This window comes from Paenibacillus sp. FSL R7-0048 (assembly GCF_038004505.1).
GTDB classification, from domain to species: Bacteria; Bacillota; Bacilli; order Paenibacillales; family Paenibacillaceae; genus Paenibacillus_AQ; species Paenibacillus_AQ odorifer.
Window position 1 is genome coordinate 1,903,158 of record NZ_JBBORF010000001.1, and the last position, 115,343, is coordinate 2,018,500.

Genomic DNA, 115,343 nt, shown 5'->3' on the forward strand with positions numbered 1-115,343 from the left:
ACAAGTCTGCAGAGCACGAAATGGCCGGTTGCCGGGAAATCAGGTACGGCACAAACCCTTGTTAAGGGTATGCCGCGTAACAATCAATGGTTTATCGGCTATGGGCCGGTGGATCATCCCAGATATGCTGTGTCGGTAGCGGTGGAGAACGTTGCTCCGGACAGCTCACATCTAGCCGTTAAGCTGTTCGGTCAGGTATTGGATTTATTATCATCGGTTCCCTCTGGAGCTTGAGGTTCAGGTGGTGGCGCAGAGCTGGTCTGATTGGAAGCTGGACCGTTAGCTGCAAAGGGCGAAATGATAAATTCCTCTTGCGGAAGATAGATCCAGCTCTGAAGATACCCTTGTTGAATCAGTTCTTTTATCAGAATAAGCAGAATCGGCGACAGGATCAGACCAGCCATACCGAAAGCAGATGTGGACAGAATGACGAACGACAGCATAAGGAAGGCTGAGGATACGCCAATCGAATTCCCGGTAATCTTCGGCTCAAGCAGCTGCCTAACAATTAGTACAATGGCAAGGAGGATAATTAATCCGATAGCCAGTGAAGTATTGCCCACGATGAACAAATAGATGATCCAAGGGACTAAAATTGTCGTCACGCCAAGAAGCGGCAAAACATCAAATACCGCGCAGACTAATGCCATTGTGATTTCGTTGCCGGTTCGCAGAATAAATAAGCCGACTAGAACTATGGCAAAAGTAATGCTGATCAGAATAAGTTGTGCTTTTAAATAGGAACCGATAGCTTTAAAAACATTGCCTTGCAAAAAGGCGAAGGCGTTCTTAAAGGTTTTTGGCATTTTGTCATGCGCGATTTTACGCCAATCTTTGATTTCCATGCTAAGAAAAAATGCCAAAATAATGGCTATCCCGAAATTGGCCATGAAGGTGGAGAAGGAGCCTAGAATACCGGCCATGTATTTTAGAAAAGTAATCAGCCATCCTGTTAGAACATCTGTGGCATCTTTAAAGTACCCGTTGACCTTGTTCGTAATATCGGGTGGCAAGTTATCTATTTTTTGCTGCAGGTAGGTCGTGGTCTCCACAAAATGCTGCTGCACCACATATGTATATTTAGGGAGGTTCTCTTGGAAGTGAAGGGCCTGGATCGTAATCAGTAGACCGGCACCAAATAATGTACCTAACAGCACAATCAGAAAGAGCAACACTGAAATGGCGGAGGCAAAAGGTTTACCAAGACCACGGCGGTTCAAGAAGCGGGCCAAGGGTTCGATAAGCAAAAATACAAAAAAAGACAGGAATACAGGTGCAGCTAACTGATACAGCTTACTAAAGGAGAACATAATTAGATAAACCGTGAGGACAATTAATCCGATGTCAAAAAATGTGCGCCAATATTTTTTGTATAACGGCAGCATAGATATAAACAACTCCCTTTTTTTATAAGTGGATACGCCAGGTTGATTACATTGTACATGATTTTACTTTAAAAGCGTCTATTTCTTTGATACATGTGTTAAAATAGGGGGTAACGTTTTTTTATTCTACTTCACTTGGCCGTTTCACGGGTTCTGCTTGCAGACATTAGGCGAGCCAAAGTCAACTCTGGAAAAGCGGGGAATTAATATGCAGACTTTGCTGCTCTGGTTATTTTACATCTCATCATTTTATGCTTTTATCCCTGGTATGATCAGCCGGATTTTTGGTTACCGTGTCTTTCGTAAAGGAACTGGGCGAAATGAATTCGCACTGACCTTCGATGATGGACCTGATCCTCGATTTACACCATTACTGCTGGAATTACTGAAGAGGTATGATGCAAAAGCAACCTTTTTTGTAGTCGGCTCTAATGCTGAACGTTATCCTGATCTTATTCAGCGTATCCATGATGAGGGACATCTCATCGGAATTCATAATTATGTTCACAAGACGAACTGGCTCATGCGGCCAGCAACCGTCCGCCGGCAGATTCAACGTACGAATGATATTATCTATAATATTATTGGCGAACGCAGTACGTATTACCGTCCACCTTGGGGTATTGTCAATTTATTTGATATTTCCAAACGACGCCAAGTTGAAATTGTGCTTTGGTCGGCAATGTTTGGCGATTGGCGTGAGAAGCTCGGCGCCGAAAAACTCACTGAGAAGATGCTGGCCCGTCTAAATCCCGGGGAAGTGATGTTGTTGCATGATAGCGGCACAACGCTGGGTGCAGATGCGGATGCTCCAGGGAATATGCTTGTGGCTCTTGAGCAGACTCTGGAGGAAGCCCGTAAACGGGGACTACGCAGCATTCGGATTGATGAGATGATTAAGATGGCTGAGACGTCACCTATCCGGCGCTTATCTTTTGGTAAACGGGTGCTTGTAGGACTTTGGTTAGCTTGGGAACAGGTATTTCAAGCTCTTTTTCATCTCCAAACGATTACTCCGTCAGATCCTTTCTTGCATTATCGGATGCGGAAATATCAGGGTGAACCGGTTGAACTCGAGCGCGGAGAACTGCTGCGTAAAGGTGACAAAGTCATTGAGCTGCACATCGATAATAAACAGTTGTTCGAATTAGGGATTCATTCACGTTCTTCCGCTCAACTTGCGATTCGAATGATCCGCAGAATGGAAAAGGATCTGCCCATTCTTGCTGAGATCATTGCCAAAGATGTGGATCTTGCGGAAGCCAAAGCGCTTTATGGAGTCAGCATGATTAACCGGGGACCGGAGAAATTCGGCTTTACCGTACGTGATTTGCCGGATGGCTTATTCGCACGTTCCTCCAAATTTTACTTAAGAATCCTGTTAAGTGTGATTCATCCAGCAGGTGGGGCAAGGCTTAAAGAACGGAGCGAGGTCCTTGTGCCGAAGCTTATCCTGATGCCTGTCTCAGAGTTGCTCAAAAAGATGAATCAACAGCTGCCTCATCATCCGAAAACTGCAAAAAAACGCAAATCGCAACAGGAAGAATCGTTGTCACTTAATGATTCGGTTGCGGATGTAGAAATGCCAGGTGCGACAGTAACCAATTGATTCATGATCTTATTGATAAATATTTTACAGTGGACATGTAAAGAGATGTTCTACAATCCAGCGATGGGTTGTGGAACATTTTTTTATTGGGATAATTAAAAAAAGAGCAGCCCGCCATTAGAAATACTAAGGTGGGACTGCTCTTGCTTGTTTTAATATTCTTTTTTGCTAAAGGGATTAAATCTTCAGCACTGCGCCGTTACTTGCATTGGTTACCATTTTGGAGTAACGAGCCAGGTAACCAGTTTTAACTTTAGGTTCGAATTCTTTCCAACCCGTACGACGAACTGCTAATACTTCTTCTTCAACCAGCAATTCAATCTTCCGGTTGTTGAGATCCAGCTCAATGATGTCTCCATCCTCAACAAAAGCGATCGGACCGCCTTCAGCTGCTTCTGGAGAGATATGGCCGATACTGATTCCGCGGGAAGCCCCCGAGAAACGACCGTCTGTAATCAGACCGACCTTAGCACCTAGCCCCATACCCACGATTTGTGAAGTAGGCGCCAGCATTTCCGGCATTCCTGGTCCGCCCTTAGGACCTTCATAGCGGATAACGACTACATGGCCTTCTTTAACTTTACCGTTCGCGATACCTTCCAGTGCAGCTTCTTGGGAATCAAAGCAGATCGCAGGACCTTTATGATATCCACCTACTGAAGCATCAACTGCACCAACCTTGATGATAGAACCCTCTGGAGCCAAGTTTCCATAAAGTACGGCAAGACCGCCTCTTTCGGAGTAAGGGTTGTCGATAGTATGAATTACGGAAGTATCTTGGATCTCGTGTCCGATTACATTCTCAGCTAATGTTTTGCCGGTAACGGTCATACATTCCCCGAACAGAGCACCTGGTTTCTTCAGCAGTTCATTCAATACAGCACTAACGCCGCCCGCACGGTCCACATCTTCGATAAAGATATCAGAAGCTGGAGCCAGCTTAGCCAGATAGGGAACACGGTTTGCAACTTCGTTAATGCGTTCAAGCGGATAATCGATACCTGCTTCTTGAGCTAATGCAAGGGTGTGCAGCACTGTGTTAGTAGAACCACCCATTGCCATATCCAGTGCAAATGCGTTATCAAGGGATTCTTTAGTTACGATATCTCTTGGTTTAAGATCCAGCTTAATCAATTCCATCAGTTGTGTTGCGGATTTGCGAACAAATTCTCTACGCTCATCAGCAACAGCCAGAATCGTACCGTTACCTGGCAATGCCAGTCCAAGTGCTTCTGCAAGGCAGTTCATGGAGTTGGCAGTGAACATTCCGGAACAAGATCCACAGGTAGGACAACCAAATTGTTCTAATTCAAGCAGCTCTGCATCGTTGATTTTGCCGACTTGGTGAGCACCAACGCCTTCAAATACCGAGGTCAGAGAGAGCTTTTTACCTTTACTATCTACGCCGGCTTTCATTGGGCCGCCGCTTACGAACATGGTTGGGATGTTAACACGCAGTGCGCCCATCATCATGCCCGGTGTAATTTTATCACAGTTAGGGATGCAGACCATGCCATCGAACCAATGCGCGGAAACTACAGTTTCCAAGGCGTCAGCGATGATCTCGCGGCTTGGCAGTGAATAACGCATGCCGATATGTCCCATAGCAATCCCGTCATCTACGCCGATCGTATTGAATTCAAAAGGAACGCCACCAGCTTCGCGAATCGCTTCCTTAACGATTTTACCGAACTCTTGCAAATGCACATGCCCTGGAACAATATCAATATAGGAATTGCAGACCGCAATAAACGGCTTTCCGAAATCTTCTTCTTTTACTCCGGCTGCTCTCAGGAGACTACGGTGTGGAGCACGGTCAAAGCCTTTTTTAATCATGTCTGAACGCATTTTCTTGGCTGCCATAATGACATTCCCCCCTAAATGAATTTCAATCAAATATAGTGTCGCATTAACGCAATGAACTCCAAAGACCTGCGTATATACGGTTTATAGAAAGAACGGGGACCTGCTTCCTCAATAAGAAAAGCGATGCCGTTTCTATAAAAAAAGCCGCTGTTTTGGTATAAACAGTTACCGCCTAAAATGAACGGAGAAGTCATTGTTATTAGTGAGTCTATCACAAAGAGCACGTTTTTTCTACCGGACAATGTGAAGTTTGTCGATTGACGCAAAGCGTGGGAAGTGGAGGAAAAGCTCATTTTCGAAAGGAAAGTGCTTTATTTGGAAAATGGAACAGGGTTCGGATGTATCTATTTACCACTCTAGACAACTTTAGGAGAGCTGAGTATGATGGGAGTTATTATTTTATGGGAGGTGCTGGAAAATCGGGATTTGTCTATTATTATCGCCGCGGTGGATCGTTTTACGGGGATGAAAAGCTAAGGAGGGAAAGGGAATGTCACAGCGTACAACTTTTTTAAATCCAATTGTAGCAAGCTCAGGAGACCCATGGGTATCCAAACATACCGATGGCTATTATTACTTTATGGCCACAAAAGCTAAATGTCTGGAGCTGACGAGATCTAGAACCTTGACCGGCCTTGCGGAGGGCGACAAGAAAGTGATCTGGTCTCCCGAACCGGGGGGCAGCTACAGTTACAATCTGTGGGCGCCGGAAATTCATCATTTGGACAACAGATGGTACATTTACTACACTGCGAATGACGGAGGAGGCGACGATTCACGGCGGATTTGCGTGCTGGAGAATGAAGCAGCGAACCCGCTGGAAGGACAGTGGGTATGGAGAGGTGCTTTGCAGACACCTGTCCCAGGGTTAGATGGAACAGTAATGTCTTTGCGGGATCAGCTGTATTTTCTGTATGCGGGATATGGTCATTTTCCTGATTATGGGTCGGCTATTTACATTATGCGAATGAGTAATCCTTGGACCTTGGAAGGGGAGCATCACCTGCTTACCGCTCCAACTCTGTCATGGGAGAAGCAAGGTGGCATGGCGATTAACGAAGGTCCGGTAATTTTGCAGCGACACAATCGTATTTTCATGGTTTATTCGGCAAGTACGACTTGGTCTGAGGATTATGCACTAGGGATGCTCACCATGAGCGAAGCGGCAGATCCTTTGCAACCGCTGTCATGGGAAAAATCAATGTCGCCTGTATTTTGCAAAAGTGTAGAGAATGGGATTTTTGCCACGGGGCACAATAGCTTCACACATTCTCCTGATGGCAAGGAAGATTGGATAGTCTATCATGCGCTTCCTTCCGCTGGAGCGGATGTGTCTTTGCGCGCGACCCGTATCCAGAAATTTGGGTGGAAGGTGGATGGGACACCAGATTTTGGGGTTCCTTGTAGGGATACGTTTGCTCAGACCGTACCGTCGGGAGAATAAGAATAAAACAGGAAATCAAGACTGAAAAGGCCATTAATTACAGAAAAACTGTAATGAATGGCCTTTTCATGTAATGCAGATATTTTTATTCGCTGTCGATAATAATTGACGAAAAACGCCTGTTTTATAAGGGGTTTTTCGCCAAAATACAGGATGGTTAGTACGGTTTTTTAATAGGTTTGTAGTTGGTATAGCCACATATTTGTTTGAGAAAAGTTCATAAGATTACAAAATTATTGTATGAAAGCGTTGACATATGAATTTTGGATGCTTATAATTCGATCTGAGATACAGAAAAACTGTATTAATCAAGGGGAGTTATCTACAGGTCAAAAAGGAGCGTGGTTCCAAGCTTTGGATTTGCTTAAGGCGTTGTGGCAAATATTTTATAGTGGGAGGTTAAGTATGAAGAACAATGCAAAGCGTTATTTTAGTCTTTTATTTGTGTTAATACTGATCATTTCGACTGTAACAGCATGTAGTGGCAACAGTGCAAACAATGGGGCTGATAAGGGTGTCTCCAACAACAAAGAGAACGAGAGCACAGCCAAAGACCCGGTTGAGTTTACAGATATCAGCGCAGACATACGCGGCAATACAGCCCCAACGCAAGAGCAAATCGACGAAGTTAATCATTCCTTGAATGATACATACCTCGGCGACGTCTTCGATGAAGTCATTCCAAATGATTACTCAGCTTATCCTGTTAAAGGTGATGTGGTTCTGGATGTATGGATGCCTGCGAATTCCAATATTCCGGATATGAACAATCATGCTGTCCAGAAGCAGGTGGAGCAATTAACGGGAATCAAAGTAAACTTCATCACGCCGCCAATCGGCCAGGAAGCGGATGCCTTCACGTTGATGATCTCCTCCGGTGAACTGCCTGACATTATCATTGAGCCGGGACGTTATCCGGGAGGTTTTGAAGCGGGCGTAAATGACGGTGCTTATATCGATCTGACAGATCTGATGGAGAAAAATGCTCCGAACTATACGAAGTGGCGCAATTCGGATGAATCAAGAAGAAAAACCACGGTCACGGATGACGGCAAGCTGCTCGGCTTCTATGGCATCGCCCCATATTCAGAGTGGACTTGGTTTGGAACATTGATTAAGCAGGAAGCGCTGGACAAAACAGGGCTTGAAGTTCCAAATACGATTGATGAATGGCATACCTTCCTGACAAAAGCAAAGGAAGTCGGATACAAAGCACCACTTAATTACGGCTCTACTTACGGCCAGATTTTTACCGGCATCATAAATGGCGCATATGGAGTATGGGATTGGACGTTCCTTGATGAGAATGGCAAAGTGGCCTGGGGGCCAGCACAGCCGAAAGCTAAGGAATATTTGACCACCATGCAGCAATGGAACAAAGAAGGATTATTGAACCCGGACTGGGCAACGGCAGACTTTAACCAGAGAATGGCGAGCGCCATTTCGGGAGATACCGCGATGATGATGGACTCTCCGGATACGATGTGGAGTTATTGGAAAGAGCAAAGCGGTATCGACTTTGTGGGCGCACTGAACCCGGTTCTGAACAAAGGAGATAAGTCCGCAACCACGTACAAAAATTTCAAAAGAGCGGGTATCGAAGCTGCGATCACCACGCAAAGCAAAAATGTAGAAGCGGCAATGGCTTGGCTTGATTTTAATTACAGTAAAAAGGGCTGGGAATTGATTAACTTTGGTGAATATGGCACGGTCCACCTGATTGATGAGACGGGAATGCCTTATTATCCAGAGAACAGTTATATCTTTAAAGACCCTGAAGGTCAGCCCGTATCGACAACCTTATGGAAATACCGGATGCACAACTGGCCGGATATCCGGGATGAGCATCATTCCAACCCGCTGATCGCTGCCAAAGGAAGTTACTCGGGAGACATTCGCAAGAATTGGACAGAAAATATGGACACCAGTATGGCTATGCCACCTATTTCCTTTACCAAAGATGAAGCTTCGCGGGAAGCCGAGCTTGGAAACCAGCTGTCGACACTGCGCGGAGAGTATTTTGCAAAAATCATAATGGGAGACCTGCCGGTAGATGCCTATGATAAATTTTTGAAAGAAGCTCAGAGTATGGGACTGGAAGAGTTTTTGAGTATCCATCAGGCAGCCTTAGATCGATATAACAAACGATAGGTGGTTGTTTTATGGAAATATTACGAAAAAACAGAGCGATAAAGCCCATTCCTCAGGACGCCAAACCTAAAAATACCAAGTTAGTGATTAAGAAGGATTTGAAAAAGAACTGGTTTGTCTATCTGTTGGCTGTCCCTGTTGTAGCGTGGTTCCTGATTTTCTGCTACGGGCCGATGTGGGGGGTTATGATCGCCTTCAAGGATTTTAAACCCCTGCTGGGGTTTGGCCAGAGCGAGTGGGTAGGGTTTAAGCACTTTATTGATTTTTTCCAAGGGCCTTATTTCTGGCGGGTCGTTAAAAACACCCTTCTCCTCAATGTTTGGGGGATTGCCTTTGGATTTACAGCTCCGATTATTCTGTCCTTGATGCTGAACGAAATCCGTGGGGTTAAGTTTAAAAAAGTGGTCCAAACGATCACCTATATGCCGCACTTTATTTCCCTGGTGGTGGTATGCGGGATCATTCATATCTTTGCCGCAGATGAAGGGATTATCACGCAAATCCTGCAATTTATCACCGGAAAAGAGTACTCTTCACTGCTCGGCTACTCTTCGTTCTTCCGGCCGATTTATACCTTCTCCGGCATTTGGCAGAGCATCGGCTGGGATAGCATCATCTACCTTGCGGCGATGAGTTCCATTGATACTTCATTATATGAAGCTGCTGAAATTGACGGAGTGGGACGGATTAAAAAAATGTGGCATATTACGCTGCCGCAGATCAGCCCAGTTATCATCATTCTGTTTATTTTTGCCATCGGCGGGTTGATGTCGTCCGGGTACGAGAAGATTATCCTGCTGTACAATCCTCTGATCTATGATACGGCGGATGTTATTGCCTCTTACGTGTATCGTCGCGGTTTAAGAGAAGCCAGTCTTAGTTATTCCACGGCTGTGGGCTTGGTCAGCTCAATCGTTAACTTCGGACTGCTCTGGATGACCAATACAATAGCCAAACGCAGGTCCGAGGTCAGCTTATGGTAAGAAAGAGGGACAGCTATGAAAGATAATTTGCAGCGTAAAGCGAAAAAAAGACGAAAACATAAATCCATCGGTGACAGAGTATTTGACGGCACACTTTATACTCTGCTGACCGCATTAACCTTGGTGTGTTTTTATCCGATCCTGCACATCCTGTTTGCCTCCGTCAGCGACCCCGGCATGTTGATTGCACATAAAGGCATTTTGCTGAAACCGCTGGGATTCACTTTGGATGGCTATAAGCTGGTATTTAAAGATAACAGTCTGATCAACGGCTATAAAAACACGATTATATATGTAGGATTAGGCACATTAGTCAACATGATCATGACCATTCTGGGAGCTTATGTATTATCCAGACGAGGATTGTATTTCAAAAACTTCATCATGATCCTGATTACAATCACCATGTTTTTTGGCGGCGGGTTGATTCCTTGGTTCTTATTAATGAAGGATATTGGTCTGTACAATAATTTGTGGGCCATGATTTTGCCAAGTGCTTTAAGCACATGGAACATTATTATCCTACGAACTAGCTTTCAAGCCATTCCGCAGGAATTGGAAGAAGCGGCTACCATAGACGGGGCAAGTCAGGCCCATATTTTAACGAATGTGATTCTTCCGCTGTCCAAAGCTACGCTGGCCGTAATCTTTTTATACTATTTAGTGGGGAACTGGAACTCATGGTTTAATGCGATGGTGTTGTTGAAGGACAGACAGCTGTTCCCACTGCAGCTATTAATGAAGGAAATATTAGTAGCTAATGATGCAACCGCAACCTCGATCGGCAGTGCAGGCGGGGTAGTCATCGATAGTGCCCAGAGCCAGACGGCTTTCCGCGAGCTGGTTAAGTATTGTGCGATCGTCGTTTCTACGCTTCCTATATTAATGGTATATCCTTTCTTGCAAAAATATTTTGTTAAAGGTGTTTACGTAGGTTCGATTAAAGGATAGCGGGCAAAAAAACAAGTTCATCTTATATAGAAATTATTTAATAGGAGTGAAGTACACCATGTTGACAGAAGCAAGCAGCACATCCGTTCCACGTCCAGAATATCCAAGACCCCAATTTGCCCGTAAGGATTGGCTTAGCCTAAATGGAGAATGGGATTTTACGTTTGATGATGAAGATGTCGGTGAGGAAGAACAATGGTATCGGACGGACACAAAGGGTTTATTTTCACGGGTTATTCAAGTGCCCTTTGCGTTTCAGAGCAAGCTGAGCGGGATTGAAGATCCTTCATTTCATGATGTTGTGTGGTATAGAAGAACTTTTGAAGTTCCTGAGGGTTGGAATGGGAAGCGGATTGTCCTCCATTTCGGCGCCGTTGATTATTTGGCAAAAGTCTGGGTGAATGGTCAGCTGGTGGCCGTGCATGAAGGCGGACATACACCATTTCAGGTCGATATTACTCCTTCGCTGCTCAAAGGAAGGAATACCATCATACTGCGCGCAGAGGATTTCAGCCGTGATGTCACCTTGCCGCGTGGCAAGCAATATTGGCTGGAGCAGTCTGCTGCCATCTTTTATACCCGCACAACCGGAATCTGGCAGAGTGTCTGGCTTGAACCGCTGTCTGCAGTGCATCTGAGTAAAACCATGATGACACCAGATATTGACCGCAATGAAATCCGGCTTCGGACCTTTCTGCAAGGATTTAAGTCTGCTGATCCGCTCAAGCTGCGCATAACGGTATCGTATGACAGTGAAGTAATTGCGGAAGATCAATATATGGTCATGAATGGTGAGCAGCTGCGCACTATCGGCTTGGGTGATTTTGCGGATCATGGTCTTGGACGTTTATGGAGCCCTGAGCATCCGAATTTGTATGATATTCAATTTCAATTGCTTCGGAATGAGGAAGTAATTGACGAAGTGGCGAGTTATTTCGGCATGCGCAAGGTGTCGATTGAAAATGGCAAGCTATGCTTGAATAACCGCCCATATTTCCAGAGACTGGTGCTTGATCAGGGATACTTCCCTGACGGGATACTAACCGCACCTACAGACGAAGAGCTGAAACGTGATGCCCAGCTGACGAAAGAAATGGGCTTTAACGGGGTGAGAAAACATCAGAAGACAGAAGATCCCCGGTTCCTGTATTGGTGTGATAAGCTCGGCCTGCTGGTATGGAGTGAGGCAGCCAATGCTTACGAATATTCCGAGGAGTATGTCCGCCGTTTCACGAAGGAATGGCAGGAGATCATCGAGCGCGACTATAACCATCCTTGTATCGTGACCTGGGTTCCGCTTAATGAGAGCTGGGGTGTTCCCAATGTCCAGATTGATACACGTCAGCAGCAGCACGGATTGGCTATGTATCATTTAACGAAATCCTTGGATGAGATGAGACCTGTTGTGTATAACGATGGGTGGGAGCATATGACTACAGATTTGGTGACTATTCATGACTATGAGAGCCATCAGGCAGTGCTGGAGGAGAGATATGCCACGGCAGAATCTTCTGTAAATGCGATGCCGGCCAACCGCAAAATATTTGTCGGTGGAGCTTCGTATCAAGGCCAGCCGATTCTCGTATCCGAGTTTGGTGGAATTGCCTTCAAGAAAAGTGAGTGGGAGGGCTGGGGTTATTCTGGGGCAGAGAATGAAGAGGATTTCCTGATGAAGCTCAAGGCTGTGGTTGACCCGATGTTCACTTCCCCGGTGATCCAAGGGTATTGTTATACCCAGCTGACGGATGTCGAGCAGGAAATCAACGGACTGCTCACCTATGATAGACAGCCCAAAGCTCCGCTTGAAGCGATCCGCAACATCATGATGAATATTCAATAAATAACATTTACTAAAAGGAGTTACACCATGACACAACAAGCAACGCTTCCGCGTCCTGAATATCCCCGCCCTGACTTTATTCGACCAGAGTGGATCAATCTGAACGGCCAGTGGCAATTCGAAATTGATCATGGCAAAAGTGGGAAGGAGCGCGGATACCCTGTTAACGATCATAATCTCTCAGGGACAATTACTGTGCCCTTCTGTCCGGAAAGCAAGCTGTCCGGTGTAGAATATAAAGATTTTATGGCTGCTGTATGGTATAAAAGGGAGTTTACCGTGCCGGAGAGCTGGACAAATGGCAGAGTTATCCTTCATTTTGGCGCCGTTGATTATATGGCGGAGGTCTGGGTGAACGGCGTATCCGTAGGTACGCACCGCGGAGGATATACTCCGTTTAGCTTTGATATTACTTCTAATCTTTTAGCGGGCAGTAATGTGATTACTGTCTATGCTGAAGACGACGTTCGATCGGGACGACAGCCACGGGGCAAGCAGAGTGAACAGTTCCATTCGCACGGCTGTGATTATACACGCACTACAGGAATCTGGCAGACGGTATGGCTTGAGCAAGTCCCTGAAACCTATCTGTCTAATCTGAAAGTTGTCGCTGATCCCGACAATGGCTGTGTGCACCTCGAAATGAAGGTACAAGGGAACGCAGCGGGGGACACGCTTAGGGCCACTGCTCTTTATGGCGGCAAACCCGTTGGGGACAGCAGTGTGATCGTTTCCGGACCCTCTATAAAACTTACGATTCCACTATCAGAGATTCACTTGTGGGAAGTTGGAAACGCCAGATTGTATGACCTGAAGTTGTCCTTGCATAGTCAGGGACGGGAGAGTGACGTGGTCCATTCTTATTTTGGACTCCGCACGGTACGACTGGATGGGATGGCATTCCGGATCAATGGGAAATCCATATTTCAGCGGTTAGTTCTGGATCAAGGTTTTTATCCGGAGGGAATCTATACCGCTCCTACTGATGAAGATCTGCGCAGAGACATCGAAATCTCAATAGGGCTTGGCTTCAATGGCGCGAGGCTTCACGAGAAGATCTTTGAGCCGCGTTATCTTTATTGGGCTGACCAATTAGGTTATCTTGTCTGGGGAGAGCATGCCAATTGGGGGCTGAATATTACTGGAGCGGATAGCCTGACTCACTTCCTGCCGGAATGGCTCGAAGGTATGCAGCGTGATTTCAATCATCCCGCGCTGATCGGCTGGTGCCCTTTTAATGAGACCTGGGACCGGGACGGTGCGAAACAGCATAACCCCGTGCTCCAGATTGTTTACGACGTAACAAAACGTATGGATCCAACACGTCCAGTAATTGATACAAGCGGCAACTTCCATGTGGCTACAGATATCTTCGATCTTCATGACTATGACCAGAATCCGCAGACGTTCCGGGACAGATATGAACCGATGAAAAGTGGCGGAGAAGTATTCAATACCTTCCCGGATCGCCAAACGTATGAAGGTCAACCTTACTTCATCAGCGAGTATGGCGGAATTTGGTGGAACCCGCAGCAGAAAGATGAAAAATCATGGGGGTATGGGGACAGACCGACCTCAGAGCAAATGTTTATCGAACGCTACGAGGGGTTGACGAATGTTCTATTGGATCATCCGCTGATGTTTGGATTCTGCTATACCCAGCTGTACGATGTGGAGCAGGAAGTCAATGGACTGTACACTTATGACAGACAGCCGAAGTTCGACCCCGAGCGAATCCGCGGCATCAATGCGCGTAAGGCTGCAATTGAAGATTAGAGGCGCTACGTAACTATTCATTCGAAAGGAATGTGATAGATTATGAAAGTGAATTTCCGGCAAAAATGTCTGGTCGCCTTAAGTGTTCTTCTTATTCTTCCAATGGGGAAGGTGACCCTTGCAGTCTCTGATCATAATGACTTTTACAACGTGGTTATGCAGGACGGGGCGGACCCATGGGTGTATAAACATACAGATGGCTTCTATTATTTCACCAAAACAACAGGTGGCAATGTTACCCTCTGGAAGTCAGCCCAGTTGACCACTATTGATGCAGCGCCTACTAAAGTTGTCAACACGGGCGGTAGCGGCATCTGGGCGCCTGAACTACATTATATAAACGGAGCTTGGTATATCTACTATGCGATGGACGACGGAGATAACGTAAACCACCGCATGCATGTAATGGAGAACACAGCAGCAGACCCGATGCAGGGAACTTGGCAGTACAAAGGCCAGATCACAGATTCAAGCAATAAGTGGGCTATAGACGGTACTGTGCTGCAAGTGAACGGCGAGCTGTATTTTATCTGGTCCGGCTGGGAGGGGAATGTTAATGTGCGGCAGAATCTCTATATCGCGCATATGAGTAATCCCTGGACCATTGATTCCGAACGCGTAGAGATTTCAAGACCAGCGTATAGCTGGGAAACGAATCATTCCCCAAATGTGAATGAAGGACCACAGGTGATTATAAATGGAGAAGTCATTAGTTTGGTCTACTCGGCAAGCGGAAGCTGGACTAATGATTATTGTCTGGGACTGATCACCGCAGACATCTCCAGTGATCTGTTGAATCCGGCATCATGGAATAAACGCAATCAGCCTATCTTTTCCTCAGGCAATGGACTTTATGGACCTGGACACCATTCGTTTACAAAGTCTCCTGACGGCCAAGAGGATTGGATCATGTACCATGTCGCCAAATACAATAACGCTGGCTGGAACCGCGAGGTGCGGATGCAGAAATTCAGCTGGAATGCTGATCATACACCTAATCTGGGTATTCCCGTTGCCCCTAATCTTCCGATAACTTTGCCTTCAGGTGAAACCATGCATACCCGCTACGAAGCGGAAAAAGGGACATTTGGCGGCGATGCCTATGCCTCTTCGAGTCCCAAGGGCTCGGCTGGACTTAAGGCGGGTCATATTGATACGCCGGACAGTTACGTGGAATTTTCGGTTGATGCGGCAGCCGCAGGCGAGTATATTCTTTTGGCTCGAACGGCGAATGGAACGTCTGGCGGGAATTGGTCGAATTTTCAGCTTAGTGTCAATGCAGGACCTGCCAGCCCATTCTATATCACCAATAAAGGGTGGGAGAATTGGGGGCTGTCCACAGCCCGGGTTCAACTGAAGGCAGGCATGAACAAGCTTCGTTTTACCAAAGGCGAAGGTTACGGAGAAATTGATTTCATTGATATTAAGCCATTGTGAATCGAACAAACCTAAGAGACATATGAAATGGCTTCCGGTTTTCCGGAGGTCATTTCTAGGTGAAAGGGCTTGTAGGTGTAATTGTTTTTCATCTCATTAAGAAGTAAGATTAGGATAATTATTAGGATACAAGGAGAGCTGATTTGTGCTGGAACTTAGCTTAAACGACCCGGAAAAATTAGTCACAGTAACGCATGCTTTATCAACTCGTTCTAGGGTTGATATTCTTCGGCTCTTAAACTCCAAAAACTTAAATATTATTGAAATCGCTGAGAGGCTGAAGCTTCCAGTGTCGACGGTAGCAAGCAATATTAAAGTATTAGAAGCAGCAGAGTTAATTCATACAGAATTGCTTCCGGCTTCACGCGGGGCAATGAAAGTTTGCAGCCGGAATTATGATGATCTTCATATTGCCTTGAATTTGAAAGAACCGATGTCAAAGGGATTAACTCATGTCTATGAAGTAGAGATGCCGATCGGCCATTATAGCGACTGTGAGGTATCTCCTACTTGCGGAATGGCTAATAGCGAGGGTCTTATTATCAAAGAAGATGAACCGTCGAGCTTTTATCACCCTAAACATGTCAACGCTCAGCTGATCTGGCTCCGCAAAGGATTTCTGGAATATTTGCTGCCTATGGATATCCCCTCCGGAGCACAAATTGAATCGCTGGAATTATCCATGGAGATCTGTTCGGAAGCTCCGAATTATGACCAGAACTGGCCTTCGAACATCTCTGTATGGGTGAATGGATCGGAGATCGGCATGTGGACCAGTCCCGGTGATTTCGGTGACCGGCGGGGCAAGCTGAATCCGAACTGGTGGTGGGATGGATCTACACAATACGGGTTTCTCAAGACCTGGCGTGTTGACCATGAAAAGACGACACTTGATATGGAGAAGGTGTCGAATGTTTCCTTAAATGATCTTCTGATTAACCGGAGCCCCAAATTGCGGCTGCGCATTGGAATCAACCCTGATGCAGTTCATCAAGGCGGACTTAACCTGTTCGGGCGCCAGTTTGGCGATTATGAACAACATATTATGATGAAGGTAAAATATACCATGGATCAGGATGAAGTAGAACTTTAGCTTAGGAGATGAACAAAGCAAGGCGGTTCCTCGGAAACGAATCTTCGTATCCAAGGAACCGCCTTGCTTTGTTTGTTCTGGATGTAAAGCTAGAGTGTGCGCCGTAGGGCGGCACGCTGAAGGGTGATCATCCAGTCAACGGACGGCTCAACCAGCGGGTGAAAGAGCCGTTTAACGGACGGCTGAGCCAGCAATACGGTGAATAATACGGCGGTGAGCAGCAGGACTACTGCCCCAGCAGCATTGCCAATATAGGTGTAAATCCCGGAAACGGCAGCCAGACGAACGATAAAACCATGAAGCAGGAAAACATACAACGTGCGGCGCCCCCAGTCGGTCATGCGGCTCGCTCCGTAAGGTACGAGGCCGAGGAAAGTGAGTGAAGCGACAATTTGTAGTCCGTACAGTCCCAGACGGTATACGCCTGCATACCATACATTGGCATCAAGCTGCATATAGGTCATGCTGCCATATAACCAGCCAAAGGGAAATCCTGCCCCCCATGCGGCCATGACGGCAAGGAGTAGAATGGAGGCGGCTGCTGCAAAGATTTTGATATATTTTTGATAGAGCTTGACGAAGGTTTCGAAGGAGAAATGATAGCCGATAATGAAAAAAGGCAAATATACAAAGGTACGGCTGATGCTAAACCATACACCGTCCAGCTGGAGATATCCGACAGCCACCCCCGCTGTTACAGCGAAGAGGAGCTTAGCGGTTATGGACCATCTGCTCATACCGAGCATCAGGAGGCGCCAGCAGGCATGACTGGCCAGAAACCATAGGAGCAGATAGGGTGCGAAAATGGAATGCTGGATGTTGCTTACATGAAAGAGGGAAACGTCGAGTGCGGAATATAAGCTTTGAAAAATGAGGTATTGCAATCCAATTTGCAGCAGCATTTTGCGGCCGGTAGTTCCGGCAAGGCTTTTTCTGGCGAAATAGCCGGTCACCAGTACGAACAGCGGCATGTGAAAGCTGAAAATCCACATATATAATCCGTGTATTCCGCTCATTTTGTTAATCAGAGGTTCAATTGCATTACCGGCAAAAACAGTGATAATAAGCATAAAACGCAGGTTGAGAAAAAAGGTTTCTCCGCGCGTTTCCAGCGAGTTTTCCCCTACCATGATTTAGCCTCCAAATTATGCTGTATGCAAATTAATTTAATTTTAAAATACTAGATTTTCTTTGATTTAATTGTGAATTAAGTCACAATAGAAAGCGTTATCATGTGTGCGAAATGTGGCGATGTGTTGAAGGTTGTTAGAATAGAGGGATTCCACTATAATTTTTATATGCATTAACATCTGGGAGTGGAACATGTTGAAGAGAAGAATAACTAAGCGTCGCGTCGCTATTTTTGTATTGATTATTTTAGTTGTAGCCGGGTTGCTGATATGGAAGTATTTAACGCCATATGCACCGGCTCAAGAAGCCGAAACCGCACTGATTTCAAGTGGTGGAGTTACCGTCGAACAGAATGATAATTGGATTTCGTTCGAACCTTCCATTACTAAAGGCGCCTCGATTATATTTTATCCTGGGGCTTTGGTTAAACCGGAAGCTTACTCCCCTCTTGCGAAGAGCGTCGCTGCTGCAGGGCATCCCTTCTACATCGCCAAAATGCCGTTTAATTTAGCCGTAACGAAGGGGGATGCTGCAGAAGAGATTATTCGTGTGCATCCGAAGCAATCTTTTGTGCTGGGTGGACATTCACTTGGGGGTGTCATGGCCTCACGTTACGCAATTGAGCATACGGACCAGCTGGAAGGTGTGTTTTTCTTAGCCTCTTATCCAGATGAAAAGGGCAGTCTACGAGAGACTACTTTGTCAGTGTTGTCGGTTGTGGGTACTGAGGATCAAGTGATTGACAGAGATAGCTACAACAAAGGGCGCTCCTATCTGCCAGATAATACAGTTTATAGTTCAATTATAGGTGGCAATCATGCGCAATTTGGCAGCTACGGGCCTCAGAAGGGGGACGGCGAAGCCACAATATCCGAGGAAGAGCAGCAGAGTCGCACAGTAAGTGCCCTGTTGGATTGGCTGGGAAATCTGAGGTAGTTACGGGTCATTCAACAGAGGGAGGAAACAATTCATGCCAGTATTACACATTAACGATGAATGCGTTCCCTGCTCCGGAATATTGTTTGATAAAGACGGGACATTACTCGATCTATTAGCCACCTGGGGGAATTGGGCGGAGCTTGTGCTGCGCGGACTGGAAGATCAACTTGCGATCATGGGAGCGGGATTTATTGTAGAGCGCAGCAAGGTGCTGGGTACGCAACATGATCCGCAAGGGAAGTTAATAGGGTACGACCCGGCGGGGCCGCTTACCATGGCTACAGAAGAAGAAAGTTACGGTGTACTCGCATGGCAGCTATATGCAGCAGGAGTTCCTTGGAATGAAGCACTGACCCGTGTGAAAAGCATAACTAAAAACGCGATGTATGAATTACGCCGACGCCGTATGGCACAGCCTTTAGCGGGACTTCATTCTTTTTTGGAGCAATGCTCTGCGGCATCGCTTAAGCTTGGCGTGGTTACCTCCGACGGGGCAAAGACCACCGGAGAGCATTTGGAATGGCTTAATGTGGCAGGCTATTTTGATTCGGTAGTTACTAGGGACAGAGTAAAAAACGGAAAACCAGCTCCTGAAATGGCTGAATTGGCCTGCCGGGAGTTAGGGCTTTCGCCTGAAGAGACGATTATTATTGGGGACAGTAATGCCGATATGCAATTAGGTAAAGGTGCAGGGCTTCGCCTCGCAATTGGGATTTCCGCTAGTGGTGATGGGGAGCATCTTATAGATGCAGATGTAATCATTTCCGGTTTTAATGAGCTTCGGATCACTTACTGATCAGCTAATAAAAGGAAAGGATGTGCTACTTAGCATGGATCAATTGCAGACACTTGCTTCTTGGATCAAAGAAAGTGACAATATCGTTTTTTTCGGAGGGGCGGGTACGTCTACAGAGAGTGGAATTCCTGATTTCCGCTCCGCAGCTGGATTATATCAAACTCAGCACAATTCACCTTATCCACCTGAAGTGATGCTGAGCCGCACTTTTTTTATGTCCTCACCGGACATTTTTTTTGATTTTTACCGCAGTAAAATGATTCATCCAGAGGCCCGTCCGAATGGTGCGCATCAGCTACTAGCGGAGTTGGAACAGCAGGGGAAGCTGAAAGCGGTGATTACGCAAAATATTGACGGCCTGCACCAGCAGGCGGGTAGCCGTAGTGTCCTTGAGCTGCATGGTTCGATCCATCGCAACTATTGTATGGACTGCTCACGGTATTACGGGCTGGATCAACTGCTGGAAATGACTGAGATCGTTCCTCGCTGCCCGGAATGTGGCGGAATTATCAAGCCGGATGTGGTTTTATATGAAGAAGAATTGGATCACTCCGTGCTTATGGGCTCTGTAGCAGCGATTGCCTCTGCAGATATGCTTATTATTGGTGGAACCTCGCTAACGGTTCAGCCTGCGGCCAGTCTGGTGACTTATTTCCGGGGCAAACGTACGGTACTGCTGAACGGAGATCCCACACCTTATGATGATCAGGCGGATTTGCTGATTACAGATCGAATTGGAAAAGTAATGGGCAGTGTCAAGGATCTATTAAGCTAGAAGGAAAAAGCTGTCCTTTGGTTTCTCTTGCCAGATTATTATTACGCTCAGAAGTTTAAAGATAAGGTAGGCTCACAACAGCGTGTAATGAGAGGCAGGGATAAGCAATGGTATATGTAGCAGACGATAAACGGTATGACAACATGCGTTATAATCGTTGCGGGAACTCAGGTCTCAAGCTCCCAGCAATCTCATTAGGATTATGGCAGAATTTTGGTGGGATCGATAATTACGAGAACGGCAGAGAAATGATCACTCGTGCTTTTGATCTTGGAATTACCCATTTTGATCTGGCCAACAACTATGGTCCACCAGCTGGTTCAGCAGAAGAGCTGTTCGGTAAAGTTCTTGCCAATGATATGTATCCTTATCGTGATGAAATAGTGATTTCTACAAAAGCAGGGTATAACATGTGGCCCGGCCCTTATGGGGAATGGGGTTCACGTAAATATATGCTGGCTAGTCTGGATCAGAGCCTGAAGCGGCTAGGCCTAGATTATGTTGATATTTATTACTCTCATCGTCCAGACCCGGAAACACCGCTTGAAGAAACCATGCAGGCGCTGGATTATGCGGTACGTTCTGGCAAAGCTTTATATATAGGACTATCCAACTATAATGCGGAGCAGACGGCTGAAGCCCTCAGTATTCTAAAAAGCCTGGGCACACTGCTCTTAATCCATCAGCCTAGTTATTCTATGCTCGATCGTTGGATTGAGGGTGGCTTACAGGATGTACTGGAACATAGTGGTGTAGGAAGCATCGCTTTTACACCCTTGGCTGAAGGCTTGTTAACCAACAAATATTTGAATGGTATTCCAGAAGGGTCAAGAGCTGCCAAGCCGTCTGCCGCCTTGAATGAGAGCCGGATTACACCGGAGGTGCAGCGGAGGATTCGCGCACTTAATCAGCTTGCGGTTTCGCGAGGACAGAGTCTGGCTCAGTTTGCACTGGCTTGGACACTCCGGGGTGGCAAGGTTACTTCTGCCCTAATTGGAGCAAGCAGAGTGGATCAGATTGAAGAGAATATAGCTGCTTTAGCTAATCCTGATTTCAGTCCGGAGGAGTTAGAGCGGATTGAAACGATTCTAAAGACAGAACTATAGCATATTGAACACAGTAACAGCCCGGTTCCTTACGTTAAGGAAGGCGGGCTGTTGTTGTATAGTGGATTTATGGATTAAAGGGCAGACTAACGTTCAGGTTTCTCTGCTTGTCTCGTTGTAGTCATCCGGTAAGCCGTCGGTGACTGGGCACAAAACCGTTTGAATTGGCGAGAGAAGTATAAAGCATCGGTGAGCCCCACAGATGCTGCTACCTGTTCCACGGACAGCTCCGGTCGTTCACGCAGCAGTTGTCTGGACTTTTCAATCCGCAGCTTCAGCAAGTAGGTCACCGGAGATAATCCGGTCTCTTGCTTAAATACACGGGACAGGTAGGCTCGATTATAACCCAGCGTATCACACATTTGTTCAATAGAGACCGGGTGCGCATATTGAGATGCCATGTAGTGGATCATTTGCTTCACAGTACGCTTAACCTGTGATTCTGCGCCGGGAAGACGAGAGAAGGAAGAGAGCAAATCAGCTGCTTCGCCGACAATGAGATAGAGATAGCCAAGCGAAGTCAGATGGGCACTCTCTTTGTTGGCGTTGAAGGCTTGCATGATGCTGGACAGGGCACCTGGAATGAGGCTTTCACCTGTTGTAGTCACCACAGGCTGTTGTGGTGTGAACCCTGTCTGCAGCACCAGATCGTCAGCTTCGCTGCCAGTAAAAGCTGCCCAGCGATAGCACCAGGGCTGGTCTTTATCCGAGACGTAACTGACTAATTGTCCCGGATGGATCAAGAAGCAGTCCCCTTTACCCAACTCATATTTATGATGTTCTGTACGGAAAACGCCCGATCCAGATTCTATGAAATGCAGCAGATAATAATCATAGATCTTGGGTCCAGCTTGATGCATGGGCAGGGTCTGACTCTGGCCGGCAAACAGTACATGAAGGTTCTGTTTATCGTAATACACTGGATTGGATCCTACGGAATAAGTATGCTCCATTTGGGACAGCCTTTCTTGTGTTAATGTCATTTAATGGCTTATAGTTTAGAGAGTAACAGTAATATATGTAATTATTATATTATGGGAAGTCACATTTATCCATACATTACACACATGATTGCATTATCAGAGGATGAATGAATCTATTATAATGAGTACATAAAGAACGCTTTACTAATTCCCACTGGCTGAAGCAGCGAAAGGATGGAGTGGCATTAATGAGCATACAGGAACTTAATAACAAATTTATTGAAAAATATGGGGTGAGCGAGGAAGAGGCTAAGGTGTTTTATGCACCAGGTCGTGTCAATCTCATCGGAGAGCACTTGGATTATAACGGCGGGTATGTACTTCCCGCAGCTTTGGAATTCGGTACAACGCTGATTGTGCGTCCACGTAGTGACAGCAAAGTGAATTTTGCATCAACTAATTTTCCTTACGAAGCTTCTATTGATTATAGCGAAATTGGCAAGGCCAAAACGGGTGAATGGATTGACTATCCGATTGGGGTAATGGTTGAGCTGGATAAGAAAAGCACCCCAGTATCCAAAGGGTACGATCTGCTGTTTCATGGCGATATTCCGAATGGAGCAGGCTTGTCCTCCTCGGCCTCTCTTGAAGTCGTTACTGCTTATGCGTTCCTGACTCTCGAAGGTGGCGATACAGACACTGTTGAGATTGCACTTTTGTCCCAGCGTGCTGAGAACCAGTACGTAGGTGTAAACTCCGGAATTATGGATCAGTTCGCAGTTGCTAACGGCAAACGCGATCATGCGATCCTGCTGATGTGCGACACACTTGAGTACAATTTGGTACCGTTCATCACAGGTTCATACAAATTGGTTATCGGCAACACGAACAAACGCAGAGGGCTTGTAGATTCCAAGTACAATGAACGCCGTCAGCAGTGTGATGAGGCATTGGCTATTTTGCAAAAAGAAGTGCCTTCACTAGCTTATCTGGCACAGCTTAATCGTGAACAGTTCGAAGCACATCAAGATAAAATCACAGACGAAATTGTAAGACGCCGCGCTCGCCATGTTGTGGAAGAGAATCAACGCGTGCTAGATTCCGTTGAGGTATTAAAAAACAATGATCTGAAGCAGTTTGGACAGTTCATGAATGATTCGCATGCGTCCTTGCGCGATTTGTATGAAGTTAGCTGTGCAGAGCTTGATATTATGGTTGAAGAAGCTGGGCGCATCCCAGGTACACTCGGTTCCCGTATGACTGGCGCGGGTTTCGGAGGCTGTACAGTATCTTTGGTACATGAAGATGATATAGAACGTTTTATTCGTGAAGTTGGTGAAGCCTATACCACAAGATCTGGTTTGGTTGGCGAGTTCTACGTTTGCGGCATCGGTAATGGTGTCCAAGAATTGAAGGGAGTGTAATCAGATGGCGATTTTAGTAACAGGTGGAGCAGGGTATATTGGGTCTCATACTGTAGCGGAGCTGCTGGATCGTGGCGAAGAAGTGGTGGTCATCGACAATCTGCTAACAGGGCATCGTGAGGCACTGCTGGGTGGCAAGCTGTACGAAGGTGATCTGCGTGATAAAGAACTGCTGGGTAAGCTGTTCGCTGAAAATGAGATTGAAGCGGTTATCCATTTTGCTGCAAGCTCTTTGGTCGGAGAAAGCATGAAGGACCCTGTAAAATATTACGACAACAACGTATATGGTACACAATGTCTTCTAGAAGCTATGCAAAAAGCTGGCGTGAACAAGATCGTATTCTCGTCCACTGCCGCAACCTACGGCGAACCGGAAAAGGTGCCGATTGAAGAAACAGACCGCACTGAACCAGCCAATGTGTATGGAGAAACTAAGCTGACCATGGAACGGATGATGGCTTGGTTTGACAAAGTACTGGGCATCAAATACGTAGCATTGCGTTACTTCAATGCAGCTGGCGCACATGCCAGTGGCAAAATCGGTGAAGACCATCGTCCAGAAAGTCATTTGGTGCCGCTGGTATTGCAAACGGCCTTGAAGCAACGTGACAGTATCGCAGTTTTCGGAGATGACTATCCTACAGAAGACGGTACTTGTGTGCGCGACTACATCCATGTCAGCGATCTGGCTGACGCCCATGTTCGTGCGGTAACTTACCTGCGCAGCGGAAGCAGCAGCAATATTTTCAACCTGGGCAATGGACTTGGATTCTCGGTAAAACAGGTGATTGAAACGGCGAAGAAGGTTACTGGACTTGAAATTCCTGTAGTCATTCAAGAACGCCGTGCCGGCGATCCGGCTGTGCTGGTAGCTTCCTCCGACAAAGCGCGTAGCGTCCTTGGATGGAACCCGCAGCATGCAGATTTGGAAGATATCATTCAAAGTGCATGGAACTGGCACTCTGCCAATCCGCAAGGATACGGAGAATAAGGGACTTTAGGTTAGCTTATCTTGAACTTGAGACCCTACTTAAGGAGAATTAAAATGCACAACGAGAATAAGATTACACCTGCTGGCCAGAAAGCATTACATGCGATTGAACAGCTTGTTCTGTTCGCACTGCGCCAGCAGCTTATAGCTCCATCCGATGAAGATTATAGCCGTAATGTGCTGCTCGAACAGTTCGGTTTCAGTGAGCCGCATGTAGGTGACATCGATCAAAGTCCATTGGAAGGGCCGCAGGCTCCACTCGATGCACTGATTGATTATGGTTTTGAAATCGGATTGATCCCAGAGAATAGTGACACTTACCGTGACTTGCTGGATGCCAAGATTATGGGACTTCTCATGGCCCGTCCTTCGGATGTAAATGCTGAGTTCTATAGTCTGACCGCTGAAAAAGGCATCTCCGCGGCTACAGATCGTTTTTATAAATTGAGCATTGATTCGAACTATATTCGGATGGATCGGATCTCGAAGAATGTCTACTGGCTGCAGGATTCGCCGTACGGAGACATTGAAATGACGATCAATTTGTCCAAGCCTGAGAAAAATCCGAAGGAAATCGCAATGGCTCGGCTGCTCCCGCCGCCAGTCTATCCGAAATGTCTGCTGTGCCGTGAGAATGTAGGTTATGCCGGACGGATCAATCATCCGCCACGCCAGAACCTGCGTATCATTCCGCTTAACCTGAATAATGAAAAATGGTTCTTCCAATACTCGCCATATGTTTACTACAATGAGCACTGTATTGTATTCCATCATGATCATGTGCCAATGAAGCTTACCAAGGATACCTTGAAGCGGCTGCTTAGCTTCGTGGAATCATTCCCGCATTATTTTATTGGCTCCAATGCAGACTTACCGATTGTTGGCGGCTCTATTCTGACGCATGACCATTTTCAGGGCGGACGCCACACATTCCCGATTCAAAAAGCGCCTAAGGAAGATACATTTACACATGCTTCTTATCCGGGTGTCAGCATTAATATCGTAAAATGGCCGATGTCCGTATTGCGCTTAAATGGAGAAGATCCTGCGGTTCTATTGGAATGCGGAAATGCGCTTTATGAAGCTTGGAAAGCCTACAGCGATCCAGAGGCGGAAGTGCTAGCCTTTAGTGAGGTTGACGGTGAAGTACAACCTCATAATACCGTTACTCCTATCGTACGCCGGGCCGAGGACGGCAGCTTCGAGATGGATCTTGTGCTGCGGAATAACCGGACTAATGAGCAATATCCTGAAGGGATTTTTCATCCGCACCGGGAAATGCATCATATCAAGAAAGAAAACATCGGCTTGATCGAAGTTATGGGACTGGCGATTCTGCCGGGCCGTTTGAAGGAAGAACTCGATTCCATCGCAGGTATTCTTGCAGGAGATCAAGCGCTGTTAGAAGCGGTGAAGAATGACCCTAGTCATTCTCTTGCGCAGCATGCGGCTTGGATTCAGGAGCTGGTGGAGCGATTCGGAACTGCACTGCAACACGAGGAAGCGCTCAAGATTGTGCAGAACGAAGTTGGCATCAAGTTTACGCATATTCTTGAACACGCTGGCGTTTACAAACGGACTCCAGAAGGTCAAGCAGCTTTCCGCCGTTTCGTAACAAGCTTCGTTGCTTTGTAGTAAGTGAATTTGGATTTAAGGATGTCCTCTAGCCTATGAGCTTGGGGCATCTTTTTTTATTCGGAATGACGAAACCCAGCCACCTAATTTGAATGCGGGTAACCAGAGGTTTATAATACGAAGGAGTAAGACGTTATGAATTAACTACTGGAGGTTTACACATATGCGTAAATTTGAATTTTATAATCCTACCAAGCTGATTTTTGGACAGGGTACCCTTGAAGCCTTGAAGACAGAGGTGCCTAAGTACGGTAAAAATGTGCTTTTGATGTACGGTGGCGGCAGTATCAAGCGCAGTGGTCTGTACGATAAAGTAGTTGCTGAGCTGAGTTCAATAGGCGTTACAGTGACTGAACTCTCTGGAGTAGAACCCAATCCACGTCTTTCCACAGTACATAAAGGCGTAGAGCTGTGCCGGGAGCATAATATTGACCTTGTTCTTGCAGTAGGGGGCGGAAGCGTATTGGACTGCGCAAAAGCTGTTGCTGTTGGAGCAAAATATGATGGTGATATGTGGGACTTTGTAGAGCGTAAAGCAGCGGCCCAAGACGCGCTTCCACTGGGCACAGTGCTGACAATGGCTGCTACGGGATCTGAAATGAATAACGGCTCCGTAATTACAAATGAGGTTACTAAGGAAAAAATGGGCTGGGGCAGCGTGCATGCCTACCCGGCATTTTCGATTCTTGATCCAGAGAACACTTTTTCTCTGCCACGTGATCAGACCGTTTATGGCATGGTGGACATCATGTCGCATGTTCTGGAGCACTATTTCCATACAGACGGCAATACACCGGTACAAGACGGGTTCTGTGAAACTTTGCTGCGCACTGTAATTGAAACCGCGCCGAAGCTTATCGAAGATCTGAACAACTACGAGCTGCGTGAGACCATTATGTACTGCGGTACGATGGCGCTTAACGGAATGGTCAGCATGGGTTTCGCCGGAGATTGGGCGACTCATAATATCGAGCATGCAGTGTCGGCTGTATACGATATTCCGCATGGCGGAGGTTTGGCGATTCTGTTCCCGCAATGGATGAAATATAACCTCAGTACAAACCCTGCGCGTTTCCGTCAGCTTGCAGTAAATGTGTTCGGAGTTGAACCTGCTGGCAAAACTGATGAAGAAATCGGGCTGGAGGGTATTGAGGCTTTGCGTAATTTCTGGGATTCCATCGGTGCGCCGAAGACGCTCGGAGATTATGATATTGATGACAGCGAGATCGGCAGTATGGCTGACAAGGCTGTTCGTTTCGGAGCATTTGGTAATTTCCGCAAGCTTGAGCGTGAAGATGTAGTTGAGATTTATAAAATGGCTTTGTAAGTAATTCTTCTACGAAAAGAGACCATTTCTCTTTATTCTAGAAGCCACAATAGAATGTCAAAGAAGCGAATCCTCCGTTATGGAGGATTCGCTTCTTTGTATTTATGGTCTAGTGTGACTTGCTCCTCTTGCTATACTTTTCTGTCGCCCTCATCCCAAGAACTCGCTGCCGCTGGCGGAACCTCCGCTGCCGCTGGCGGAACTCCGCTGCCGCTGGCGGAACTCCGCTGCCGCTGGCGGAACTCCGCTGCCGCTGGCGGAACTCCGCTGCCGCTGGCGGAACTCCGCTGCCGCTGGCGGAACTCCGCTGCCGCTGGCGGAACTCCGCTGCCGCTGGCGAACCTCCGCTGCCGCTGGCGAACCTCCGCTGCCGCTGGCGAACCTCCGCTGCCGCTGGCGAACCTCCGCTGCCGCTGGCGAACCTCCGCTGCCGCTGGTGAACCTCCGCTGCCGCTGACCGCACCTTCGCTGCGGCTGGCTGGACCTGCACTGCCGCTGACCGCACCTGCACTGCCGCTGACCGCACCTGCACTGCCGCTGTCCGTACCTCCGCTGCTGCTGTCCGTACCTCCGCTGCCGCTGTCCGTACCTCCGCTGCTGCTGTCCGTACCTCATCTATCACTGTTCGCACCCGTAATCTAATCCGTCGACCGTCCTCCAGAGTCTTACGGACCCAGCTGACGTTATCTGTGAATTTTCAGCCTTTTGAGCAAGTTTTCGGACACCAGAGACACTATTGCTTCGAAATGGTCTTATATTTGCTGGTTTTCATGCCAATAGGGGCTATGCGGTCCGATAGCATACCAAATGTCGGATAAATCGGCGAATAGGGTCTGCTGAGTCCGATGGGCCGAAGGCGCGTAAACAGCATAGCCTCTTCATACGCGCGAGAGTGTTACCTAACCAACTAGGGTTTGTATGATCCCCACACGACTGATTCCTCTACCAATACACGGGTACCCTACGGACCCAGCTGACGTTATTTGCGAATTTTCGGCCTTTTGAGCAAGTTTTCGGACACCAGAGACACTATTGCTTCGAAATAGCCTCATATTTGTTGTTTTTCATGCCAATAGGGACTATGCGGTCCGATAGCATACCAAATGTCGGATAAATCGGCGAATAGGGTCTGCTGAGTCCGATAGGCCGAGGTGCTGAGGCGCCGAGGTGCGTAAGCAGCATAGCCTCTTCATACGCGCGAGAGTGTTACCCAACCAACTAGTGTTTGTAATCCCCCCTCACAACCGATTCCTCTACCAATACACGGCCTACCCTTACGGACCCAGCTGACGTTATATGCGAATTTTTGGCCTTTTGAGCAAACTTTCGGACACCAGAGACACTATTACTTCGAAATGACCTCATATTTGCTGGTTTCAATGCCAATAGAGGCTATGCGGTCCGATAGCATACCAAATGTCGGATAAATCGGCGAATAGGGTCTGCTGAGTCCGATGGGCCGAGGTGCGAAAGCAGCATAGCCTCTTCATATGCGCGAGAGTGTTACCCAACCAACTAGGGTTTGTAAGATCCCCACACGACTGATTCCTCTACCAATACACGCCTACCCTACGGACCCAGCTGACGTTATATGCGAATTTTCAGCCTTTTGAGCAAACTTTCGGACACCAGAGACACTATTGCTCCGAAAGGGTCTTATATTTGCTGGTTTTTATGCCAATAGGGACTATGCGGTCCGATAGCATACCAAATGTCGGATAAATCGGCGAATAGGGTCTGCTGAGTCCGATAGGCCGAGGTGCCGAGGCGCGAAAGCAACATAGCCTCTTCATACGCGCGAGAGTGTTACCAACAAAAATCCGTGCTCCACCAACTATTGAACGGCCTTTAGGACAGCCCCAGCACATGTAATAAAATAGTGCCAATGTGAGCATGCTTATCCTCTGAATGGAACTTATTTGGGTGAATATCCAAAGATTGTGAAACCAAGGACCTACTTTGTACGTTTAATGTAATATGACAGTCCTGATTGAAGACAGGAGGAAACAAAAATGCAAACGCTGTATTTAGGCTGCTTGGCGCTAGGCGTCATATTTGCCATAGTCAGCGTCCTGGTGGGCGATGTGATCGGAGATGCCTTGCATGGGGTCTTTGATTTCGTATCCGTAGATTTTCTGAATCCCACCGTACTGGCTGGAGGAATAACCGTGTTCGGCGGAGCGGGCATTCTTCTAACCCGGTACAGCGCTCTGGAAGCTGGGGCGATCATTGCTTTGTCTTTGTTAGCCGCCGCTTTTTTGGGAGTACTTATGTATCTAGGGGTGGTTAAGCCCATGGAAAAAAGCGAAATGTCCAATGGTTTCTCAATGAGTGATCTGCCTGGCAAGATCGGGGAAATCACAATTCCTGTTCCCGCCACTGGTTATGGTGAGATTATGGTAAAGTTTGGCGCCGGCAATAGCCTGCATACGGCAGCAAGCTTTGATCATGAGCTGCTTCCGGCAGGGATTAAAGTTGTGGTAGTGGAGGTTAGAGAAGGCGTTGCATTGGTGTCAGAATTCGAAAAGAGAAGAGGAGTGGATCTTTAATGTTCGGTATTCCTGAGTATTTGTTAGTCCCTGCTGTTGTCGTTGCTGTCTTGTTTGTGCTAGGTATCGCATTCTGGGCACGTTACAAAACGGTTGGACCCGATGAAGGGATGATCGTAACGGGGTCGTTCTTGGGGAAAAATCATATTTCAGACGATGGTTCTGGTCGTAAAATAAAGATTGTACGCGGGGGCGGGGCCTTTATACTCCCAGTCTTTCAGAAGGCTGAATTTATGTCGCTTCTTTCTCATAAACTCGATGTGACGACCCCGGAAGTATACACCGAACAAGGGGTTCCGGTTATTGCCGACGGCGTAGCGATCATTAAAGTGGGTAGCTCAACGGAAGATGTGGCGACAGCTGCTGAGCAATTTATGGGCAAACCGATTGAAGCACTGAAGAGCGAAGCACAAGAAGTTCTTGAAGGTCATCTGCGGGCCATTCTCGGTTCGATGACCGTTGAGGAAGTATATCGTAACCGTGACCGCTTTGCGCAAGAGGTTCAAGGCGTGGCGGCACGTGATCTTAAGAAAATGGGTCTGCAAATTGTTTCCTTTACCATCAAGGATGTGCGAGACAAACATGGATATCTAGAGGCACTGGGTAAACCGCGGATAGCTGCTGTGAAGCGGGATGCAGAGATCGCTGAAGCAGAAGCAGTGCGGGATGCGAGAATTCAAAAGGCAAACGCAGAAGAGCAAGGGCAAAAAGCTGAGCTGCTGCGGGATACGAATATTGCCGAAGCCTCCAAGGAAAACCAGCTTAAGGTGGCTGCGTTTAAACGGGATCAGGATACAGCGAAAGCGGAAGCCGATCAGGCTTATCATATTCAAGAGGCACGTGCAAAGCAGACCGTTGTTGAAGAACAGATGAAGGTTGAGCTGGTACGTAAGGAACGTGAAATCGATTTGCAAGCCAAAGAAATTCAAGTTCGCGAGAAGCAGTATGATGCTGAAGTGAAGAAAAAAGCAGAAGCGGATCGTTATGCAGTAGAGCAAGCGGCGGAAGCCGATAAGGCGAAGAGAATGCGTGAGGCAGATGCCTTGCAATATAGTATTGAAACGCAAGCTAAAGCGACATCTGAGCAGAAGCGTCTTGAAGGTCAAGCGATGGCGGATGCAGAGCTGGCTAAAGGTACAGCGGATGCTGAGGTTATCCGGTTGCGTGGTCTAGCGGAAGCAGAAGCCAAAGAGAAACTGGCGGAAGCTTTCCAGAAATTCGGCGAAGCAGCGGTGCTCGATATCATCGTCAAAATGCTGCCTGATTTGGCTGGCCAAATTGCGAAGCCGCTGGCATCTATTGATAAACTTACCGTTGTAGATACAGGTAACGGGGAAGGTGCAGCCCGGGTCAGCAATTATGTGACTCAGCTAATGTCCACCGCTCCAGAGATGTTGAAGAGCGTCTCAGGGATTGATGTAGAGGCACTGATCAAGGGGTTGACCTCTAAAGCTTCCGGAAGCAAAGGAGCATCAGTTACACCAGTCGCACCTGTTGCACCAGCTACACCTGCAACTTATATTCAGCCATCAGTAACATCTAGTACAGCCAGCGAGACTTTAACTTCTGTGCCTGAACAAAAGGAAAAATAGTTTAATGCAATTTATATGGTTTTAATTTACTTAAGGTATGACTGGCAAAGCTGCTGGTCATACCTTAATCTTTATGTTTTGATCTGTTTTGATCTAAATTAGACAACATGATAAAAAGCTCATGCGTTTACAGGTGATTTTTGATGAAGCTTATAGCTTATCGGCATCCCGTGGGAATTATTGTATATATAGACATCGACGCTTTCACTGGTGTTTAAAGATTTTTTCAGGTAAAATAAAAGCCTTTAAGGCTGTTCACTCTGATCTACTAGCTTAGTAAGGACACAGAGTGTTCTTCTAATATGCAATTCTTGGTGTTATGATGGTAGCAAAGCTTGTATTCATCGTACGATTTCTTATTGCGTATGCTGCTGGAAGTTAGGTGTTTAGAAATAAAAGAGGTGTCAAAAATGAGTAGCATAACAGTGGCGAAGGTGTTGAATAACAACGTTATCATTGCCCAGCATCCTCAATATTCCGAGGTTGTAGTTATCGGTAAAGGGATAGGGTTTAACCGCAAGCTGCGTGATCAGATTAATCTATCCTCCGTGGAGAAGATGTTTATTCTTCGCAGCCAGGAGGAGCAGGAACAATATAAACAGCTTCTTCCCCAAGTGGATGAGAAGTTGATTGAGGTCGTTCAAGAAATAGTATTACATATTATGCATTGTAGCCGTCAGCCGCTTAATGAGCATATTCACATTGCACTTACCGACCATATTTCCTTTGCTATCCGTCGTTTTGAACAAGATATCCCAATTCATAATCCATTTTTGTATGAAACTAAGGAGATTTATCCTGAGGAATATAAGATGGCAGAATATGCGATTGGACGGATCAATGAGGCTATGGGCGTGGAATTGCCGGTGGATGAGATAGGTTTTGTGGCTCTTCATATTGTCAGCGCACTTAGTAATAGGCAAATTTCCGAGGTTAGACAACATTCTCTCTTGATTGGAGAGCTGGTTGGGTTAGTCGAGAATTATCTGGACTATCGAATCCCACGTGATTCACTTGATTACTCAAGACTGGTAACACATCTGCGATTCGTTCTAGAAAGATTACGCCGTGGAGAGGCGGTACAAGAGACCTCAACCCTGGATGGACTCATGAAACGGGAGTATCCTGAGATGTATTCGTTGGCTTGGAAATTAACAAAAATTATCGAACAGCGTGTGCGAATTCCCGTGTATCAAGCTGAGGTAAGTTATTTGACGATTCACCTGCAGCGTATTGCTCAGAAAAAAGTGGACGAACAAGATATGGACAAGAATGGTGAAGCTCCTTAAAGTGCAAAAGTTGTAACAAATCATGGTTTCAAAAAAAACGCTTGCCACTTAAAAAAAACGATGCTACAATGTTCACTGTCATCAACAAAACAGAATATCGAGCGTGTAACTGATTCGATCAGGCATGAGTGAATTACAGTATTTTGGTTGTTAACCCCCTTCTTGGGGCAATCTAACGATAGCGTTAGATTACAACTCCTATACTGTGTTGCTCATGCCTTTTTTGGCATCTGTTTTAGTGAAATTAATGAAAGGAGTAACCTAAATGTTTAAAAAGTTGTTTGGTGTTTTACAAAGAGTTGGTAAAGCTCTGATGCTTCCAGTAGCTATTCTGCCTGCGGCAGGTTTGCTTCTTGGAATAGGAAACATGCTGGTAAACCCAGACTTCCTGCAATATGTTCCAGCACTGGAGAACCATGTTGTTCAGGCTGTTGCCAACGTATTGATGAACTCAGGACAAATTGTATTTGATAATCTAGCCTTACTCTTCGCGGTGGGGGTTGCGATAGGTTTAGCCGGCGGTGAAGGTGTTGCGGGTCTAGCTGCCATTATCGGTTTCCTCGTAATGAACATTACGATGGGTACAGTTATTGGCGTTAATGATTACGTCCTGAGCCAAGGCGACTTCTCGTATGCCAGCGTATTAGGGATTCCAACACTGCAAACAGGGGTGTTTGGAGGTATACTCGTCGGGATATTGGCTTCGGCCATGTACAAGCGATTCTTCAAAATTGAGCTTCCTTCTTACCTGGGTTTCTTCGCAGGTAAACGTTTCGTACCGATCATGACGGCGGTAACAGCTCTAATCTTGGGCTTGTTACTAACAATAGTATGGCCACCTATTCAACATGGTCTGAACTATGTGTCACAAAGTATGATTGATACGAACAAAACGCTTGCAGCGTTTATCTTCGGAACGATCGAGCGTTCGCTCATTCCTTTTGGACTGCATCACATTTTCTACTCTCCATTCTGGTATGAATTTGGTACCTACGTTGATAAAGCTGGAGAATTGGTACGTGGTGACCAACGGATCTTCATGCAGCAGCTTCGCGATGGAGTAGACTTCACAGCAGGGACATTTACTACAGGTAAATATCCATTCATGATGTTTGGTCTTCCAGCAGCGGCTTTGGCTATCTATCATGAAGCTAAACCTCAGAATAAAAAGATCGTCGGAAGTTTGATGATTTCCGCGGCATTGACATCGTTCTTGACAGGGATTACTGAGCCGCTCGAATTCTCGTTCCTATTCGTGGCTCCGTTGCTGTTCGCTGTACATGCTGTGTTTGCAGGTCTGTCCTTTATGACTATGCATATTCTGGATGTTAAAATCGGCATGACATTCTCGGGTGGCTTTATCGATTTTGTGCTCTTCGGTATTATCCCGAACCGTACAGCTTGGTGGCTGGTCATTCCGGTAGGTCTGGTCCTTGCCTTAATTTATTACTTCGGCTTCCGGTTTGTAATTCGGAAATTCAATCTTATGACACCGGGTCGTGAAGAAGATACGAATGAAGAAGAAGAAGTGAATACGGAGTCTGTCTCCAGAGCCGGTGATGATCTACCGCGGAACATTTTGTCCGCTCTAGGTGGTAAAGAAAACATCACTCATCTAGACGCTTGTATTACCCGCCTTCGTGTTGAAGTTAAAGATAAGGCAGGCGTAGACAAGAACCGTCTTAAGAAACTTGGTGCATCAGGTGTGCTGGAAGTGGGTAATAACGTTCAAGCGATTTTTGGCACACGTTCAGATACGATTAAATCGCAGATTCAAGATGTGATTAACGGAAAGACACCTGCAGCTTCAGCAGCTCCAGTAGTGGTTACTCCAGAGCCAGAAGAAGAACAACAGGCAGGTGAAGCTGGTGAAGCGATTATCAAGGAAGATATCGTATCTCCAGTAAACGGTGAATTGTTGGATATCACAGAGGTGCCAGATCCAGTATTCTCCCAAAAAATGACGGGCGACGGCTTCGCGTTCCTATCCGAAGATGGGAAGATTGCTTCACCGGTTTACGGTAAGGTATTTAACGTGTTCCCGAGCAAACATGCCATCGGTATTATGTCTGACGGAGGCAAGGAAGTGCTCGTTCATATTGGGGTTAATACGGTTAAGCTTAAAGGTCAAGGCTTCACGGTATTAGTTGAAGAGGGCGATCTTGTAGCGGCTGGACAACCGATTATGGAAGTGGATTTAGAGTATGTAAAAGCACATGCACCTTCTGTAATCTCACCTGTTATTTTCTCTAATTTACCAGAAGGCTCTTCTGTAACATTGAAGAAGCCGGGTAAGGTTTCTATAGGAGACCAAGACATCATTACGATTCAGTAAAAGTGCAAGGGCCGATGCTTCCTTGTTCATACAAGGAAGCGAAGCTTTCACTATAAATTTAAAATACTTTAATAACAGAAAGCGAGTTGGATAATATTATGCAAAAAACATTCAGAATTGTCGATGAAGATGGAATTCACGCACGTCCAGCAACTGCCTTGGTAAATACAGCAACAAAATTCAAAGGTACAGAAGCATATGCAGAAGCTAAAGGTAAAAAAGTAACTTTGAAATCCATTCTTGGCGTATTGTCATTGGGTCTTGAAGCTGGAGATACTTTGTCTTTGATTACTGAAGGAAGCGAAGAAGCAGAAGCTTTGAACGCTCTTCAAGAAGTAATGATTAAAGAAGGGCTAGGGGAAATCCATGAATAAGATTTCAGGAATCGCGGCTTCAGCAGGGATTGCAGTAGCCCGTGCTTTTATCCTGAAACATCCGGATTATACGATTACGAAGACAAGTATCAGTGATACTGAAGCAGAAGTCGCTAAGTTGAATGATGCACTCGCCAAATCAAGAGTGGAGCTGCAAACGATTAAAGAGCGTACTTTGGCAGAGCTGGGGGAGAAGAAGGCTGAGATTTTCGAATCACATCTGCTTATTCTTGATGACCCAGAGCTGATCAATCCTGTAATTGATAAAATCCGTGAGGAATCGGTTAACGCGGACTATGCGCTAAACGAAGTGGCTACGCAATTCATTGAGATGTTCGAAAATATGAAGAGTGCCTATCTGCAGGAACGTGCAGCTGATATGCGTGATGTTACCAAGCGCTTGCTGAACCACCTGCTGGGCATTCATTATGTAAGTCCGGCAGAAATCAGTGAAGAAGTAATCGTGATTGCTCAAGATCTAACACCATCGGATACAGCACAGCTTAATCGTAAGTTCGTTAAAGGCTTCACAACGAACATCGGTGGACGGACTTCTCACTCTGCAATTATGGCTCGTTCTTTGGAAATTCCAGCGGTTGTTGGAACTAAAACGGTTCTGTCAGAAGTGAATTCTGGCGATTTGGTGATTGTCGATGGTCTGAACGGAGACGTTCTGATCAATCCTAGCGAAGCTGAAGTGGCAGAGTACACTCGCAAGCAGGAAGCTTACGACTTGCAAATCGCAGAATGGAAGAAACTTCGCGACGAACCTACAGTATCAGCAGACGGTAAACATGTTGAGCTAGCTGCCAATATTGGTACACCAAATGATGTGAATGGTGTCATTGAGAATGGTGGCGAAGGTGTAGGTCTGTACCGCACTGAGTTCCTTTACATGGGTCGCGATAAGCTGCCTTCTGAGGAAATTCAATATAACGCCTACCGTACTGTACTTGAGAACATGAAGGGTAAGCCGGTAGTCGTACGTACCCTGGATATCGGTGGCGATAAAGAGCTGCCTTATCTTGACCTTCCGAAGGAAATGAATCCTTTCCTTGGTTTCCGTGCGATCCGTCTTTGCCTGGATCGTCAGGATATTTTCCGTACTCAATTACGCGCGTTACTAAGAGCGAGTGTTCACGGGGATCTTCGCATTATGTTCCCTATGATAGCTACGCTTGGTGAATTCCGTGCTGCACGTGATCTTTTGCTCGAAGAGAAAGCTAAGCTTCGGGAAGAAGGTAAGGAAGTATCAGACAACATTCAGCTTGGCATAATGGTTGAGATTCCATCAACTGCTGTACTGGCTGACCAGTTTGCTAAGGAAGTTGATTTCTTCAGTATCGGTACGAATGATCTTATTCAATATACAATGGCTGCGGACCGTATGAATGAACAGGTATCTTACCTGTATCAGCCTTACAATCCAGCCATCCTGCGTTTGGTCAAAAATGTAATTGATGCAGCCCATGCAGAAGGTAAATGGACGGGGATGTGTGGTGAAATGGCTGGTGACGCAACAGCTATTCCGCTGCTACTGGGTCTTGGTCTCGACGAATTCAGCATGAGTGCAACTTCCATTTTGCCAGCGCGTAGTCAAATATCTAAATTGTCGGCTGCCGACATGAAGGATTTGGCTGCAAAAGCGTTGCAGCTTGGCACGGCTGAAGAAGTCGCTGCGCTTGTTCAAAGTATCGCTAAGTAACTTTTTACGCATGCATTAATCCGTTTTAGCGTTCTACTGTTTTTCCAACTACTATTGCCGACTTCCGATGGCTGGAGGTCGGCTTTTTTATGTTTTTTAACCTATAATTTTCTATAATTCGACCTCATTTACTGTTCACTGTTTATTTTCTTTATTGCGCAGATGTCTATACCGATAGTATTAGTAATGAGCATAAAGTCGATAAGGAACCCAAACCTATAAATATGTCGTACATATAATAGTAAGGATCCATAGAAAGTTTATACTCCATTTGCCGACTTGCAGCGCTGTGCAAGTATTAATATGAAATGAATTGGTAATATATGGACTTATAAGCAACCCCACAGGTTAGGTGGGGAGCCATAGGATGGTGTTAATTCATGAGTAAAAATTATATAAATGCAGAATTGATGATGGAAGTCTACGAGGGCAAGGATTTAGGCTTGACGTATTCAACGGAGTACAGTGTATTTAAAGTCTGGGCACCTACGGCACTTGCTGTGTCCCTTGTACTGTACGAAACAGGTGGGCATCAACTGAATACTGAGTCACCTAAGAGTGCTATGGACAATGGTCGTATTGTATATATGCAGCGTAGTAATGGTGGAGTCTGGCAGACCAAGTTATCAGGTGATCTAAAAGGGAAATATTATATGTACCGTGCTGTTTTTGCAGATGGAAATGTGACGGAAGCAGTAGATCCTTATGCAACAGCGGTATCTGCAAATGGTTTAAGATCAGCAATCGTTAATTTGCAGGATACGAATCCAGAACATTGGGATCAGGATGTAGCGCCTCCGTTACAGCATCCTGCCGACGCAGTGATTTATGAACTGCATGTTCGTGACTTCTCCTCGCATGAGAGCTCAGGTATGCATTATAAGGGTAAATTCAAAGCATTTACCGAATTTGGATTAAAGGATTCGGCAGGAAATACAGTGGGGATTGATCATCTGGCTGAATTAGGGATTACCCATGTACATCTGATGCCGGTATTTGATTTTCAGACCGTGGATGAGCTGAAGGTGGTAAATCGGGGTTCCTCCATAGCTAATGTGGACTACAATTGGGGGTATGATCCCCAGCATTATAATGTACCTGAAGGATCTTACAGCACCGATCCTGCCAATCCTGGCTTGCGGATTCGTGAATTTAAAGAGATGGTGCAGGCCTTACACAGCCGCGGGATCGCGGTAATTATGGATGTCGTTTACAACCATACGTATGCTGTGGAGAATGGCCCCTTTGAGCCGCTTGTCCCAGATTATTTCTATCGCCGCGATTTTACGGGACGTTTGTCGAATGGCTCCGGGGTTGGCAATGAGCTGGCTACAGAACGTCCGATGGTCCGTAAATTTATTAAGGACTCCTTATCTTATTGGGCTTCGGAATATCATATTGATGGTTTCCGGTTTGATCTAATGGGACTGATGGACAGTGTTACCATGCGGGAGATTACCGAAGAGCTTCGGCTAGAAGTGAATCCGAATCTGTTGCTTTACGGTGAACCTTGGACGGGTGGAGATTCTCCGCTGGCCACTAAAACGCTAAAAGGTGTACAACGGGGCAAGGGCTATGCTGTCTTCAACGATAACTTCCGTTCAGCAATCAAAGGGGATAGTGATGGCTTCGGAAGAGGGTTCGTGACAGGCGAATACGGCAAAGAAGGTGCTATTGCAGCCGGAATTAAAGGAGCAATTCATGAGTTTACGGACTCGCCTGTGGAATCGGTGAACTATGTAACTGCCCATGATAATTTGAATTTATGGGATAAGATGCTTATCGTTCAAGGAGGGAGTCAGGAAGCTGATTTTCCGGTAATCGCTAACATGGATAACGAAGATCTGGAAGAGGCAGTGGCCCTTGCCAATCCATACGTGAATGTAGATCAGGAGAATATTCTCGGTAATGAAACTGTACGTCGATCCTTGCTTGCTAACGGAATTATTCTGACCTCGCAGGGGATTCCTTTCCTGCATGCTGGAGATGAGCTCCTGCGCAGTAAATTTGGAGATCATAACAGCTACCGCAGCGGTGATGCGGTCAACTCGATCCGCTGGAATATGAAAAGTGCATTTAAGCCCGTATTTCAATATTATAAAGGCCTGATCGAGCTGCGGCGTACACATCCGGCATTTCGTCTGCATGGCCGCCAGGAAATTGAACGCTCCTTAGAATTTCTGCGTTGTGATGGCGGAATAGTATCGTATCTGCTTAGAAGCCATGCAGGAGGCGATCTCTGGAACAATATTACCGTTGTCTTCAATGCTAATAATGACCGGATGTCGGTATCACTTCCTGAGGTTGCTGATAGTTGGAACGTAGTAGTAGACCATACCCGTGCCGGGATAGAAGCCATCCGCAGAATCGAAGGCAATGAGGTAGAGGTGGAAGGGTTGTCGATGATGGTCCTTTATGATGAACGTGGTGAGCCAGCCCCACGCTCTAAAATCATCGAAATACACTATGAACGCCCTGATCAGAATTACCAAGGCTGGAATCTTTGGGTTTGGGATACAGGAATCCAGGATGGACAATGCGATTTCCGTTATATGGAGAACGGGCGTGCAGTAGCCCGCATCGAAGTGCTGCCAGATACCCAAACTATCGGATATATTTTGCGGCTTAATGATTGGGAAGAAAAAGATGGAGACGGAGACCGTTTCATTGATTGTTCTACGAATGGAGAGTTAACCAAGGTCTTAGTTCGGGATCGTGATCAGGAGATTGACGAAATTTCAGAAGATCATCTTCGGTTAAGCAGTTAGAGGCCATACAAAAAAAAGCTGTTTCAGGGTTGCTTTATCCTGAGACAGCTTTTTATTTGCTCTTATGGTTTTACAATGGTCTGGTTAGCTAACCCTTCGTCCACAAGCTCGTAGTAGAGATTGGCTTTATTGCCACCATGGTCTTTAGAGCGATACATCGCCAAATCGGCGGCACGCAGCAGTTCATTAATACTGCTTCCGTGTTCAGGAAATAAAGCGACTCCGATGCTCGCGGAGGTGTGGAAGCTGGACCCGTTATCAACAGACCAAGACTTGTTGAACAGTTTAAGTAACCGCTGCAGTGTTTCATCAAGCATCTCTGGAGAAGTGAATCGATGCAGTACAACTGCGAACTCATCTCCGCCGATCCGGAAGGCCTGACCTATTCCTTTAACCGTATGCTGAAGTTCACGGGAGAGCAGCTGAAGAAATTCGTCTCCAGCCAGATGGCCTAAGGTATCATTTAGCTGCTTGAATCTATCACAGTCCAGCAGGGCAAGCGCAATATTTTGCCTCCGTCCTTCGGGTTGGGTGATAAGGTTCTCCATATACATTTTGAAATGAGCCCTGTTGGGAATCGCTGTTAAATGGTCATAGAAGGCTAGCTTATGTAGTCGTTCTTCGTATTGTTTTCGCTGGGTAATTTCCCGAGATAACAGCATAAATTGTGCTGGGAATTTACGGCTGCCGAGAACAGGTGACACCTTAGTTTCAAGCCATACCCATTGGCCTTCTGCTCCGCGCATGCGCAGTTCAGAAATACGCGGAGTTCCCTGAACAACACTTTTTAATTTAGCCCAGGCAATTTCCGGTTCACGTATGTAGTTGGATAACGGATCTCCTTTTTTAGGCACATAGCCTAGAATACTGGAGTGAGAGGGGGAAGCATATAGAATCAACCCGTTGGGATCCGTCAAAATAATGAAATCAGACATGGTTTCACCGATAAGCTGATAGAGTGTTTGTTCTTCCAGCATTTCATTCTGGAGCCAGATGATTTTGCGTCCAAGGTAAATAATAACTAGGAGAAACACAAATAAGAGGAGTGAATAAAGAGAGAACAAAGCGCTTTTTTTATCTCCAAATCCATCCGTTACTTGCAAGGCGTAGTTGCCAATCAAGTCCTCTGCTTGATCGAGATGTGCCCTAGCTTCATTGAATTGCGAGTTTAGGGTGAGCGCAGAATATGAATCTGGGTTCCAGCTGCTCTTCGTCCGTTCTGTTATTAGCGTATACCCTGAATTTTTCCATTTGATAATGGTAGTTTCGAAGGAGCTGAGCTCGTTTTTTAATTCGGAAAGGATAATTCCACTTTGTTTCATATCACTGTAAGGGTTTTTTATAGCGTTGATATTTGATCTTGCTACACTTATTCGTTCCTCCGCTTGAAGATTATTATCTATAAACTCCTTAGTGAACTGTTCACCTTCTGCGGCTGTTAGGTTTGGACCCATTGCGATTTGCAAGGCTACAGCGGCTTGATGCAGATCACGATCCGCGCTCAGTATGAGCTTAGAGTTCTGATATATATCATCATAAAGAGAATCTGACAATCTATTAATCGTGTAATTTAAATAGAGTAGCGAGGCGACGCTGATCCCAACCAGAAGGACGGAGATTGCAGCGAAGACATAGAATAGTTTGCGTGTTACCTTGAACTCAAAGAATCCTGCCACAGTCATCTTCTCCCTGTATAAGATGATTAAGAAAATCTATTGCTGCTTAAGTAGAACCTGCAGAACGCAATCTATGGTCAGGCGTAATTTAATTCATTCACTGATGTTTGAAGGTGCTTTTGGGATAAAAGAGGTGTTGTATACATAGTGGGAAAACATAGGAAAGTGTACGTGTGAGTAAATGATAGTTTCTAGTATATCAAGTATATAGGACGTGCTGCTTATAGAGCAATCTTTACTCAGATAATAATCAAAATGACAAAATTTAAAGTTTAGTGTATGGGCCTATTGAATTATCTATATTCAAACCGATGGTTCCTATTACCCAACTCGAGCATAAATGATACCTTTTACAGCTGCTGAAAAAAACTGCCCTTAGTCATCTTAATGACTATAGGACAGCTAATCATTCATTATTCGTTACGCAGTGCGTGAATGGGGCGAAGTCGTGCGGCTTTGTTCGCAGGCATCATTCCAAAAATCACGCCGATGAGTAAGGAGAAAATAAAAGAAATCAGTACCATATCCCAAGCAATGGAAACTGTAAGTGCAGAGTATTTACCCAGCAGCCAACTGCCCGCGATACCAATGCCGACCCCAAGCACCCCACCCAAACCGCTGAGCACGATGGATTCAATCATGAATTGAGCGAGGATATCGAATTTTTTGGCACCAATTGCTTTACGGATACCAATCTCACGTGTTCTTTCATTGACAGATACGATCATGATGTTCATGATTCCGATGCCGCCGACAAAAAGTGAGATGCCTGCTATGCCTGCAAGCGCCATGGAAAGTGTATCTGTTGTGGAATTGACAGTTTCCAGCATTTCCTGAGAATCAAACACACTAAAAGCATTATCCGCATAATTGAATTTAGCATCAAGCGTACTTTCCAGTTTTTCTTTTGCAGCTGCTACAGTATCTGCTGAAGTTGTCTTAATGGTGATGGAACGGACGCCTTTACTTTTTAATTGGCGTTCTGCAGTGCTTATAGGAATTAGTATGATATCGTCGTTGGAACCACTTAGACTGGAGCCTTTTGTTTCTAAAAGCCCAACGATTTTATAGCTAATTCCGTTTAACTGGACCTTCTGCCCTACAGGATTGTCTGTACCGAATAAATCTTCGGCCGTACCTGAACCGATCAACGCTACCTTTTGCCGGTATTCGTTATCAATATCAAGCAAGAAGCGGCCTGCCTGTACATGAAAATCCTTTACCTCCTCATAAGAGGGGGTGATTCCTTCTACAGTTACACTAACGTTGTCTGTTTTATTCTTGGCTGTAGCATTGCCGCTGATCACAGGAGCTACATTTGCTATACCCTCTATATCCCCTAGAGCAAGGGCTTCCTCATAGGTGAGAGAGGTAGTCGCCCCACGGCCAGTAATGTTTACAGTGAGTTGGTTTGTGCCTAGTCCGTTTAGCTGCTCTGTGATCTGTGAAGTAGTTCCTTGCCCAACAGAAACAAGAATGATGACCGAAGAGACTCCAATAATAATCCCAAGCATCGTTAAAAAAGCTCTAACCTTACTGCTGTTGATGCTCTTCAGGGCCATTCTCATGCTTTGGTACAATTTCACCCCGCATTCCTCCGATCTTCCACGAGGTTGCCATCCTGAATACGAATAATCCGCTCCGCTTGTTTAGCTATTTCCAGATCATGTGTGATAAGGATGATGGTATGCCCTTGCTTATTCAACTCACGTATCATTTGCATGACTTCCTGCCCCGTTCGCGTATCCAGTGCCCCGGTTGGTTCATCGGCGAGTAGAATAGGGGGAGATCCCGCCATAGCCCGGGCAATCGCTACCCGCTGTTGCTGTCCTCCCGAAAGCTCAGAAGGGCGGTGATGCATCCGATCCTCTAGCCCTACTTTAATGAGTGCTTCCTGTGCTAGTTGTCTTCTTTCCCGATGGGAGAGGCCACGATAAATCAATGGCAGCTCCACATTTTCAATGGCTGACAGCTTGGGGAGCAGGTTGAAATTTTGAAAGATAAAGCCGATCTTCTCATTGCGGATCGTTGCGAGCTTATTGTCGGATAACTTGCGAACCTCTTGTCCATCTAGAAGATAACTTCCTTCATCGGAGATATCGAGGCAACCAAGCATATTCATGAGTGTTGATTTACCAGAACCGGAGGGACCAATAATAGCTACGAACTCCCCCAGATCAATTGTAAAGGAAAGGCTATTTAAGACCGTCATGGTTTCTCCGGCCATTGTGTAGCCGTGGGACATGTCGTGAACTTCGATCAGAGGTGCTGAAGCACTCATCTGCCGCCACCTCCGCCACCACCTGGTGCGCTGCCCATACCACCAGCGCCACCTCCGGTGAAGCCGCCACCCCCACTAAAGCCACTGCCGCCGAAGCCAGCGCCACCCATACCGCCCATACCACCTCTAGTTTCCGTTTCCGTGCTGGTTGTTCCGGTTTTCGTAGAGATTACGGTAGGGATGATCACCTGGTCCCCTTCATGGAGTCCGCTGACAATTTCAATGCTGCTCTCATCATGGAGACCCACTTCGACAGTGACCATCTGTCCTGAGCTATTGCCGCGATTTCTTCCACCGGCAGCGCCGCCGCGAGCGTCAGGAGCCCCGCTGGGCATAGCGCCGCCGCGAGCGTCAGGAGCCCCGCTAGGCATTGGTGCTTGGCCCTCGCCAGTAGTTTTGGAAGTTGCGGCTGAACCCGCTGCTAGAGGAATAGAAACTGTGTATTTTCCGTTTCTTTCTTGTACAGCTTCAATAGGTACTGTTAATACATCCTTTTTCTCAGCAGTGGTTACTGAAACTTCCGCAGACATTCCAACAAGAGCACCTTCGGAGCTTGTTAGACCTATGGTAACATCGAAGAGGGAAACACCGTTTGAGGCGGTGCCCTCATTAGCTATTTTCGTAACCGTTCCCTTGAATTCCGTATCAGGCAGAGCATCCAATGAAATAGTGGCAGGCATCCCTAGCTTTACAGTAGGAATATCAAGCTCATCCACCTGCACAACTACACTTAAATTAGCATAATCGGTAATGTCGATGAGTTCAGAGCCGTCCATGGCTTTTTCGCCGCTTGCAATATTAACTGTCGTTACAGTTCCATCAATAGGAGCCGTTAACGGATCAGGAGGAAGCATATCTTCTTGGACAGAAGCTATTTTTTCCTGTTGCGCCGAAATGTCGGTTTTGGCCTTTTCAATCGAACGTTTGGCATTGCCTAGCTCATCTTCTGCTGCACCTGCCACGGCCAGCTTCTTATATTGCTCCTGCTTGTCCTCAAGATCGGTCTCAAGCGAGGCAAGTGAAGTTTGCTCCTGCTTGAGATTGTCACTCAGATCATTGCCTTCAAAGGTAATCAAAGTCTGGCCTTTTTTCACGAGATCGCCCTCTTTGACAAGAACCTCAGCTGCGGTCCCGCTGTCCTTCGTTTTTACTTTACCAGTTTCTGTAGCAATCACGGAGCCGGCTCCGGATACACTAACTACGATATCGCCCTTTGTAACGGTAGCTGTGTTAACAGGCACTTCAGCGGCTTGACTGTTCTTATCAGGTAACAATGTATAAACCAGCATTCCTGCTGTGGCTACAACTACTACTACTCCAAGAGTCCAGAACACTATTTTTTTCTTCTTCATTTCTATCCTCCATAGCTCATCATATTAATTGCCGGATGTATTGCTGGTGTCTGGATCTGTGCCAGAAGTAGAGTTGCTGTTCGAAGTCGTTGATGCCGCCTGATAAGTGACGACATAGGTTTGTGTTCCCAGCAGATTTCGATGGCCTTGGAATTCGTCGTATAGATTCAACCGGATTGCGCCGCCACCCAGTGTTTTGTACAGGCTGCTTGTGAAGGTTGTGGTGTACGACTTGAAGTTACCTAATTGTAGATCTGTGCCAAGTGTTAATGTTTTTTCCATGCTTTGTCCTAAGGGGTCAATCAGCTCCAACACCAGTTTGTGCTCGTAGGTGCCTGATTCATAAAGCGTGCTGGCTGACATGTTGTAGGTTAGTGCAGTGCTGAGCGTATCTTTACCAGCGGTGACGGTGGCGACTGCATTTGTAACGGATAGGGTATAAGGAAACATTTCCACGTTCAAAAGATTGCCTTTGGGCTCCACTCCCAGCTGGTTCAGTCCAAGTGATACCGTATTGATATAACCCGTCGATTGACCGCCAGGAGCGGTAAGCTTGCCTTCAGAAACACCCTCCCCGATGTATAGGACAAGGTTCGCTGGATCTATACCGAGAGGGAGCTTACTCCAGAGGGTGACCAGACTTTTTCCGTTAGGACTGGTGGAGGTTTTGGACTGGGTGACTTCGGCTTCATAATATTGATTGTCTTGTGTTTTGTAATAGGCTACGAGTTGAGCCTGTTCGGATTTACGCGATTCCTCACTGTTCATTTCTAGTTCTGTGTACAAGAGATTTGAATCTGTACCTGGGTACACGAGGGTCCGGCGTACAAGTAATTCCGCTTTTTTACCTTCAAGCTCAAGATGGAAAGAATTTTCAGCTGCAACACTCTGTACCCGGCTGTCCAGTTGGGTAGTACTTAGAGAAAGGAAGTTAAGCTTACTTTCACCTGAAGTTTCTTGCAGGGTGATTTTTAATTGATTGAAAGTATAGCTATAAGGAACATTGGCTACGACATACACAGCAGCCGATTCATTTGGACCGAGGATGGTTTGCGTACTTTCTGAGACAACCTGGGAAGTGCTGCTGATGTCACTTTCTCCAGCTTTGACGACACTTGTAAGCGCAGGAAGCTGAACAGAGGTTGATTTAGTGTTGCGGATGTTGATTTTAGCCACGATCTGGTCTTTGTCAGACCAAGGGAGTCTTTGAATGTTTGCAATTTTGACAACAAATGTACCGTGACTGTTCTCAATGGGGTATTCCGTGTCCTGCCAATTGTTAGTTTGCAGCGTGTAAGGGATCTGATAATAGGCGGTAGGAAAAATGATCTTGCCCTCAGCAGCCGGCTCAGTCATTTGCAGCTGCAATGTTCCTTGATTGAGTGTGAGTGGTACATCTGCGCTGAGTTCAATAATCTTTTCTTCAAGCGGTTTCAATGTTAGGCTGGCAAAATCCTTCGTATCTACCGGAAAGCTATACCCTTCAGCGGCTTTAATAGCAAGTTCATAGGCAGGCACATTCACTGCTTTGTTACCGCTATTTTTGATGCGGAACTGTAGTGTCCACTTTGCGTTGCCATTGTCAGCATAGACGTTAGCCGTTTTCAACTGTGTTTCGACTGTATTATTGCTGATTGTAAGCTTCTTCGTGACATTGCTGGCTACGACAAGATCCGGTGTTGTTGCAGCGGGGAGATCGTAGGCGACAACCGGCAACGCTATTTTTAATGAGGCATCTTCTCCGGCAAATTGCAGCGCCATGTTGTCTGTCTTCATATAAGAAGGGATTTCCGTCAAATAGTAGATCGTCTTCTTTTCCTGAGGCTGTACTTTATAGCTGGTGCTGGTGTCATCAATTGCGAGTTCAAATACAGATCCTCCAGCGGAAGCGAGGTATCCTTTAAGTCCAGTATCACTGAGTACCTTGGTTCCTTGATTAGTGAAGCTAACGCCAACCTTGGCATAGACCTTACCGTTATATTTATAAATTTGCAGGCTCTCTGCCTTGGTGGTTACAGGGAGATTGTTTAGGGTGATCTTTTTACTCTGCCCTCTGGCGACAGCTTGTGAATATCCTGTTGGTACGGTGAAGTTCCCTAGCTTTTTTTGATAATCGGTGGTGTTGAAGTCCCATCCGTACAATGAAATTTTGACCCCGTTTAAAGAGGTGGATTTGCCGATGTTTACATAGTAGGTGATAGATTGACTGCTTTTCGCGGCAATAGATTTGATGGTTGCACTGCTGGTAATAGGGCTTCCTTGAATAACTGTACCACCGCTAGTAGTTACTTTGGAGAAAAAGTCCACCAGATTGAGGCTAGCGTTGCTTCCATTAGAGTAGCTGAGTGTGTATGTAAGAATATTTCCGCCATCCTGAGTTAATAAGCTGACATCCGTCAGCTTTGCGCTGATGTTAGTCTTCAAGGCTATGGAGCCTAGTTTATCCAGAGCGGATACAGTAGCTGTTGTTGCTACTTTGGGGGATGTAGTCCCGGCCGAAGCGGCATGAGCTCCATACGCTGCAGATTGGCTAAGCACAGCTGTGCTTAGCAGCACCGCGGCTACTTTTATTCTCCGTACATGCATTTGATTTCCTCCCAATAGGATAGTTAATAGTCTGCGAAGGTGCACCTGAGTGGATAAGCAAGCCTTCCTAGTAATGGAAATTATCAAGCTCCGCTGAATGTTAGCTGAAAAAAAGTTCTGAAAATGGCTCTGAAGCTTAAAGCCAGCTTAAAAGAAGATAAAAATTAGCCTAATTTTGTCCAGCTTGTCAAAACGACAGATTTTGCATATAATAAAGAAACATATCTCTTGTAGTAAAGAGATACCTGACAATTAGCATGAATTGTGAAATGCAGTGATGGAGAAGAGTACACAGTGCCTGACTTACAGGGAGGAGACGCCGCGGATTGAGAGCGTTTCTAAGAAGCAGAGCTGTCGAAGTTCACTCCGGAGCAGTTCCCTGAATTCCTTAAGCTGTCTAATAGGGAAGGGTAGGGGATACCGGTCACAGACCGTTATTTCTGTATAAAGTGAGATAGGTATCTGTCCAGCCAAAAGAGGGAATGAAGCTCTTAAGGGGAACAGATCAGCTTGTCTAACAAGGGTGGTACCACGGTCTTTTCGTCCCTTACCGGGAGGAAAGGCCTTTTTTTGTTGAACTAGACAATGATTGAAGGGGGCTGTACACGGCCATGAAAGAGAAGTTGGAAGCATTGAAGGTTGAAGCGCTGGCTAAGCTGCAGGAGGTTATGGATCCGCAGGTACTAAATGATCTAAGAGTGAAGTATCTCGGTAAAAAAGGTGAGCTTACAGAGGTTCTGCGCGGTATGGGAGGACTTAGTGCTGAGGAACGTCCGGTAATCGGGCAAGTAGCGAATCAGGTTCGCAGTGCTATTGAGGAGATTATCGGCGCGAAGCAGGAGGCTTTTCAAGAGCAGGAAACCCAGCAACGTCTGCAGGCTGAAAAAGTAGACGTAACCTTACCGGGTCGCCGTATGCAGCAAGGGGGCATTCACCCGCTTAGCAGAGTCGTACAGGAGATTGAGGATATTTTTATCGGCATGGGCTACCGTGTAGCTGAAGGCCCGGAAGTAGAGACCGATTATTATAACTTTGAAGCTCTAAATCTGCCTAAGAATCACCCGGCACGTGATATGCAGGATTCTTTCTATTTAACGGATGACCTGTTAATGCGCACACAAACCTCGCCGGTACAGATTCGTACTATGCAGGCTATGAACGGTGAAGCTCCGGTAAAAATCATCTGCCCGGGTAAAGTATTCCGCCGTGATGATGATGATGCAACGCATTCCTTCCAGTTCCACCAAATCGAAGGTTTGGTCATTGGAAGTAACATTCGAATGAGTGATCTGAAGGGCACCCTGCAACAATTTGTGCAGGAGATGTTTGGACCGAATACAGGCATTCGTCTTCGTCCGAGCTTTTTCCCATTCACTGAGCCAAGTGTTGAAGTAGATGTAAGCTGCTTCAAATGTGGCGGCGATGGCTGCAGACTATGCAAGCAAAGCGGATGGTTAGAAATCCTTGGCGCAGGTATGGTGCATCCAAATGTACTGAAAATGGGTGGCTATGATCCTGCTGAGTACAGCGGCTTCGCTTTCGGAATGGGTGTAGAGCGGATTGCAATGCTTAAATACGGCATCGATGACATCCGACATTTCTATAGTAATGACATGAGTTTTGTGAAGCAATTCAAGGGCGTTTAGTTTTTGTGGGCGCGCTGGCTGATAGTGGCGGAGAATGGCTTTGGAGCGTTCTCCCACAGGAAGCAGCGCGAACGACAGTGAAATAAATACATCTGAAACATAAAGGAAGTGAGCGGATATGAAAGTATCAACCGGATGGTTGGCTGATTATACATCGATTGAAGGAGTAACCGCCGAACAGCTAGCGGAGAAGATTACCGCTGCCGGCATTGAGATTGACGGCGTAGAGCGCCGCAATAAAGGTATTTCCGGCATCGTAACCGGCTATGTGAAATCAAAGGAAAAACATCCTGATGCAGACAAGCTGAACGTATGTATCGTGGATGTGGGCCAAGATGAGGAGCTACAAATCGTTTGCGGCGCAAAAAATGTAGCTGCAGGTCAAACTGTACCTGTAGCAATGGTTGGCGCAAAGCTGCCAGGACTGGATATCAAAAAAGCCAAGCTGCGCGGTGTCCTGTCGCAAGGAATGATCTGTTCGGCCAAAGAATTGGGACTGAATGATAAATTGCTTCCAAAAGAGCAACAAGAAGGTATTCTTGTGCTGCCTGAAGGGACAGAGATTGGTCAGGATATTTCCAAGGTCCTCGGCTTAGATGACGAGATTCTGGAATTCGATCTGACTCCGAACCGTTCAGATTGCCTCAGCATGATTGGTGCTGCTTATGAAGTAAGTGCAATTCTTGGGCGTGAAGTTAAATTACCTGATCCAAAAAGCGAAATGATTGAGATCAGTGGTCCTGCTGCGGATTCCATTTCCGTCAAGATTGAAGATGAAGAATACTGCAGCCATTATGCAGTTCGTTATATTGCAGGTGTTAAACCTGCACCATCACCGCTGTGGATTCAGAATCGTCTGATGGCTGCTGGGGTTCGTCCAATTAATAATATTGTGGACATTACCAATTATGTGATGCTGGAATATGGACAGCCGCTGCATGCTTTTGATGCAGATAAAGTACAAGGTGGAGAACTCGGCGTTCGTCTTGCCCATGAAGGTGAAGTTTTGGTTACACTTGACGGTCAAGAGCGTAAGCTAGAGCCGCAAATGCTCGTTATCGCTGATGGAGTAAAAGCTGTAGGTCTGGCCGGAGTAATGGGTGGACGGGATACAGAGGTTACTGCTGAGACGGTAAACCTTGTTTTGGAATCTGCTAAGTTTGATGGAGGAACGATTCGTAAAACCTCGCGTCAATTGGGACTTCGCTCTGAAGCCTCCCTTCGTTTCGAGAAGGAAGTGGATCCAAGTGCAGTTATTCCTGCATTGAACCGTGCAGCCGTACTGATTGCACGTTATGCTGGCGGATCGGTCCATGAAGGCATCGTGCAAGCAGGAACTGACGCTGTTCAAGAGAAGGTTCTCACCTTGTCCTTAGAGAAACTGAATCGTTATCTGGGAACGGATTTGTCCTTGTTGGAAGTGAAGACATTGTTTGGCCGTCTACATTTCAAATGTGGAGATACCGCACAAGGGCTGATTGAAGTTCAAGTCCCAACCAGACGTGGCGATATCAGCTATGATGTTGATCTTATTGAAGAAATTGCCCGCCTGTACGGGTATGACAATATTCCAACGACTCTAATTGAAGGAATTACAACGCCAGGAGCACTAACTCACAAGCAAGCGCTCCGTCGTGAACTGCGTCGCCTATTGTCACATGGCGGTTACCAAGAGGTGATGGGTTACTCCTTCATCCAGCCGCAACAAAGCACAATGTTCCCTGAGTTATCAGAAGGAGCAGTAGCGGTGAAGCTGGCTATGCCGATGAGTGAAGAACGCAGCGTACTGCGTACCAGCCTTCTACCACAACTCTTGGATATTGCCAGCTACAATACCAATCGTCGTCAAAGCGACTTGGCATTGTTTGAAATCGGCAACGTCTTCTTCACGGATGAAGAACAGTTGACTCGTCAGCCACGCGAACTGCCGGTGCTGGGGCTGCTGCTTAGCGGAAGCTTAACAGTGAAGCAATGGAATGTTTCGGCACAGCCTGTGGACTTCTTTGATTTGAAGGGTGCGCTGGAAACGGTATTTGCTCATTTAGGGCTGACCGATAAAATCGTCTATGTAGGAGATAGTCCAGAAGGATATCATCCTGGGCGTTCCGCGTCGGTATATTTACTCGGAAACGAGGGTCGTGTGAAGATCGGAACGATGGGACAGATTCATCCGGATCTGCAAAGACAGCTGGATCTGGTGGATACTTATGCGGCAGAAATTTTATTGCAGCCGTTATATGAAAGTGCGCAAAGCCGTTTGCAATATAATGAGCTTCCGCGTTTCCCAGGAATGGAGCGGGATATTGCTGTGGTCGTGGATTCCGCTGTACCAGCGGGCGATCTGCTAGCTTCCATCCGCGATAACGGAGGTTCTTTGCTCCAGTCCGTACAGGTATTTGACGTTTATACTGGTGGTAAGCTGGAGAATGGAAAGAAGAGCATCGCGATCTCACTGCTGTATCGTCATAGTGAACATACACTGACTGATGAGGAAGTAGGAGAGGTGCATGAGAAGGTATTAGCATCTCTTCAACAAACTTTTGGTGCAGAATTAAGAAAGTAGCAGGAATTGTGTAAAGCCGCAGCGAATCCATTTAGAAACTGAGATTCGCTGCGGCTTTTTCTAGGTAGAGTGCAAAGCGGAGAATATCAGCCATAATCTATTGAATATTAGGGATTTTGCCAAATGCTTACCAAAAAAGCTACAATAGAAGAAGTGAAACTAGCTTAGAATCCGCACACATACAAAGGAGGGCACAACTGTGGCTATGGACCGGACACGTGTCGCCGTGGAGATATACGGAACTTCCTATAAACTCGTCGGAAGCAGTACTGAATATATGAAACAAGTGGCCCGTTATGTTGATGAACATATGCGCACGATTTCTAAATCTCACACCAGACTGGACACACCGCGTATAGCGGTGCTTGCAGCTGTACATATGGCGGAGCAGGCTATTCAGGTTCAGGACTTCAAAAATGAACTAAACATGATGACAGGTGAACGCAGTGAACTGCGATTGGAAGTATCTCGCCTGCTGGAGGTACAGCGGGAGCGGCAAGAAGAATTCGAGCGACTTGAAGCTGCGGCCAAAGAAGAGGCTGGGCGACTGATTGCTGCTGCGGAGGAAGAACGTAAGCGGCATTTGGAGATTCAGGAGAATGAACGCAAGGTACATGCGGAACAGCTTCAGGAGGCAGTGCAAGCTGTGGAAGCTGCACGCAAGAAGCTGGAAGAAGAATTGCTTGAGCGCGAGATAGAGCTGCAAGCACTGCGGACAAGCTACGAAGAAGAGCAGGCAGCTAGTCGTGAACACCAGCGGCAGGAACTGGCGAAGGCGGAAGCCATCCGTTTGCAGCAGCTGGAGGAGCAGAAGGCTGCTCATCTGCAAGAGCTGGAGAACATCCGGGAGACGCTGACCAAGGAGAAGACAGACACGCTGTCTGCTCTGCAGCTTGAGCTGACCGTGACCAAGTCAACACTGGAGGAAGAGCTTGAGGTTACCAAGTCTACATTAGGTAAAGAACTCGAAGATACCAGATTGACGCTGGGTAAGGAGCTTGAGGATACCAAGTTGACGTTAGGTAAGGAGCTTGAAGATACCAAGTTGACCTTAGGTAAAGAGCTTGAGAGTACCAAAGCGAAGTTAGGCAAAGAGCTGGCGGAAGAACGTGAAGCACTGCAGCGGGAACAAACCAAGAATAAGGAACTGCGGCAGTCACAAGGCACTCAAGAGCATAGACATAAGCAAAATATTCAAGAGCTGGAAAAACAGCTGGCTGAGCTTCGTGGTGGGACAGGGCAACTTCAGTCCAGATTACGTGCGGCTGAAGCCAGTCTTAAGAGTGAACGAGATGCAAGACAGACGCTTCTTGGACAATATGAAGCGATTGTTAAACGTGAAGAACAGCTCAGTGAAGAGCTGCGCACGGCTACTGAGCTGGGCACACTGTTGAATGAGGAGCTGGAAGAGTTACGCCAGCGTTATCAACAGTCACAGAATGAAGCTACAGAGCTAAGAGCGTCACTACAGGAGACGAGTGAAAATCTGCACCGTGTTCAGGAAGAGCTTGCGGGATCAGCAGCAGAGGCGGCTAACTGGCAGGAGCTTTCGGATAAACGCATGGAAGATATTGGTGAACTGGAAATGAATCTGCTGGAGTCTGAGGAGAAATCCGTGTTGCTCCAGAAAGAGATCGACACGCTACGTGGGCAAGCCGATGGATTAGTACAGCAGCTGGATCAGGAGGTTCAGCTTCGTACAGATGCAGAACGCGAAACAGCGGTACTTCGGGAGCAAGGTGTGCAGGCTCAGAAGGAATTGTCTGCGCTTCGTGTTCGTTATGAGGAATTGATTGCTCAATACGACGATGTACTGCAAGAAGGAGAACGCCTGCAGGAAAGATATCAACTTTTGCAGGAAGAAGGCGAAGAGGCAACACGACGCTTAGAAGAGTTATCTGAAGCTAGTCGTGAAGCTGCTGCTACTGTTGCTGAGCAACAGGAAGTGCTGAAGGAAGCAGAGGCGTATGGAGCTTCCTGGAAGCATAAGTACGAGGAACTATCCGATCAGCAGCTGCAGTGGACGGATCTCGAAGCGAAGCTGCGTGAGGAGATCGACATTTGGCAGCAGGAAGCCGGTGAGGCTGAAATGAAGCAGGAAGCTATTGATCGTGAACGTAGCGAAGTGCTTCAGCAGCTAGGTGAAGTTGGTGAAAGCTATGAAATGGTTCAAGGACAGCTTCGTTTATTGCAGCTCCAGTTTGAAATGCGTCAGGAAGAGCTTGACAAGCTGACAGATGAGCATCGTAACCTTAAAGAGGAATATGCCAAGCTACAAAATGAATATAATGAATGGATTCAACTGATCGAGCAAGACAGTTGAGTGCCGGATGCAAGTAAAAGAGCTGACCTGATGAGTAGAGAGATCTATTTCGGGTCAGCTCTCTTTATTAATGAGCTCAAATTAAAAAAACAGCCGATCTCAGGGGAATCCCTAATAATCGGCTGTTTATGTGTAATCTATTCCACGATGATTGTAGCTCTCATTCCGCTATGTCCGGAGCCACACATAATGGAGCAGGTCATTTCGAAAGTTCCAGCTTCCTCGGGTACGATCACCTTTGAGGATTTTTTTTCATTAAGCTGCAGCTCGAACTCTGGAATAAGGATACCGTGATTGCCGTCATCATTTTTAAAAATGATTTTGACGGGAACACCCTTTTTTAGATGATATTCTTCCTTATCAAAGCTGTAATTTGTAGCTGTAATTATGAGTTCTGTTTCTGCCTCGATTTCCGGCTCCGCTGTGTTAGCATTGCCAGCAGCACTATCATTGTTGTTCCCACAGGCTGTAAGTGCTATAACGAACACCATTGAAAGTAGAATTGCAAATTTTTTAATAATCTTAATCCCCTCCAAAGAAGTCCAAGCATAGTGAAAATGTGACAATTATGTAGACATCATAACTTAAAATTTAAGTAAGCGCTTTGATGAAATGTGAAAAATATGTGAACAGGCAGACTGTTCAAACTTTGTCGTAAATTGCAAAAAAATGATGAAAATATAACTAAAATTTATTATAATGAAAGCTATTACATTAACGTATAAAAGTAGGGGATACATATTACAAGTATTAATGATGCGCTAAGTACGGAGGTTTGGCACCGTAGAATCTTACAAGGCTATTGGATGGTAGTCATTCTTTTATTAATCTCACAGTTGCTGTTTTTGTCGAATATTGACCGACTCCAAATAAAAACAACCATGGATACGAATCTATGGCATTTATTTATAGCCTGTAATTTACTAATTGTGTTTCTTATGATTACTGCGGAGCTGTGGCTGCGTTATAGTAAACAGTCCCCTAAATATGGGGTGGTTAGCTGCGGGTTTTTAGTGTCCTACCTTATGTATTTTGTATTAGAGCCTTTTGTTGACGGTGCTCAGATGACACTTATGATGCCGATTATGGTTGCTCTTATTTATTTTGATCGTAAGCTCCTGTACATAATGGGGTTATTTAGTATTGTGTTTTATGCCGGGGTATATTTTGGGTTGGAACGGCCATTCCTACATAAACCGCTGCTTGAATTCTTGATGGTAGAGTGTGTATTTTTGGTATTTGTGCTGATGGCTATTGCAGTAATTATTCGTGCTCGTGAAGCGCGTATTAATTTAGAAAGATTAACCAAGGCGGGCCAAGATCTAATGGTGGAGAGGGCTATTTCGGATAAGCTGCTGAAGATAGACGCACTCACTGGACTCTATAATCATAAAACCTTTCATGAATATTTGGATTCATTATTGGAGCAATGTGAAAGCAACAACCTTCAGTTACAGCTGGCTCTTTTCGATATTGATAACTTCAAGCAAGTGAATGATACCTACGGACACAGGGTTGGAGACCTTGTACTTAAGGTGATAGCGGACAAGGTAGGCGGCATGATTGAATTAAATGATTTTGCGGCTAGGTATGGTGGGGAAGAGTTCGCTGTGATTTTTACAGATAAAAGTTTCTCGGAGTCCTATGAAGCAGTAGAGAAATTACGGAAAAATATTGCTCAAATTGAACATTTGCAGGCTGGTAACAAGCCGATCACCGTGAGCATTGGAATTTGTGATTATCAGCTTGGGGATGGGAAAGAGCTTCTCTTTCGTAAAACAGACAAAGCGCTCTATACCGCTAAAAAGCAAGGCAAGAACAGAGTGGTCAACTGTGCGGAGAGTCATAAAGAGGAGATTGTGTCTTTTGCATAAAAACAACACAGAACCCCTTATTGCCGGAGAAGAACCGGAATAGGGGGTTCTGTGTTGTGAAGAGCTTTTGTTACTTAGCGGCCTCAAATGGAGTGGATACCGGCAGAAACAGGTCGATAATCCCAATGACAAGAGCTGCTAAGATGGCACCCAGAATGGATACGCTGACTCCGCTGACTACGAATTGAGCGACCCAGATTACTACCGCACTGACAATAAAGCCGACGATACCACGACCGAAAGGCGTTGCTTTTTTGCCGAAGATTCCTTCGACTGCCCAGCCGAGTAGCGCAATCACCAGTGCAAGGATTAGAGCGCTCCAGAACCCACCAACCGTGAACTGTGGAACAATCCAGCCCACAACCATCAGAACAAGCGCTGCGACCACAAAACGACCAACATGACTTAAGAAATTCACTGTACTAACCTCCTTTGGCCCATGCTAAGGATATGTGCAGTTCTTATTGTGACCTTATTACGTGATTCTATGCTTGAAAATAAGACCCAAATAGCGAAATTGACCTGAATTCTGTATAATGGAAACATCTATGAAGGGAGCTGTGACTGTAATTGGACGACAAAATTTTGCATACGCTTGAATATCGCAAGATTTTAAATAAATTAATGCAATATACGCAAACCCCCATGGGAAGATTGGCTGCGGAGCAGCTAAGGCCCTCCGGCGATTTCGAAGGTGTGAAGAAGCTGCTTCAAGCCACGGATGAAGCGGCTAATGTGGATCGCCTGAAGGGCATTCCTTCGTTCGGCGGGGTAAGCGATATTCGAGCTGCACTCAAACGTGCGTCTATAGGCGGAATGCTGGGAACAACTGAGCTGCTGGCCGTTGGAAATACCATTGGCGGCGCACGCAGAGTCAAACGTTTCCTGGCAGCTATGCATGAGGAAGAAAAGATTGAGCTCCTGTTCTCACTGAGCGACGTTTTATCGGAGCAAAAACATGTGGAAGATGCCATCCGTTTATGTATAGACGAGAATGCTGATGTACTTGATACAGCTAGTTCTGAGCTGGCTAACATTCGCCGTGAATTGCGCGGAGGAGAGACCAGAATTCGTGAGAAGCTGGATTCGATGATTCGTTCGTCTTCTGTAGCGAAAATGCTGCAGGATCAGCTGGTAACCATTCGTGGTGATCGGTTTGTTATTCCTGTAAAAGCGGAGTACCGTGCCCATTTCGGTGGTATCGTACATGATCAGTCTGGATCAGGAGCGACTTTATTTATCGAGCCAGAGTCTATTGTGGCGATGAATAATAAACTTCGTGAAACACGGCTGCGTGAGGAACGGGAAATCGAGATCATTTTACACAGGCTGACGGCACTTGTAGCCGACATTGCGGAAGAAATGACCTACGATATTGATATTCTGGGAGAACTGGACTTCATCTTCTCCAAAGCGCGTCTTGCTCGTGATATGAAGGCTACTCAGCCGCGTATGAATGACCGCGGTTATCTTAAGCTGCGCAAAGGGCGGCATCCGCTTATTCCAGCGGAGCATGTGGTTCCTTTGGACGTGGAGCTGGGCAATCAATACAGCTCAATTATCGTAACCGGACCGAATACCGGTGGTAAGACCGTTACCCTCAAAACCATCGGCTTGTTAAGCTTAATGTCGATGTCCGGCTTGTTTATTCCAGCAGAGGAAGGCAGCCAGATGTGTGTGTTTGATGCCATTTATGCTGATATTGGCGATGAACAGAGCATCGAGCAAAGTCTGAGTACCTTCTCTAGTCATATGACTAATATTATCTCCATTCTGAGTAGAATGACTCCTAAGAGCCTTATTCTGCTTGATGAGGTGGGTGCTGGAACCGACCCGGCAGAAGGCTCTGCGCTGGCAATTGCCATTCTGGAGCATATTCACCGGATCGAATGCCGGATGGTCGCAACAACACATTATAGCGAACTAAAAGCATACGCTTATGAGCGTAAGGGAGTCATCAATGCCAGTATGGAATTTGATGTCCAGACCCTTAGCCCAACCTATCGCTTGTTGATCGGCGTACCCGGACGAAGCAACGCCTTTGCGATTGCCGAGCGTCTAGGCCTGCCTCATGCGATTCTGGAGCATGCCCGCGGTGAAGTGAAGGAAGAAGATCTGCGCGTAGAGCATATGATTGCTTCTCTCGAAGAGAATCGGCTGGGAGCGGAACAGGAGCATGAACGTGCAGAGGGCATCCGCCGCGAAGTGGAGGAGCTGCGCAGCAGACAACAGCAAGAGCTTGAGAAGCTGGAAAGCCAGCGTGAGAAACGCCTCGAGAAGGCTGAGAAGGATGCCAGCGCGATCCTGGACAAAGCGCGTAAGGAAGCTGAAGAAATTATCAGTGATTTGCGCCGCTTGGCTATGGAAGAAGGAGCTTCAGTTAAAGAGCATAAGCTGATTGAAGCGCGGCGACGTCTGGATGAAGCTGAGCCATCACCGCGCAAGAAGGCTGTTACCCGCAAGACTACCAAGGCCCCACGGACAATTGGTCCTGGAGATGAAGTGAAAGTCGACAGCTTGAACCAAAAGGGCTTTGTGGTGGAGCTAAGCGGTACTAAAGAGGCGCTGGTGCAGTTTGGCATTATGAAGATGAAGGTAAGGCTGGATGATTTGGAATTGCTCTCCTCGAAAGCAACAGCTGCGCCAACGGCCCTTCGCCATGCGACAACCGTCAAACGTTCCCGTGATGAGAACATTCGCAGTGAACTGGATTTGCGCGGGACTAACCTGGAGGAAGCTATCATGGAGACAGATCGGTTTATCGATGAAGCCTTTTTAGGTAATCTGGGCCAAATCGCCATCATTCACGGTAAAGGAACGGGTGTGCTGCGCACAGGAATTCAGGAATATTTGCGTAAGCACAAGCATGTGAAGAGTTATCGGCTCGGGAATTATAACGAAGGCGGCGCGGGCGTAACTGTGGCTGAGCTGCAATAGCGGGATTTCCCGGCAGAAAGAAGGGGAAAGCGTGCAAGAAGATATTGATCTTTTGCTGGGTCATCCGCTAGGTGCCTTGCTTGGCTACTTTGCAGTGGCGATTCTTGGGCTGGTTGTATTTCTGTCTTTTTTTGAAATGGTAACGAAATATAATTGCTGGGAAGAAATACGTAAGGGAAACCTGGCAGTGGCAATGGCGACAGGCGGCAAAATCTTCGGAATTTGCAACGTACTGCGTTTCAGTATTGAAGCAGGTGTTTCAATTTACGAGACAATGAAGTGGTCCGTCGTCGGTTTTTTGCTGCTGCTGCTTGCCTATTTTTTATTTGAATTTCTGACCCCTGTATTCTCTATTGACGAGGAGATCGCTGCGGATAACCGTGCTGTTGGACTTATTGCCATGCTGATCTCGGTATCGTTGTCTTATGTAATAGGTGCGGCTATTTTTTAAATCCGTCCTTATAAGGACACCCTGCAAAGGATTATGGATCTGGACAAGCTTTGAATTGAGCAGTCCCACTCTTTGTGGGGTATCTTAGGAGGAAATCATGAAGATTCTCACCCAAGTTCTGTTTCTGTCAGCGATTGCTTTTATAGCAGCCGGTATTATTTATTTAATGATGAATTAAATTTAAAAGTGAAAGTATGAAGGAGATTATAAAGATGGAAACAACTGTATGCCCTTGGTGTCATACTGAAATTGTATGGGACGAGGAATTTGGACCTGAGGAGAATTGTCCTCACTGTAACAATGAGCTTAGCGGATACCGTACGGTCACTGTTGGAATTGACGGCATCGAAGAAGAAGAAGTAGAGGAAGTCGTAGAGGAACCCAAACAAGAGGTTGTTAATGACGATGATCTTTGGGGAGAGCCTGATAAAGACAGCGTAGTTCCAATCTATAATACGCTTAATCAATTCGGCGATGATTATGACTTGAACAAGTACGAAGAGAGTGTCTCAGCTATTCTGGCCATTCAGGAGGAAGCTCCGGAATGTACTCAATGCCATGAGCTCACTATCCTTGCGGGTAAGCAGCCTGTGAGCAGCTTTGAGCCGTCTGCTCCAGCTACACTAGGTAAGTCGGTATTAACCGCTCCATTCTCACTCAATGTTTACGTATGTCCTTCCTGCTTCCATGTTCAGCACAGTCTGGCACAGGAAGATCGGATTCAGCTCGTACGCAATTTGAGCAACGCTCAGGCGTAAGAATAAGTATATAAAAAAAGGGGCGGTCCCATAAGCTAATAGCTGCTGGGGCGTGCCCCTTCTTTTTTTGGACCTTACTTGACCGTTGACCGTTGTCGAAAGCGTGTGTATATGAAATCACTGTCGGATGCTCTTATTAACCCGCTAACGGACACAACCGACCTTAATCGCACCATTATCCGATATTTGGAATGCTATCGGACTCCAGTGCAGCTATTGGCTTGAAAAACGCCTATATATGGGCCTCTTTCCAAGGATAGCATCACTGGAGTCCGAAACCTTGCTTTAAAGGCTAAAAACATGTAAATAACGTCAACTGTGTCCGTAAGCTCCATGGGATGATGGATTTACGATTGTAGCAGGCAATTTAATAAAAAGCAGGGCTGTCCCAAAAGCAGTGAAGCAGCTGCGAGGGCCAGCCCCGTTTTTATTTTCTACAAATATCAGTTCTGTTTCATCACGTCCAAACTCTTAGAAGGAGAGGGTTTGGCTGACCGGGTGAGTGAGAATAAATCTAACTCAGGCCGATGTTTGCCGGCAATCGTATCCGTTAACAACTCCGCAGCGATCATACTGTACACCGTCCCATTGCCTCCGTAGCCCTCGATGAAGTAACAGTGAGGGAACTTTGGATGTGGGCCGATATATGGAAGCCCATCACGAGTAGAACCGAACACAGCACCCCAGGAGTACTCCAGCTCAATGCCTTTAATTTCTGGAAATAAGGCTTCAAGCTCTTCGAGCAATTTTTGACCCTGAGAAATCACTCGGACCTCACGACGTTCGGGGTCTGTCAACTGCTCATCCTTACCTCCCGCAATAATCCTGCCTTCAGGGGTTGTCCGAAAATATAAATAAGGGCGGGCTGTCTCCCACAGCAGGCTACGCTCATGCCACTTTGGAAAATCCTTTAGAGGTTTGGTCATCACTGCATACGTGTTGATCAGCTCAGCGCCCCGGTCTTTTTTGAATTCCTGTGTTTCATAACCCATTGCAAAAATAACATCCTTGGCAATAATCCGGCCATTTTCTGTGTGGCAAATCACGCCATCCTCAGTAAACTCATAATGTTTCGCTTCGCTCTGTTCAAAGACGCGGACGCCATTCGACGCTGCCTTGGCGATTAGGCTGTGTACCGTTCGATAAGGATTCGCTTCGGCATCCCCGCGTGAATAAAGTCCTGCTGGTTTTGAAAAAGAGTACAGAGCTGCAATCTTATCCTCTTCCCAAAATTCAGAATCGAAGCCATTAGCCACGAGATTCTCATATTCTTCCCGCAATGCAGGTACATCCGCAGGAGTGCTGGCATACAAAAGACTGCTGCGAGGAATGATCTGCGGATCGATATCGAGCTTGTCCGGCAGGTCCAGAATGTTCCTTACCCCAGCCTGGCATAACTGATAAAAGAGCAAACCGTTCTTTTGCCCAAAGGTGTTCATACATGAGGTTAATGATTTATCGTTGGAAATCTGCAGGAGTCCAGTGTTAGCATGCGAGCTGCCGCTGCCGACCCGTCTTTTTTCGATCAGAACAGCATCCGCTCCACTTAAGGACAAGCGATAGGCGGCCATTGCCCCACCCATTCCGGCGCCTACAACCAGGCAATCACAATGAATAGTACCTTCTAGAGAGGGGTAAGTTGGAGGGTTCTGTAAAGTGCTTGACCAAGGTGTATTTCCACTATTTAAATTCATGAATTGTTCGCTCCTTCATTCGTGCCGTGATTTAGTATTGGCGGCATTTTATCGTCTCATTCGCGGTATGTTCTTATTTCTGTCATAACTCTCTAGTGCCTTTCGGCAAATAAATCGCGGGCATAGGCGGCATACTAAAGCCTGTATGAATCAACTACAAGGAGGGACTACAACAAATGCAATCAACGCAAATGCAAGCGCTAAGTGGTAAGGAATTGGAATATATCGCTGACTCCATCTCTAATGAGGACTTGCTTCTCAAGCAATGTGCAGCAACGGCTGCGACAACACAGAATCAACAAGTTCGCCAAATTTGTATGCAGCATATGCAAAATCACACCAAACACATGACTGAGCTCACTCAGTTAATCCAACAACATCAACAATACGCGCCAACAAGCCCACAATAATTGCAATATTAATTCTAAGGAGGTTATTTAATGAACGCGCAAAATACTGGGGCATTTATGCCGGATGAGGATTTACTAAACACCATTTTGTGTGATTTGAAGCGGACCGTACGCGAATATGCTACAGCTGCTACAGAATCAGCATGTCCAGCCGTTCGTAGGGTTTTTAACACTATGACCATGGACACTTTGCAACTCCAAGGTGATTTATACACGCATATGTCTCAACTGAATATGTATCCTGCACCTGCAAAAGCATTGCGCCAAGATGTGGACAAGCAGCTTCAAACCGCACAGCAAATGCAACAGCAAACCGGGCAATTTGTTCAACAAAAAACCGGGCAATTTGGCGCATACGCTCAGAATGCTCATATCCCGGCTAACGGACAACATCAGCCTTCTCATTTAATGTAACCATGATGGTTGGCGAATGAAGCAAATCGCTTCATGAGTGTGGAGATAACGCCCGTTTTTACTGGTTAAATCCGGTAGAACGGGCGTTTTTTCTATTTTTTTATGTATGTGCTATGTAAACTCTGCCTTTCATGGAAGCTCCTATGGGGTTATTTTGTTTGCAGAGATGCACATTTCATGTCATATTAGTATTAAACTCTTTTCGCGGGGCGACGCATTAATAGCGTACCGTCATTGGCGAACTATCCGGAGGGAAGGCATGAAGGAAATGAACGAGCTTAAGAGGAAAGTGCTGGAACTGCTTAAGGAAGACGCGAGAAGATCTACTGCACTCTTAGCAACGCTGCTTGGCGCGGAAGAAGAAGATGTGAAGACTGCGATTGAGCAGTTGGAGAAAGATCATGTCATTGTAAAATATGCCGCCGTTGTAAACTGGGATAAAGTGGACGATGAGAAGGTAACCGCACTGATTGAGGTGCAGATTACGCCTGAACGAGGGCGTGGTTTTGAAGGGATTGCCGAGCGAATCTACCTGTATCCACAGGTCAAATCAGTTTATCTGATGTCTGGTGCTTATGATCTTCTGGTGGAAGTGGAAGGCCGGAATTTACGTGAAGTGGCCAATTTTGTATCTGAGAAGCTGTCTCCAATTGATTCAGTACTTTCAACCAAAACGAATTTTACCCTTAAAAAATACAAACAGGACGGGATCATCTTCGAAGAGCATGAGGAAGACAACCGTCTGATGATCTCTCCATAAAGGAAGTAATCATATGATCACGAATAAATCGCAGCTAACTGGAGAAGACAGCAAATCAATGGATTCTTATTTGGCCCCGTTGGTACAGCAAATTCAACCTTCGGGTATCCGCAAGTTTTTTGATCTGGCTGCAGGCAGTAAGGATATCATCTCTTTGGGAGTTGGAGAGCCTGACTTCAAGACCCCCTGGCATGTCAGAGAGGCTTGTGTCTATTCGCTGGAAAGAGGATTTACAGGGTATACATCCAATGCAGGGATGCCTGAACTGCGGGAAGGGATCGCGAATTACTTGCACAGCCGTTTTGCTGTGGAATATGATCCTGCCAATCAAATTATAGCAACCGTTGGCGGAAGCGAGGCCATCGATTTGGCATTACGTGCGCTGATTTCACCGGGGGATGAAATTCTGATTCCTGAGCCTTGTTATATCTCTTATTCGCCGATCACCGCGATTGGTGGAGGAATACCTGTAGGTATTGAAACGGTTGGTGAGAATAACTTTAAACTTACTGCGGAAAGCTTGGAAGCCAAAATCACTCCGCGCTCCAAGGTTCTGATTTTGTGTTACCCTAGTAACCCTACGGGAAGTGTAATGACCCGAGAAGATTGGGAGCCGATTGCTAAGGTAGTAGAGAAACATGATCTTATAGTGATTTCAGATGAGATTTATGCAGAATTGTCTTATGGCATTAATCACGTCAGCTTTGCCTCTTTACCAGGCATGATAGACCGTACGATTCTGGTTAGCGGCTTCTCCAAAGCTTTTGCAATGACCGGATGGCGGATGGGGTATGCTTGTGGTCACCCGGATCTTATCGCTGCAATGCTTAAGATTCATCAGTATACTGTGATGTGTGCTCCTTCTATGGGACAGGTGGCTGCACTTGAAGCGCTGACCAATGGGATGGAAGAGAAGGACCGGATGGTGGATTCCTATAACCAACGGCGGAGGTTGATCGTCAAGGGCCTACGCGATGCAGGGCTGGAGTGCCATGAGCCGCAGGGCGCCTTCTACGCTTTTCCAAGCGTGCGCAAGACAGGGCTGACTTCTGATCAATTTGCTCAGCGGCTTTTGCTTGAATACAAGGTTGCAGCTGTGCCTGGAAGTGTCTTTGGATTAGGTGGAGAAGGTTACTTACGCTGTTCTTACGCCACATCAGTATCCCAACTGAACGAAGCAGTAGAACGCATTGGTGCTTTTGTCACAAAGCTTACACGTGAGAGAACGGATTAGTGAAAATTGAACTATAGCCGATCAAACAATCCTATGGTATTATTTTACTTTGAGAGTAATTAGCCCCTATAATAGAACTTACAAGGATCCATTTACTCTGGAACTAAGCGTTGCTTTGAAGTTGCTTTATTTAACTTTTATGCTCTTTTGCAGCACGCGCTCAATAATACTTTTGGGAGGGATGATTGTGCTTAGCGCCGATTATTACTTACCTTCCTATGGTGGGAAATGTTTCTCTGGAAATGGGAAAATACCCCCCAAGGGTGATGCTTCTGCTCGCATACTCTCTCTGGAAGATGAAATTAGAATACTCCGCAGCAAGATGGAGCAGCTTTTCCTGCAGGAAAAATCATTCACTTCGGATAATGTGATTGAAATTAGCAGTTTATTGGACCTCAAAATAAATGAGTACATGAAGGGGCGTCCAGCTGGAAAATAGTGCTGCTGAATGCTCTTGAGAGGACCCTAGGGTCCTCTTTTTGTTGTTCACTCTTACTAATGATGGTGTTTTTGTGTATACTCTTAATTTGCTATCTTTATTGCCTTCCTTATAGCAGAAAGCTTAAACTATCAGTATATGTTTTTTAAGAATGGATAGGAGGCTTAAACCATGGCGATTTATACACGTACGGGTGATGCAGGTCAGACCTCAGTGATTGGCGGCCGGGTCGGCAAGGATGATGTCCGCGTCGAGGCCTACGGAACGATCGATGAGCTGAATTGTTTTGTAGGGCAAGCACGAAGCCTGATGGAAAGTGATAATTTCGACGATGTCCGCGAGCAATTGCTCGAAATACAGCATGAGCTGTTTGATTGCGGTACGGATTTAGCATTTGTTAGACTTGCTGATGGTGGTCAATATATGGTGACAAGTGAGATGGCTCAGCGGCTGGAAGGCTGGATAGATACTCTACAAGAGGAGAATCCGCCACTTGAGAAATTTATCCTGCCAGGAGGTAGTCAGCTGGCTTCGGTTCTACATGTATGCCGCACGGTTTGCCGTCGTGCAGAACGCCGGGCGGTTACCTTAGGGCGAACTGCGGACATTAACCCAGAAGCGGTAATTTATCTCAATCGATTGTCGGATTATTTTTTCGCTTTGGCTAGAACGGCTAATACACGGTCAGGGATTACTGATGTAGAATACATCCGCAGTAAAAAGGTGTTCCGAGACTAATATGACAAGCTATTATTCACCCATTACTTATATCATACCGCCTGAAGAGGATGACTTCCTGCTGAAGACCATCCTGCACAAACGGATGGATGTCTCACGCAAGCTGCTCTCTCGCCTGAAGCAGACGGAGCAAGGCATTACATTAAACGGTGAACGTGTATACATTAGTGTGCATGTAAAGGCAGGAGATACCGTGCAGATTCGCATGGAAACGGAGACTTCGGATGATATTTTGCCGCAGCCGATTCCATTTGAGATTTTATTTGAAGATGAACATCTGCTAGTGGTTAACAAGGCAGCGGGAATTATAGTTCATCCCACACATGGACATTACACCGACACGCTTGCCAATGGTGTGGTTTATTATTGGGCACAGAAGAATGAACGCTTCCGTTTCCGGCCTGTTCACCGTCTGGATCAGGAGACCTCCGGTGTGTTAGTGATCGCCAAAAATCCTTACAGCCATCAGCATATTTCCGAGCAGATGATCGCCGGTACTGTGGATAAGCGTTACGCTGCATTTGTTCACGGGGTTCCTGCGGAGTTATCCGGCGATATCGACGGCCCTATCGATCGTGATCCTGAGGAGCCACATCGGCGTATCGTGACACCGGATGGATATCCTTCCCTAACCCGATATGAGGTTAAGCAGGTGTATTCAGCTGGCTCTAGAGTTGAACTAAAGCTGGAGAGTGGGCGTACGCATCAGATTCGGGTCCATATGACCTCAATCGGCTGTCCGCTGATTGGGGACAGCATGTACCGTCATGAGCTGTACAATCTACCAGAATTGACTTCAACTCAAAGCGAGCAATTGGAGACCGTTGCAGCACTCGATGCTTCCATACCGCGTCAGGCGCTGCACGCAGTCCGTCTGACGTTCAAGCACCCGGTGCTTCTGCAAGAAATGATTTTCGAAGCCCCGTTGCCACCTGACATGGCAGCCTTAGAGAAAATATTGGAGCAAGGTCCGACAGTGGATTTGTGATAAAATTATGATTCAGGCGATGGTGTGGCGAAGGGGAAGATTGGAACTGTAGGAGCGATAGCGACCGCCTTTGTCTGCGGATTTCAAACGTGTTTAACGGTAAAATTGAAGAAATCTGTAGACAACAGCGGCCGAAAGTCCAAACATTCCCCATAGTTACGATATTATTAGCCGATTATTAAAGGAGCACAGCATGAGCAAATTAAAAGTATATCAATATCCCAAATGCAGCACCTGCCGCAGCGCAGTAAAATGGTTGCAGGGACAAGGTCATGAGCTGGAGCTTCAGCACATCGCAGAGCAGCCACCTACGGTGGACGAGCTGCGTGAGCTGCTCGCGAACAGCGGCCTTGAGCTGAAGAAGTTTTTTAATACAAGCGGTGAAGTATATAAATCATTAGGTCTGAAGGACAAGCTGCCCCAGCTTACGGAACAGGAGAAGTTAGAGCTGCTCTCAAGCCACGGGATGCTGATCAAACGCCCGATTGTCACCGATGGAGTTAAAGTTACGGTGGGATTCAAAGAAGACCAATATGCCGATACTTGGGCTAATGTTTAATATCAATACAACGATCAAGGGAGAGGTTTATAAGTGAGAACAGATACAACGGGCCGGGTAATGCTTGTAGATGGAATGGCTCTGCTGTTCCGGGCCTTTTATGCGACCTCTTATGGAGGATATATTCGCAAGACAAAGGAAGGTTTACCGACGAATGCGGTATATGGATTTTTGCAGTATTTTTTTGATGCAGTAAGTACGTTTGAGCCTTCTCATGTCGTATGCTGCTGGGATATGGGTAAAGGAACGTTCCGTACCGAGAAATATGATGGATATAAATCCAACCGGATCGAAGCTCCGCTGGAATTAATTCCGCAATTTGATCTAGTAAAAGAAGTAGTGGCTGAGCTAGGTGTGCCAAACATCGGTCTTGCCGGCTATGAAGCAGATGATTGCATTGGTACGCTAGCATCCTGTTACAGCGATAATTCTGAGGTTTACATTCTGACGGGTGACCATGATATGCTGCAGCTTATTGATGAGAATGTTAAGGTCGTCATTATGAAAAAAGGACGCTCCAACTATAAGGTTTATGACCTTGCAGAATTGCTTGAGGATAAAGGTCTAACCCCTAGACAGGTTATTGACCTGAAGGGCTTTATGGGCGATACAAGTGATAATTACCCTGGTGTAAAAGGGATTGGTGAGAAAACCGCGCTGAAGCTGTTAACGGAATACGGTACAGTTGAAGGTGTAATTGAGAATCTTCACTTGCTCCCTAAAGGTGTACGGTCCAAAATTGAAGCCGACCTTGATATGCTGCATCTATCAAGAGAGCTGGCTGAAATCCGTTGTGATGTGCCTGTGGTCTGTGAGCTGGCGGAAGCTTTATGGCAATTACAACGGGAAACAGCCGCGCGTAAATTTCAAGAACTGGAATTTGGCAGCCTGATGCATTTGATCGCTGAGGTGCAGGACGAACGGGGAATTGTACAGATTGAGTTAGGTGATCTGGGTTAAGGAGAGTCTCCCTTCATGCAAAAAAGCATGAAGGGAGTTTTATTATTGTGATAGCGCTTCATCCAACGTATAATAAGGGCTGTTGATTGTTTTATTTTATATTAATTTTTATTTTCAAACTGGATGGCGGATTATTGCTTAATGGAGAAGGGAGATAGTTGCTATGAAGTTATTGGGAGCGATTGAAGCAGGCGGAACGAAGTTTGTATGCGGAATTGGTTATGAGGACGGTACCATTCTGGACCGAGTTAGCTTTCCGACAACAACACCGGAAGAAACGATGGGACTCGTAATCGACTATTTTAATGGGAAGAATGTAGAAGCTTTTGGTATTGGATCGTTTGGACCGATTGATCCCGTGCTGGACAGCCCTACTTATGGTTACATAACAACGACACCAAAACCTCACTGGGGACAATATAATTTGGTAGGTACAATGGCTGAGCAATTTAACGTGCCAATCGGTTTTGATACGGATGTGAATGGTGCAGCGCTTGCGGAAAGTAAATGGGGAGCGGCTAAAGGTCTGGACAGCTGCCTTTATATTACGGTTGGGACAGGCATTGGAGCGGGAGCAGTAGTTGGAGGTCAGATGGTGCATGGATTGTCTCATCCTGAGATGGGACATATTCTAGTTCGCAGACATCCAGAGGACACGTTTGAGGGCTACTGCCCTTATCATGGCGATTGCCTTGAAGGGTTAGCCGCAGGTCCGGGGATTGGCAAACGCTGGGGACAACCAGCAGGCGAGCTACCTGTTGACCATCCAGCTTGGGATATGGAAGCTCATTATCTTGCACATGCACTTATGAATTACGTGTTGATTCTGTCTCCCGAAAAAATCGTAATGGGCGGTGGTGTCATGAAGCAAAGCCACTTGTTCCCGCTAATTTGTACCAAGCTGCAGGAGCTGCTGAAGGGTTATGTTCAGCATCCAGCGCTAAATACCGACATCGATAATTATGTTGTGCCACCGCAGCTTGGAGATAATGCAGGACTTGCAGGTGCGATTGGACTGGCAACTTTAGCTTTGGCAAGAAACTAGTATAAAAAGATATTGACTGTTAGGAAATATATGGTATTGTAGGATCTAACAGTATAGCATTTAATGAGGGAGCACCTCTTTCACGTTTATCGTGAGAGTGGTGCTTTTTTGCGTTTTCCGAGTCTGACAGTGTGGCATTCACATCAGCGAATAAGTAGCTCAGACCGGTAGGTATAGTGCTTGCTGAAGACTAGAAAGGCAGGGATGAATATGCAAATTGTATTTATGAATCGCTTATCCAGAATATCTGGGGTGGATCAAGAGGTGTTCGCTCAGCTATGGATTGGAGAGGAAGAAGGAGTGTGGAGTCTGGGCTGGCGTGATTTTTCAGGCGGTGAGGAAACACAGGAGCATTTGTGGTACGCGGGTGGTTCATGGAATGAAATGCTTTGTGTTTACAGGCATGAGCTGGCGGTGAAGATGGGGGATGGCTATCGGCCGTTGATTGATGGCGTATTTCATGAAGAAGACGGCCTTACCGGGCGTAATCAGGAGCAGCTAAGGCTGCAATATTACAGTGAATATAATGGGAACGAAGCTATATATGAGGAGTTATGTGCTTGGCGCCGCAGCCGAGCTTCTAGTGAACGGAAAGCCCCTTACATTCTTGCCAGCAATCGTTTGTTACGTTTGATAAGCACTTTCTTGCCGCATACACCAGAGGAGCTGCTGCAGATCCCTGGTGTAGGGGAAGGAAAGGTAGCCCAATATGGCACGGATTGGTTGGCTATAACCTCTACGGCTGCAAGGGAACATTCCTTTCCTTTGAATTGGGTACACCAAGAAATTGAGGAGGATTCTTTTGTATCCTGGCTCTATAAACAGAAAGAGGTCAAATATAAGAAACAGCTAGAAAGACTGCGATTACGGCGAATTCTGCTGCAAGGGATCGAGAATGGGTTAGGGTTAGAACAGCTTAAGGTGAACAGTGGAGTGAACCGTCGCGAACTGATTGAAGCGGTAGAGGAGCTGGAAAGAGAAGGTTATTGCGTGGAGAAACTGATCGAGGTAGAACTGAAAAATGTGCCGCAGAATGAGCAGGAGGCGATATGGAATGCCTATGCAGAGGTAGGAGATCTTTTTCTAAAGCCAGTGCTGCATAAGGTGTATGGGGAGGATTTTTCAGCAGCAGAAGGGCTGGATAGCTATTATGAACGTCTGCGGCTGATCCGCATTCGTTTCCGGCGGGAGCAAGCTCCTAAAGTGGGCATGGCGACCAGTTTCTAGTAGCTTTTTATCATATCAAAAAGACGAAGGCTTCCTTACACCATAGGGTTAAAGGGCCTTCGTCTTGCCTATTCGTCCGTTTATTTTCATAGCCATTCTTTCTTGCGGAATACATACAGCATCCCACAGCCTAACGTCAACATTAGACCTATAACGGCAAAATAACCGTATTTCGTATGCAATTCCGGCATATGATCAAAGTTCATCCCATAGATTCCGGTAATTACGGTCAAAGGCATGAATATCGTTGTAATCGCGGTAAATACTCTCATAATTTCATTGGCGCGGTTGGCGATACTGGATTGGTAGGCCTCACGTAAGTTGCCCATGAGATCGCGGTACGTCTCAAAGGTTTCGGATATTTTAACTGCATTTTCATAAATGTCGCTAAAGTATTTCTGCAGCTGATCATCAATCAGACGGAGGTCTTTTTTATTCAGGGTATTGATAACCTCTTTCTGTGGTCCCAGCATCTTCTTTAACCATAAGATCTCACTTCGCAGACCGATAATCTCACTCAGATGAGATTTCTTGGTATGCATTAGGATATCCTCTTCAAGCTTCTCAATCCGGGCTTCAATTCGGTCACCTACGGAGAAATAATTATCTACGACAAGGTCGATAAGCAGGTAAAGGAATTGGTCGGGTTCGCTAACCTCTTGTTCCCATAACATGGGCTTCAGGACGCGTAGCTCGTGAATCTTTTGTTTCGTTACAGTAATAATATAATGTCTGCCCAAGAATATATTGAGCGCCCGCAGGAAGATTTCCTCATCATCAAAGCGGATGCTGTTTACAACAATAAAGTAATGACTTTCGTATATTTCGATCTTTGGACGTTGATCCTCTTCACTAAGGCAATCCTCAACAGCGAGATCATGCAGGTTGAACAGGGGCTGAAGCAGCTCCAAATCCTCCACATCTGCATCAATCCAATAGAACCCTTCTGTTGGGGGTGTCAATGTTTCATCAATTTCATCAATAGGTGTAAAAACCCCTGCATTCACCAGCCGGATTTTCATCTGATTCCACTCCTTCTATCCCCGGGTCTTCACCAGGGACTGCTAATTAAGCACAGAGAAAAAATCAGCTTGGCCGGCGTTACAATCAATACAAGAGGCCGAATGACGATTCGAGGGCATGAAGAAGAACTGCTCCCGCCGCCGGCAAGCTGATGATTATCCTGTGTGGTTGCTCATTCTGTACACTTAATTGCGAGCTCGGGTCGCCTTCCATTCTTCTTCTCACCTCTTCTTTTCGTTCAGGTATGAAATACTTGTCTAGTATAACAACGGAGTATGCCTCTTTCAAGCAAATTTATTGTTACTTTGAGGCTACTTCAGCATTGTATGGACTTGACGAAAAGGAGGTTCATGATTTAAAGTAAATTTTAAAGAAATTTAATTGAATACAGCTAAATCTTATCAAGAGCAGGTGGAGGGACTAGCCCTATGAAACCCGGCAACCGGCGTGTGAACGCACGGTGCTAATTCTTGCGGAACTTTGCTGACGACTAAACCTCGTCCAAAAGTTTCTGGCAGATGAGAGAGGCGCATATGACTGTAGATATGACCTTTCTCGTTTTCCGAGAAAGGTCTTTTTATTGTTCAGAAAGCCGCGATGTGACATCATAACCTAAATACAGTTAAGGAGTGGAAAGACAATGCCAATTAAAATTCCCGACAGTTTACCAGCAAAAGAAATACTATCCGGTGAAAATATTTTTGTGATGGATGATAGTTTGGCTTTCCATCAGGATATCCGTCCACTAAGGATTGCTATTCTGAATCTCATGCCGACTAAAGAAACGACGGAGACTCAATTGCTGCGTTTAATAGGAAATTCACCGCTACAGGTTGACGTTACCTTGCTGCATCCACGCTCACATACTTCTAAGAATACTTCTGCTGAGCATTTGAGAAGCTTTTACAAAACTTTTGACGAGATCAGCCACCGCCGTTTGGATGGTCTTATTGTTACAGGAGCACCCGTAGAGCAAATGGAGTTTGAGGAAGTATCCTATTGGGAAGAGCTAAAAGAGATTTTTGAATGGAGCAAGGATAATGTGACCTCGACCATGCATATCTGTTGGGCGGCACAGGCAGGGTTGTATCATCATTTTGGTGTTCGTAAAGTGGCTTTGCCTGAAAAATGTTTTGGAGTATTCTCCCATACGATTAATCAAAATAACATTAAATTGCTGCGCGGCTTTGACGAGGTATTCCATGTACCGCATTCCCGTCATACCGATGTCTCCCGCGAAGATATTGAGAGCAATCCAGATCTGCAGATTCTGGCGGAATCCGAAGAAGCTGGTATGTATCTAGTAGCTACGACCGACGGCAAACAAATATTTGTGACCGGACATTCCGAATACGATCCATTATCCTTGAAATGGGAATATGATCGTGATTTGGAGAGGGGCATGGAGATGGCCTTGCCGAAACACTATTTCCCTAAAGATGATCCAGAACAAACACCTCCTGCAGTGTGGCGTGCACATGCCAACTTATTATTCTCTAATTGGCTCAATTACTATGTATATCAAGAGACACCTTACGATATCGACCCGATTGTTTATTAAGATCAGCGCTACATTACAATTTAGGAGGCATTTATCATGGACGACAAACTTAGGATTGAAAGCAGACTGGCACAAATAGGTTCACAAGAAGATCCGGCTACCGGAGCCATTAATTTTCCTATCTATAATGCTACGGCATTCCGTCACCCGAAGCTTGGGCAGAGCACAGGTTTCGATTATAGCCGTACCAAAAGTCCAACCCGTTCCGTACTAGAGAATGCGGCTGCGGAATTGGAGTCTGGTGATGCAGGTTTTGCCTGTAGTTCTGGGATGGCAGCTATTCAAACCATATTTACCCTGTTTGGGCAAGGCGATCACTTGATCGTTTCGCTGGATCTTTACGGCGGGACCTATCGTTTGTTGGAACGAATTATGTCCAAGTTTGGAATCACTGCTTCCTATGTAGACACGAATGATTTGGATGCGCTTGAGGCTTCACGTCTTCCAAATACGAAGGCGATATTTATTGAAACGCCAACGAATCCTTTGATGATGGTTACGGATATTGCAGCCGTTGCTACTTGGGCCCGTCATCATGGGCTGCTCACAATTGTAGACAATACACTGCTGACTCCATTTTTCCAGCGTCCTCTGGAATTAGGTGCAGACATTGTAGTCCATAGTGCTACCAAATATTTGGGCGGACACAATGATGTTCTTGCTGGTCTTATTGTATCTAAAGGGGCTGAATTATCCGCTGAAATAGCGATTCTACATAACTCTATTGGCGCTGTGCTTGGGCCAACAGACAGTTATCAGCTGATGAGAGGCATGAAGACACTGGCCCTGCGTATGGAACGGCACGAGAGTAATGCGCTAGCAATTGCCCGCTATCTACAAGAGCATCCGGCGATTGCGGAAGTGTTCCATCCAGGCCTGCCGGATCATCCGGGATATGAAATCCAGAATCGCCAGTCCTCGGGCAATACCGGAATTTTTTCTTTCAAATTAAAAGATGCCAGATACGTAGAACCTCTGCTTCGTCATATCCGGCTTATTGCCTTCGCGGAGAGCCTCGGCGGTGTTGAATCGCTAATGACCTATCCTGCAGTACAGACGCATGCGGATATTCCTGTGGAAATTCGGAATGCGGTGGGTGTAGATGATCGATTGCTGCGCTTCTCGGTCGGCATTGAACATGCGGAGGATCTAATTGCTGATCTTGGTCATGCTTTGGAGGCTGCGCGGGCGGAAATCGAAACGAAGTAAAAGTAACGGCAACCCAGATCGGCACCGAATTGCTGGAAAATATCGAGGATCTATCTCACCGTTGATTTAGAGCTGGTGTTAGACGGAGGATGAAATAGAGCTGTCTCATAAGCCGGGAATTGGCTGCTGGGATAGCTCTTCTTTTTGGACTTTTTGCTATTGGACACAGCTGACCTTAGACACAGCATTATTACACATTTGGAATGTTAACGGACTCCACAGCAGCTATTGCGCTAAAAACCTGCCTTCATGAGTCTCTTGTCAAGGAATAGCGTCGCTGGAGTCCATAACAATGCTCCAAAGGCTAAATACTAACTAATAACGTCATCTGTGTCCGGCAGCCTCCAGGAATTTTGATTCACCGGGTGCAGGCAGCAATGTAAAGACTCTTTCTGCTGGATGGTATCTTGCTAAGAAAGTAAAAAGTTTTTCAAGCTGTTCAGATTGTGATACGATGAGGAAATGAACTGTTCATTTATTAAAATATAAGGTATAAGTTACATACTATACTTTATCCTTATGTTACTACGAGAAACGGTTGTTATCTCTAAAGGACGACAACGTTATTTTTCTTGTGATTTTGTGAATCTACCATATCCCTAAGGGTTTAAAAGGAGGATGCGAACGATGAGTACGATAGATCTTATTTTGGATAAAGCCCTGCGGGGTGACCGTCTCCAATTGGAAGATACCATCCGACTATTCGAGAGCAACGAAATTGAGAAAATGGGTGCTGCTGCAAACACTATTATGGAACGCTGGCATCCGGACCCGTTAGCCACATTTGTAATTGGCCGTAATATTAACTATACGAATGTATGTGATGTGTACTGCCGTTTTTGTGCTTTTTACCGCAGACCAGGCTCGGATGAAGGCTATGTGCTGCCAGATGAAACGATTTATCAAAAAATTGCTGAAACGATTGCTGTTAATGGTACAGAAATTCTTATGCAAGGTGGAACTAATCCTAACCTTCCATTTAGCTACTATACAGATATACTGCGCGGAATTAAGCAACGGTTCCCTGAGATTACAATGCACTCCTTCTCTCCTGCGGAGATTATGAAGATGAAGGAAGTGTCAGGATTACCGCTAGAACAAGTGGTTCGTGAAATTCATGCTGCGGGTCTGGATTCCTTGCCAGGCGGAGGCGCAGAAATTCTTGATGACCGTACACGCCGCAAAATCAGCCGGCTAAAAGGCTCGTGGCGCGAGTGGATGGATGTAATGCAGACAGCACATAAAGTGGGTATGAATACAACAGCAACAATGGTGATTGGGCTTGGAGAAAGTATGGAAGAACGAGCTTTGCACTTACTACGTGTACGTGAGGCTCAGGATGAGTGTATTGCCAACAAATATGATTCTGAAGGTTTCTTGGCCTTTATCTCATGGACATTCCAGCCGGACAATACCAACCTGAAGCTGGACAGACAAACGCCTGAGGAATATCTGAAGACGGTAGCGATCAGCCGCCTTGTGCTGGATAATATTAAGAACTTCCAATCTTCTTGGGTCACTATGGGGCCAGAGGTCGGCAAGCTCTCCTTGCAATATGGCTGCAACGATTTCGGCAGCACAATGATTGAAGAGAACGTAGTATCTTCAGCGGGTGCGACTTATAAGGTAAACATCGAGTCGATTACTCAGCTGATTCGCGAAGCAGGCAAAGTTCCAGCACAGCGGAATACACGTTATGATATTCTGCGGGTGTTCGATGATCCTAATGCGAAGATTGATAATGATTTTGTAATGCAGAACTAATATATATTAATTATTAATCAACGCTTGATGCTTGTTAATCCTTAAGTGGATTACTGAGCATCAAGCGTTTTTTTGTAAGGTTAGGATTACGAACATTAGTAAGCCTTATTGCAGAACACATCTGAATCTTCGCTTGTTAAATCATCCGCTAGGCGTACGGACCCAGTGGACCTTAATTGCAAATTCAGCGCTTCTTGAGTCGGGGTTCGGACCCCAGCGAAGCTATTCCTTGAAAAGAGCCTCATATAGGCTGGTTTTTAGTGCAATAGCGACTGTGGGGTCCGATAGCATAGGGAAAATCAGAAAATGTGGCGTATAAGAGCATCAGTGTCCGATAGAGCAGATGTATACGAACACTATGAACTAATGTTAACTACACAAACTAAGGTTGGTGTGGAGTACGCCTTTTAAACGAAGTTTTATATAAATGTGAACATAAAATTATTTTTTTATTTCTTTTTACCCATTCACATTATTATCCAAAAGTGATATCATAATCATATCAAAAGAATATCTAGTGGGGGTGCTTTTATGAAAGAGAAAACGCTTCGTCCTGTCAGTGGATTTTGGGTTCTCGCCTTAATTGCAGTTTGTTTAGCTGGGGGAATTTATGGTGCGGTTCAAGAGTATGTCGCAGTGCCAGTTATTCTGTTCGTTGTAGCTGGGGTATTATGTACAAGTGTTACGGTTGTGCAGCCCAATAAGTCGGTTGTAGTTACCTTTTTCGGGCAATATGTAGGGACTATCGTGACAAGTGGCTTGTTTGCAGTCATTCCGTTCAGTTTGCGCAAGACGGTTTCCCTCCGCGTACGTAACTTTAACAGTGTCAAGCTGAAGGTTAATGATGTGGAAGGTAATCCGATTGAAATTGCTGCAGTTATCGTATTTAAGGTAATTAACTCTGCAAAAGCGCTTTTTGATGTAGATAAATATATGGCGTTTGTGGAAATTCAAAGTGAAACAGCGCTGCGTCATGTGGCCAGTAAATACCCGTATGATAACTTCAATGAATCGGGCATGTCCCTGCGGGCCAATGCAGATGAGATTGCTAAAGAATTGGCAACCGAGCTGCAAGAACGTTTGTCGATATCTGGTGTAGAGGTCATTGAAGCGCGGCTCACACACTTGGCTTATTCCACAGAGATTGCCAGTACAATGTTGCAACGTCAGCAAGCATCTGCAATTCTGTCCGCTCGTCAAATCATTGTTGAAGGCGCCGTGGGCATGGTCGATATGGCGATTAAACAGCTTAAAGAGAGTGGCGTGGTTGAGCTTGATGAGGAACGCAAAGCGGCGATGATTAATAATCTGATGGTTGCGATCGTGTCGGAGCGCGGAGCGAGTCCGGTCATTAACGCCGGCTCGTTGTACTAAGGCGGTGCATCATGGCGGCCAAGAAAAGCTTTCCACTGCGGATTGATCCGGATTTACATGAGGCGCTGGAACGATGGGCGGGAGAGGAATTTCGCAGCGTAAACGGACATATCGAATACTTGTTGCGTGAGTCTTTGAAGCGTGCAGGCCGCTTACCTGAAAAAAAACGGCGAGAGGAATAACCATAGAAGGGCTGTTTCAGCATCCATGTATTGGCTGCAAGAACAGTCCTTATGTGTGTCTTCTGACTGTGTTTCTATCATTTTGGACCCTTTTCTGACTTGACTGTCAGAGAGGACAGATTTATAATTACTCCATAATTCACGTTAACAGCATTGACGAAGATATGAGTTGATTGTTCTGGACCGTTCAGAGAGAGGAAACTTAGGCTGAAATTTTCTCCGGCATCCTGCTTTCGATTTACCCCTTTGTAGCTGCGGTTTTGAATTCCCTGCAATGGGATAGTAAGAGCTGCCGGTTCATGGTCGTTACTCCATGCTTACGAAGGATTCTATCTTCACTCCGCTTGAGGATTCAAGGGAGGCTAGAGAGAATCGAATTTGGGTGGAACCACGGGTGTAATCGCTCGTCCCTTTGCGGGACGGGCGTTTTTTTGTGTGCGTGGATATTATTGTTCCGCAAAGGTTAAAGGGCCCTTAGGCTTAATTATATGAAGGAGGAATTAGCAATGTCAGTAAGTATTAAGCTTCCGGACGGTTCTGTCCGTGAATACGCAGAGGGTAGCAGTATTGATGATGTAGCAGCTTCTATTAGCAGTGGCCTGCGCAAAAATGCAGCAGCGGGGAAATTGAACGGTATCGTTGTAGATTTATCTACTCCCCTTGAAGAGGGCGCACTGGTAGAGATCGTAACTTTGGATTCACCTGAAGGTCTGGAGGTTATGCGCCACAGTACAGCTCACTTGATGGCTCAAGCGGTTAGACGTTTGTTCGGAACAAAAGAAGTTAAGCTTGGTGTAGGTCCGGTCATTGAAGATGGCTTCTACTACGATATGGATCTGGAACATCCTCTAAATCCTGAAGATTTGCTCAAAATCGAAAAGGAAATGGACCGCATAATTTCGGAGAACCTGCCGATCGTGCGCAAAGAAGTTAGCCGCAAGGAAGCACTTGAAATTTTCGGTGAGCTAGGTGATCCTTACAAGCTGGAATTGATCGAGGCATTGCCTGAAGATAGCGTAATTTCTATCTATGAACAAGGAGAATTCTTCGACCTATGCCGTGGACCCCATGTGCCGTCGACTGCTAAGATCAAAGTCTTTAAATTGATGAATGTAGCCGGTGCTTACTGGCGCGGCGACAGCAAGAATAAGATGCTTCAACGCGTATACGGCACAGCTTGGATTAAAAAAGCTCAGCTTGATGAGCATCTTCGTCTGCTTGAAGAAGCGAAGAAACGCGATCACCGGAAGCTCGGTAAAGAGCTTGAAATCTTTACATTTAATCAATTGGTAGGACAAGGCTTGCCAATCTGGTTGCCTAAGGGTGCCAAATTGCGCAGTATTCTGGAGCGTTATATCGTAGATCTGGAAGCAAGTCTTGGCTATCAGCATGTATACACACCAGTTCTGGGTAATGTTGAGCTGTACAAAACTTCAGGACACTGGGAGCACTATCAAGAGGACATGTTCCCTAAGATGACTATCGACAATGAAGAATTTGTTCTTCGTCCAATGAACTGCCCGCATCACATGATGATTTATAAGAGCTCAATGCACAGCTACCGTGATCTGCCGATCCGTATTGCTGAGCTTGGTATCCAGCACCGTTATGAAATGTCAGGCGCATTGACTGGCTTACACCGTGTACGCTCGATGACTCTTAATGACTCCCATATTTTCTGCCGTCTGGACCAAATTAAAGGCGAGTTCATTCGTGTAATCGAATTGATTAAACAGGTATACAGTGACTTTGGTATTAATGACTACCGTTTCCGGTTGTCCTATCGTGATCCTAAGGATACTGAGAAATATTATGCAAATGACGAAATGTGGGAAACTGCACAGCGGATGTTGCGTGAGGTTGTAGAGGAAGCTGGACTGCCGTTCTACGAAGCAGAAGGCGAAGCTGCATTCTATGGTCCTAAACTTGATGTGCAAATTAAGACTGTATTAGGTAAAGAAGAGACTCTGTCTACTGTACAAATCGACTTCTTGCTGCCTGAACGTTTTGAACTGGAATATATCGGCGATGATGGTCAAAAACACCGTCCAGTCGTTCTGCACCGTGGAATCTTGGGTACAATGGAACGTTTCGTTGCCTTCCTGTTAGAGAACTTTGCGGGCTCGCTGCCGCTTTGGTTATCTCCACAGCAGGTTAAAGTAATTCCTGTATCGACAGCGTTCGACGATTATGCCAAGGAAGTTACAGACAAGCTGCGTCGCCGTGGTATCTCTGCTGAAGCAGATCTCCGCAATGAGAAGCTGGGTTATAAGATTCGCGAAGCTCAGCTTGAGAAACTGCCATACATGTTCGTAGTTGGCGAGAATGAGATGAACGCTCAGACGGTTTCCATCCGTAAACGCGGGGAAGGCGACATTGGAGCTAAGCCGCTTCAAGAAGTGATTGAGCTCTTGTCTCAGGAAATTGCTGATCGTGTGATCTCCTAGTTTCTTGTAATTAACAACACCAAAATTACGTCTAAATAAGACCTCTGTTATATGCCAATGAGGATCAACTTCTGATCTTCATGTATAAAATTTTGTGAATCGGGAAACCTTCGCTAATAAGGGGGAGGTTTTTCACATGAACAAAATGGGCATATTTCAGAGGTTTTGGTGTCTTTTTGTCACCATCGTTTTGCTATTGACCGCTGCTGGAATCATTCCAGAATCTAAGCAACAGGCAGTAGGGGCCATTGGGACAGGAGACACTTTACAGCACACGGGTATTAACAAAACGCTATCGAACGAGTTGCAATATACCAAGGCTAATTCTGTGTTTATGAGAACTACAGATGATAAGGTCATTCTTACGACTGGCCGTGCCACACTTATGTCAAACGAGGCGCATTCCGTCGCACCTGTATTACCTGCAACAACAAAAAATAAACCAGCAGCGACGAAGGCACCGCAGAGCACCAAAGCTCCAACCACTAAAACAAACGGTGGCAGCGGATCTTCCAAACAGTTACCAAATTCTATTCCTGTAGCCGCACCTGCGGAAGACCAGATCATTACTTCAATGAAAGTGATGGCGACTGGATATACTGCGGGTTATGAATCTACAGGTAAAACATCTAAACATCCCGAATATGGAATTACCTATTCAGGGGTAAAAGTGCGCAGAGACAAAAATACAGTCTCAACCATTGCTGCTGACCCTAAGGTTTTGCCGCTGGGGAGTATTCTTTATATACCGGGCTATGGATATGCCATAGTTGCTGATACAGGCTCGGCTATTAAAGGGCGGAAGATTGATCTGTATTTTGCTACTACGAAACAGGTGTATAAGGAATGGGGCAAAAAATCAGTTGTAGTTCAACTCATTAAGCGTGGTAACGGGACTTGTACGGAAGTCATGCTGAAGAAGCTGAGCCAAGCGATTGAGACTTACAAAGCAGTACCGCAATCCATGCTCGAAGAATCCATTTAAAGGGATTGAACTTATTTTCACTTGGTCATGCATAATAGTGACATCACCTTGCCATAATACGGACTGGGGCAAAGCAATTGCCTCTTCCGAGATGTTCTCTTAGTAAGCATATTCTATGCTGCATAAGAGAAAAGGAGGTGAATTCCGTGGCCAATAACAAGAAATCTAAAGTACAAGAAAATTACAAAACACCAAATGAAAAATACAATGCTGAGTTTGCTGTTGAGAATGACGGCGCTACTAAGCAAAGTGGAAATACTTCTAAACCAGCTCAGAAACCGCAACAATAATGCGCTGACTGAAGCAGAAGACTGCTGAAAAAAAGAGACTGTCCAATTCAGTTAATTACTGAGGGACAGTCTTTTTTCATATATAATGAAGTAAATAGAATTTTATCCCATTCATCTCAGTCTAGAGACCGAGGGGAAGTTCCTTCTCTCGCCGCTGTTTCTCAGTACTTCATTCCTGTAGACTAAGGCTATAAGATTGAAGAAGAGAGCGTTCCACTACTTTAAAGGGGAAATGAATGATGAAAAGAAGGTTCACCAGCCAGGTTTTAGGCGGCCTGATCCTGATAGGGATTGGAGCTATGTTTCTACTGAGACAATTAGGTTACACTGATTTCAGTTTAGGTTACCTGATTTCGAATTATTGGCCGGTAATTTTGATCCTAATGGGAATGAACCGGCTTTTAGGTACAGGGGATGGACAATCCAAAGGTTCTTCACCTATCGGCGGCTTTTTCTTTCTGGCGATCGGAGTGTTTTTCCTTGGACGGAATTTAGATTGGTTCGATATTTCGGCCGGGGATTTTTTCAAAATGTTCATTCCAGTTATGTTGATCGGCGGCGGACTTTATGTGATTTTTAAACCACGCGGTTCAGTACCACCTGTGCCACCAGCTCCACCGTCACCACCAGATCACTTTCCTTCAGGAAAAAGCTCACTAGATGTGGAGCCGCCCAAACCACTGGATTCCACACTTGATGAACAATTTGAGCAAAAATTTGGCAAGGCTTCTGGTCAACGCGACTGGAAGGACTATCTTCAAAAAGATGAAGAAGACGATGAGGACGAAACAGGATCTTATAAGTCCAGCGCTGAAGCACGTTGGCAAGAGAAGCAGGAACGACACGAGCGCAGACGTCAGGAACGTCATGAGCGTCATGCACATAGACATGGTAAATGGCATGAGGAATTCCATGAATCAAATAATCAAAAGGAATCGACCAATCGCTCTGCTTTTATCGGAGATGTCCACATGGGGCGCGAGCATTTCCAACTGAAGAACACGAATATCTCGCAGTTTATCGGTGATACCGTACTGGATCTGACGAATGCACAGATTGCTTATGGCGAAACGAGGATTAATATTTCCGCTTTTATAGGCGACATTAAAGTGTACATTCCGAATGATATGGATCTTGGCATCTCGGTGAACAGCAGTTCTTTTATCGGGGATATGGAAGTTCTGGATCAGTCTCGCAGTGGGTTTATGAGCAGTGTACAGTGCAAGACTCCTTATTATAAAGAAGCAGGCAAAAAAGTCCGTATAAATGTAAGTGCATTTATAGGTGACATTAAAGTTAAAACGGTGGGTTAGATGGGGACAATCTTCAGTAATACCAAATGGTTGCTGTTGTTTTACTTTTTGCTCACTGGAGCGGTAAGTGCAGGATTGATGTATGCAGGCACTTGCCTTGGTTATATCGAAGTGAAGGATTATCGGATGTGGCTGTACTTATGTCTCGGGATTGTGTTGTTCACCGTAGTTATCGGCTATATGGCAGGCCAGCGGATTCAGCGCCGGATTGATCATCTGGATCTGAATATGCTGCAGGTCGCCAAAGGAAATCTGTCCGTACGGATGCCAGAAAGTGACGATCAGTCTTTTGCCCGAGTGTATCACGAGTTTAATGTCATGATGGATACGGTCGAGAATAAGATGCAACTGCTACAGCGATTGGGTGAACAAGAGGTTATTGAGAAGGAACAGGCAGCGGAGAGTGCGGTGTTGGAGGAAAGAAGGCGTATGGCCCGGGATCTGCATGATACGGTGAGCCAACAGCTTTTTGCCATCCATATGTCGGCTTCTTCGCTGCCTAAAGTGCTGAAGGTCAATGAAGCTCAAGGTCAAATGGTCATGGACCAGTTGATTACAATGTCTCAGATGGCACAAAAACAAATGAGAGCATTAATTGCACAACTGCGTCCGGTGGAGCTGGAAGGTCGAAATCTGTTCGAGGCGCTGGAAAAATGGTTTCCCGATTATTGCCGCCAGAATGGCTTAAAAGGAATGAAGGAGCTCGAACTTCAGGGCGAGTTATCGGAAGCAATCGAACATCAGCTGTTCCTAATTATTCAAGAGGCGATGGCGAATATCGTGAAGCATGCCGGGGCTAGACTGGTGAGTCTATCGCTGCGTGAAGGATCAAGACAAGTTGTGCTGAGTATTAGTGATGACGGTCAAGGTTTTGAACATGTGCAGCAAAAACAAGGCTCCTACGGTCTCACCACCATGCGCGAACGGGCGGAGAAACTGGGTGGGCAAGTGGAGATTATTAGCCGCAAGGGTGCGGGAACGACGATCCGTGTACATATTCCTAAGTTTGTTCAAGGGAACCCAGAATTAGAGCAGAATAGATCGTTAGGAACAGATACACAGGACGAGGAGGAGTAGAGCATGAGTGTCATAAAAGTGTTGCTCGTAGATGATCATGATATGGTACGGATGGGCCTCAAAACTTATCTAATGCTGGAGCCTACATTCGAGGTCATCGGTGAGGCGGCGAATGGACAAGAGGCGCTGGAGATGCTGCGTGCGGGTGGACATGAAGGTCTGCCTGACCTCGTGCTGATGGATTTGATGATGCCAGTGATGAATGGTGCCGAGACCACAAGAGCAGTGCTGGCTGAATTTCCTGGCCTCAAAATCGTGATCCTCACCAGCTTCCTGGAGGATGATCTTGTTGTAGATGCTATAGAGGCTGGTGCAGTCAGCTACGTGCTCAAAACAGTGTCGGCAGAAGAGTTAATCTACGCATTGCAAGGGGCTTACCGCGGCATGCCAGTCATGACGGGTGATGTGTCACAGGCGCTGACCCGTGGTATTCGCCAGCGCACCGTGCAAGGTGATTCCTCCGGTTTAACAGAGCGTGAGAAGGAAGTCCTGCTGCTTATAGCTGAGGGCAAGACCAATAAGGATATCGGTGAGGAGCTGCATATCAGCATCAAGACAGTGAAGACGCATGTCAGCAATCTTTTGATGAAATGCGAGCTTGATGACCGTACCCAGTTGGCTATTTACGCTCATCGGAAGGGCTGGGCTCAGGGGTAGGACTTGTAGACTAAGGTGCATTACTATTTGAAATGGTTTTAGAAGCTCGGGCCGCGATGTTTTTCGCGCCCGAGCTTCTTTTTTTACTTTCCTGCCTAATCTCCTCCCATTTGCCTATATCTTTTATCTGCGCTTAAATTGTTTTTAATGTGACCTTAAGGTTTAAAGTACAAAATAAGAACATGAAAACAAATTAATCCTTGTCACGGCGACAGGAAGCAGGAGGAAAGATAAACATGGACGATAACAAAAACAACTTCAATCGCGACAATGGACCAGCACCAGATCGGGAATGGGACAATAATAACAATAGCAGCAATAATAATAATTCATCTGAAGCAGGATCATCATCATACTACTATTCTTACGGACCTTTTAAATCTTTGAACAAAGATGAGAATAACGCTGACGGCGGCGCACAGCACTACAATCGGATGGAGCCAGAACGTGTCGAGGTTACACCTCCACAGCCTGTAAAGCCATTACCTTATAACACATCGCTTCGCACCACTGGCTATGATGGCAATGGTGGTGGCCGCGGAGGAAATGGCGGTGGCGGTTCTGAAGGTGGCGGCGGCTGGCAATATAATAAAAAACCAAAAAGCTCGTTAAAAACAGTGCTGGTATCATTCCTAGCCGGTATGGTCGTTCTCTCGGGCTCAATGTATATGGCAGACAGAGGTAACTGGTTTACGGGAGATACAGCTACAACGGTTGCTAGCTCCGGAACGAATGGAACGGCGAAGACAACGGGCGAGAGTGCAGGTGTTGCGCCTTCTACTTCTACTACATCCTTGGTGACTGGATCTCGTGATGTGACAGGTGTTGTTGATGCGGTGGGACCAGCAGTTGTTAAGATTGAGACACTAGTTAAATCTAATTCGCGTAATGGAAGCTCATCCAGTCCGAATCTGAGTGATCCCTTCTCACAATTTTTCTTCGGGGATCAATACAGTGGAAATGGTTCTTCCCAAAATGAACAGGATTCCAAATCAGGATCGGATTCTTCATCACAGCTTATCCCTTATGGAATTGGAACAGGCTTCATTTATGAGAAATCCGGCTATATTTTGACCAACCAGCACGTAATTGACAATGCCGATGTAATCCAAGTCACCGTGGATGGCGTAACCAAGCCTTATGAAGCGAAGCTGCTAGGTTCTAGCAAAGATCTGGATTTGGCTGTGCTTAAAATTGAAGGAGATAGTGATTTCCCTACAGTAGCACTGGGAGATTCGGATAGCATAAAGGTAGGTTCAGAAGTGGTTGCTATCGGTAACCCGCAAGGCTTTGATCATACTGTAACTTCCGGTGTTCTTAGTGCAAAAGGACGCAGTATTGATATTAACGAAGAAGATGGCAGTGGAACACGTAATTACAAAAACCTGCTGCAAACCGACGCTTCTATCAACCCGGGTAACTCAGGTGGGCCGTTGCTCAACATGAATGGGCAGGTAATTGGGATGAATGTAGCCGTCAGCACGGATTCTCAAGGTATTGGTTTCGCAATCGCTGTGAATACGATTAAAGAAGTCGTAGATAAGCTGGAAGCCAACCAAGCCATTCCGAAAGAGCCGGTACCTTTCATTGGTGCAACTCTTATGACGATTACAGATGAGGTTGCTAAGCAAATGGGTACGGATATTAAAGAAGGTTCTGTGGTTGCAGACATCATCTATAAATCCCCAGCGTATACCGCTGACCTGCGCCCTTACGATATCATTACCGGTGCGAATGGAACGAAGTATGCAACCAACCAAGATCTGATTACTTTCATTCAAACGTTAAAAGTTGGTGACAAAGTAACATTAAATGTTGTGCGCGACGGTAAAACCATGGATCTTTCAGTTACCATCGGTAACAAAAATGATTTTGATACAACGACTACACAACAAAGTCAGCAGCAATAATACCGGACGGTAAGTCACACGGAAGGGGCGACCCTTCCGTTTTTGTCTAATTGTGATGTAAACTGCTACAATATATAAAAAGAACTGAACAATGGGGGCTGCTTGATGCGACCGAATATTCTAATTATTGATGATGACGAAAAGATTATTTCTATGCTGCGTAGAGGTTTAGCTTTTGAAGGTTACGATGTGAAAACAGCGGTGAATGGAGCGGATGGATTACGGGCAATCTTGAGCAGTGACCCGGATGTGGTAATTTTGGATGTAATGATGCCTCAGGTGGATGGCTTTGAAGTATGTCGCCGCTTGCGGGAAGGAGGCAGTAATGTTCCTGTTCTCATGCTTACCGCGAAGGATGAAATTGAGCACCGTGTAAAAGGGCTTGATCTGGGTGCGGACGATTATCTGGTTAAACCCTTCGCGCTGGAAGAACTGCTTGCACGTGTACGTGCGTTGCTTCGGCGTAAGAGTGAGCAAAACGAAGGTGGAGAGCAAGCGGTTTCTTATGAAGATATTACGCTGGATGTGGATTCACGTGAGGTTACCCGCGCCGGTAAAAGACTGGAGCTAACAGCGAAGGAATTTGAGCTGCTTCATCTTTTTATGCAGAATCCGAAACGTGTGCTTTCACGGGATCTGATCATGGATAAAATATGGGGTTATGATTATAGCGGTGAATCTAATGTGCTTGAGGTATACATAGCTATGCTACGTCAAAAGACGGAGGAGCATGGCGGTAAACGCCTCATTCAAACGATCCGGGGTGCCGGTTACATTCTAAGAGGTGACAACTAACATGTCTATAAGATTGCGGCTGACTGCTTGGTATTCAGGGATTTTGGCCGTTATGCTGCTGGCCTTATCAGCCGCAATTTACGGTTTTGTTTATTTTAATACTTATGGGGACTTGAAGGATCGTATACAAAAACAGGGTGAGCAGCTTGTAACCAATCTCAATCCTAACTGGGCGTATGACGGTTCATTGCAAAGTGTGAGCATAAACCCCTTCTTCGGCAACAAACTGGAGGAAGCTAATATTTTGGTGCAAACCTATATCTATAATAATGAGAACCTGCAAAAGTCAGAGAACTTGCATTATCTAGATATCCAATTCGATGTTCCGAAACTGGAAGATATTGATAAAGCTCACGGTTTCAAACAGACTACGCTTGGCGGATATCATTTGATGGTTTATCAGATACCGATATATGACTTGAATAAGAGTCCTGTGGCCCTTCTGCAGGTGGCAACACCGTCAAATTCGGAAGACAAGCTCTTGGAGCGTTTAAAAAATATACTACTCGTAGGTTCTTTTGCTACCCTGATCGCGGCATTTACCTTCGGCTTGTTCCTTGCGCGCAAATCCATGAGTCCAATCGGCAAAGTAATTGAAGCTGCGAATGGGATTCAGACGGGGAATGATTTAAGCTCGCGGATTGAATACGATGGGCCGCCAGACGAGATAGGAAGACTTATTGAGACCGTTAACAGTATGCTTGGGCGTATGGAAGGATTCTACACAGAGCTGGAGGATTCGTATGCGGCTCAGCGCCGTTTCGTTTCAGATGCTTCACATGAGCTTCGGACACCGCTCACTACGATCCGCGGAAATATTGATCTGCTGCAAAAGGTTTGGGAGATGGAACCCGGAGAAGGGAAGATGAGTGAAGCTGAGATTCGCCAGCTATCGCTTGAATCGGTGCAGGATATCGCAGACGAGTCTAAGCGTATGAGCCGCTTGGTAGCGGATATGCTCTCGCTCGCGCGTGCGGATACTGGACGTACTTTTGATATAGAGCCCGTGGCACTGGAACCGATGATGAATGAGATTGCGCGCCGCGCCTCTTTCCTGCCCCGTCAAGCCGAGTGGGTTACAGGTGATATGTCAGTCTTAAATGGCAAATATATAGTTGGGAATAAAGATTATCTACAGCAAATGCTCTTTATTTTTATTGATAATGCTTTTAAGTACACGCCTTCAGGCATCGTGAGTTTGGATACCCTCTTCTATCAGAATCAGATTGGCATTCGGATCACAGATACAGGGATTGGTATGGATAAAGATGAGGTTCCATATATCTTTGACCGTTTCTATCGTGCAGATGAATCGCGTGGAATTACGGAAGGGATTGGGCTTGGCTTATCCATTGCTAAGTGGATTATTGACGAGCATGGTGGGTCTGTGGAGGTTGTTACACGCCAAGGTGAGGGTACCACTTTTGTCATCTGGTTACCGCTTCTCTTTGCTCCGCCGCTGGAATAGGGTATAATTTAGAAGTGTCCTATTACAGAGGTCAATGAAAGCAGAAAGCTGGTGAACTCATGGAAGTCATTAAAATCTCTCCCCGGGGATATTGTTACGGAGTTGTCGATGCAATGGTTATGGCACGGCAGGCTGCGCAAAATCTCGATCTTCCCCGGCCGATTTATATACTGGGTATGATTGTTCATAACAGTCATGTCACGAATTCGTTCGAAGATGATGGCATTATTACTTTGGACGGACATAATCGTCTGGATATTCTGGATAAAGTGGATAGTGGGACCGTCATATTCACTGCACACGGGGTTTCTCCTGAGGTGCGCAAGATGGCTAGGGACAAGGGTCTGACTACGGTCGACGCCACCTGTCCTGATGTCACGAAGACCCATGATCTTATTCAGGAAAAAGTAGATGATGGTTATGAGGTCATTTATATCGGCAAAAAAGGCCATCCGGAACCGGAGGGTGCTGTGGGTATTGCCCCTGAGCATGTGCATCTGATTGAAAAAGAAGATGAGATTGCTACGTTATCCATCTCTTCTTCACGTATTGTCATTACGAATCAGACTACTATGAGCCAGTGGGATATTAAACACATCATGAAAAAGCTTCTAGAGACCTTCCCAGGTGCTGAAGTGCATAATGAGATATGTATGGCTACCCAAGTACGTCAAGAGGCTGTGGCGGAACAAGCGGGGCAATGTGATCTGGTGATTGTTGTCGGTGATCCGCGAAGCAACAACTCCAATCGTCTGGCACAGGTGTCGGAAGAAATCGCTGGGGTTCCTGCCCATCGTATTTCTGATGTGTCTGAACTCCAAACAGAATGGCTAGAGGGTGTAAATATCGTCGGGGTCACTTCTGGCGCGTCCACACCTACACCTATCACCAAAGAAGTGATTAACTACTTAGATCAGTATGATTCGGCTAGTCCGGAGACGTGGGAGATCAAACGTACAGTGAATATGGCGAAGCTGCTGCCACCGGTTAAGAATAAGAGTGCAAGTACTACTTAATGTAATGGGCTAGGCTCGAACTTATATATTATGAACGCTGCAACAAGAGCGCTTAACTTCGTCAGTCGAGGTTAAGTGCTCTTTTTTATCGAAAGAACGCTTCCGGCATAGGAATCTAGAATATAGATTGACTATAATCGTTTTTTGAGGTAAAATTGCTTTAGTGATTAAAAGCATAAAAGCTTAAAAGCGAACACGCGTCGTAGCGCGATAGTACTTAGCGGAATTATTATAAATTTTAAATGTAGAGAGGGAGTTATAAATATGATCGTCATTACATCAAATCAAACACCGGAAGAGCAGGTTAAAGATATAATTGCCGTAATCGAAAAAGAAGGTTTGCAGGTGCATCTCTCCAGAGGAGCAGATCACACGGTGATAGGTTTAGTGGGAGGCGTCACTCCTAAGCTCGCCGAGCATTTGCGGCAAATGAAGGGTGTAGAGAACGTCGTGAAGATCTCCAAATCCTACAAGCTGGCCAGCCGGGATTTCCATCCTGAGGATACGATTATTGATATCAAGGGTGTGAAGATTGGTGGAGAAAACCTGGTGATCATGGGCGGACCTTGCGCCGTTGAGTCTCCAGAGCAGATTGATGAGATCGCCCGGCTTGTTAAAGCGTCTGGTGCTCAGGTACTTCGTGGAGGCGCGTTTAAGCCCCGTACAGGACCGTACAGCTTCCAAGGCGTAGGTGTGGAAGGTTTGACTATGATGGCTGAAGCAGGAAAGCGTCATGGGCTGTTGACCATTACAGAGGTTATGACACCAGAGTATGTTGATATCTGTGCGGAGCATGCGGATATTCTGCAGGTGGGTACACGGAATATGCAGAACTTTGATTTGCTGCGCAAGCTGGGGACCTGTGGCAGACCTGTTCTTCTAAAACGTGGCTTCAGTGCGACCTACGATGAGTTGCTCAATGCAGCGGAGTACATTTTGGCAGGCGGTAATAAGGATGTAATGCTCTGTGAGCGCGGGATTCGCACATTTGAGACCTACACTCGTAACACGCTGGATCTATCGGCTATTCCTGTGCTACAAAGCTTAAGCCATCTTCCAGTAATCTCTGATCCAAGTCACGGAACCGGTCGTCGTGAGTTAGTTGAGCCTATGGCCAAAGCTTCTGTTGCTGCTGGCGCAAATGGTCTAATTATTGAAATGCACACAGATCCGGACAATTCCATGACAGGTGATGGTGTTCAATCGTTATTCCCTGATCAGTTTGATAACCTGCTTAAGGATCTGGAAAAGCTGGCTCCAATTGTTGGACGTAAGTTTTCAACTTCGCCAGAAACGGTTTCGGTCCTATAAAATTTAATCTAATAGCTTCCTCGGAAGCCCTCTTAACCCGCGACCTAGTGGGAAAAGAGGGTTTTTTTGGAGTTGGATAAAATAAATGTGACATGGAAATATGCGAAAATAACAGATTTCACGAAAGCGTTAGAATATCTTACATTGCTGAAAGAAATACCTGACATAAGCATTGACGATGTTAGGTATGAGATTTATAATTACGACAGCAAAAAAAATTAAAACAAGAACATTTGCATACTGTGAGCGGCCTAATGTTCGGAACTTGGGGGAGGAAAAATTCATGTCGGTTGAAAAAGTGTTGCAAACAATTAAAGAGAACAATATCGAGTGGGTAGATTTTCGATTCGTAGATTTAGGTGGTCGTGCCCACCACATCTCTCTGCCAGCTTCTGAAGTGGAAGATGAAACTTTTGTAAATGGGGTAGCATTCGACGGTTCTTCCATCAAAGGTTTCCGTGGTATTGAAGAATCAGACATGGTTATGATGCCTGATCCGAATAGTGTATTCATAGATCCGTTTACAGCTCATCCAACGCTGAACGTGATGTGCGATATTTTCACTCCTGATGGCGAACGTTATGAGCGCGATCCTCGCGGTATTGCTGTGAAAGCAGAAGAATTCCTGCAAAAAAGCGGAGTAGGTACATCTGCATTCTTCGCGCCTGAATCAGAATTCTTTATCTTTGACGATGTTCGTTACGAAAGTGGCATGAACAGATCCTCATTCTTCGTAGATTCTGAAGAAGCGGCTTGGAATACGGGTCGTAAAGAAGAGGGCGGCAACTTGGCATTTAAAGTTGGCGTTAAAGGTGGATATGTTCCTGTAGCACCAGTTGACTCCCAACAGGATATCCGCAGTGAAATGTGCCGTCTGCTCGCTGAAGTTGGACTACGCATTGAACGTCATCACCATGAAGTAGCCACTGCAGGTCAAGCGGAAATTAACTTCCGTTTTGATACCTTGAAGAAAACTGCTGATAATCTCATGACTTATAAATATATTGTACAAAACACTGCACGTCAGTATGGCAAGGTAGCAACCTTCATGCCAAAACCGCTGTTCGGTGATAACGGTAGCGGAATGCACGTGCATCAATCCATCTTTGACGGAGACACTCCTTTGTTCTACGAAAAAGGCGCTTATGCTAACCTGAGCGAAATGGCTCTTCATTATATCGGTGGTATTTTGTACCATGCACCAGCATTGATCGCTTTGACTAACCCAAGCACCAACTCCTTTAAACGTCTGGTTCCTGGCTACGAAGCACCGGTTAACTTGGTTTACTCCAAAGGAAATCGTTCTGCAGCAGTTCGTATCCCGGTAGCAGCTGTGACACCAAAAGGCTGTCGTATCGAATTCCGCACACCGGATTCCACAGCTAACCCTTACTTGGCATTCTCCGCAATGCTGATGGCAGGTCTGGACGGAATCAAGAACAAGATTAACCCGCAAGAACTGGGTTATGGTCCTCTGGATAAGAACATCTATGAATTGTCTGATGCAGATAAAGAAAAAATCCGCAGCGTACCAGGCAGCCTGAGTGAAGCGCTTGATTCTTTGGAAGCTGATTACGAGTTCCTAACAGAAGGCGACGTATTTACTAAGGACTTCATCGATAACTATATTGCTCTGAAACGTTCTGAAGCACAAGAGGTTGCCATTCGTGTTCATCCACATGAATACGCCTTGTACTTCGATCTATAAGATTCCTGCTATTATAATCTTTATAATAAAAGAAGCTGTCTCAAAAGTAGTGAATTCTACTTGGGGCAGCTTCTTTTTTATGAATCAGGAAAAGTAATGGATTTTACTGTGCCCTATGACTATATGCTAAGAAAGACTACACTAGCCCCCGTTCAGGAGCGCCGCAGGACTCTCTAATGATAAGCTCTGGCTCCACGCTGAAAGAACTCGTGCCGGATTGGTTGTTTATTAGATCATATAGCATTAGCGCTGCTAGGCGGCCGATCTTATCTTTATTTTGGCGGATGGTAGTCAATAGGGGTGTTGTATAATTGCAGGCCTCGATATCATCACAGCCAATAATTGCGACAGTTTCAGGAACGGCGATAGAAGCCTCTTTAAGGGCACGCATCGCCCCTATAGCAAGCTGATCGGACGCCGCGAAGATCGCTCTAGGTAAATTTCCATTCTCAATCATTCTACGCATCGTCTCATACCCGCTGGCCTCAAAGAAGTTACTTCCGTTTAAGAACCAATTCTCGTTAATAGGCAGTCCTAAATCTTCAAGAGCTTTGCGATAACCACTTTCGCGCATATTGGAGATGTCTGAATCTGAGGAACTGCCGATATAGCCAAGCTCTCGATAGCCCAGTAAGTAAAAGTGTTCCACCACTTTGGAGGACATTTTGAAATTATCCGACATGATAAAACCAGAGTTGTCACCGGTCAGCTTTAAATCTACGCCGATACACGGAATTGCACTGTTGTCTAATTCGCTGATAGAGGTTTCTAGCTCCTGTCCGGATAGAAGCACACACCCATCTACATTAAAATGCTGGCAACGGGCAAGATAATCGTTAGTATCGCCACTTTGGAATTTTTCATTGGAAAAAAAGATAAGGTCGTAACCTAGTAGTCCCATTTGTTTTTTGAATGAATTTAGCACCTCGATGAAAAAAGGGTGGGTAAAGTCGACATTCAGCATTCCGGCAAAAATCACTCCGATTAGATTGGATGATTTCGTAGCCAATGTTTTAGCTGAATTGGAGGGGGTATATCCAGTTTCTTTTATAATTTGTTGAACCCTTATCTTGGTATCTTCCGAAATATCACTGTAGTTATTAATGATTTTGGATACTGTCGAAACAGAAACTCCAGCAATTTTCGCTATATCTTTGATGCTGTAGGCCAAATTAAGTCCCCCTTATAGTGAAAAATGTTCCGTAATATATGTTTAAAATCTACTCAAGGCTATTTTTTATGACTTGAATTTATGATTTACGAAATAGTTTCGTTACTTATTTTATAGTTCAATAAGATTATAGTCAATGGAATGTTTACTCTTAAACTAGGATTATGCTTAGTTTTAAAGGTTTTTTTGAATATTTGGTTCAAAAAACTTTCAAAAACGAACAAAGAAAAAAGACTTTACAAAGACAAATAACGATGTAATAATAAAAACACCGAAACCGCTTTCTGTGATATCGTCCTTACTGTTTCGTGATTTTCAGAAATTAGCATGTGGTTTCGTTAAAAGGGTCATAACAAATTATCTGGGGGGTAACAAAATGGTAAAGAAGCTTTCTGCGGTATTGTTGAGCTCAGCGCTAGTGCTCTCATTAGCAGCATGTGGAAACAGCAATAACAACGCGAATGGTGAGGCTACTCCGGGCAGCGGAACAAACAAGCCTGCATCTGGTGATAAGAAAGTGATTAAGATCTTACACTGGAAACAAGAGAATATTAACAAGGTCATTACAGAAATTAATAAAAAGTTTGAAGAAAAATATCCGGAATACAAAGTGGAGTACACAACCACGGGTCCGGATGATGAATTCAAACAAGCACAAAGAGCAAGAATTACAGCTGGTGACGTAGATGTTCTTGCCGATCTATCCGGTATGAGATTGTCCCCGAAAGATTGGACACCAGGTGCGAAAGTGCCAGACTGGCAACAATGGATTGATTCCGGACTGATTGCTGATCTGAGCAACGAAGCTTTCGTTAAAAACTACAATGCGAATGATATTGCTAAAGCCGGCACTTATAAAGATAAAGTGTATGCAATCCCAACCGGTAAAGTAGCAATGTCAGGATTCTTCTATAATAAAGAAATTTTTGAACAAAACGGTCTGACTGTACCTACAACTTGGACAGAGTTCATTAGTGTTCTAGATACATTGAAAGCTAAGAGTATTGTTCCAATCGTAGTGGCTGGTAAAGACGTATGGCCATTGAAACTGCCAGTGTTCGGTTTGCAAGCTAAGATTCTGGGTGGCGGCAACCAACAACAATGGATTGAGGGCGTTTGGAAGGGAACTTCGGCATTTAACGATGCTGAGGCTGTAGAAGTATTGGAGAAAATGAAGACGCTTCAAGATAACTACATCATCGACGGTTTCTTGGGTATCGACTATGCAACAGCACCTTCGTTTTTCGCAACAGGAAAAGCAGCTATGATTGCTGACGGAACTTGGGATGCTCCTACGATCGCGGCAGCAAATCCAGATGTGAAATTTGGTTACTTCCCAATCCCAGCTACAGAAGATGCTGCTAAGAATAATTCTCTTGTCGGTAAATACGATGTAACTTGGTATGCAGCAGAAAAAGGCCCGAACAAAGAAGGCGCTTTGAAATGGCTGGAATTCTTCTCTGAACCAGAAAACTACACAGAATATGTTAAAGCAGCAGGATTCTTGCCTACACAAGACAATATTGCCACTGAAAGTGATTTTATTGACAAAGAACTTGCTCCATACATGACTGGAGATTTCGAGCTTGCTTATGAAATTATGATGATTAACCGTGACAACGTTGGTGAACACATTGCAGCTGAAGGCGTTCACACTGAGTATTTGGCACCAGGCGGCGAGTTTAAAACCGCTAAAGAGCTTGCAGACGTACAACAAAAAGAATGGGAAGCAGCAGCACCTAAATAAGTAGCTATCCCAATAAATAAAAAAGAATCTACAACATACTGTACACCAAACATGTTTTACAGCTTCGGGGTCTGTTTTGTGCAGGCCCCGATCATTTTATTGAATTAGGATTGGGTAGGTGAGAGAAATGTATCCGTTCGGGAAAGGTTTTAAACGATATATACCGCTTCTGCTGCTAATGATTCCATTATCATTGTATGTAATTTTCTATTTTGGCCCATCTATGATGACGGTCATCTATTCATTTACAGATATCACTAACGTTCCTGGAAGCAAGATGAGTTTCGTAGGCCTTGACAATTATTATGATGTATTTTACTCAGGAAATTCAGGCGAGCGTTGGGATTCCATTATACGTACTATTTATTTCATGGTCATTGTAACCATTGTACAGAACGGTGTCGGTCTGCTTATGGCCGTAGTTATCAATCAGAAGCTGAAAGGCGATTATTTCTATCGCGCGGTATTCTTTTTACCGGTTGTGCTTGGTGTGGCGGTAGTTGCACTGGTATGGGGCATGATGTTCGATCCGCTGAGTGGTCCGGTTAACCAACTGTATGATTCTTTGTTCGGTTATAAAGATATGTTCTTTGGAAGCTTCACTCATGCGTTCGGTTATATTATATTTACGCAAATTTGGATGTATATGGGATATTCAATGTTGATTTTCCTTGCGGGACTACAATCCGTACCCAAAGATTTGTATGAGGCTGGATATATAGACGGAACTACGAAGTGGCAATCTTTTAAAAATATCACATTCCCACTTATCGCTCCATCCTTTACGATTAACATTATTTTGTCTATTATCGGTGCGATGTCCACCTTTGATATTATTCTCGCAACTACGGACGGTCGCTTTAACACAAGAACGATGGCATATGACGTTTATAAAGAGACGTTCCGTGGTTCTCTACAGATGGGACTTCCTTCCGCGCTTTCCGTGGTTCAGTTCCTTATGATTCTGGTGTTTGTAGTATTTGCAGTGAAACAAATGCGTAAGAGAGAGGTGGAATATTAATGAAGGATTCCAAAACCGCCAAAACTCTCTCTTATATTCTGATTGCAGTGTTGCTTGTTTTGTATATCATGCCGTTGTTATTTGTAATCAATATTTCATTCAAGTCCTTTACAGAATATCTGTTAGATCCTATCGGTCTCGTAAAAAGTATTCAATGGGATAATTATAAAGAAGCTTGGCTACAGGGTAATTTCTCTAATTATTTCTTAAACAGTCTGCTGTATACAGCCGTAGCAACAGTGCTGACCCTAATTGTTTCGTTATTCGGGGCCTTCCCGGTGGCGAGAAATTATGTGAAGTGGAGCGGGTTTATTTATTTGTTCTTCTTGATGTCTCAGTTCCTGCCGAATCCAATGGTCGCACAGTTCAAGCTGATGCTTACCATGAAACAGGAGCTAGGATTTGTAGGTTATGACACGAAGCTGGGTTACATTCTCCTTAAAACAGGCGGAACGGGTATCGTGTTCATGATGTTTGTAGGTTACATCAAAGGAATTAGCCGGGAGATGGATGAAGCAGCAGGTATGGATGGCGCTGGATATATGCGTTATTTGTTCCAGATCATCATGCCACTTATGAAACCAGTAATTGCTACAGGTGTTATTCTAACAGCAATTAGTATCTGGAATGACTTCGTGGGGCCGGTCATGTATTTACCGAGTCCAGAAAACTATCCAATCACCTTCGGGCTTAAAGAATTCCGCGGTCAATACGGAAACAACTGGCCTATGTTGGCGTGCGGGATCATGATCGTATCTGCACCGCTTATCATCCTATACACCTTCATTCAAAAGTATATCGTTGACGGTGCATTGGCAGGTGCGGTTAAAGCTTAAGTAGTTGTGTAAATGAGAGGATGGAGAGAATGGATCGTAATAAAATTCATGGCTTCGAATTCACCGGAAATGATGGGGAATTCAGGCTTCAGCAACCGGATCGCAGCAGTTTTCTATATTTCCCTCTAGTGAATGAAGGGGGAATGATGTCGACAGTAACTCCAAAACTTCATGGTCAGGTTACCACAGGTCATAATTCATTTTTAACACCGCCATTATCTGTTGAAGATTTGCATAATTCGCGGGCTTCCCGCAACTTCTGGGTATACGTAGACGGCAAGGGAGCTTGGTCGGCAGTGGGGAACTCCGCTAAGCAAAATGCCGATTTTTATACATCGTCTACTGATGAAGCAGTACTAGAGGCTGGTTTCTTGTGGCAACGCGTAACGCGTTGTAACGCAGAGATGGGTGTTAAAGCAGAAATCACCAGCTTTGTGCCAAGTGGTAATGATAAAGTCGAATTAATGAAGGTTACGTTGACCAATACAGCAGCAGAGGCTATTACGCTGACACCGACAGCGGTAGTTCCGATTTACGCGCGTTCGGCGGATGATCTGCGCGATCATAGACATGTAACCTCTTTGCTTAACCGGATTTATACTTCACCCTATGGTGTTGAGGTTCAGCCTGCGCTCTCCTTTGATGAGCGGGGACACCGCATCAATCACACTTCTTATGGAGTATTTGGTGCAGAGGGTGACGGCAGTCAACCTGCGGGGTTCTTTCCGGTGCAGGAGGAGTTCATTGGAGAAGGTGGAAGCCTGGATTGGCCGGAAGCTGTTATCCTGAACAACACGCCGGAGATTGGCAAGGGCGGAGGCGTACAAAGAGAGGGATATGAGGCTATCGGGGGTCTTCGTTACGAGGCGCTTACTCTGTCTCCTGGTGACAGCCATTCTTATATAGTAGTTATGGCAATCCATAATGAGAGAATTGACGTGGATGCTTTGATGAACAAATATGGTACATCTGAAGCTTTTGATCATTTGCTTGAGGAGACTAAAGCCTTCTGGGCAGATAAAGTGAATATGGTAGAATTTCATACCGGTGATTCAGATGCTGATCAATGGATGAAATGGGTTACGATTCAACCCGTGCTGAGAAGACTTTATGGTAACTCCTTCTTGCCTTATCATGATTATGGAAGAGGCGGACGTGGCTGGCGGGATCTTTGGCAGGATTGTCTAGCACTCCTTATTATGGAACCGGCTGAAGTACGCAGCTTACTGCTGAACAACTACGCTGGGGTAAGAATAGATGGAAGTAATGCCACTATTATCGGTCAGCAGCCTGGTGAATTTATTGCCGACCGTAACAACATCCCGCGGGTGTGGATGGATCATGGAGCTTGGCCGTTCTTAACTACTATGTTATATCTGGATCAGAGTGGTGATCTTGATTTCTTATTGCAGGAACAGACGTATTTCCGCGATACCTTTATGAGTCGCTGTAAGGAACGTGATACTTCATGGGATACCTCGCTAGGAAGTGATCTCAGAACAACTTCTGGTGAGGTTTATAAAGGTACGATTCTGGAGCATATCCTGCTGCAAAATCTGGTTCCGTTCTTTAATGTTGGAGAGCACAATAATATCCTGCTGGAGGGCGCAGACTGGAATGATGGTCTTGATATGGGCGCAGACCGGGGTGAGAGTGTAGCTTTCACAGCATTCTACGCAAGTAACTTATTGGATATTTCTCGTGTGCTGCGTACGCTAAAGACTTCTAAAGGGCAAGAGACAGTTGAATTGGCAGAAGAAATGAAACTATTGCTAGATTCGCTTGGTGAGCAAGTGGATTATGAATCTGTATCAGGCAAGCATGAAAGACTTAATCAATATTATGCTGCCGCTCCGAACAAAGTTAGCGGTATTCGTGCAGCACTCGACATAGAGACAGTAGCGGACGATCTGGAACAAAAAGCAGAGTGGATCTTTAATCACTTGCGCCGCAATGAGTGGGTGGAAAGTGAACAAGGTGGAGGCTGGTTTAACGGTTATTATAATAATGATGGAGAACAAGTGGAAGGGGAATTCTCAGAAGGCGTTCGAATGACGCTTACAGGTCAAGTATTCCCGCTGATGGGTCATGCAGCTACGCCAGAGCAAATTCCGCATATCATTGCCGCCGTGGATCGTAATCTACTGGATGACAAAATTGGGTACAGACTTAATTCCCGTTTCGGAGGCATCCAGCAGAATCTGGGTCGCGCCTTTGGCTTTGCCTTTGGACATAAAGAGAACGGTGCTATGTTCAGTCACATGACCATCATGTATGGCAATGCGTTGTATAAACGCGGATATGTGAAAGAAGGACATAAAGTATTAGAATCTCTGTATAGCTTAAGTACTGACTTTGCAAAAGCCCGCATATACCCAGGAATTCCTGAGTATATTAACGAGCAAGGCAGAGGGATGTATACGTATTTAACAGGATCAGCAAGCTGGCTGCTGTTAACTATGGTTACTGAAGTATTTGGTGTAAAAGGTAAGCTAGGCGATCTTTTGTTGGAACCGAAGCTTGTTAAAGAGCAGTTTGATTCTGAGGGAAAAGCCTCTATTAAGACAATCTTCGCGGATCGCGAGTTTGAAGTGGTCTATAAAGCCACAGGAAGCTTAAACTACGGGGAGTACCAAATACACGCTGTTACCCTGAATGGCAGCGAGGTGACGCTGCAGCGCGGCTCAGGAAGTGCGATTATTCCGCGTGAAGAGTTGCTCTCTCTGCAGACAGAGAAATGCCACTTGATTGAAGTGACATTGGCGTAGCTTTATACGATATTTTAAGACGTCTGCACCGTTATTCATAGCGGCTGCAGACGTTTTTTTCAATAATGAATATTTATTCATTGTAACAATGAACGAAAGGGCGCGTTAGGTATGGGTTACAGACTGTCAAATGGCATATTAACTGTCGATATCGCTGATATCGGAGAGTATAAGGGCACACGTTTTGACTGGACAGGATTTATTACACAGGTGACATTAGAAGAGGGGAAACATACGTTTTGTGTGCCGGAAAGCTTGAAGCCAGGCGAAGGAACTGGGGGCAAGGGGCTTTGTAATGAGTTTGGCATTTCCCGGGCAATTGGATATGATGAAGCACCAATCGGAGGCTGGTTTCCAAAAATCGGAGTCGGATTGTTACAAAAAGGAAATTCCCCATTATACAGTTTCAATGAGGAGTTCCCCTTAACCTCTTTTAGTAAGGATATCGAAGCAGGGAATGATGCGGTCACCTATACGATCCACCCGATGGAAAGCAACGGATATGCTGTGCAGCTAACCAAAACGATTTCTTTACAGGGGGATCAATTAATAATTGCATATGAACTGCATAACAAAGGGCAAAAACCTTTCCATACGGAGGAATATATTCACAACTTCATCGGAATCGACGGGTTGAATATTGGGCAGGATTTCGAACTGCGTCTTCCGAGGGAACTCAAGGTAGTAGAACCAGAATCCTCCTATACGAAAGAATTGCTAGAGGTATCCGGGAATACCCTTACTTGGTCAAAGGAACCGGATAAACCCTTTTATTGCAAGTTGAGCGGTTGGGAAGGTCAGGAAAATGAGTTCACCTGGGAGTTGGTTCATAAGCCTAGTGGAACAGGCGTGCGAGAGAGTGGGGACTTTCCAGTAGAACGTATGGCCCTGTGGGGAGAAGGTCATGTAGTCTCTCCTGAAGTATTTGTGAACATTAGTCTTTTACCGCGTCAAAGCAAGAGCTGGCGCCGATCTTACCGGTTTTTCACTGCGAAATGAGTACCGTCTTAACCTTTTATGTGAAAAATTATACTTGCTGGTGCGGGAGAATATTGCTATCATAACCATATCCATATTGATAGGAGAGAAAGGGTGGGGAGCAGTTTTGAATAAGAGAGCATACAATTTTAATGCCGGACCGGCAGCATTGCCGCTTACGGTACTGGAACGCGCACAAGCGGAGTTTGTTGATTTCCGGGAAAGTGGAATGTCTATCATGGAGATGTCGCACCGTGGTGCAATTTACGAATCCGTGCATAATGAAGCGCAGGAACGTCTGCTTTCGCTCCTCGGCAATCCGAAGGGCTATAAGGTATTGTTCTTACAAGGCGGAGCAAGCACGCAGTTTGCAATGATCCCTATGAACTTGATTTCCGAAGGCCAAGTAGGTAGCTATGTAATGACAGGTAGCTGGGCAGATAAAGCTTATAAAGAAGCCAAATTGGTAGGAGGGGCTCATGTTGCTGCTTCTTCCGAAGATAAGAAATTCTTGGCTATACCTGAATTAAGTTCGATCAAAGCTGCGGAGAATGCTGCTTACCTTCATGTTACTTCCAACGAGACCATTGAAGGAACGCAATATGCAGAATTTCCGGATGCAGGCTCGATTCCGTTAATCGCGGATATGTCTAGTGATATACTTTGCCGTCCAATCGATGTGAACCAATTCGGAATGATCTATGCCGGAGCACAAAAGAACCTTGGACCTTCAGGCGTGACTGTAGTTATCGCGAAAGAAGAATTGCTTGCAGAATCACCTTCTAACATTCCTACTATCATGCGTTACAGCACTCATTATAAGAATAACTCTCTTTACAATACACCTCCATCTTTCTCTGTATATATGGTGAACGAAGTATTAAAATGGATTGAGGAGCAAGGCGGCTTAGCTGGCATCCATTCCAAGAACCTTGAAAAATCGGGTCTGTTATATGATCACATCGATGGAAGTGACGGTTTCTACCGTGGTGTTGCAGAACAAGGCAGCCGCTCTATTATGAACGTTACTTTCCGGATGCAATCAGAAGAACTCGAAAAGCAGTTTGTCAAAGCTGCTGAACTGGAAGGTTTTGTCGGCTTAAAGGGTCACCGCAGTGTTGGGGGCTTGCGTGCTTCCATCTACAATGCAGTTCCTTACGAAAGTGTAAAAGCACTATCCGATTTCATGAACCATTTCCGGCAAACTCAAGGTTAATGAATTCTATCTATAACCTTCCGCCTTCTTGGTGGAAGGTTTTCAGTTTGTTTGGAGAAGCTATGGTTAGGCACTAGAGTAAAACATCTGGCTATTAAGCCTTTAGAGAGGAAGGAACCATATAATGGCACTCCATATCGTATTAGTCGAGCCGGAAATTCCGGCCAATACTGGCAACATTGCGCGTACTTGCGCCGCTACCGGCACTCATCTTCACTTGGTTCGTCCACTCGGATTCCGTACAGACGATGCTACATTAAAAAGAGCAGGATTAGACTATTGGCATGCTGTTACTATTGAATATCACGACTCCTTTGCTGAGGTTTTGGAGAAATATAGCGAGGGGCGTTTCTTTTACGCAACGACGAAAGCAGAGAAAAGATACAGCGACTTTAAGTTCCAAGATGGCGATTTTTTTGTTTTTGGCAAGGAAACGAAGGGGCTTTCTGCAGAGATTCTAGAAGCAGGTAAAGAAACAAAAATGCGCATGCCAATGAGTGATGCTGTGAGATCTCTGAATTTATCCAATTCGGCAGCAATTATTGTGTACGAGGCGCTTCGACAATTGGATTTCCCTAATCTTATTTAAAAAAAGACAAATTTTTTATTTTTTTCAGCAGGATTCGACAATTAGGTAACGAAATATATTGAAAGAGCCGAAATAAGTAGTAGCTACTAAATAATTTTTCTTGAACAGGAGAGGTGTACGTTAGTTATGAAACCTGCTGGTGTAGTTCGCAAAGTGGATCAGTTGGGTAGAATTGTTCTGCCTAAGTCCCTGCGTAAAAGGTATCAGATGAATGAAGGCGACCCGGTTGAAATTTTGGTACAGGGTGACCATATCATCTTGGAGCGTTACCGTCCAAAATGTGTTTTCTGTGGATCGATGGATGGTGTAAGCGAATATAAAGATCGTTATATTTGTTCTGCATGCCTTTCGGAAATGACTCAATTGCCAAGACATGCCTAAGAAGTACATATTTTGAATTTTGACAGCCAAGAGCTTATAAAAAAACTGTCCTCTTCGTAGAACTCTTCTACTTGGGGGGCAGTTTTTTTATGTATACAAAAAATGCCCCCGCACCAAGTGGCTGCAGGGACATATCGGCTTTATAGGCCTTTTGTTTTGTCGTCGTTGTAAGATGAGGTAAGGATGCCGACCGTAAATAACACAAATACGAACATTACGATCCAAAAGGTTAATGAGAACGACATACTGGCACCTCCAATAGCGAATGTATTCGTTATCAAGATTATAACCTGCAATTTAATAAAAATAAACGCAAATGTGATATGTTACATAGACAATTTACTATATTATTTAAAAAACAGAAAATTCGTTGGCACAGCTCTTAGATTTCCATCGGATGGTTTATTGATAACTCTTCCGTTAAAGATCAATGAGGAAGATCCACCACCATCTAAATTATAAGCATCTACGAGACCCATATTCGATAATTTGTTCTGAATCTCCTCCAGCTGTGCACCAGAGCTGCCATACTCATTATATCCATCCGCTACAAAAAGCAGGATCTGATCATCTTTATATTTGCCGATCACGGTACGTGGTGCCCGATTAGGGGATGTTTTCCACTTTTCGGGTATGGGTGTTTTGATGTTGTTTTTAAGGAGGACAGGCACAAAGGTGGCGCCGAATACCGGATCTAGCTGATCTAATTGTGCGCGACTGTAGAATTTCCCGCCGATTAATTGCCCGGATTTGTTCAGCCCAACAAAACTTAGGTCCTTGTACGTCGGCTCAAAACCGTATAAATACTTTCCATCCACTACAGTTGTGCTTAAGGGATAACGTTTTCCGGATTGATCTGCAAAGCCGCCCGCATTAATACCAGCAATTGCACCATTACGCTGTACGGCATGCATAGTAGTTTCCGCACCGGAGGCTGTCTCCGCCAAGCTCATCTTCATAGCGGTCGGGTCCTTCAATTTGATTTTCAACGCATAAGCTTTGTAGTTTCCTGGATTCAATCGATATAACTCAACTCTTATACGGTCGCTAGTAACGATCTCTGAAGGTATACCAAGCTTGGCTGAAATCCTGCGGTTATAGATCAGTTCAGGCCGGGTCGCCTGAGTCTGTGCTGTTTCGACCAGCTTATTCATCGTAGTGGTAGTCTCTTTATATAGCTTGGCACTAGCGCTGACAGCATCAATGGTGTAAGCTGCGGAGGCCTCTGCCAGCGTCAGCTCTTTTTTTAAGGAAGCTGTTTCATTCACTGGCCCAGCGCTTGGTGTGAATTGTCCTACATCAAGGTCTAGCTGTAGCGGTGGTCGATACCACGACATACAAATAACCAAGCCTATGAACGGTGCAGTTAGAAGCATGAAGAAGCGGTTTACTCTTTTGACTGGCGTCATCATTTGATCAGATCCATTTCTTTCTTCAAAGCTTCTAACTGTTTGCTTACCTCACTCAATTGCGTATATAGCTTGTTGCTGTTATCTGTCTTGGCACTAGCATTATCTTTAGTGAAGGTTAATAGTTCGTTAAAGCTTTGCACTGTATTCTGCAATTCCTTCACTTCTTCAGAGAGAACGGCAATTTTTGCTTCATAGTCGGTCTTCAAAACGGTAAGCTGCTGCTGGCTCTGAGTACTAAGTTCGGTAAGCACCTGTTGCTTCAGATGGTTCGTGTAGCTGTATACAGCATATACGCCGAGTCCGATCATCATAATCCAGAACAGTAAAAACCATTTTACGGAAGGGCCGTTTCTCGCAGTAGTAGAGCGCGAGCGTACCGGAGACGTTTCCGCTAGCGGTTGCATTTTATCACCTCGGGTTGGTCTTTTTTTCAAGTCCCCATTCTATCAGACTTTGACAAGATTCGCAAAAATGTAAGAGAGTATGAAAACTAGAAAAAGTAATTGCATCCTATTAAACTACTGCGATACAATTTCTATAGATTGGAATTCTGATAGACGTACACAAGGTAACCAGCTAGAGATTATACAGACAAGTCATCATACAGCCTTGCTTGCGTTTTAACCGGAAACGCTGCGGCGCTTTCCTTTCTAGATGATTATATATAGAGCAGGGGGTCAGGGCATTAATGATGAAGGTTTGGCAGGTGGTCATTGTGGGGTGTCATCCTACAAGTATGCTGGGGACAAAATTGATTTTGGAAGAGGAAGAGGGGCTTAAGGTTCTGGGAATGTATTCCACTTGGGACGAAGGCGCTACCATCGTAAGGGAAAAAAATCCCGAGCTAGTGCTAGTAGATTATCATATGCCTGAGGGGAATATTGAGAGTGTGCTGTTAAATATGAAAAAAAGCTCACCAAACTCACATTTTGTCGTGATGACAGACGAAGACGGGCGAGAACTGCTTCAGCCCCTCGTAGAACTAGGAGCCAGCGGGATATTCTCGAAGGGAGCTTCTCCCCGTCAGCTTTTACAGCTGATCCTGGGTTTACGGGAGGGTTTTCTTTCAATGCCCTTGGAATGGATTGAAAAAGGAGCTTGGCCGATTTCGACATTTAAAGGATTAGATGATGTTTTGCAACTGACGGAGACAGAGATGTTTATCATGGAGCGAATCGTTCAAGGGATTACCTACGATAAAATTGCGCTTGAAATTGCGGTAAGCCGCCGGTCCATTGATAATTATTTGCGCAAAATCTATGTAAAGCTAGATGTTTCGACCCGGGCACAAGCGATTGAGAAATTCGCGCTCTTCTCAAGACAAAACAGGCAAATCTACGCCTAACCCACGCTTTACGACATAATGACGTATGGGGTGGAATATTCTTGGAGTAGAAGTAAGAATATCATGTTGAATGGGTAACCATCCCATCCTTGGATGAGGATGACGAAGCCGTTTCTACTTGGTAACAGGGAAGGGGGATTTCGCATGATTTACGAATTTTCTGCTCGCGCACACACATTGTTGTCGTCATCGCTTCTTAGTATCCGCACCCAAACACGGAGAAGCTCCATGATATCGCTAGCTGAAGAATTACCAGCGGAAGAACTATTCCCATTGTCACTGCTTGCTGAAGCAGCATCTACGGTGATTTCAGCAGATGCGGGAGCACTGCAATATGGTGATCCTGCAGGGTACGGACCGCTTCGGGAGTGGCTTGCAGGGGATTGGCTTAAAGAAAAAGGGGTAAATGTTGTTGAAGGTGGAGTTCTGCTAACAACGGGTAGCCAGCAAGCCATTGATTTGTTGTCGCGGGTGTATATTGATCCAGGAGATCGTGTATTAGTAGAAAATCCGACCTCTCCAGGATTTTTGCAGACTCTTCGGATGCAGGGGGCCGTTATTATTCCTGTACAGGGTGATTTGGACGGGCTTGATCCGGAGCATTTGCGGAGCCAGATCGAGCTGCATAAGCCGAAAATGCTGTTCGCAACCCCTAGCTTTACCAATCCAAGCGGCATTTTATGGAGTTTGGAGAGACGCCGCGCAGTATTGGATTTATGTATCGCATATAACATCTTGATTGTGGAAGATGATTCTTATGGGGATTTGCACTTCCAGAAGCAGGGTGAACACAAGGCTAAAAGATATCCGTCTTTGTATGCACTGGAAAATATCAGCGATGGCGGACACGTGCTTTATATCGGTTCGTTCAGCAAGACCGTTGCGCCCGCGCTGCGGACGGGCTGGGCGGCAGGCAGCCGAGTCTTGATCAGAATGATGTCTGCGGCTAAGCAGATGGCCGATTGGCAGTCGAGCGCATTAAATCAGCGGCTGCTGCATCATTTATTGGATGTGTCTGCGTTTGATCTGCGTGAGCATATCGCGCAGCTGAATCGAGAGTATAACACCCGTCTGAAGCTTATGGTGGAACTGCTCAAGCGGCCTGCTTGGAAGGGCAGCTCCTATGACCTTCCATCAGGAGGCATGTTCCTGTGGGTCGCACCACCAGAGGGAATGGATGTTATGGCGTTGCTCAAATGTGCGCTAGGTAAGGGAGTGGCTTTTTTGCCAGGTCCGTTATGTAGTGTAGATGGAGTCAGCAATCACCTTCGCCTTAACTTTAGCCATCCCGGGCGGGATGAGCTGCTGCTTGGCATGAATCTGATGAGCGAAGCGGTTAAGGAGTTCACAGCACGGAGTTAGGTAGTGGAATGAAAGTTGTGAATGAAAGATTGAAATGAATGACATGATGAAAACACAAGACACTTTTAGAGCTAAAACAAGGACAGAATTACAAGTCGGGCAAGACGAAGTTCGTGATGTGAGATTAATTAGGGAAATCCTCCCTAAAAATGGTCGATTTGAACTCTAAAATGGACTGTTTAGGGAATTTCTCCCTAAAAAATCAAGGGATTCCCCGTTTTAGGGGTAAATCTGGCGAAAATCAGGGAGGAATTCCCTAAAATGCAGTTTTTAGCGCGTGAATCGAAGAATATTGGGGAGGATTTCCCTAATAACTTAGTGTGCCCTTTTCGGAAGGGTGTTTTTAAGCTTATTTTGCTTTGAATGATTTAGTAAATAGCGCTCGTGTTCGAAGATTGTAAATAAGTTAGTTAAGTACAGTCAAGTAGAGCTGGATGAGGTACGCATGAGATATGAACGTGGTACGAATGAGTTACTAATGTGATGAGAATGATTTACGAATGTGGGAAGAGCGAGTTAAACACGCGGTAAGAATGCAATTCGAATGTGGTATGTATGAGATACTCATGAGATATGAGTGAAATAAGACATGACACGTATGAGATACTAGTGTATTAAAAATGTAATCTAAATGTGATATGAGTGTAGTAAGAGCGTGGTACGCACCAGATAATAATATGTTAAGTGTAAGTTAAGAACATGGAATGCACAGAGATAGGATTTAAATAAGATAAGACATACGAAAAAGCATCCCGTAGTTGGGATGCTTTTTGGCGTTATTTACACATGTTATGTGTGCATCAGAATAATAAGTTTAAAGTCTGAGTAAATGATTAGAACCGAGCTAAAAGAATAAGACCCGGCTAAAAAGAAATAGTCGATAGAAGTACTGTCCAGGCTAGGTTAGCTAATTAATGGGATGATTGCTGTTATTGGGTACGCCGCTTGTTATCGCGGCATATTCCACCAGCGCCGCATGACCGGCTGGGGTTAGGGTGTAACGCCCACGGCTTACCCGGTGAAACCAGCCGTAGTAGTTATTCTGAAGCATAGCGGCGGCGGTGGGTACGCCGCTACGCTTCCGCAGCTCGGCCGGAGTGATACCGGCCGAGCGGGGAGCGCTTCCTGCGGCCAATACGGCCGCTGGAAGCGTGCTTGAGGCAGCGCTAGGGGCATCGCTTCGCGTGCCTACCGCCGCTGCCTCCCGTGCTGCCGCGTCCCCGGCAGCACGGCTCTCCGGCGCTGAGCTCAGCGCCGGAACCTGTTCAGCGGTGCCCGCCGCTGAACGTTTGGCAGCTGCGAGCGAAGCCTTCGCAGCTGCCTTCTCTGCAGCGGCGGCGGCGTCCGCCTCCGCTGCTTGCAGAGAAAGCGCGACACGCAGCGCTTTCTCGCGGTAGGCCGTCACGAGCTTGACGCGCGTGCTGCCGCCGGTGTTGTAGTCTCCGCTGCGCTCGCGGAACTCATAGAGCAGGCGCTCGCGCCGCCGCTTATTGCTGCGCTGCGCAGGCGGCTTCTCGTCTGGCTCTACGAGCACCTCGACCAGCGGTGCTTTGGTCTTATAAAAGATCACAGTGATCAGCCCAAGACCGAGCCGGCGGCATAATCCGCTAAGCTCGCCCCAGCGCTGGTTCACCGCTCCTTTTTTATCACGGACACGTTCCACTGCAAGATAGACGGTGGGACTGAGCTTCAACCGTTCTACCCCTTGCAGCAGCAAGGCGAGATTGAATGATTTTTTCATCTCCACGATCAGAGGATGTTCAACGTCCTCCCGAATCCCCACCAAATCGCAGGTCCGAACCTCACCTTTGATGCTGTAACCCTGCTTTTCAAAAAAAATCTTCAAAGGAGCATATAGCTCCGTTTCATGTCGTACCGCCATCTTGTCACTCCCGTAGGCCTTTATTTTCGGGTTTCCCAATAAGGTTTTACAGCCATTTTCTGATTCTCTATTATAGCACAGTAAAAAAGAGGTCAACTATTCCGCGCTTGCTGCATAGGTATGTAATACACTTTTTAACGCTATAGGAGAGCAAGTAGAAGAGCAAGTAGGAGCGCAAGAGGAGGCAGCGAGCAATGGACATTTTTGAGCGTATAGCTTCGTATCGGGCTGAGAACGACCGGTTGGCGTGGAGCGGCACCTTCAAGCAGTATATAGAACTGTTGAGAAAAGACCCCTCTCCCGCAAAAACCGCTCACTCCCGCGTTTATGACATGATTAAGTCGCACGGCGTAGAGGACATAAACGGACGCAAACGGTATAAGTTTTTTGAACAGGAGATTTTTGGACTTGATCGTGCAGTCGAAAAGTTGGTCGAAGAATATTTTCACTCTGCAGCACGTCGGCTTGATGTTCGCAAACGGATTTTGTTATTGATGGGACCTGTCAGTGGGGGGAAATCGACCCTGGTCACGCTGCTTAAACGTGGTTTGGAACAGTACTCGCGGACAGATGCGGGTGCGGTATACGCAATAGAAGGCTGCCCGATGCATGAGGACCCGCTGCATTTGATCCCGCTGGAGCTCCGTCCGGAGATTGAGAAGGAACTTGGTGTACGTATTGAGGGCAACTTGTGCCCATCCTGCCAGATGCGTCTAAGAAATGATTATGCTGGTGACATTGAGCAGGTTAAGGTGACGCGTGTTATTCTGTCAGAAGAAGAGCGGGTAGGGATTGGTACTTTTAGTCCCTCTGATCCGAAGTCTCAGGATATCGCCGATTTGACAGGAAGTATTGATTTTTCGACCATTACTGAATTTGGTTCGGAATCTGATCCGCGTGCCTACCGTTTTGATGGGGAGTTGAACAAAGCTAACCGTGGGCTGATGGAATTTCAGGAAATGCTCAAATGCGACGAAAAGTTTTTATGGAACCTGCTGTCACTGACGCAAGAAGGCAATTTCAAGGCTGGCCGCTTCGCGTTGATAAGTGCGGACGAAATGATAATTGCTCATACAAATGAAACCGAGTATAAGTCGTTTATTTCTAATAAAAAGAATGAAGCGCTCCAATCCCGTATGATTGTTATGCCTGTTCCGTATAACCTCAGAGTTTCGGAAGAGGAAAAAATCTACGCGAAGCTGATCGCCCAGAGTGATATGAGTCATGTGCATATTGCACCACATGCGCTGCGTGCCGCCGCTATTTTTTCTATCCTAACCCGTCTTAAAGAAAGCAAAAAACAAGGTATGGATCTGATCAAAAAGCTGCGGATGTACGATGGCGAAGAGGTCGAAGGCTATAAAGAGGCCGATCTTAAAGAGATGCAAACGGAGTATTTAGATGAGGGCATGTCCGGAATTGATCCGCGTTATGTTATCAACCGCATTTCCAGCGCTCTGATCAAAGGAGATCTGCAGTGCATGAACGCACTGGATGTCCTGCGGGCGATAAAGGATGGCCTGGATCAGCATCCGTCGATTACAAAAGAGGAGCGGGAGCGTTATCTGAACTTCATCTCCATTGCCCGCAAGGAATATGATATTTTAGCGAAAAGCGAAGTACAAAAGGCATTTGTCTACTCCTTTGAGGAATCTGCGAAGACACTTTTCGAGAATTATCTAGATAATATCGAAGCTTTCTGCAATTGGTCGAAAATTCGTGATCCGCTGACGGATGAGGAAATGGAGCCGGATGAACGGTTAATGCGTTCGATTGAAGAGCAAATTGGAATCTCTGAGAATGCAAAAAAAGCGTTCCGTGAAGAGATCCTGATCCGGATTTCTGCGTATTCACGCAAAGGGAAGAAATTCGAGTACAACAACCACGACCGCCTGCGGGAAGCGATTGAGAAAAAGCTGTTCACAGATCTCAAAGATATTGTCAAAATCACCACCTCGTCCAAAACACCTGATGAAAGTCAGCTCAAACGAATTAACGAGGTATGCGCCAGACTTATTGATGGACATCACTACTGCCCAATTTGCGCCAACGAGCTGTTGAAATACGTGGGAAGTCTGCTTAACCGTTAAAAAAGAGTTCATTTATGCGGGGTGTTCCAAAAGCCATGAAAATGGCTGTGGAGCACTCTTTTTTTGCCCTCCCATGTTGTATTTGTATTTTCTTCCTTTTACCCTCCTAATGTTAATCTAAACGCCGCAACCCGTCTGACTAATTTGGCTGTTGTGCGTAAGAAGTTGCTAAAGGACACAGGTGACCCTAAACGTAGATTTTGAGCATATTTCGCAGGCTATCGGACCCCATGGTCGCTATTAGCAGGAAAAACCCTAAATATGAGCCGTTTTTGACTAATAGCTGCACTGGAGTCCGAAACTCCGCTCAAAAGGCGATTTTTTTGCAATTAACGTCATCTGGGTCCTTTAGTCAGTCGTTGGGAGCAACAGAACTGAAGAGTAAGTAGTTACGTGGATCCAGCGTTGTCTACTTCGAGGCTTACCCAAAATGATGGTGACTAAGAATACGCAGAGTTGTGATCCTTTTGTAAATGGAGGATCACTGCTCTGTTTTTCTATACAGGCAATAATGCAGCTCAGCAAAACAGGAACAGTCCATTTCCAGCGCAGTTGATATAATGAAATCACCGTACGGGGAAAGGCTGGTGCTGCACTTGAATTACAGTAAAGATATAGAAAAATGTGTTGAATATATAGAAGCTCATATTAAAGAAAATATAACGGTTGAAGAAATAGCGACGGAGGTCGGATATTCGGTGTATCATTTTTGCCGAGTGTTTAGCTTGTGCAAAGAAATGTCTGTGATGGAATATGTGCGGAGCCGAAAATTATCCTTAGCCTCAATTGAATTATTTGCTGGAAAAAAGATCATTGATATTGCGCTGGACTATGGTTTTGAAACACAAAGTGGCTTTACTAAAGCTTTTCGCAAAACCTTTGGTTATAGTCCGACACAATATGCGGCACGGATGGATGGGTTTAGTAAAGGAAATTCAATATTTGATATCGGAGGTTATATTATGAATCCTGTTTTTGTTCGTAAGCCTGCTTTTAAGGTGGCTGGTTATGGTATCCAAACTAATGTTGCGGGTAGTATGTACACTAAGGATATTGCTTCTTTTTGGAGCCATTATGAGGGTGAAAACCTGGAGTCCAAAATGTATAAAATACTAAACCCGCCTAAACACGGAGAAGTTGGTTTATGTATTCCGTCTTCAGATAACGGCAATGCCACCTATCTTTTGGGTGTTATTGTTGAGGACTACTCCAAGGTAGAAGCTGATATGTTGACGATGGATGTGCCAGAAGCCGAATATGCCGTGTTTACAACACCTCCAGTGGATACTTCAACGGATACAGAGCAAATAGAGTTTGCCCAAGTCATAAAAAGCAGCTGGAAGTACATCTTCGAAGAATGGTTTAAGGACAGTGGTTACGTTTATGACGAGACTAAGCTGGATTTTGAGTTTTACGATGAACGCTGCCATTCGCGGCCAGATACAGTGATGGAGATTTACGTTCCTGTGAAAAAGTTGACTGAATAGTCGATAAGGGCAAAGACCGCGCGGTGATAATTGTAATTTCAGAAATGTTTGGACTTTAGGTCGCTGACAAAGGCGAACGCTACGGACCTACATTTTCAAACTTCCTTACGTTACGTTCACCTGAGCATTTGCCATGTGCAGTTATTAAGTTGATATGAGGGTGTCGATGGAGGTCCGCAGCGTATTACCGCTGTGGGTCTCCTTTTTTAGGAACCTCCATATGGAAACCAATGATACTTTTGGGGTGTTTTTTTATCTAATCAGTTTATGTTTGACGAGTATGTTCTTTCGTAGTGTAATAGAGTCAATTAGTAAGGTAATTCGAAAATAACGGGGAGTGGGGCAGATGATTAGAGAAGCGAGAGCTGATGACTGGAAAGACATAGCGGAATTATTAGAACAGTTGGGATATCCGGATACAGAAGTGTTCATGCAAGAAAAAACAGAAAAGCTAATCCTACATCCGGACGAGGAATTATTGGTTTTTGAGGAAGATGATAAAGTGGTAGCTTGTATTTCCATGCATTACATACCCCAATTAGGTCTGGTAGGAGAGACTGCAATTATAAGTTATCTTGTGGTGAGTAATTCCATTAGGAGCAAAGGAATTGGAAGAAAGCTTGAGGAGTATTGCGCTGATTTAGCTAGAAAAAGAAACTGTGATAAAATTCAGGTTCATTGTCATTCCAGAAGAACTGATGCGCATAGATTTTATGCTCGACAAGGATTTGTTGAGGCTCCAAAATATTTCTCGAAGTCGTTAAAAGAATCTGAATTCTCATTTTAGTCATAGCAAAAAGCGGCAGACCAGGGTGTTAATACCCGTCTAGGTCTGCCGCTTTTTTTAGTTTAAATAAACTTCCGCTGCACCTTTTTGCCATCGTATGAAAAACGCGCCTTTTTGTCTTCCACAACCGTCTGTAGATGAACCGTCCGCCCCCATAAAGAGTAGATGTGAGGGAGTGTGCGCTCCAGATACTTCAGATCCAGCTCGATGCTTTCATAGCGATGAGTTATAAATAATTCACCATTCTTCTCGAAGTCTGCGTCCTCAATGACCAAGTAAGGAGACCCGCCATTGACCCGGGCGAGCACCAGTTGATCTCGTACATTTTCCCATGCTTTATCGGTGATTTTCCATTCGGGGCCTTTTTTCTCAAAAACATAAAGATCGAGGTCGTTCACCAATTCCTTCGACAGATAGCTGCGGATAAAGGAGGTATCGGATTCCAACTCACGTACTTCAAAGATTTTCTCACGGTCCCAGCGGCGTTCGATGTCTTCAAAGATTTTCAGCCCCAGATAGTAAGGATTCAGGCTTTGCCGTGAGGGCTGCACGACGGATGAATTCAATTTTGCGTACTCCACAGTTTCCTCTTCGGTCAGATCTAGTTCGCGAACGATGCGCTGATGCCAGTAGGAAGCCCAGCCTTCGTTCATGATTTTTGTCTCCATCTGTGGCCAGAAGTAGAGCATTTCGTCATGGAGCATCGTCATAATGTCACGCTGCCAATCCTCCAAAACAGTGGAATATTGCTGGATAAACCAGACCATATCTTTTTCTGGCTCCGGGGGGAAAGCACGGTTTCCAGAGGATGCTTCCTGCGGCCCGGTATTGCTTTTATCTAAATTCCATAATTCGTCATAAGGATTGGTTGATTTCGAGCCGCCTGGAGGGGCGTCTTTGAGCTCCTTCATCTTAGCTTCCAGTAGGTGAGTTTTGCCCAGCTTGCGTGGCTGGATCAGACTGGGGTCTATATGCTCCTGGATAGCCAGCACTGAATCGATGAAGCTCTCCACAGCATCAGTACCGTAGGTTACAGAATAACCGGCAATCCGATCTGCTGTAGCTGACATAC

Annotated in this window: 92 protein-coding genes, 1 riboswitch and 1 other annotated feature (2 of these 94 cut by a window edge); of the genes, 74 read left to right on the forward strand and 18 right to left on the reverse strand. The window is 45.7% G+C overall.

The genetic code is table 11. From position 1 onward, the window contains the following. Positions 1 to 234: the 3' end of a peptidoglycan D,D-transpeptidase FtsI family protein gene (locus NSQ91_RS08130; protein WP_370510745.1), read on the forward strand. The gene continues 1,578 nt to the left of window position 1, outside the view; 234 of the gene's 1,812 nt are visible here — the last part of the coding sequence; its start codon lies beyond the left edge, outside the window; the stop codon is at positions 232 to 234. Here the strand turns inward: NSQ91_RS08130 and NSQ91_RS08135 are convergent. Further along, complete coding sequence (locus NSQ91_RS08135) at positions 192 to 1,385, reverse strand: AI-2E family transporter (protein ID WP_076126329.1); 1,194 nt, start codon at positions 1,383 to 1,385, stop codon at positions 192 to 194. The two genes, NSQ91_RS08130 and NSQ91_RS08135, sit on opposite strands and share 43 nt — an antisense overlap. 208 nt (positions 1,386 to 1,593) lie before the next feature. Here NSQ91_RS08135 and NSQ91_RS08140 point away from each other — a divergent pair, with 208 nt between their 5' ends. Continuing rightward, positions 1,594 to 2,994 (forward strand): polysaccharide deacetylase family protein, encoded by a 1,401-nt coding sequence (locus NSQ91_RS08140; protein ID WP_076303826.1) that lies wholly within the window; start codon positions 1,594 to 1,596, stop codon positions 2,992 to 2,994. A gap of 177 nt (positions 2,995 to 3,171) precedes the next feature. Here NSQ91_RS08140 and ilvD read toward each other — a convergent pair whose 3' ends face one another. Then, entirely contained in the window at positions 3,172 to 4,857 is a 1,686-nt protein-coding gene (gene ilvD, locus NSQ91_RS08145) for a dihydroxy-acid dehydratase (RefSeq protein ID WP_076134060.1), read from the reverse strand. Positions 4,858 to 5,350: 493 nt separating this feature from the next. Here ilvD and NSQ91_RS08150 point away from each other — a divergent pair, with 493 nt between their 5' ends. The 8 genes from NSQ91_RS08150 (at position 5,351) to NSQ91_RS08185 (ending at position 16,535) form a co-directional block, all read left to right on the forward strand. After that, positions 5,351 to 6,304, forward strand: coding sequence for a glycoside hydrolase family 43 protein (locus NSQ91_RS08150; RefSeq protein ID WP_076303827.1), 954 nt, complete (start codon positions 5,351 to 5,353; stop codon positions 6,302 to 6,304). A 405-nt stretch (positions 6,305 to 6,709) separates the two neighbouring features. Beyond that, positions 6,710 to 8,455 (forward strand): extracellular solute-binding protein, encoded by a 1,746-nt coding sequence (locus NSQ91_RS08155; RefSeq protein ID WP_076126335.1) that lies wholly within the window; start codon positions 6,710 to 6,712, stop codon positions 8,453 to 8,455. Positions 8,456 to 8,466: 11 nt separating this feature from the next. After that, on the forward strand, positions 8,467 to 9,438 hold the full coding sequence (locus tag NSQ91_RS08160) for an ABC transporter permease (RefSeq protein WP_036680973.1): 972 nt from the start codon (positions 8,467 to 8,469) through the stop codon (positions 9,436 to 9,438). A 15-nt stretch (positions 9,439 to 9,453) separates the two neighbouring features. After that, positions 9,454 to 10,389 (forward strand): carbohydrate ABC transporter permease, encoded by a 936-nt coding sequence (locus NSQ91_RS08165; RefSeq protein ID WP_076126337.1) that lies wholly within the window; start codon positions 9,454 to 9,456, stop codon positions 10,387 to 10,389. 58 nt (positions 10,390 to 10,447) lie between these two features. After that, the gene (locus tag NSQ91_RS08170) at positions 10,448 to 12,229 is read left to right on the forward strand and encodes a glycoside hydrolase family 2 protein (RefSeq protein ID WP_076126339.1); all 1,782 of its coding nucleotides are present in this window, start codon (positions 10,448 to 10,450) and stop codon (positions 12,227 to 12,229) included. Between the two features lie 27 nt (positions 12,230 to 12,256). Beyond that, positions 12,257 to 14,005, forward strand: coding sequence for a glycoside hydrolase family 2 protein (locus tag NSQ91_RS08175; protein WP_076303828.1), 1,749 nt, complete (start codon positions 12,257 to 12,259; stop codon positions 14,003 to 14,005). Positions 14,006 to 14,047: 42 nt separating this feature from the next. Beyond that, on the forward strand, positions 14,048 to 15,442 hold the full coding sequence (locus NSQ91_RS08180; protein ID WP_076303829.1) for a family 43 glycosylhydrolase: 1,395 nt from the start codon (positions 14,048 to 14,050) through the stop codon (positions 15,440 to 15,442). Positions 15,443 to 15,587: 145 nt separating this feature from the next. Beyond that, positions 15,588 to 16,535, forward strand: a complete 948-nt coding sequence (locus NSQ91_RS08185) for an ArsR/SmtB family transcription factor (protein ID WP_076126345.1) — start codon at positions 15,588 to 15,590, stop codon at positions 16,533 to 16,535. A gap of 89 nt (positions 16,536 to 16,624) precedes the next feature. Here the strand turns inward: NSQ91_RS08185 and NSQ91_RS08190 are convergent, their stop codons facing one another. Continuing rightward, positions 16,625 to 17,665 (reverse strand): acyltransferase family protein, encoded by a 1,041-nt coding sequence (locus NSQ91_RS08190; RefSeq protein WP_076303830.1) that lies wholly within the window; start codon positions 17,663 to 17,665, stop codon positions 16,625 to 16,627. Positions 17,666 to 17,858: 193 nt separating this feature from the next. Between NSQ91_RS08190 and NSQ91_RS08195 the strand changes: the two genes are divergently transcribed. The 4 genes from NSQ91_RS08195 (at position 17,859) to mgrA (ending at position 21,282) form a co-directional block, all read left to right on the forward strand. Beyond that, entirely contained in the window at positions 17,859 to 18,602 is a 744-nt protein-coding gene (locus NSQ91_RS08195) for an alpha/beta hydrolase (RefSeq protein ID WP_076126350.1), read from the forward strand. 34 nt (positions 18,603 to 18,636) lie between these two features. Next, entirely contained in the window at positions 18,637 to 19,401 is a 765-nt protein-coding gene (locus NSQ91_RS08200) for an HAD family hydrolase (RefSeq protein WP_036680986.1), read from the forward strand. Between the two features lie 34 nt (positions 19,402 to 19,435). Beyond that, entirely contained in the window at positions 19,436 to 20,176 is a 741-nt protein-coding gene (locus tag NSQ91_RS08205; protein ID WP_076134068.1) for an NAD-dependent protein deacylase, read from the forward strand. A 107-nt stretch (positions 20,177 to 20,283) separates the two neighbouring features. Continuing rightward, entirely contained in the window at positions 20,284 to 21,282 is a 999-nt protein-coding gene (mgrA, locus tag NSQ91_RS08210) for an L-glyceraldehyde 3-phosphate reductase (RefSeq protein ID WP_076303831.1), read from the forward strand. An 86-nt stretch (positions 21,283 to 21,368) separates the two neighbouring features. Here the strand turns inward: mgrA and NSQ91_RS08215 are convergent, their stop codons facing one another. After that, on the reverse strand, positions 21,369 to 22,235 hold the full coding sequence (locus tag NSQ91_RS08215; RefSeq protein ID WP_076126358.1) for an AraC family transcriptional regulator: 867 nt from the start codon (positions 22,233 to 22,235) through the stop codon (positions 21,369 to 21,371). A gap of 218 nt (positions 22,236 to 22,453) precedes the next feature. Between NSQ91_RS08215 and NSQ91_RS08220 the strand changes: the two genes are divergently transcribed. From NSQ91_RS08220 to pulA, 12 genes are all read left to right on the forward strand, one after another. Further along, entirely contained in the window at positions 22,454 to 23,629 is a 1,176-nt protein-coding gene (locus NSQ91_RS08220) for a galactokinase (protein WP_076303832.1), read from the forward strand. A gap of 4 nt (positions 23,630 to 23,633) precedes the next feature. Further along, on the forward strand, positions 23,634 to 24,620 hold the full coding sequence (gene galE / locus NSQ91_RS08225) for a UDP-glucose 4-epimerase GalE (RefSeq protein WP_036680993.1): 987 nt from the start codon (positions 23,634 to 23,636) through the stop codon (positions 24,618 to 24,620). A gap of 54 nt (positions 24,621 to 24,674) precedes the next feature. Continuing rightward, a complete protein-coding gene (locus NSQ91_RS08230; RefSeq protein ID WP_076281096.1) occupies positions 24,675 to 26,255 on the forward strand; it encodes a UDP-glucose--hexose-1-phosphate uridylyltransferase in 1,581 nt (526 codons plus the stop codon). A 163-nt stretch (positions 26,256 to 26,418) separates the two neighbouring features. Beyond that, entirely contained in the window at positions 26,419 to 27,582 is a 1,164-nt protein-coding gene (locus NSQ91_RS08235; protein ID WP_076126366.1) for an iron-containing alcohol dehydrogenase, read from the forward strand. Between the two features lie 54 nt (positions 27,583 to 27,636). Beyond that, on the forward strand, positions 27,637 to 28,224 hold the full coding sequence (locus NSQ91_RS08240) for a hypothetical protein (RefSeq protein ID WP_340917313.1): 588 nt from the start codon (positions 27,637 to 27,639) through the stop codon (positions 28,222 to 28,224). A 1,370-nt stretch (positions 28,225 to 29,594) separates the two neighbouring features. Further along, a complete protein-coding gene (locus NSQ91_RS08245; RefSeq protein ID WP_042186148.1) occupies positions 29,595 to 30,131 on the forward strand; it encodes a hypothetical protein in 537 nt (178 codons plus the stop codon). Further along, a complete protein-coding gene (locus NSQ91_RS08250) occupies positions 30,131 to 31,723 on the forward strand; it encodes a flotillin family protein (RefSeq protein WP_139330125.1) in 1,593 nt (530 codons plus the stop codon). The genes NSQ91_RS08245 and NSQ91_RS08250 overlap by 1 nt, the downstream gene beginning before the upstream one ends. 410 nt (positions 31,724 to 32,133) lie before the next feature. After that, positions 32,134 to 33,012 (forward strand): glucose PTS transporter transcription antiterminator GlcT, encoded by an 879-nt coding sequence (gene glcT / locus NSQ91_RS08255; protein WP_076126370.1) that lies wholly within the window; start codon positions 32,134 to 32,136, stop codon positions 33,010 to 33,012. Positions 33,013 to 33,277: 265 nt separating this feature from the next. After that, entirely contained in the window at positions 33,278 to 35,347 is a 2,070-nt protein-coding gene (gene ptsG, locus NSQ91_RS08260) for a glucose-specific PTS transporter subunit IIBC (protein ID WP_076135917.1), read from the forward strand. Between the two features lie 98 nt (positions 35,348 to 35,445). Continuing rightward, on the forward strand, positions 35,446 to 35,721 hold the full coding sequence (locus NSQ91_RS08265; protein WP_076126374.1) for an HPr family phosphocarrier protein: 276 nt from the start codon (positions 35,446 to 35,448) through the stop codon (positions 35,719 to 35,721). Continuing rightward, positions 35,714 to 37,426 carry a phosphoenolpyruvate--protein phosphotransferase gene (gene ptsP / locus NSQ91_RS08270; RefSeq protein WP_076126376.1) on the forward strand — a complete coding sequence of 571 codons (1,713 nt, stop codon included), beginning with the start codon at positions 35,714 to 35,716 and terminating at the stop codon, positions 37,424 to 37,426. Before NSQ91_RS08265 ends, ptsP begins: the two co-directional genes overlap by 8 nt. 380 nt (positions 37,427 to 37,806) lie before the next feature. Beyond that, positions 37,807 to 40,194, forward strand: coding sequence for a type I pullulanase (gene pulA, locus NSQ91_RS08275; protein ID WP_076303834.1), 2,388 nt, complete (start codon positions 37,807 to 37,809; stop codon positions 40,192 to 40,194). 62 nt (positions 40,195 to 40,256) lie between these two features. On the opposite strand, the gene NSQ91_RS08280 is transcribed toward pulA, so the two are convergent. The 5 genes from NSQ91_RS08280 to NSQ91_RS08300 all read right to left on the reverse strand — a co-directional run bounded on the left by NSQ91_RS08280 (position 40,257) and on the right by NSQ91_RS08300 (position 48,089). Further along, positions 40,257 to 41,870 (reverse strand): sensor domain-containing diguanylate cyclase, encoded by a 1,614-nt coding sequence (locus NSQ91_RS08280; protein WP_076126379.1) that lies wholly within the window; start codon positions 41,868 to 41,870, stop codon positions 40,257 to 40,259. A gap of 413 nt (positions 41,871 to 42,283) precedes the next feature. Then, positions 42,284 to 43,456, reverse strand: coding sequence for an ABC transporter permease (locus NSQ91_RS08285; RefSeq protein WP_139330124.1), 1,173 nt, complete (start codon positions 43,454 to 43,456; stop codon positions 42,284 to 42,286). Then, positions 43,453 to 44,151: an ABC transporter ATP-binding protein gene (locus NSQ91_RS08290; protein ID WP_076126381.1), complete on the reverse strand. Its 699-nt coding sequence runs from the start codon at positions 44,149 to 44,151 to the stop codon at positions 43,453 to 43,455. Before NSQ91_RS08290 ends, NSQ91_RS08285 begins: the two co-directional genes overlap by 4 nt. After that, entirely contained in the window at positions 44,148 to 45,503 is a 1,356-nt protein-coding gene (locus tag NSQ91_RS08295) for an efflux RND transporter periplasmic adaptor subunit (RefSeq protein ID WP_076303835.1), read from the reverse strand. Before NSQ91_RS08295 ends, NSQ91_RS08290 begins: the two co-directional genes overlap by 4 nt. A 24-nt stretch (positions 45,504 to 45,527) precedes the next feature. Beyond that, complete coding sequence (locus tag NSQ91_RS08300; RefSeq protein WP_076303836.1) at positions 45,528 to 48,089, reverse strand: hypothetical protein; 2,562 nt, start codon at positions 48,087 to 48,089, stop codon at positions 45,528 to 45,530. A 265-nt stretch (positions 48,090 to 48,354) separates the two neighbouring features. Continuing rightward, positions 48,355 to 48,640, forward strand: a binding site (T-box leader). A gap of 60 nt (positions 48,641 to 48,700) precedes the next feature. Between NSQ91_RS08300 and pheS the strand changes: the two genes are divergently transcribed. The 3 genes from pheS (at position 48,701) to NSQ91_RS08315 (ending at position 54,621) form a co-directional block, all read left to right on the forward strand. Then, complete coding sequence (gene pheS, locus NSQ91_RS08305; RefSeq protein ID WP_076126387.1) at positions 48,701 to 49,735, forward strand: phenylalanine--tRNA ligase subunit alpha; 1,035 nt, start codon at positions 48,701 to 48,703, stop codon at positions 49,733 to 49,735. Between the two features lie 118 nt (positions 49,736 to 49,853). Continuing rightward, on the forward strand, positions 49,854 to 52,298 hold the full coding sequence (gene pheT, locus NSQ91_RS08310; RefSeq protein ID WP_076126389.1) for a phenylalanine--tRNA ligase subunit beta: 2,445 nt from the start codon (positions 49,854 to 49,856) through the stop codon (positions 52,296 to 52,298). Positions 52,299 to 52,503: 205 nt separating this feature from the next. Next, the gene (locus NSQ91_RS08315) at positions 52,504 to 54,621 is read left to right on the forward strand and encodes a hypothetical protein (protein WP_405169585.1); all 2,118 of its coding nucleotides are present in this window, start codon (positions 52,504 to 52,506) and stop codon (positions 54,619 to 54,621) included. A 137-nt stretch (positions 54,622 to 54,758) separates the two neighbouring features. Here NSQ91_RS08315 and NSQ91_RS08320 read toward each other — a convergent pair whose 3' ends face one another. Continuing rightward, the gene (locus tag NSQ91_RS08320; RefSeq protein WP_339247440.1) at positions 54,759 to 55,187 is read right to left on the reverse strand and encodes a cupredoxin domain-containing protein; all 429 of its coding nucleotides are present in this window, start codon (positions 55,185 to 55,187) and stop codon (positions 54,759 to 54,761) included. Positions 55,188 to 55,427: 240 nt separating this feature from the next. Between NSQ91_RS08320 and NSQ91_RS08325 the strand changes: the two genes are divergently transcribed. After that, positions 55,428 to 56,495, forward strand: coding sequence for a GGDEF domain-containing protein (locus tag NSQ91_RS08325; RefSeq protein ID WP_076126393.1), 1,068 nt, complete (start codon positions 55,428 to 55,430; stop codon positions 56,493 to 56,495). Positions 56,496 to 56,565: 70 nt separating this feature from the next. Here NSQ91_RS08325 and NSQ91_RS08330 read toward each other — a convergent pair whose 3' ends face one another. Further along, entirely contained in the window at positions 56,566 to 56,913 is a 348-nt protein-coding gene (locus NSQ91_RS08330; RefSeq protein ID WP_076303838.1) for a phage holin family protein, read from the reverse strand. Between the two features lie 152 nt (positions 56,914 to 57,065). Here NSQ91_RS08330 and NSQ91_RS08335 point away from each other — a divergent pair, with 152 nt between their 5' ends. The 3 genes from NSQ91_RS08335 to NSQ91_RS08345 all read left to right on the forward strand — a co-directional run bounded on the left by NSQ91_RS08335 (position 57,066) and on the right by NSQ91_RS08345 (position 60,641). Then, positions 57,066 to 59,432 (forward strand): endonuclease MutS2, encoded by a 2,367-nt coding sequence (locus NSQ91_RS08335; protein WP_076303839.1) that lies wholly within the window; start codon positions 57,066 to 57,068, stop codon positions 59,430 to 59,432. 31 nt (positions 59,433 to 59,463) lie between these two features. Continuing rightward, positions 59,464 to 59,883: a DUF350 domain-containing protein gene (locus NSQ91_RS08340; RefSeq protein WP_036683543.1), complete on the forward strand. Its 420-nt coding sequence runs from the start codon at positions 59,464 to 59,466 to the stop codon at positions 59,881 to 59,883. A gap of 212 nt (positions 59,884 to 60,095) precedes the next feature. Beyond that, positions 60,096 to 60,641 carry a hypothetical protein gene (locus NSQ91_RS08345; RefSeq protein WP_051491295.1) on the forward strand — a complete coding sequence of 182 codons (546 nt, stop codon included), beginning with the start codon at positions 60,096 to 60,098 and terminating at the stop codon, positions 60,639 to 60,641. Between the two features lie 443 nt (positions 60,642 to 61,084). Here NSQ91_RS08345 and NSQ91_RS08350 read toward each other — a convergent pair whose 3' ends face one another. Beyond that, positions 61,085 to 62,335, reverse strand: a complete 1,251-nt coding sequence (locus NSQ91_RS08350; protein ID WP_076303840.1) for an NAD(P)/FAD-dependent oxidoreductase — start codon at positions 62,333 to 62,335, stop codon at positions 61,085 to 61,087. Positions 62,336 to 62,511: 176 nt separating this feature from the next. On the opposite strand from NSQ91_RS08350, the gene NSQ91_RS08355 reads away from it, so the two are divergent. The 11 genes from NSQ91_RS08355 to NSQ91_RS08405 all read left to right on the forward strand — a co-directional run bounded on the left by NSQ91_RS08355 (position 62,512) and on the right by NSQ91_RS08405 (position 71,109). Further along, positions 62,512 to 62,745, forward strand: a complete 234-nt coding sequence (locus NSQ91_RS08355; protein ID WP_036683535.1) for a spore coat protein — start codon at positions 62,512 to 62,514, stop codon at positions 62,743 to 62,745. Positions 62,746 to 62,775: 30 nt separating this feature from the next. Then, complete coding sequence (locus tag NSQ91_RS08360; RefSeq protein ID WP_076126401.1) at positions 62,776 to 63,159, forward strand: spore coat protein; 384 nt, start codon at positions 62,776 to 62,778, stop codon at positions 63,157 to 63,159. 259 nt (positions 63,160 to 63,418) lie between these two features. Further along, positions 63,419 to 63,919, forward strand: a complete 501-nt coding sequence (locus NSQ91_RS08365) for an Lrp/AsnC family transcriptional regulator (RefSeq protein WP_036683529.1) — start codon at positions 63,419 to 63,421, stop codon at positions 63,917 to 63,919. Positions 63,920 to 63,932: 13 nt separating this feature from the next. Continuing rightward, positions 63,933 to 65,153, forward strand: a complete 1,221-nt coding sequence (locus tag NSQ91_RS08370) for an aminotransferase class I/II-fold pyridoxal phosphate-dependent enzyme (RefSeq protein ID WP_036683526.1) — start codon at positions 63,933 to 63,935, stop codon at positions 65,151 to 65,153. A 250-nt stretch (positions 65,154 to 65,403) separates the two neighbouring features. After that, complete coding sequence (locus NSQ91_RS08375) at positions 65,404 to 65,592, forward strand: aspartyl-phosphate phosphatase Spo0E family protein (RefSeq protein ID WP_232061510.1); 189 nt, start codon at positions 65,404 to 65,406, stop codon at positions 65,590 to 65,592. A gap of 171 nt (positions 65,593 to 65,763) precedes the next feature. Further along, positions 65,764 to 66,330, forward strand: coding sequence for a cob(I)yrinic acid a,c-diamide adenosyltransferase (locus NSQ91_RS08380; protein ID WP_076126402.1), 567 nt, complete (start codon positions 65,764 to 65,766; stop codon positions 66,328 to 66,330). A gap of 1 nt (position 66,331) precedes the next feature. Then, positions 66,332 to 67,318 carry an RluA family pseudouridine synthase gene (locus NSQ91_RS08385; protein WP_076126404.1) on the forward strand — a complete coding sequence of 329 codons (987 nt, stop codon included), beginning with the start codon at positions 66,332 to 66,334 and terminating at the stop codon, positions 67,316 to 67,318. 193 nt (positions 67,319 to 67,511) lie between these two features. Next, positions 67,512 to 67,877, forward strand: a complete 366-nt coding sequence (locus NSQ91_RS08390; protein ID WP_076126405.1) for an arsenate reductase family protein — start codon at positions 67,512 to 67,514, stop codon at positions 67,875 to 67,877. Between the two features lie 60 nt (positions 67,878 to 67,937). Then, positions 67,938 to 68,837, forward strand: coding sequence for a 5'-3' exonuclease (locus tag NSQ91_RS08395; protein WP_076126491.1), 900 nt, complete (start codon positions 67,938 to 67,940; stop codon positions 68,835 to 68,837). A gap of 163 nt (positions 68,838 to 69,000) precedes the next feature. Beyond that, positions 69,001 to 69,882, forward strand: coding sequence for an ROK family protein (locus NSQ91_RS08400; RefSeq protein ID WP_076303841.1), 882 nt, complete (start codon positions 69,001 to 69,003; stop codon positions 69,880 to 69,882). A gap of 210 nt (positions 69,883 to 70,092) precedes the next feature. Beyond that, positions 70,093 to 71,109 (forward strand): HRDC domain-containing protein, encoded by a 1,017-nt coding sequence (locus tag NSQ91_RS08405; RefSeq protein WP_076303966.1) that lies wholly within the window; start codon positions 70,093 to 70,095, stop codon positions 71,107 to 71,109. Between the two features lie 86 nt (positions 71,110 to 71,195). Here the strand turns inward: NSQ91_RS08405 and corA are convergent, their stop codons facing one another. Next, positions 71,196 to 72,131 carry a magnesium/cobalt transporter CorA gene (gene corA, locus NSQ91_RS08410; protein WP_036684479.1) on the reverse strand — a complete coding sequence of 312 codons (936 nt, stop codon included), beginning with the start codon at positions 72,129 to 72,131 and terminating at the stop codon, positions 71,196 to 71,198. A gap of 396 nt (positions 72,132 to 72,527) precedes the next feature. Then, positions 72,528 to 72,657: riboswitch (SAM riboswitch) on the forward strand. Between the two features lie 115 nt (positions 72,658 to 72,772). Between corA and metA the strand changes: the two genes are divergently transcribed. The 17 genes from metA to glnA all read left to right on the forward strand — a co-directional run bounded on the left by metA (position 72,773) and on the right by glnA (position 93,199). Then, positions 72,773 to 73,693, forward strand: coding sequence for a homoserine O-acetyltransferase MetA (metA, locus tag NSQ91_RS08415; protein ID WP_076281068.1), 921 nt, complete (start codon positions 72,773 to 72,775; stop codon positions 73,691 to 73,693). A gap of 36 nt (positions 73,694 to 73,729) precedes the next feature. After that, positions 73,730 to 74,902, forward strand: coding sequence for a PLP-dependent transferase (locus tag NSQ91_RS08420; RefSeq protein ID WP_076103991.1), 1,173 nt, complete (start codon positions 73,730 to 73,732; stop codon positions 74,900 to 74,902). Between the two features lie 627 nt (positions 74,903 to 75,529). After that, a complete protein-coding gene (gene mqnC / locus NSQ91_RS08425) occupies positions 75,530 to 76,666 on the forward strand; it encodes a cyclic dehypoxanthinyl futalosine synthase (protein ID WP_076184682.1) in 1,137 nt (378 codons plus the stop codon). Between the two features lie 531 nt (positions 76,667 to 77,197). Next, positions 77,198 to 78,040, forward strand: a complete 843-nt coding sequence (locus tag NSQ91_RS08430) for an SPFH domain-containing protein (protein ID WP_036684473.1) — start codon at positions 77,198 to 77,200, stop codon at positions 78,038 to 78,040. 11 nt (positions 78,041 to 78,051) lie between these two features. Next, positions 78,052 to 78,222 (forward strand): toxin-antitoxin system HicB family antitoxin, encoded by a 171-nt coding sequence (locus tag NSQ91_RS08435; protein ID WP_036684471.1) that lies wholly within the window; start codon positions 78,052 to 78,054, stop codon positions 78,220 to 78,222. Positions 78,223 to 78,728: 506 nt separating this feature from the next. Then, the gene (thrS, locus tag NSQ91_RS08440) at positions 78,729 to 80,669 is read left to right on the forward strand and encodes a threonine--tRNA ligase (RefSeq protein ID WP_076135889.1); all 1,941 of its coding nucleotides are present in this window, start codon (positions 78,729 to 78,731) and stop codon (positions 80,667 to 80,669) included. Positions 80,670 to 81,054: 385 nt separating this feature from the next. Further along, positions 81,055 to 81,654, forward strand: coding sequence for a 3D domain-containing protein (locus NSQ91_RS08445; protein ID WP_175618916.1), 600 nt, complete (start codon positions 81,055 to 81,057; stop codon positions 81,652 to 81,654). Between the two features lie 146 nt (positions 81,655 to 81,800). Next, positions 81,801 to 81,944, forward strand: a complete 144-nt coding sequence (locus NSQ91_RS08450) for a hypothetical protein (protein WP_156113077.1) — start codon at positions 81,801 to 81,803, stop codon at positions 81,942 to 81,944. Between the two features lie 236 nt (positions 81,945 to 82,180). Then, positions 82,181 to 83,257 carry a cell wall-active antibiotics response protein LiaF gene (gene liaF, locus NSQ91_RS08455; RefSeq protein ID WP_305953552.1) on the forward strand — a complete coding sequence of 359 codons (1,077 nt, stop codon included), beginning with the start codon at positions 82,181 to 82,183 and terminating at the stop codon, positions 83,255 to 83,257. Then, positions 83,258 to 84,334, forward strand: a complete 1,077-nt coding sequence (locus NSQ91_RS08460; protein ID WP_076126420.1) for a HAMP domain-containing sensor histidine kinase — start codon at positions 83,258 to 83,260, stop codon at positions 84,332 to 84,334. 3 nt (positions 84,335 to 84,337) lie between these two features. After that, positions 84,338 to 84,991 carry a response regulator gene (locus tag NSQ91_RS08465; protein WP_036684464.1) on the forward strand — a complete coding sequence of 218 codons (654 nt, stop codon included), beginning with the start codon at positions 84,338 to 84,340 and terminating at the stop codon, positions 84,989 to 84,991. Between the two features lie 236 nt (positions 84,992 to 85,227). After that, positions 85,228 to 86,901 (forward strand): S1C family serine protease, encoded by a 1,674-nt coding sequence (locus NSQ91_RS08470; RefSeq protein ID WP_076126421.1) that lies wholly within the window; start codon positions 85,228 to 85,230, stop codon positions 86,899 to 86,901. A gap of 105 nt (positions 86,902 to 87,006) precedes the next feature. Further along, positions 87,007 to 87,696 carry a response regulator transcription factor gene (locus NSQ91_RS08475; RefSeq protein WP_076126423.1) on the forward strand — a complete coding sequence of 230 codons (690 nt, stop codon included), beginning with the start codon at positions 87,007 to 87,009 and terminating at the stop codon, positions 87,694 to 87,696. Between the two features lies 1 nt (position 87,697). After that, on the forward strand, positions 87,698 to 89,164 hold the full coding sequence (locus NSQ91_RS08480) for a sensor histidine kinase (RefSeq protein WP_076126425.1): 1,467 nt from the start codon (positions 87,698 to 87,700) through the stop codon (positions 89,162 to 89,164). A 59-nt stretch (positions 89,165 to 89,223) separates the two neighbouring features. Next, on the forward strand, positions 89,224 to 90,180 hold the full coding sequence (locus tag NSQ91_RS08485) for a 4-hydroxy-3-methylbut-2-enyl diphosphate reductase (RefSeq protein ID WP_076303842.1): 957 nt from the start codon (positions 89,224 to 89,226) through the stop codon (positions 90,178 to 90,180). Between the two features lie 264 nt (positions 90,181 to 90,444). Continuing rightward, positions 90,445 to 91,491, forward strand: a complete 1,047-nt coding sequence (gene aroF, locus NSQ91_RS08490; protein ID WP_076192813.1) for a 3-deoxy-7-phosphoheptulonate synthase — start codon at positions 90,445 to 90,447, stop codon at positions 91,489 to 91,491. A 283-nt stretch (positions 91,492 to 91,774) separates the two neighbouring features. Further along, positions 91,775 to 93,199 (forward strand): type I glutamate--ammonia ligase, encoded by a 1,425-nt coding sequence (glnA, locus tag NSQ91_RS08495; RefSeq protein WP_036684454.1) that lies wholly within the window; start codon positions 91,775 to 91,777, stop codon positions 93,197 to 93,199. A gap of 136 nt (positions 93,200 to 93,335) precedes the next feature. On the opposite strand, the gene NSQ91_RS08500 is transcribed toward glnA, so the two are convergent. Then, entirely contained in the window at positions 93,336 to 94,370 is a 1,035-nt protein-coding gene (locus tag NSQ91_RS08500; RefSeq protein WP_076303843.1) for a LacI family DNA-binding transcriptional regulator, read from the reverse strand. Positions 94,371 to 94,746: 376 nt separating this feature from the next. Here NSQ91_RS08500 and NSQ91_RS08505 point away from each other — a divergent pair, with 376 nt between their 5' ends. From NSQ91_RS08505 to NSQ91_RS08540, 8 genes are all read left to right on the forward strand, one after another. Next, positions 94,747 to 96,117, forward strand: a complete 1,371-nt coding sequence (locus NSQ91_RS08505) for an ABC transporter substrate-binding protein (protein ID WP_076126433.1) — start codon at positions 94,747 to 94,749, stop codon at positions 96,115 to 96,117. A 127-nt stretch (positions 96,118 to 96,244) separates the two neighbouring features. Beyond that, entirely contained in the window at positions 96,245 to 97,138 is an 894-nt protein-coding gene (locus NSQ91_RS08510) for a carbohydrate ABC transporter permease (protein ID WP_076126435.1), read from the forward strand. Further along, complete coding sequence (locus tag NSQ91_RS08515; protein ID WP_036684447.1) at positions 97,138 to 97,974, forward strand: carbohydrate ABC transporter permease; 837 nt, start codon at positions 97,138 to 97,140, stop codon at positions 97,972 to 97,974. Before NSQ91_RS08510 ends, NSQ91_RS08515 begins: the two co-directional genes overlap by 1 nt. Before the next feature lie 29 nt (positions 97,975 to 98,003). Beyond that, on the forward strand, positions 98,004 to 100,742 hold the full coding sequence (locus tag NSQ91_RS08520) for a GH36-type glycosyl hydrolase domain-containing protein (protein WP_076303844.1): 2,739 nt from the start codon (positions 98,004 to 98,006) through the stop codon (positions 100,740 to 100,742). 111 nt (positions 100,743 to 100,853) lie between these two features. After that, the gene (locus NSQ91_RS08525) at positions 100,854 to 101,741 is read left to right on the forward strand and encodes a hypothetical protein (RefSeq protein ID WP_076303845.1); all 888 of its coding nucleotides are present in this window, start codon (positions 100,854 to 100,856) and stop codon (positions 101,739 to 101,741) included. 106 nt (positions 101,742 to 101,847) lie between these two features. Continuing rightward, positions 101,848 to 102,936 carry a 3-phosphoserine/phosphohydroxythreonine transaminase gene (gene serC / locus NSQ91_RS08530; RefSeq protein ID WP_076141387.1) on the forward strand — a complete coding sequence of 363 codons (1,089 nt, stop codon included), beginning with the start codon at positions 101,848 to 101,850 and terminating at the stop codon, positions 102,934 to 102,936. 124 nt (positions 102,937 to 103,060) lie between these two features. Further along, entirely contained in the window at positions 103,061 to 103,525 is a 465-nt protein-coding gene (gene trmL, locus NSQ91_RS08535) for a tRNA (uridine(34)/cytosine(34)/5-carboxymethylaminomethyluridine(34)-2'-O)-methyltransferase TrmL (protein WP_076218323.1), read from the forward strand. A gap of 126 nt (positions 103,526 to 103,651) precedes the next feature. Then, positions 103,652 to 103,906, forward strand: a complete 255-nt coding sequence (locus NSQ91_RS08540) for an AbrB/MazE/SpoVT family DNA-binding domain-containing protein (RefSeq protein WP_036684437.1) — start codon at positions 103,652 to 103,654, stop codon at positions 103,904 to 103,906. A gap of 347 nt (positions 103,907 to 104,253) precedes the next feature. Here the strand turns inward: NSQ91_RS08540 and NSQ91_RS08545 are convergent, their stop codons facing one another. Together NSQ91_RS08545 and NSQ91_RS08550 are read right to left on the reverse strand one after the other, a co-directional pair. Further along, positions 104,254 to 105,318, reverse strand: coding sequence for a phosphodiester glycosidase family protein (locus NSQ91_RS08545; protein WP_139331019.1), 1,065 nt, complete (start codon positions 105,316 to 105,318; stop codon positions 104,254 to 104,256). Then, entirely contained in the window at positions 105,315 to 105,722 is a 408-nt protein-coding gene (locus NSQ91_RS08550; RefSeq protein WP_036684435.1) for a hypothetical protein, read from the reverse strand. The genes NSQ91_RS08545 and NSQ91_RS08550 overlap by 4 nt, the downstream gene beginning before the upstream one ends. Positions 105,723 to 106,006: 284 nt before the next feature. Between NSQ91_RS08550 and NSQ91_RS08555 the strand changes: the two genes are divergently transcribed. Both NSQ91_RS08555 and NSQ91_RS08560 read left to right on the forward strand, forming a co-directional pair. After that, positions 106,007 to 106,663 carry a response regulator transcription factor gene (locus NSQ91_RS08555; RefSeq protein ID WP_036684433.1) on the forward strand — a complete coding sequence of 219 codons (657 nt, stop codon included), beginning with the start codon at positions 106,007 to 106,009 and terminating at the stop codon, positions 106,661 to 106,663. Between the two features lie 144 nt (positions 106,664 to 106,807). After that, a complete protein-coding gene (locus NSQ91_RS08560) occupies positions 106,808 to 108,025 on the forward strand; it encodes an aminotransferase-like domain-containing protein (protein ID WP_036684431.1) in 1,218 nt (405 codons plus the stop codon). Positions 108,026 to 108,932: 907 nt separating this feature from the next. On the opposite strand, the gene NSQ91_RS08565 is transcribed toward NSQ91_RS08560, so the two are convergent. Continuing rightward, a complete protein-coding gene (locus tag NSQ91_RS08565) occupies positions 108,933 to 109,907 on the reverse strand; it encodes a DUF2161 family putative PD-(D/E)XK-type phosphodiesterase (RefSeq protein WP_256716474.1) in 975 nt (324 codons plus the stop codon). A 194-nt stretch (positions 109,908 to 110,101) separates the two neighbouring features. Here NSQ91_RS08565 and NSQ91_RS08570 point away from each other — a divergent pair, with 194 nt between their 5' ends. The 3 genes from NSQ91_RS08570 (at position 110,102) to NSQ91_RS08580 (ending at position 114,271) form a co-directional block, all read left to right on the forward strand. After that, positions 110,102 to 111,997 (forward strand): PrkA family serine protein kinase, encoded by a 1,896-nt coding sequence (locus NSQ91_RS08570; RefSeq protein ID WP_036684429.1) that lies wholly within the window; start codon positions 110,102 to 110,104, stop codon positions 111,995 to 111,997. Between the two features lie 560 nt (positions 111,998 to 112,557). After that, complete coding sequence (locus tag NSQ91_RS08575) at positions 112,558 to 113,484, forward strand: AraC family transcriptional regulator (protein WP_248547664.1); 927 nt, start codon at positions 112,558 to 112,560, stop codon at positions 113,482 to 113,484. Positions 113,485 to 113,830: 346 nt separating this feature from the next. Next, positions 113,831 to 114,271 carry a GNAT family N-acetyltransferase gene (locus tag NSQ91_RS08580; RefSeq protein ID WP_076303846.1) on the forward strand — a complete coding sequence of 147 codons (441 nt, stop codon included), beginning with the start codon at positions 113,831 to 113,833 and terminating at the stop codon, positions 114,269 to 114,271. 62 nt (positions 114,272 to 114,333) lie between these two features. On the opposite strand, the gene NSQ91_RS08585 is transcribed toward NSQ91_RS08580, so the two are convergent. Next, positions 114,334 to 115,343, reverse strand: partial view of a SpoVR family protein gene (locus tag NSQ91_RS08585; protein WP_340917358.1) — the 3' portion only. It continues 382 nt past the right edge of the window; only the last 1,010 of its 1,392 coding nucleotides appear in the window; its start codon lies beyond the right edge, outside the window — the gene reads right to left on this strand; its stop codon occupies positions 114,334 to 114,336.

Coding starts and splice junctions, on each gene's coding strand:
- NSQ91_RS08160 (WP_036680973.1), top strand. CDS start 8,467: ATGGAAATATTACGAAAAAACAGAGCGATAAAGCCCATTCCTCAGGAC.
- NSQ91_RS08230 (WP_076281096.1), top strand. CDS start 24,675: ATGCACAACGAGAATAAGATTACACCTGCTGGCCAGAAAGCATTACAT.
- NSQ91_RS08175 (WP_076303828.1), top strand. CDS start 12,257: ATGACACAACAAGCAACGCTTCCGCGTCCTGAATATCCCCGCCCTGAC.
- NSQ91_RS08465 (WP_036684464.1), top strand. CDS start 84,338: ATGAGTGTCATAAAAGTGTTGCTCGTAGATGATCATGATATGGTACGG.
- NSQ91_RS08565 (WP_256716474.1), bottom strand. CDS start 109,907: ATGGCGGTACGACATGAAACGGAGCTATATGCTCCTTTGAAGATTTTT.
- NSQ91_RS08580 (WP_076303846.1), top strand. CDS start 113,831: ATGATTAGAGAAGCGAGAGCTGATGACTGGAAAGACATAGCGGAATTA.
- trmL (WP_076218323.1), top strand. CDS start 103,061: ATGGCACTCCATATCGTATTAGTCGAGCCGGAAATTCCGGCCAATACT.
- pheS (WP_076126387.1), top strand. CDS start 48,701: ATGAAAGAGAAGTTGGAAGCATTGAAGGTTGAAGCGCTGGCTAAGCTG.
- NSQ91_RS08360 (WP_076126401.1), top strand. CDS start 62,776: ATGAACGCGCAAAATACTGGGGCATTTATGCCGGATGAGGATTTACTA.
- NSQ91_RS08395 (WP_076126491.1), top strand. CDS start 67,938: ATGCTTGTAGATGGAATGGCTCTGCTGTTCCGGGCCTTTTATGCGACC.
- glcT (WP_076126370.1), top strand. CDS start 32,134: ATGAGTAGCATAACAGTGGCGAAGGTGTTGAATAACAACGTTATCATT.
- NSQ91_RS08560 (WP_036684431.1), top strand. CDS start 106,808: ATGATTTACGAATTTTCTGCTCGCGCACACACATTGTTGTCGTCATCG.
- NSQ91_RS08345 (WP_051491295.1), top strand. CDS start 60,096: ATGGAAACAACTGTATGCCCTTGGTGTCATACTGAAATTGTATGGGAC.
- NSQ91_RS08405 (WP_076303966.1), top strand. CDS start 70,093: ATGCAAATTGTATTTATGAATCGCTTATCCAGAATATCTGGGGTGGAT.
- NSQ91_RS08250 (WP_139330125.1), top strand. CDS start 30,131: ATGTTCGGTATTCCTGAGTATTTGTTAGTCCCTGCTGTTGTCGTTGCT.
- thrS (WP_076135889.1), top strand. CDS start 78,729: ATGTCAGTAAGTATTAAGCTTCCGGACGGTTCTGTCCGTGAATACGCA.
- ptsG (WP_076135917.1), top strand. CDS start 33,278: ATGTTTAAAAAGTTGTTTGGTGTTTTACAAAGAGTTGGTAAAGCTCTG.
- ptsP (WP_076126376.1), top strand. CDS start 35,714: ATGAATAAGATTTCAGGAATCGCGGCTTCAGCAGGGATTGCAGTAGCC.
- NSQ91_RS08245 (WP_042186148.1), top strand. CDS start 29,595: ATGCAAACGCTGTATTTAGGCTGCTTGGCGCTAGGCGTCATATTTGCC.
- NSQ91_RS08300 (WP_076303836.1), bottom strand. CDS start 48,089: ATGCATGTACGGAGAATAAAAGTAGCCGCGGTGCTGCTAAGCACAGCT.
- NSQ91_RS08135 (WP_076126329.1), bottom strand. CDS start 1,385: ATGCTGCCGTTATACAAAAAATATTGGCGCACATTTTTTGACATCGGA.
- NSQ91_RS08510 (WP_076126435.1), top strand. CDS start 96,245: ATGTATCCGTTCGGGAAAGGTTTTAAACGATATATACCGCTTCTGCTG.
- NSQ91_RS08420 (WP_076103991.1), top strand. CDS start 73,730: ATGGACGACAAACTTAGGATTGAAAGCAGACTGGCACAAATAGGTTCA.
- NSQ91_RS08460 (WP_076126420.1), top strand. CDS start 83,258: ATGGGGACAATCTTCAGTAATACCAAATGGTTGCTGTTGTTTTACTTT.
- corA (WP_036684479.1), bottom strand. CDS start 72,131: ATGAAAATCCGGCTGGTGAATGCAGGGGTTTTTACACCTATTGATGAA.
- NSQ91_RS08445 (WP_175618916.1), top strand. CDS start 81,055: ATGTCAAACGAGGCGCATTCCGTCGCACCTGTATTACCTGCAACAACA.
- glnA (WP_036684454.1), top strand. CDS start 91,775: ATGTCGGTTGAAAAAGTGTTGCAAACAATTAAAGAGAACAATATCGAG.
- NSQ91_RS08355 (WP_036683535.1), top strand. CDS start 62,512: ATGCAATCAACGCAAATGCAAGCGCTAAGTGGTAAGGAATTGGAATAT.
- NSQ91_RS08540 (WP_036684437.1), top strand. CDS start 103,652: ATGAAACCTGCTGGTGTAGTTCGCAAAGTGGATCAGTTGGGTAGAATT.
- aroF (WP_076192813.1), top strand. CDS start 90,445: ATGATCGTCATTACATCAAATCAAACACCGGAAGAGCAGGTTAAAGAT.
- NSQ91_RS08170 (WP_076126339.1), top strand. CDS start 10,448: ATGTTGACAGAAGCAAGCAGCACATCCGTTCCACGTCCAGAATATCCA.
- NSQ91_RS08380 (WP_076126402.1), top strand. CDS start 65,764: ATGGCGATTTATACACGTACGGGTGATGCAGGTCAGACCTCAGTGATT.
- pheT (WP_076126389.1), top strand. CDS start 49,854: ATGAAAGTATCAACCGGATGGTTGGCTGATTATACATCGATTGAAGGA.
- NSQ91_RS08290 (WP_076126381.1), bottom strand. CDS start 44,151: ATGAGTGCTTCAGCACCTCTGATCGAAGTTCACGACATGTCCCACGGC.
- NSQ91_RS08385 (WP_076126404.1), top strand. CDS start 66,332: ATGACAAGCTATTATTCACCCATTACTTATATCATACCGCCTGAAGAG.
- NSQ91_RS08505 (WP_076126433.1), top strand. CDS start 94,747: ATGGTAAAGAAGCTTTCTGCGGTATTGTTGAGCTCAGCGCTAGTGCTC.
- NSQ91_RS08485 (WP_076303842.1), top strand. CDS start 89,224: ATGGAAGTCATTAAAATCTCTCCCCGGGGATATTGTTACGGAGTTGTC.
- NSQ91_RS08200 (WP_036680986.1), top strand. CDS start 18,637: ATGCCAGTATTACACATTAACGATGAATGCGTTCCCTGCTCCGGAATA.
- NSQ91_RS08515 (WP_036684447.1), top strand. CDS start 97,138: ATGAAGGATTCCAAAACCGCCAAAACTCTCTCTTATATTCTGATTGCA.
- NSQ91_RS08350 (WP_076303840.1), bottom strand. CDS start 62,335: ATGAATTTAAATAGTGGAAATACACCTTGGTCAAGCACTTTACAGAAC.
- ilvD (WP_076134060.1), bottom strand. CDS start 4,857: ATGGCAGCCAAGAAAATGCGTTCAGACATGATTAAAAAAGGCTTTGAC.
- NSQ91_RS08390 (WP_076126405.1), top strand. CDS start 67,512: ATGAGCAAATTAAAAGTATATCAATATCCCAAATGCAGCACCTGCCGC.
- NSQ91_RS08140 (WP_076303826.1), top strand. CDS start 1,594: ATGCAGACTTTGCTGCTCTGGTTATTTTACATCTCATCATTTTATGCT.
- NSQ91_RS08400 (WP_076303841.1), top strand. CDS start 69,001: ATGAAGTTATTGGGAGCGATTGAAGCAGGCGGAACGAAGTTTGTATGC.
- mgrA (WP_076303831.1), top strand. CDS start 20,284: ATGGTATATGTAGCAGACGATAAACGGTATGACAACATGCGTTATAAT.
- liaF (WP_305953552.1), top strand. CDS start 82,181: ATGATGAAAAGAAGGTTCACCAGCCAGGTTTTAGGCGGCCTGATCCTG.
- NSQ91_RS08470 (WP_076126421.1), top strand. CDS start 85,228: ATGGACGATAACAAAAACAACTTCAATCGCGACAATGGACCAGCACCA.
- NSQ91_RS08545 (WP_139331019.1), bottom strand. CDS start 105,318: ATGATGACGCCAGTCAAAAGAGTAAACCGCTTCTTCATGCTTCTAACT.
- NSQ91_RS08570 (WP_036684429.1), top strand. CDS start 110,102: ATGGACATTTTTGAGCGTATAGCTTCGTATCGGGCTGAGAACGACCGG.
- NSQ91_RS08520 (WP_076303844.1), top strand. CDS start 98,004: ATGGATCGTAATAAAATTCATGGCTTCGAATTCACCGGAAATGATGGG.
- NSQ91_RS08165 (WP_076126337.1), top strand. CDS start 9,454: ATGAAAGATAATTTGCAGCGTAAAGCGAAAAAAAGACGAAAACATAAA.
- NSQ91_RS08155 (WP_076126335.1), top strand. CDS start 6,710: ATGAAGAACAATGCAAAGCGTTATTTTAGTCTTTTATTTGTGTTAATA.
- NSQ91_RS08315 (WP_405169585.1), top strand. CDS start 52,504: ATGGACCGGACACGTGTCGCCGTGGAGATATACGGAACTTCCTATAAA.
- NSQ91_RS08190 (WP_076303830.1), bottom strand. CDS start 17,665: ATGGTAGGGGAAAACTCGCTGGAAACGCGCGGAGAAACCTTTTTTCTC.
- NSQ91_RS08235 (WP_076126366.1), top strand. CDS start 26,419: ATGCGTAAATTTGAATTTTATAATCCTACCAAGCTGATTTTTGGACAG.
- NSQ91_RS08195 (WP_076126350.1), top strand. CDS start 17,859: ATGTTGAAGAGAAGAATAACTAAGCGTCGCGTCGCTATTTTTGTATTG.
- NSQ91_RS08370 (WP_036683526.1), top strand. CDS start 63,933: ATGATCACGAATAAATCGCAGCTAACTGGAGAAGACAGCAAATCAATG.
- NSQ91_RS08180 (WP_076303829.1), top strand. CDS start 14,048: ATGAAAGTGAATTTCCGGCAAAAATGTCTGGTCGCCTTAAGTGTTCTT.
- NSQ91_RS08430 (WP_036684473.1), top strand. CDS start 77,198: ATGAAAGAGAAAACGCTTCGTCCTGTCAGTGGATTTTGGGTTCTCGCC.
- NSQ91_RS08480 (WP_076126425.1), top strand. CDS start 87,698: ATGTCTATAAGATTGCGGCTGACTGCTTGGTATTCAGGGATTTTGGCC.
- NSQ91_RS08215 (WP_076126358.1), bottom strand. CDS start 22,235: ATGGAGCATACTTATTCCGTAGGATCCAATCCAGTGTATTACGATAAA.
- NSQ91_RS08365 (WP_036683529.1), top strand. CDS start 63,419: ATGAAGGAAATGAACGAGCTTAAGAGGAAAGTGCTGGAACTGCTTAAG.
- galE (WP_036680993.1), top strand. CDS start 23,634: ATGGCGATTTTAGTAACAGGTGGAGCAGGGTATATTGGGTCTCATACT.
- NSQ91_RS08550 (WP_036684435.1), bottom strand. CDS start 105,722: ATGCAACCGCTAGCGGAAACGTCTCCGGTACGCTCGCGCTCTACTACT.
- NSQ91_RS08435 (WP_036684471.1), top strand. CDS start 78,052: ATGGCGGCCAAGAAAAGCTTTCCACTGCGGATTGATCCGGATTTACAT.
- NSQ91_RS08295 (WP_076303835.1), bottom strand. CDS start 45,503: ATGAAGAAGAAAAAAATAGTGTTCTGGACTCTTGGAGTAGTAGTAGTT.
- NSQ91_RS08525 (WP_076303845.1), top strand. CDS start 100,854: ATGGGTTACAGACTGTCAAATGGCATATTAACTGTCGATATCGCTGAT.
- NSQ91_RS08325 (WP_076126393.1), top strand. CDS start 55,428: ATGGTAGTCATTCTTTTATTAATCTCACAGTTGCTGTTTTTGTCGAAT.
- NSQ91_RS08240 (WP_340917313.1), top strand. CDS start 27,637: ATGTCAAAGAAGCGAATCCTCCGTTATGGAGGATTCGCTTCTTTGTAT.
- NSQ91_RS08475 (WP_076126423.1), top strand. CDS start 87,007: ATGCGACCGAATATTCTAATTATTGATGATGACGAAAAGATTATTTCT.
- NSQ91_RS08265 (WP_076126374.1), top strand. CDS start 35,446: ATGCAAAAAACATTCAGAATTGTCGATGAAGATGGAATTCACGCACGT.
- NSQ91_RS08220 (WP_076303832.1), top strand. CDS start 22,454: ATGAGCATACAGGAACTTAATAACAAATTTATTGAAAAATATGGGGTG.
- NSQ91_RS08575 (WP_248547664.1), top strand. CDS start 112,558: ATGAAATCACCGTACGGGGAAAGGCTGGTGCTGCACTTGAATTACAGT.
- mqnC (WP_076184682.1), top strand. CDS start 75,530: ATGAGTACGATAGATCTTATTTTGGATAAAGCCCTGCGGGGTGACCGT.
- pulA (WP_076303834.1), top strand. CDS start 37,807: ATGAGTAAAAATTATATAAATGCAGAATTGATGATGGAAGTCTACGAG.
- metA (WP_076281068.1), top strand. CDS start 72,773: ATGCCAATTAAAATTCCCGACAGTTTACCAGCAAAAGAAATACTATCC.
- NSQ91_RS08205 (WP_076134068.1), top strand. CDS start 19,436: ATGGATCAATTGCAGACACTTGCTTCTTGGATCAAAGAAAGTGACAAT.
- NSQ91_RS08555 (WP_036684433.1), top strand. CDS start 106,007: ATGATGAAGGTTTGGCAGGTGGTCATTGTGGGGTGTCATCCTACAAGT.
- NSQ91_RS08150 (WP_076303827.1), top strand. CDS start 5,351: ATGTCACAGCGTACAACTTTTTTAAATCCAATTGTAGCAAGCTCAGGA.